The following is an 82,464-nucleotide window of genomic DNA, read 5'->3' as shown; positions in this document are numbered from 1 at the left end:
GGACGTTTTGCATGAAAAAATATCTTTTAGGATTATCACTATTAGCTTTTGTAAATACCTCTTTTGCTGATATGTCGGGAGAATGGTCTTTAAAGTACGACTATAATTGTGATGGAACTAGTGCAGATGCACGCTATAGATTCAAAACTGATGGTACTTGGAAACGTGTAGACGGGTCTCCACATGGAGTATATTTAGATTCTGGAAATATGCTCATTTTGCTTTTTTACTCTCCAAATAGCGACTACCCCACTACTTACTCTGGTCGAAAAGAGTCTTTTGACAGATATAGAGGCATTATGCGCAACTGGGATGGTACTTCAGGCTGCTTTACTTTAACTAAGAGTGATAATTTAGATTCTGAAAATCAAATAGAACATATTGAAAACTAACCACCCTACCCCACCAGCTGGTGGGGTAGCAAATCACCCAACCGCTTCAACAACGCCTTACCTTTAGCTGCTCTGCCTGACTATGATCTTACCAGATGATGGTTTTAGGCGTGAGAGGACAAGGCTTAGAACGTCGGTACGAAATTCAGAAATTGCAGTGGTTTAATTCACTTAATATATGTATATTTTGCACTTTTTAAAGCAAATTTTTTGGTGGTACTCAATGAAGTTTTTAAAATATTTATTTATTTTCTCTCTATTTTGTATACAAAGTATCTGCAATGCAGATTTCATTGATGATAGAGATAGTACTTTACGGGTAGGAACAACAGGAGATTACGCACCTATCAGTTTTGCTAATGAACAGGGACAGCTAAATGGATTTGCAATTGATATGGCAGAGGCTTTAGGTAAACACTTAAATGTAAAAATCCAGTTTGTTAAAACTTCATGGCCTACTTTATCACAGGATCTAAAAGAGGATAAGTTTGACATAGCAATGGGTGGAATAACATATACTCAGTCTAGAGCAAAGGACTTCCTGTTAACAAATAAAGTAATTGATAATGGTAAAGTAGCTCTAGTACGCTGTGACGATATTAATAACTATCTTAATGAAGAATTAATTAATCAATCTTCTGTTAGAGTTGTCGTTAATCCTGGTGGAACAAATGAAAAATTTGTTAAATCAAGACTACTTCAGTCTCATGTTATTAATACAAAAAATAACTATGTCCCCTTTGGTATGATTTTGGAAAATAAAGCAGATGTTATGGTAACAGACCTTATTGAAGCACGCTATCAAAGCAGGTTACATAAAGGTAAGCTTTGCGTAGCAAATGATACCCCCTTTACTGGAACATCCAGTTATAAAGTTTATATGCTCCCAAAAGTCAGTAACAACCTACTTTCAAAGGTAAACAAATGGTTACGTATAGTTGATATTAACTCCATCACAAAAAAATGGAAAATTGATCCATAACTTTCATCACAAGAATGAACGAAACTATCTTTTCTCACTACACTGGATAATGGTTACAAGTGTCAAAGGCACTCCTCTAGAACGGAGGAAATGGCAGTGGTTTGCACTTTCAACATCAAAACTGCTTCACCAACACCTAACGCATCAGGTGAAGCAGTATTCTGGTAAAACTAATCCTTACTAAAGTGAGTTTTCATATCACCAAAAAGCTCCCTATATTCAGGTGTTTTTTTAAACTCCTTTAGCATTTGATTAATTAATTCCAAATCTGTTTTTGGCGTTGTCTTCTTACTAAACATAAAATGAACGGGGTCATCATTAACTACAAATGGCAAAAATTCAATATCATCATATTTACCTAGTTTTTTTGCCATTGCTGTGAGATATACCTTATCATGTAGTATTGCATCAATTCGCTTTAAAGAAAGCATAGAAAAACGGTTTGAAACTTCTGTAACGCCACTAATTAAACTTTTAAATTCTTTATTTTTCTTAAGCTCATCAAATTCTTCACCAAACCAATTACTCAAAACTACTGCTATTCGCATTTTATATTTAATTACATCTTGCAAACTTTGTATTGGCCACTTGGGCGCTTCGTTCTTTCTAATCATGAAACGCATTTGCTCATTTCGATAAGGTACCGAGAAATAAGCATACATAGATCGTTCTTTAGTTTTTGAAGCAACCAAGGCTACATCAGGCACCCCATTTTTTAGCCCCATAACAATACGGGACCAAGGCATATTGACAAGCTCTATTTTACAACCCGCTTTCTCAAATACTTTTCTTACCAGCTTGATATCCAGCCCTTTTACCTCAGAGCCTTCTGTTGTATACATAAATGGGAAAAACTCACTATATCCAATCATATAGCTTTCTTTACTGCATGCAGATAATTTTGAACTGAGTAGAAAAGAGATGCTAAGCACCAAAAGGAGGAACCTATACAAATAATGCATTATCACACCCCAATTGATTTCACAGTTTCAGTTACAACTTCTTCAACAACGCCTTACCCTTAGCTGTCAACCAAACCAACTTAAAGCGTTTGTCGTCTTTATTCTGCTTAACTTTGATTAGCTTAACGCTACCTGCTGAATCCCTCCCCTCTTCCAAACGACGGATAGTGGTTGCCACGTTTTTCTCATTAACACCCATGAATTGAGATAGCTCGGAAACTGAGCAGCCTTCATTGTCATTAATGCTCATCAGGGTGGCTAGGGTTCGAATAGTTATGCGTGGATGTTCTTGTGATAGCTTGGTAAGTTTTTTTGTAATCATCATTGATACTTCTTATAGTTTTGTTTCAGGTTGAAGTACCAATAATAATGGCAGAGAGCTGACGAATAGCAAGGGCTATGAGGCTGCCACTGTCAACTTTATACCTTTTAACAAATCCACATTCGAAGTACATGCAACTTACATTCAAACTAAAACTATCTATATTTCAATTACATGCACTTTACATGCACATTTAATACATAACGAATTTGAATTTAATTTAAAAGTGAATTATATTTATACTGAATGTGCATTATATGAACATTTAATGTATATTATTTATACATTAGGTGTGGGGGGAATCTATGATTATCTTAGTTGGTGGGCTCAAAGGCGGTCCAGGCAAATCCACAATTGCACAAAATTTAACAGTTGGCTTTATACAATCAGGTCTTGATGTTTTGCTAGTTGATGCAGATCCGCAAGCAACTTCAGCGAAATGGGTTGAGCGTAGAAACTCATTAATAGACAGCGGTGAGAACATACCACAAGTTTTTTGTGATCAGCGCACCGGAAATATACGACATGATCTCTTAGACAGAGCTAAAAGGTACGATGTTGTTGTCGTTGACGCTGGAGGCTGGGACTCAAGGGCATTTCGTACCGCACTAACTGTAGCCAACTTGTTTTATGTTCCCTTTCAAGTATCAAGGGCCGACTTAGAAACACTGCCCGATTTATGTACAAATATAGCTGAGGCAAAAGACTACAACCCTACGCTAACTAGCAAAGCAATTATATCTAGAGCCCCAAACATCCCCGGAGGCAGAGAGCTAAAACGTGCTAAAGAGTTATTAGGGGATAAAGACATCAGTGACTATTTAGAGCTATCTAATGTGGTCATTAGAGAACTAAAAGTTTTTCGCGATGCATTAGACGAAGGCAGAAGTGTATTAGAAATGCCTACTAACAATGCAAAAGCCTGTATCCAGCTTTTACTTCAGGAGATAGCAGGTCATGAGCTCGCTGCTTGATATCAAAGATAAAATTAAAAACCAAAATAAAGCACTTGCAGACAAAAATGCTGTTGATGAGTCTGCTATTGAAAAATTTGCAAACGCTGCTGCAGATGGACAAAAAGAACCTGCCCCACAAGAAAGTGAAAGCCACTATCCTTGGGAGCAATTTGATTCATCTCCAAAAGCTAAGGCAACAAGACATATTCAGTTTCCAGTTACTGAATATGAATTAGCTGTATGGAACTGGATTGTAGACAATGACCCTCATGAAAGGTCAGGCCGAAAATTAGGCCGGAAGCTTTTTAGGGAAAAGGTTTTGCAAAAGTTTTTAGATGAATTAAATAAAGATTAAAACCACATTCAATGCATATGCAATCTGCATGTACTTTAAATTTGCTATGCATTGGCTTCCTTTAACTTCTTAAATCTTAGTAATTTTAATCCACATTAACAGCGAATTTATTTTGCATGTAATTTACATTCAATGTACATGGAAAGCGAATTAAAGGTGCTCACCATGCAACACCGCCACCCTAAAACTAGGTTGCAACTCTTATTTGCCTACACCGGGGCGACACTGAGTGTCACTCTATCTATAGCTTTGTCCGTTCTATTGTTCTGGAGCATTTCAGAGAACAACTACTACAGTGCTCTGTTTGCTGGTTTAGCTTTAGCGTTTGAGTTAGCCAAGTTCATGGCCTTGCCAGAGATCGCACGACGCAAGCAGCGCAAAGATTGGATGGGTGCACTAAGTGCCACTCTTTTATTTGTCACTCTTGCAACAGCTAGCATCTTGGGTTCAATAGGTGGCCTACAGAGTGACACTCAACGAGTTCAAGCAAACATTGCTGAGCAAGAGCAAAAAAGGGTGTCACTCATTGAGCAACGACAGTTGTTGTTAGATGAGATTGCAGAGAATCAGAAAGCCATTGATAAGTACATTGCTTTGAATCGAATCAAAAACTTTGCTCAGCCATTGCAGCAAAAGAATAAGGCTTTGCGCCAACAAGCAGCAGACATGCAAGAGCAAATCAATACGGTAGGTGTTGCCCATGAGACACCTATGACGGCGTTACTTGGTGCTATTGCCACGGCGGTTGGTAAAGACAAGGCAACAGTTCAGGTGTATGTGTTCATACTGCTAGCTGTTCTGCTCGATTTGGTGGCTAGCTTCTTTATTGAGTTGATCCGTGAGGAAAACCAATTCAAGGCATCATTGGTTAAGAAGAAACCACAAGCAACCAAGATGGAGGAGGGTGTCACCCCGCCAAAGCCCAGAAAGCCCAAGCCTAAGAAGAGTGTCACTCTGGAAAAGCCCAAACCAACGCCACCCAAGTTAACAGTAGTGAAGCCTGAAAAGAGTGACACCCCAGTTGTTGAAACTACACAACTGGAGTTGCCTGTTGAGTCAAATGTAATCAACATCAAGCGAGCTTCCGCTTTAGAAAAGTACGCCATTGTTAAAGAAGCCGTTTCAAAGTTGGATGTAGGGGAGGGTGTCTATAAACGGCAAATGATGAAGGCTTTTCAGCTTGGTCAGAAAACCGTTGATAAACACTACAGGTGGCTAATGAGAGACGGGCTAGTTGTGCAGGATACTGATACTAAGTTGTTTTATCGGGCAGCATAGCAATAAGCGTGATTCAGTCACGCTTATTTGGCTTGAGACACTTTAAATGTCTCAAATTCTTCGCCAAAATTTTCTGGTATATTTACCTGCTGACTTAATATCAAGGTTTTTAACGTCTCAAACATATAATATTTACGAAGCCAGTATTCGTTATGGACTAGAGAACAGCTTGCCCGAGCAGCTTCATCTAGTACTAAATAATAAAAACCAGTAATCGAAGTAAGAGAACTACCTTTTTCTTTTTGTATTGGAACAAATATCATATGAAAACCTCATTAAAGTTAAAGAATTATTTTTATCACCAAAAAATATAGAAAAACAGTGAATATTCTTTAACTAGAATATTTCACTAAACCACTATTATTACTCTGGAAAATAAGAATATAACGAAAGGCGGAATAATCCGCCTTACAAATTAGAAAACGGTTGAGAGCGCAGCGATTTAACAGCTAGCTCTGGGTTAACCGCAAAAATCCGCAATAACGCTTTTGCTGGTCCAGTAGGGTGTCTACGCCCTTGCTCCCAATTTTTAAGAGTACGCTTGCTTATACCAATTAGCATGGCAAAGTTATCTTGGTTAAGGCCCAGCTTTTCACGAATAGCTTTAACATCAGGCTCTGGATACTCTGTTATTCTAACAGCTGCTTTTTTGCCTTCAATTATGTCATCTACTTCCTGTGCACTTTCTAGAAGCTCATCAAATTGTTTTTTGTCCATAGTAAAACCTTTATTAAAAAAACAGCCCTGGGCTAATACCAAACCTGTTGCTTAAAGCAATGATGTGTTGTTTGGTTAGGTTACGTTCGCCTTTGAGAATTTTAGACATCAAGGTTTTATCGCCAATTTCGGGAAAATCTGAAAGTGTCAGCTGGTGCTGATCAATTATCAGTCTTAACATAGCAATGTCAGCCGGTCCCTTGTGTGCTTTTTTCTCGAACTTGGCTAATGCTTCGTCCTTGTCTTCATATTCACCAATTGACTTGCTTAGCATATCAATAAGCGTGTTTTTTGGGTCGTCCGGGTTGTCGCTAACTTCTTCTAGCAGTTCTTCAACTAGCGCTAAGGCGTCTTCGTAGTGTTCCTCATCAACGATATGTAAATAAGGTGCAGCGACTGAAGCAAAGCTTTCAAAGGCGTTTTTTACTTCTGGATTAATCATAACTCACCTCGTTTATATCGTTGGGTTAACCTGTCGTATTCTTTATGGGTAACTATGTGCTTCACATACATTCTATTTTGCACAAACTCAATAAAGGCAATCAGCCTTAAATTATTACCTCCTATATCAATCACCCACCATTTATCTTTGTATTTAAAGTTATCTAGAGAAGGGAATAGCTTTCTCATTTCATCAGGGCTATTAAATGTTGCCCGTTTTAGCACCCTATACAGGTCCATAATTGCTTGCCGCTCATTGGGGTATTTCCTGGCAGCTTCATTAAATGGACGCTTTGAAATTATATGCATACATTTTAACCTTGGTTGACATATTGTCAACCCTAAATCAGAGTTGACATATTGTCAACTGAATTTTTCTATAAAAAATTCCTTTTCCACCTTTAAAATCAATTGATCATTAGGCGAATTTCGCCTAATATGTCGCTCAACGGTGGCACACAGAAAGCCACTCATTCCCGAGGGGGCTAGTTGATGCCACCAGGTAGTAAGCGGAATGAGACTTTCAGATGTTGCAACTATTAAGACTAACTTTCCTGAAGCGCATTTTTGGTTAGTTCGTCGAGGCTCAGCAAAAGCCTGTGGTCAACCCACCCGCGAGTTTAACCCCGAGCATATTGGGGTAAGGGTAGAAAGGATTGATTTACTATTACCTGACTACCTTTATTATGTGTTTCATTACATACACTCGACGGGACAATGGGAACCAAAAGCAACAGGTTCTTTGAGTCTAGTTAACATCAGGGTTTCAGACGTAAAGCAAATTACTCTGGTGCCACAATAAAGGGAGGGGCGAAAGCCCCAACTTTTAAAGGGTTAGAGGCAATGAAAATCGATTTACCTAGCATTGATGAGCAAAAGAAAATTATTTTAGAGGAAGGTAATAAGGCTGCTATTCGTCAACTTAACGCAAACCTTAAGGCACCTATTATGCCTAAGCAGACCGAAATTGACGAAAGCAAATACCCTAATACCCATTTGCTTAGAGAAACTGAAGGCTGGGAACCGCCACACCCTGATATTGTTGGTGCTTATTTTCGGCACTTTCAGAGTTGTTTCTCTGCTTATAACTCAGACAAGCGATTAGCTGAATTATTAGGTGTAACCAGTGATCGGCGTGTAAGGGAGTTTAAACAGGGTAAAAACAAAGTGCCGTATGGTGTATGGCGTAAGTTTCTGGTTATGACTGGGCAAGTGCCACAAGATGTAATACCAGTGTTGGCCATTTTTCAATAATAGCTAGGAGGCTCAGCCCCCCTAGCACCCCTTACTGTTATGGCCAGTACAAGGCTGGCCAACACTAACAAAAACCCACCGACAGTACAAGTTTTGTACACCTCTTGCTGTGTAGCAGTGCTACATAATTGTTTCCCGTGGAACATCGTATGTCACAAACGATAGGTCGCGCCGACATTGACTGCATAACTTTCCCATTCCACTTCATTTAGTTTAATAGTTGAAGTGGTTCCATCTGCGAAGAACGTTTTATCCTTTCCAGCGTCTGTTTCAAAATATTTGTAGTCAATCGCAACATCTAAGGTGAGCTGATTGGTCAGGAATTTTGAGTAGCTCAATTTAATGGTATAGCCATTGCCATTGGCTTTATGGGTAAAGCTTTTGGGGTGCTGAAAATCCGTGCGTAATTTCCAGTCAGCGACGGCATCATAGTCATAATCGTGATACTGAAAGCGGAAAGCCAGAATGCGATCAGCGGTAGTATCTTGGATATGGACACCTGCCCAAGGACCTTCCCATTCAGTGTCATAACTGGTGACATCGCCTGCGGTAAAGCTCGATGATGGAATAACGCCCCTAACGTCAGTATCGTCTATGTGCTGGGCATGATACGAATAACCAATTAACGGGGTCAGCGTAAGATTAAAATAATCAGTCTCTGCGAGAGGTATAGGTAAGCCGAAACCAATGCTGTAATCCCTGACATGGCTATCCTCGGTATCCGAATAGGAGCGGCTGAATTCGTTATTTTTACCTGAGCTGGCGTAGTCTGAATCCCGGTTTTCGCCATCTTTGATTTTACCGTAATTAATGTCCAGTTCGGTATACAGCTGTGATGCCTCTTGGCTATCAAAATGGATGGTCATATCCGCATGGCCGGACAATTGATAAATTTCGATATCATCCCATGACAACTCCGAAAGCACATCAATCCCACTGGTAGCAATACTCCAGGTAAGTTCATCCATTCGATAACCAGCAGAGAGGGAGGTATTGATATCCACGTTTTCAAGGGCGTGAACCGAGGTTGCTGCACTGAGGGCAGCGAGCAAAACAATCTTTGCTAATGTCATTATTAAACTTCCTTATACAGACTTTCAAAGCAACCATTTTATATAGCACCTGTATTATAAAAGGCTGGCCGCTGTCGGCAATTAAGAAAGACGACATGCTGGTCATAAAACCATCATCACCCAGCGTCCCCGTCATCTGTTTTTTGGCGGTTTTTGGGGGCTATGGGCTATTTTTGTTTAGAATAAACTAATTTAGCCAATATCAAGATAAGGAATACGTATTACGGTTTTTGATAACATACTACAGGTTTTGTATGAAATCCTCCGATTCCTGAAGTTATCGGCTGGTTTTGAAATGGCTTGAAGGGTATGGGTGGGAGAAAGAGCACTCAGCAAACCTCTAACTCACTTACATCAGAAAAACTATAATGAAGAAAGGAGCACATCGTAAGCTGTTAGAATTTTTAATAGCTTATGGGCTAGTGAAATATGGATGTAATCTAATGAAAAAATTTTGTATTCTAATAGCAATCTGTCTAGGTGTATGGACACATTTTTCAAAAAATTCACAACTCCTTCAACCTAATAAAATTAGTTTTTCAACTGCAAACTATACTAGTACTCATAATTTTAAATGTGATGGCCGAGAATATTGTAGCCAAATGACCTCAAGAGCAGAAGCAGAGTTTTTTAATAAAAACTGTCCTAATACAAAAATGGATGGTGATCATGATGGCAAACCATGTGAAAATGATTCTCGCTTTTAAACCTCCGTTTCACTAGAAACTTACCTATGCCTAACAACGGCTACTCTGTGTCGCTTTTTTCTCCTACTAACTAGCTTATCAGCAGGTTTTGAAGGGACTGTAGGTCAGATAGGTTGGGGAGGGAGCAGGAAGGAGACAAGAATTACCTGTACAAATATCAATCAAGCCTCAAATTATATAAACAGTGCATTTTTTATCAATCTATAATAAAAATAGAATGTTGTACAAATTGAAACAGCAGTCTTCTGTCAAAAAAACTGTTTATTTAAAATAATATGATAAAATTTTTAATATCACTATTATTATTAGGAGTATTACCTTTATTGCAAAGTTGCATGACAGTGCACTATGTGAAATTAGATGCCGTCAAATATTCTGATCAATCTGAAATCTATAATAATGGTAAAAAAACTATTATTTCTCAAAAAAAACATTTTGTAGCTTTAGCGCCTTATCAAGAAATATATTATTCAAATACTAAAACGTCATTTGTTTTATTTATCCAAAATATGGGGGAATACCCAGTTACAGTTAGTCCCGATAATGTTCAGGTTACGTTCATCAATAATACACCTGGACAGCCGCAAAAAAATGTTAAAGTACAGTCTTACAATGAAATAATGTTAGAAATCGAAGCTGAGGAAGCTAGACAGCGACAAGCTGCTGCCTGGACTGCAATCGCAGGAGCTTTAAACGCTCTAAGTGCAGCTACTTCTACCTCAACGACATATAGTAGTGGGACTGGTTATGGATCTTACAATTCAAATAGTTATGGTACTTATGCAAATACACCATACTCAATTAATACGTTAGGTAATGTTTCAGGTAATTATAGTGGTTACTCAACCACTACCACCTATGATCCTACAAAAGCACAAATCCTGGCAAACCAAAATAATCAGAATTTCCGCAATAACTTAAATAACATTGCTATACAAGCCCAATCTAGTCGTCAGTTTGTAGAAGAATTGGTAATGCAGACTCAAACGATCATGCCAGGGGGAAGTCATGGTGGACTTGTAGTAACCGACACTCGTGATATGAATCATAAGATCGAGGGAGCATTTCAAGTAGTAGTAACAGTTGATAAAGAAGAGCACAACTTTACGATCAATAGAAAATATCATAACAACCAGCAGTAGGTTTTTTACTGACATACTGACTAACATGAAGCCAATCTGTCATATATATATCCTGGTAGCTACCTTTAATTAGTATGATCAGAAGTATTCAAATTGGCAGGAAAATAAAAATCAACTAGTATTCACAAGGAATAAGTTGATAGCTACTATTTACAAACTAACATTTATATAGTGGTTTAAGTCCCAGCGGGCTAAAGGACGCGGCGTACGTTAAGAGAAATAAGATGAAGAGGCGAGGTGTCGCCTATCCGACTATATAAAGCGGCTATGTCCAAATAGAAATAGAATTTTTAATATGAAGGTAGTTGACCTAATTCTATTAATTATAATTTTTCTATCTGGTTGTGGGCAATCAGCACTTGATACATGCACTGACAGTAAGTCTTACTTGTGGAATTCTGATATCAAGGACAATAAATATAAGGGAAATGAGCGATATTGGAATGCAATAAAGGAGTGTGAAAATCTACATGGATAGTTATGGAAAAGTAGCTATAAAACCTTATAAGTTACACCCTTTACCAATATCAATGACAAGAGTTTTTTTCTATTTAGTTTTAGTTTTCACAAGTATATATACTTGTGCAGACGAGTTAACCGACCAGCAAATTAAGCAGCTTATTATACAAAACTCTATCCAGTCATATCCTGCTAGCTGTCCGTGCCCATATAATTCAGCTAGGAATGGTAGTAGTTGTGGAAAGCGCAGTGCATGGACCCGAGCGGGTGGATATGCTCCTTATTGCTACCCTTCAGATATCTCAGAAGAAATGGTGAGTGAATATAAAGCTAAATTCAAAGTTACCAAAAACTGACTAACTTTTGTATAAAAGTTAGTCGGTTTATTCCAGCTAAATCAATCACTTAGGGATTTGCTACACAGCAGCATTAATGGGAAGAGAAGTGTGATTCTGACTTGAGCCTTATCGTGAACCACACTTGAGAGTGATTCTGTTGCCAAAAGCTATTGGGATAGGGTTTAACAGGAATCATCAACAGGCGCTACACAAGTATTAGAGCCATCATAGCAATACTGGAAGCCTCCTGTCCGGCGTCACAAGCTGAACTACAGTTTGAGCACACAGCCCCACAGTCAGTCTCACAGGCTAATTGTGATGAAGCTATACAAGCTAAAGTCGAAAAAAGCATTTACTTCGTTTTGATCAGACTTCTCTTCAGCTGAGACAATCATCCCTTGTTGACTTATCACTAATAGTAAACAAGTCAGTATTATTTTTTTCATAACTACAGTCCTTTGTAATTAAGATAGTTTTTGCTCACTAACGACTTATAGTACAGCTTCAGATTTCATACAAAACTCCAATGTGTAAGCTATTCTTCTTAAATGAAGTAATCAGCAAGTAGTTAAAAAGTAAACCATGACTATTAAAAAACTAATGGCTCTTATATGTGGCGTCAATGTACTGCTTATTATATTTGCAACAGTTTTGGTTTTTAGCCTCAATGCTAAAGTTGATAAATATACTAATGCAGCAAACATACGTTATGAATCATACCTAAGAGCAGATGAACTGCGCCAAAGCTCAGATGACCTAACCCGCTTAGGTAGAACATATGCCATAACAGGTGATAATAAGTATGAGAAAATGTATTTTGACATTCTGGATATTCGTAATGGTAAAAAGCCTAGACCAGAAAACTATCATCAAATTTATTGGGATTTAATAATCAACTATGGTGATAAGCCACGACCTGACGGTAAAACCGAAAGCCTCCAGTCGATTATGCAAACCCTAAACTTTACCGAAGAAGAGTTCAAGCTACTAGAAGTCGCCAGAGCTAATTCAGATGCGCTTGTAAGCCTGGAAGTTAAAGCTATGAATGCTGTTAAAGGCAAATTTGCAGACACTTCAGGTCAGTATACCGTTAAAGGAGAACCTGATTTCAAGTTAGCAAGAGAGCTATTACATAGCGAACAGTATCATCAGGAAAAAGCCAAAATAATGGCCCCAATCGACCAATTCTTCCAACAACTAGAAGATCGTACTCTGCAAAGTTTGAACAATACAAAAGACTCAGTAAAAAATCAGCTTAAGTTAGCCATGTTAATCATGGTACTACTGTTAATTTTAGCAGTAGTAGGCTTTTTTATTATTCAAAGCAGAGTCAGCAAGCCAATTAAAGATGTTTCAGATGTATTACGGGATATTGGTGATAATGCCAATCTAACATTAGAACTAAAGTCAGATGGTAATGATGAAATCAGTCAAGTCGCAAGGTATGTTAATACAATGACCAAAAACTTTAGATCTGCTATTGCTGATATCAATAAAATTAGTACATTGGTTCAATCTCTTGCTAATTCAATTACTGCATTCACCCAAAAAGGACACCAGCTGAGTAGCCAACAGAAGTCTGAAACTTCTATGGCTGCTACTGCAATAGAGGAAATGAGCACAACATTAAATGAAATTGCTAAAAGTACATCAGAAGCAAGCAATTGTTCAGATCAAACGAATAATTACGCAAATGATGGCAAGAGAGTAATTAATGACATGGTAAAACAAGTTCAAAGCTTATCTAATGAGTTTGATGCCACATCTACTGTCATTAATGAACTTGCAAAAGAAAGCAATAAAGTCAGTAGTGTACTAACTGTCATCAAATCTGTTGCTGAACAAACCAATCTATTGGCATTGAATGCAGCAATTGAGGCTGCCCGTGCAGGAGATCAAGGACGAGGTTTTGCAGTGGTCGCAGATGAAGTGCGCGCATTAGCTCAAAGAACCCAAGAATCTACCCTAGAAATCGAAGAAATGATTGAACAACTTCAAGTTAAAGCATCAGATGCTGTTAACTCAATACAATCAGGTGCTGAAAGCCTTACTGAAACAACTAGAATCATTGAAGAAGCTGATTCAGCTTTGACAAATATCGCACAATCAATGGATTTACTCGCTAATCTCACTTCAACAATAGCTACAGCAATAGAGGAGCAAACATCTGTGAGTATGGAAGTTAGTTCTAATATTGTTAATATTGACCACAATTCAGAAGAAGCCATGTCTGGCTTTTCAGATTTAAAAGCATCAGCTGAAGAATTAAAAAATGCATCAGACAAAATGAATGTTTCAATAAAACTATTTAAAGTGTGAGATTAAGTCAAGGCATCTACACCTTTATTAGCAGCTAAATCTCATACAAATACAGCTCGTGGATCTCCTTCTCTTCAATGCCTAAATAGTCCAAGGTTTGTTTCTGCGTAGCATGCCCAAAGGCTTCCATCAGCACGGGCACCGGGGCGTTGTTACCTTTCCGCTGCCAGTAGCCCCAGGTCTTGCGTAGGGTGTGGCTGCCGTAGTTGCCTTTGAGTCCTACGTTACGGCACCACTCCTTTACCATCCGGTTAACAGTGGGTACAGTAATGGGTCCGCGTTGCCCCTGAAATAGTAGGTCGTCAGGTGCATAGTCTCGGCTAGCCAGTAGTTGTTGTATTGCATCGGTGGCGGCTTGGTTCAGTACCACCTTGCGATATTTTTTAGTTTTTTTCTGTTTAATATCTAAATAAGAACCGTGCTCGATCATGTGCACTTGCTGAGCACGAATTGATAATAATTCATTGGCACGAAATGCCGTATTAATTCCCAACGTAAAAATACAATTCTCTCGTGGTATATCTTCTAATAATTTTTTAATTCGGGTGATGGCGCGTTTGTCGCGAATGGGTTCGACTTTGATTTGTGACCCTTTGCGTGGATAGTTCGGATTCTGACCTTTTGCCATGAGTTAGTCACTCGTCGTATTTTACTCAAAAGTTGAGGTAAGTTAACCAGTTTTTCGTTGAGGGGCAAGGTCAAATGTCATCCAAATGGGCGGTAGGCTAGGATTGGTAAGGCTTGTAGCGATTTAGTAACTCACTAACTTTAAGGTAAAAGTTAGTGAGTTTTGAAGGGGTTGAAATTTGGCCAGACACAAGCTGTATTACATGTAATAAATAATAGACAATTCAAAAATATTTAACTTTAAAAATAATTAATCAACTAGTTTTTATATATATGAGTTAATATTTTAATTAATAAATTATGAAAGTCTATTCCTCATTCTATAATTCATTAAATTTCAAACGCTCTGGGTTATCACTCTCAGATATATACAAGCGTTATGCATTGTTATTTGATAATATCATATTCAATAAATATGGCTGCCCTATAGGTAATTCAAAAATAGACGATTTTCAATCTATACCGGAATTTGCCGCATTACTATGCCAAGGACGAAAAGATGTATCTGAAAGAAATAAACTTAGTAAAAACAAGAAATTTCAAAGCCTTTTTATCGATATGGCAGATGTAGTAGAGGACTATGAAAAAACCCTTGAGACAGCCGGTTCATATGTTGTAAAAACTCATGATGAAGCCATATCTAAGGCAGCTGTGGATATAGCTAAAGATGATTCCGCAATAGGAATTCATAATCATAGACAAGAATATAAGTCTATAGCAATTTGTGCTGGAGATATTAGAAGTGATTTAGCTTTTAATCATATACTTAAATCTAGATTGGAAGACTTCTATATTAATCTTCCTCCTGTTGTAGTATATTCAATTAGTCTTAACGATAGTTTTCAATCTTATATTGAAAGCCTGTTTGAAACAGAAATATTAATTCCAAATTTTTCAGAGTTAACCTGGGATCAAATCCTCGAACTAAGAGAAGATCGAAATATAAAAAATTTTAGGGACAAATTTTTTTCACTTGATAGAATTGACACCTCTATAGATAATACTTTGAGAGATGAACTCAATAAATCCCTATGGGATATTGCTAAAAGCTGTAAGTCAAGTATTTTTAAGGTTACCCTTATGAGTGTACTTTCCAACATACCACTTCCCATTCCATTCAACCCATTTGGTATATATTCGGCTGGAAGAGATATAAGTAAACAAGTTAAAATTAATAATTCGTGGTGTTACTTTATAGATTCAGCTAAATCAATGGCTAATTCTAACCCTAAGTAGTTTGTTAGGAAAAAAGTTTATCTAGAAATGGGAATTGTTTAGCGCACACTGTTTTAATGGTATTTACAATATTTACACCTTCAGAGCCGTCACCCCCTCTAAAACTGAAGAATTTTTAAGTAAATTACTAATGACTGCTTGATTTTACTGAAGCCTTGACCTCGACCAGCCTAAAATAATAACTTTTGAGGCATAGCCAAAAGTTATAACATTGTTGACACTACGTATATACTCAAGATACAATTGTTATAACAAAGTATCAACAATGGTCAAACTATGAGAACTACCATCAGAAAGATTGGTAATAGCTCAGGGGCTATTATTCCTGCGGCTTTACTCAAAAAATACAACCTCACAGAAGGTGATGCAATCAACATCGAGGAAAACGGCAGCAACATAGTGATTAGCCCAGTCACTAAGCGACCTAAGTATAAACTTGATGAGTTGTTAGCTCAGTGCGATTCAAATGCACCCGTATCAGAAGAGTTATCAGACTGGGATAATTCACCGGCAGTAGGGAATGAGATTTGGTAAAGCGAAATCAGTTTGAACGCGGCGATATTGTTCGCGTATCCTTGAATCCTGTTGTAGGTAATGAAGTTCAAGGTGATTTTAGACCATGCCTGGTGCTCTCCCCTAGCAGTTATAACCGCTTAGGAACTGCATTCGTTGCTCCTATTACCCAAGGTGGGAATTACTCCCGTTACCAAGGCTTTGCAATCCCTTTAATGGGTGCAGGCACTGAAACACAAGGGGTAATTTTAGTAAATGGGGCGCGAATGCTTAATTTAGCGGCGAGAAAAGCAAAGAAGGTAGAAACCGCACCTGATGATATAGTGCAGGAAGCATTAGCACGATTAGCAGCAATTTTAGAGTAATTAATGGATATGAATGCAACAACTGAAAACCCATATGTGAGTTTTTCCAGAGAAGCATTAGCAGGAGACGAACATAGCGAGTCTTATATTCATGGGTATGCAGCTGTTATTGCTGATGCCAATGAAGGTATAGAGCTTAGTTTTAAGGAAGAATTTCTAGTTAACCAAGAAGCCTATAATGCTGGAATTTTAAAAGCGAGAGTAGATTTAGATCGGGGTAGAGTGCAACTCAATGACTGTATAGTTGAGCAAGAAACTATTGAAAGCAGCATCGAGCACCATGACAGATATGAGCTTTTTGAAGTTAAGCCAAATAGTGTTTATTGCCCACCATCAAGAACTATTGAAAGTCTTGTTCAAAGCTTAGAAAACCCTATGAGTTTTGAAGGTTTCTTTGAAGATTATACCTTTCGTATAGCGCGGATACAGCCATATGGTGTGGAATATCAACTAGATGCTTGCCTAAGAATACTTGATGAGCAAGGAGAAAAAGTTGATGAAGGACTATACAACATTATTTGTGTAACCCCATTTAATGACAAATTCAAAACTGCAATTAATAAACCTACTGCTGTTCTAGTTGATATTTATTTTAATGAAACAAAAATCGTTAAGCGTACAGCTTTTAGCACAGGTTTGCATTTAGGCTTAAGGTAGGAGACCTAAAGTTTTCAGTTTTTTCTACCTTCCCCCTTGATTATAGAGGCTTACAAGGGGGATAGTGGATCTCAATCCACCATAATATCAGAATCGTCACTTATGGGGGTTCTTAGGCGTACCCCCATAAGGCTTTACCATCAATCTAACTCGGGGTCTAACAGAGAAAGGTTCTAACTGATCTATGTTTTGTGCACGGAGTACTAAAACTAGCCTCAAATTGAAACATTACACTTATTTTTAGATCACATTTCAACCAAATCTATCAGAATACTGTACAAGATGAAATAAGCTAACTACTTGATTTTGCTTAATATATTGGCTTAGATGTGGGAGCTTTATTAAGTCTAACAGTAGCTTATAAGGAAATTATGGGTTTCTAAGTACTTTTCTTTATTCGTAAGTGTTTTTCTGGATTTGTAAGTGTTTTTCTGGATTTGTAAGTGTTTTTAGGATAAAACTAAGATAGGCTTCATCCCTAGTATTAAGTAATAAACTGTGTATGTAAAGGTAAAAATGAGAGCAATAGGATATAGTTACCTAAATAAACACTATAATCTGCTACTACCAAAGCTGAACGTTGAAGTCTATCAAGACCCCAAAGCTGAAGTAGAAAGTACCATAAAATATGGTGCATCGAAACGGAAAATAATTCCAGGCAACAGAAAGATCAAAGATACACCGTACGATAATATGGTTGCTGCAATTAAATATCAGGGAATACGATTGCACTTTTTTGCGGCTATTTTCAAAAAAGTTGATGTTGTAGGGTTTACTAAGTTTATTCAACATAAGCCAAATTCAATATATAACCGGGTGCTTTGGTATTTGTACGAGTGGCTAACGGAAAAAACGCTTGAACTAAAAGACCTTACTTCTGGAAACTACATTAATCTATTTGATGAAAAGTTCTATTATACATTACAAGCAGGTGATAGAAATAAGCGTACTCGTGTTATCAATAACGCAATTGGTACTAAGGAATTTTGTCCAACAATTCGAAAAACATCTGCAATACTCGATCTTGCAAAAAAAGATGTGTATGAGATGGCTAATTCAAAGATGCAAGACCTTGGTGAGCATCTATCAGTAGATGTAATTGGACGATCAATAAACTATTTGTATACAAAAGAAACAAAATCATCTACTGAAATTGAGAATGAGAGCTCAAGCAATCAAAAAACAAAGCGTTTCTTAAATACAATTAAAAATGCTGGATTATTTGAGTTAACTAAAGAAAAAATAATAGATATACAAAATCAAATAGTTGAAGAAACAAAAAAAACTGATGATTATCGTAAAGAAGAAATATATGTGGGAAGTACTATTCAACGACTAGGCGGTATTGATCAAGATGTTCACTATATTGGCCCATTAGCTAAGCATGTTCCAAGTATGATGCAAGGCTTGCTCGATACACATGACAAATTAATGATAGATGCAAGTGTTCCACCACTGATGCATGCTACATTAATTTCATTTGGAGAAGTGTACATACACCCTCTAATAGATGGTAATGGACGAACACATAGATATCTAATTCATGATGTAATGAAACAACGTGAATCCGAACATAAATTTATTATTCCAATTTCCTCAGCTATTCTTAAAAACCAAGCCAAATATGATAATGTGCTGGAGTTAATATCACGTCCGATTATGGCAATGCTAGATTGGGAGCTGGATAATGAACATAAAGTCATAATTAACAATGATATTGATTACATGTATCGATATCCAGACTATACAGAACATGTAAAATTCATCTATGAAATGATGAATACAGCTATAACTAAAGATTTATTTGAAGAAATATGTTTGTTGTTGGCTTTTGATTTAGTTAAAAGCTACATAAATGATTGTTGCGATATACCGAATAATACTCTAGATACTATAGTTTCAATTATTATGCAGGGTGGTGGAACAGTTTCAAATAAAAAACGCAAGTATATCTTAAAATACATCGAGCAAGATCGAGTGCAATCTATTGAAGTTTATGCTAAGAGCACTATAAATGAAATAAAAGAAAGATTTGAAGTAGATGTAGCAAAAGCAATGAATAATAATCTTTAAATAAAATATTATCGAATTTGTACGCAAAATAAGTCACTTAAGATTTTGCTACACAACAGGATTAGCCAGTAGGTGATATGGGAGAGTAGAACGGCTAGATCACTCCAGCCGAACCCTTATCAAATAGACTAGAAAATTCCAATACCTGCTAGTTCTATAGCCCGTTTTAGTTGAGACATGCCATTCATACATGCCATGCTGGCCTTAAATTCTGATGGATTACTTTCTAGAGCATGTCTTGTAGCTGCTGCTGTACCGCAAGATGCTAGCCACCCATAAACATTAGGGCTTTTAGGTATGCATTGTAATACTGTACCCAATGCATGAGTTTTGGCAGAACAGCTCTGCAATTTAATTAAGGCATCTTCTGTTAACTTTACTACCTGCTCATTCACATTCGCTGGAGGAACATTAACATCAAGAATAACCTTCAAAATTCTTGATATATTTTCTTTATCCGTTTGAAGCAATGCAGGCATGTTAGTGCACCTTGTCTAATTCAAGAGAATTTAATATCTGATTTAAGTAATTTTCTGCGCCATTTTTTAGCCTTAAAAATAAAACCTGGTGACTATATTTTTTATTGGCAATCACCAATGAAGTCACTTCAGAGCTAAGCCCAGCGTATACTATCCAGTTCTCTTTTTGATATTTTTTTAGCTGTGAGTCAGCAGCAAACATACTTTTTATGTTGTATAAAATACTAGCAGCGGATATGTTGACTGGTAGCTGTTTTGGCAGGTCTTTAACAGATGTTGAGAATGTATAGTCTAAAGCACTTGTTAAATTATCTGGACCTTCAGAAACATTAAAGCTAAGTCGTTTTCCGTCTTTATAAACGATTCCAGCTCCTTCTGTACCTACTGCCCTAATAGCGTTGTCTGGAGCAGGAACAATGAATGTAAAATGATAAGAACCCAGTGTAACCCCATCAATTTTCCCCTTATCAGGCCACTCTGCGACTTTTGCGACTTTTTCACAAATTGGTTTATAGCAAAAAGCCTCTGGCCTTACTTCTTCTTTTACTGAATCAGCAGAACAGCTAAAAGCAGAGAAAGAATACAATGTTATTCCAATCAAACATTGCTTTAACATCAAGTAAACTCCATCCATTGAACATTAAATAGACGCTTATATTAGCATATTGCTAAAGCTCAATTCTTTTCACGTTTAGCTAGTTGTGAAACCAGTATCAACAGCCTTATCCCCTGTTTTTGTGGATAAAAGCTAATCTGTTGGTTTATATCAATGATGATTTAGGTTTATGTATAACTGCATCCCTCTTTCTCTGAAATTTGCTCCCCGCATCAACTACACCAATGTTCAGACAAACAAAGTGCCTCACTTACGGTGGACAGCAAGCCGTGGTAAAAGCTGATGGATAAGCTAGGACAGCTAAAGACTGCCCAAAGCTTACCCACAACTTTCACTCACTCTGCCCACCTAACTCCAACAATCCTTAATAACAAATCCCGACACAACAAAAGAAAGCACCTATGTTTATCAAGGAAATAACAAGAAGGGGCCATATTTCTAAGGGGGGGAATATATAGAAGCAGACCTAATGACCCCTTTTTCTTGTGTAATTTCACTCCAGTAGCGCTTAACGGTACGAACTGACTTGCCTGCTAATCCTGCAACGGCTGTTTGTGTGGCATTTAAGCCTGCCTCCACAAGTTGCTTAGCTGCTTGCATTAGCTGCGATAGCGTTTGTGTACGTCGTGTTTGCGCGGTTGTTTGGGCTGCTACAGATTGGCTTTGTTTAACTTCTTCAGGTGTTAGTGGGGCTTTATCATTTTCAAACAAAAAGCGGCTATCAATACCTAATAAGCGCTCTAAATAATCAGCAACGCTATCTTTACGGTACTTGTAGTGTGTTTTACGGGCAGTACTGAGGTACTTGATAAGCTGGTCTTGGGGTAATTTAATCAGCTCGTCATTTAGCGTTAGAATGGCTTTAAAAGCATCCTCTTCACTTGGCTTCATGTGTCGTAGAGCCACATACAAAATAAAGGCGGCACTATCCCGCTTGCCTTCAGGAACACCCGTCTTGCGCAAATGATTCAGCGTATGAAAATAGATTTTTGCCCACCACTGGCCAATGGTATGACGTCCAGAGACTTTATTTTGATCGCCAGGGTTTACTACAACTAAGGGCTTTTTCTTAGGTAATACAGCAACTGTACTGCTTGCAGCTGCCTGAACAGGTTGCTTATAAGGCACATTGAGTAACTGGGCTAAGTTTGCAAATGAGTAAAAAGGCCCACCTACATAGCCTTGAGTAAGACGGCCTGTCTTGCCGTGATAAGTGCCTATCATCCGCATTACACGGGCTGGATCACGGCTAGCCCCCCAATCAACATGCCACAAGTCACCACCTGTTAAAGCTTTACCAAGCTTGGTAGTGATGTTGCGCCAGATATCTACACGCCACTTGTAGGCTTCTACACCCGCATAAATCCAATACAGGTGTATACCGCCTGTGCCGGATAAAATGTAACCTGTTGGTTCTGGTAAACCTGCTTGTGCGATCTGAGCAAAGACTTCTGCAATGATGGTTTGCTCTTCCGCTTCCGAAAGAACTGCATGGCCTTTTGTATCAATTTCGAGCCAATTAGCGTGTAAGCTGGCTAGCTGCTTAGTATTCCGCCAATCAAAGAACTGATTAGGGGAAATAAACAAATCAACCGAGCAACGCTTGCTATCTAAAGCAGGTACATACGCTTCCGCTTTTAGCTTAAAGTCTTTAATCGAGACAACAGACTTACCTGACTGTCGTGTACCTGTAGCTTGCCATGCCTTTTCTTTAATGCGTGGCGACCATAGATAACGACAGTAGGACTCTTCCCCGATCCCTAACAGCCGTGAAAAGTCTGCTGGGTAGGCGGTCCTGTGGTATTCGCAGCTTAAAGCCGCGCTCATAGCCATGCTTTACAAAAAAAATTTATAAAGTGACTGAGCGCAGACCAATAGACATAAATCGCCTATGAGCCGCAGAGTATGGGGTATACGTGTACTTATGTATTGGAGGGGAAAATATAAAATTCATCATAACCTAGCCATTTTTTTCGAGCAAAGCTTGCCTAAAGGCCAGGTCACGTATTACACTTGAATTTACCAGATTCGTTGTGTAAATGCGTGAGCATGACCACTTCAGCCATTAAACCCTAGTGTTCCTACGCACTGGGGTTTTCTGGTTTTAGGGGTTTAGGTTTTGCTTCTGCCTATAAATTAACCCTTAAATTGTTTACTCTTTTGTGACAACCAAACTGCAACTGTCGCCACTTTTGTTCATTCTATACACAAAAAGTGTCTTACTATAACCCATTGATCTATAAAAAACTAATGCTATTGCGGGTTATCCAGGTAATGTTAGCAGGCAATCAAGCAGAGATAAAAGCTTTTGTTTCAACCGGCAGTTGCTGTATATTGTTTATACAGCAAGTCAATATTATCCCTCATCTGTAGTACGCAGATAATTTCTTCATTACTCTTGGCATCACAAGCCAATAAAAAGTCTGCATACCTTCCAAGCAAAATATTGGCTTTGTAAAGGGTAGTTTTTAGTGTTTTGTCTTTAACAACAGTTGTTTCTCTCATTCTCTATCATTCAAATCCGCATTAGCGGCCTCAAAATTGGTCAGGCATTATAACAAAAACACTGTATATGCATACAGCTTTTTTACTGTAAATCCCTTGCCTTGAACATTTTTTAAACGCACTGATCCTACGAACAAAGACTGTTCGATCAGTCACTGGTAATGATCAATTAATGACCGTGATTAATCGGGCTTAATCACGCAAGAATGCAGGATTAAAACCCAAGTTATAGTAGGTTTTGCATGTGTGCTCCTATCAAGCGTTGCACATGGTTCAATTAATAGGTGGGTGAAATAAATTTGACTAGCTGGAACAAAGAAGCGTGAGATTCTTTTTTGTTTTAGTCTATCCATAGCCTACCTACATTCATACCTGCACAGTGGTACGAATGTGCAGGGCGATTCTAATTATTTTGAGACACGTGTCAATATTTTATATCAATTAATTTGAATTTAAATAAAAATAACACAGTTATCGTATTTTGTTTTCAATTTACAGCGGTTTCGTTGCCTGTAAATCACACCGATACCCCCCTTGTTTATCCCCGTAATGTCGTACTCGATCGATTGACCAGGTGCCTATCATGACTGCCGGAAAACTATCAGATAATGTTAATAATCCTTCTGCCACTAAATTCGGATCACCGGGCAACGTTAAATTAATGGTTGAGCCAACGCGGGCTAACCGTCTTAACTCATGTTCACATGCAGCTTGTGCTTCAGCCGCTGTATTGTAAGGATTGGGTAGCCGCCTAAACGAATCCGTACCCACTTTAATTTCAATTTGCTTGGCTTTTTCCTTATCCCAATAATACGCCCGAACGCCTTTAAATGTGGTTCGGCTTGGTAGGTTTACAGAGCCATTGACCATGGCTGCACCTGTATTATTGGCGGGTAAATCCACGGCTACCGGCGGCAATGCCTGCCCTGAAATAGCTTTCACTCTGCCCCGTCTGGCCAATACATATAAGTCATCTACCGGCTTACAAACCGCATCATATTGATTTGCCAATCTTGTTAAAAATGAGCTATCTGTTTCCTGTTTTTGATCAACATGCGAAACTATTAAGCACTCTAATTCTGGGTCTATTCGTGGGCTAAAGCCATGGGGTGCAACAACCGCTTTAAATAATTCCCCTAATCCAACATTTTCAAAACTCCTACTTTTACGTAATCGAAACGCGCTTTTATCGTCAACTTGAAACGGCGCCGCACTGCCTGTAATTGTAATCTGCCTGGGCTGCAACTGGGGCTTAATGCCGGTAATCGTAAACTCACCCTTACTAACCAGACCAGTATCGCTATACCCCAGCTGTAGGCTAATTTTACTGCCTTCTTTGGGTATGCCCTCAATGCCAGTCACATCAAGCACCGCTGTTAGTCTGTCCGTTTCATTGCCAGAAAAATCAACATATTCCCATTTAACCAGCCTTTCATTAATTAAACCTGAATGGCTTCCGTTAAATACGACTTGTGGTTTATATCCTAGTCCCATACTTTAATCACGTTGTTAAGTTTATTAACTTTATTAAGTTTAATTGGTGGCAATTGAATAACGGTGCCAGCGGGTAAAATGGGGCCGAGATACACCAGGTGTGGATTAAGCTGATAAAGCTGTTTTTCTAACGGATCATCATCGCTTTGCCTGTACCTGTAGAGCACATCCAGGGCGGTATCCCCAGCAATGCTTCTTACTTCCATTAGTTTGCAAATTCCTCCAGTGCTAGCGTAAATTCAATAACCATCGGTTTACCGTCATCAATCACATATTTTTGCTGTTCTTGAATATTCATTATTTTCCATTGGCCTAAATCATTACCGTTAAAATCCATTAACTGATAAGGCTTGCCTTCGGCTTGCATGGCTCTTAAATAATGCATTTGCTGTACACCATCAGAACCAAACACCTGACCATTTAAGCTAATCGTCTGCAAAGGCAAGCCTGTAAACTGACTTAAAGGCTTTTGCCCAAACCGCTCGACATTGGTCCAGCCCCCACCCGACTCGCGGGTTAGCTGCTGGTAGGCATTGTCATTGGCAACCGAAAAAATAAAATCGGATAGGGCTAATTGTTGTCTCATATATCCGCCCTATCCCTGAGTGAGTGATGTGTATTTAATTCGCTTGCCATAGCTGGCATTTCTGCTTCAAATTTGGCTTTTAATTCTTGCCAAATCATATCCAAATAATTTTTATCGGCTTGTGGGCTGCCCGAGGATTGCGGCAGTTGCAGTGTGGGCGCAAAATGAATGGTTTGCTGGGTTTGTTGATTATTAGCGATTTGTTCAAGCTTCGGCGGGTCTTCCAGTTTTTCATCATCACTAAAAAGACGACTAAACCAGCCTTTTTCCTCTTCGCCCTCGATGGCTTCTTCTTCATCACCATCAATTAAACCCCCTACCCACTCGCCAACATCACCACCTAATTCGGTACCGGCCATGCTGCCTAAAATACCCCCGATCGCACCACCAATAGCGGTACCCACGACAGGTATTACCGAACCAATAGCCGCGCCGGCTGCTGCACCTGCCCAAGCACCACCCATGCCGCCAAGAACTTCACCAACACTGGTCGTCAACTCAGTTGCACTTGTTTCAGACGCTTCTGGTTGCCCCTGATTCATGACAGCCTCTGTTGTCATTTCACTGGCACCCGCAGTACCCAACAGCATGGCACCACCCGCTAATAGCCCACCCAATCGGCCACCACGCCGACCTAAACGACTAGATTCAGCACCCGTCGTACGACGGGTTCCGTTGCGCCCGCCCCCTCTGCCGCCTGCCAAACTATTGAGTTGCGTATTTAAACCCTGCACCGCTGTCGCCGCTCGGGTTGCAGCCAGGGCTGTATTACGGGTGTTGGCATCAAGTCGGGCGCGAGATAATCGGTTTTGATCGGAAATACTACGAAAGAAATGTCGTATTAACCGACCACCGACCAGTAAAGCCGGGGCAATGGCTGCAATGGCCGCACCAAACGCTATAATGGTTGGCATGGCTGAACCGGCTTCTTTACTGGCAGATAACCAATCTGACAGCCAGTTTAAACCGCTTTTTAATGGCTCAATGATGCGGTTAACGACGGGCAATAATTCCTGCCCTAAAATAATTTGCAGTCGGTTAAAACTATTGCCTAACTCAATAAAATTATTTTCGGTGGTCGCTTTTCTGGACTCATACTCTAACTGCATTGAGTCGCCGCGCTCATCCAATTTATTAGCGGCATCGCCTAAAATCCGCAATCGCTCGGCGGAACTGCCTAAGCTTTTCGCGCTTTGATTAGTTAATAAAAACGATTTTTTCAGGTTGTCCATGTTGCCAATTAAGGCAGAAACAGGGCCTTTGGCTTCTTCCCCAAATAATTTACTGATTAAGGCGCTTTGCTGTTCTTTGGGAACTTCTTTAAACCGCTCAAACACCTTAAGCAACATTTCAGGTGCATTTTGCTGCATTTCCAATGCAACTTGTTCGGGATTAAAGCCCAGCTGTTGCCAGGCTTCTTTTTGCCCGCCAGTAGCCGCATTTCCTTTGGTCATGGCACCTGCAATATTTTTAAAAGCCGTCGCCGCCACGTCTGGGGCATCACCCGCTGATAATAACGCGGCGGTAAAACTCGCTGCCTGGGTTTCATTAAATCCAGAGCCTTTGGCAATCCCCCCGCTACGCCTTAATACTTCCGAAATATCGGCGGCAGTGGCGTTCATATTATTACTTAAAAAATTGGTGGTGTTGGCCAGGGCAACCGCTTCTTGTTGGCTTAAGTTCATCCCTGCCCGCCAGGCCGCCATGGTTTTACCGGCTTCATCGGCTGAAATATCAAACGCCACGGACATTTTGGCGGCACTTTCGGCAAAGCCTAGTAGTTCATCCTTGGCAACCCCGGATTGCCCCGCCGCTGCGACAATTTCCGCAATACCCGATGCCGCAATGGGCATATTGGTGGACATTTTCAGTATGTCCTGCTGCATTTTCTCCCGTTGTTGATTTTGCTCCGCTTCAGAGCCTTTAAAATCAACCACTTTAAACACATCCGCCATCGAGCTTTCAAAAGACACCGCCTGCTTTATAGGGACAGCTAACGGGGCAGCCGCTAGCCCAGCGGTTAATAATTGTCCGCGTAATTCAGCGCCACGCGCTCTATTTTGTTCTACCCTCCTTTCGGCTTCTGAGAGCCGCTGTAAGCTTTCTCGTTGTTGCGCTAACGCTCGGTTAGCTTGTTCTGTTACGCTTTGTAGGCGTGCTTGTGCACGGGTTAAATCGTTGGTTTCGACACCTGCCGTACTTAATTGACTGGTTAGGGTGCGTAACCGATGGTGTTGCTGTCGCTCAGCGGCTTCTAAATCCCTAACCGCGCGTTGTGCTCGATCAAACTGTCGTGTGAGCTGGGCCGTGGGTTGAGCCGCCCGATCCATGGCAGCCCTCAGTAAATCCTGCTGTTCACGCGCATCTTGTAGACGACGCCTGACGCCTTGTAAGGCGGTTTGCTGTCGCTGCAAACTGCCGATGTCTCGCTGCAACAGTTGCAGTCTACCAAGTGCCTGACGTTGATCGGTTAGCCCTTGCGTTAGCGCATGATTTACCCGGTTAAACGAGCGAACTGGACCACTGAAGCGGTCTACCGCTTCGATAGCAATGGAATAACTGGATTGAGACATAACTAGTGATACAGACGACGGTAGGCGACTTGATAGAACGTGTGCAGCTCATCAAGGCCGTAATCATCTAACTCATTGGGTGATATATGGTAAATCGGTGGGATAACGGTTCTTAATTTGCGAAAATCTTTTTTGCTGAAAAATAATCGCTGGTTTTGGTAAAAAAATCCGTGGCCCGCTCTAACAGTAAAAACCAATCAGGTAAGGAAAGTTGTTCCATTTGCTCATTGGATAAGGCAAAACAGGCACCTACCGCTAATTTATTAGCTTTATCCGTATCCGCCTGGTGTTGCATGATCAGCTTCCAGGCCCTGGCGGTGGGGATCGTAGCCGATACATGGGTCATCGGTCCCAGCGGCTTTAATAGTGGAATATTCTCGTAGCTATCTGGATCAATGGAAATAAAAAAATCACTTTTCTTTTGCAAATAATCCGCAAGCCGTTCGCTTAATACCCGGTAATCCGGGGCTTTTAATTCAAGTATTTCCGCTTCCTTCAGCCCGGTGAGTCGCTCCAAATAAGCAATTTCCAGGTCGATCCCTTCGAGTTTTTGGGTTTGTTCCAGGGTTAAAAAGTCATGATAAACCGGCAATTTTAGGGATATTTCAGCAAGGGGGGCTTGCCCTTCTCTTGCTAAAGGCCAATGGATTTTAATTGTGTTGGGTGTAAACGTGTGAGTGGTCATCTGTTTTTTATTCATTAATTCAGGTTAACGTGTTGGTTATGAATCGCGTTGATATTGCCTTTGCCTAAATCGTAAATACCGCGATTAATATCAATTTCGTAAATGGTTTGATTATTTTCGGTTTGTTTAAAATACCGGGCTGAGCCTTTTACGGTATGGCTGGGTTTACTGCCCATGGTGACACCTTCCTGCTCAACCTCTAAGATTTGGCCACGGATGATGTATTCTATTTTAAAGGCGTTGTTGTGCTCGTCGCTGTAGGACTCCCACACGCTTAATGTAAAGGGTTCATCATTATGCACCCCGTAGGCGTTCAGCTCCTCAATGCCTGCCCCAGCAAGCTTGACGGTCCATTCCATGGCCTCAAAGCCAGTCATGATTTTATCCGCCATCAGTCGCCCACCCCGTACCTCTTCGGTGGTTTTCTTGATCGCAGGCGGGCTAAATTCTTCTAATTTAAAAAAGATCGGTACGCCATTAAATTGCGCGTTTCGGCTTCTTAATGCGCGTTGGTATTGCTTCATACAATGTCACCTAAAAACTCTTCTAATATTTTTTTCGATGGGTTGAAGTGAAAGGTCATGTGCTCGTTTGGTGAGAAACGCCCATATTCCAGCACAATAAACCAGGAACCATTGCGGTAATTTTCCACGTTATTTAATTCAGGATGCAGGTAAGCGTTGCCGCCAGGAATAATATTACTCGCCGCCAGGTTACTTAAAAAATCATTGAGTTTTTCCAGTTCCGCTTCCATAAATTCACGGGTTAAGTTTTTCCCCATGGCCCGCTCACTGGCCGCAATAATTTTGCGTGCAATGACGTTTTCTAATCCCACATGACTGATAAATTTACCCGTTACCGCCCGGTTGCCCTTGACTGAAAAGCCGCCCAGTGAGGTACGCGCAAAGTACGATATACCGTAGGCGTTGAGTAAATCCCCTTCTGAGGTTTTATCTAAAATGTTGTAGCTAATCGGTCGCATCACATCACTGATACGCACGCCCTGATTATCGGGGGATTCCCATTGATTAACGGCAGCAATAGCCCCCATCGCCATGGTGCTGGCCGGTACATAAATATACCCTTTGGCTTTTTTACTGTAGATTTTGGCGGAAGGTTCAACCAGATAAACCCGCTCATAACCATTACCCTCGCCACCTAATGACTCCGAAAGCGTTAACGCCTCGGGGCGGGTGGTGCTGGTACAGTCAGCCACCACAATGGCCCACGATTGCACGGCCAGTGACACCAACGCATCAATTACCGGCTTGTTTTGGCTGTAACCGGGTGCCGCAATCAGGGTTGGAGTTTCCGGGCAAAGCGCCAGGGCGGCAATACCCGTCGCCTGTCCAGTATCGGGGTGAATCCCCCCAATAATATTATTCATGGTGGCGGTGGCGTCTTCTTCCACTTCTGGCACCACCACAACATACTGCACTACTTGGGTACGTTTAAGGGTTTCAGAGACCGCATGAAAGCCGGTCCCCCGTTCATCGCCTGTCGTATCTAACAGCCGGGCATCTTTATGGCTGGCAATGCGGATCGGCGTATTAAATGGCACATCCGCGTGTTTGTCGGGTGCTGTGACAACCCACCCTACCACCTGCTTACTGGGCAAGCCCATGGGTGGTGGTGGCTCATTCACTACAATGGAAATGCCATTATGTTCAAATTGATTTATTTTTGGCATTAATGATTATCCTCAGTTTTTCGTGACTTTTTTTTCTGATTAGCTGGCTCAATGCGCCCGGTTCTTAACAACTGTTGTGCTTCACAGTCGGATAAATCCAGGGTTTCATTCGCCATGGTCCACCCTTTACGCCAGGGGAATGGCGCATTGACGCGGTATTTTTTCAACATGAATTAGCCACCTGAATATGGTTGGAAAATAAAAAGCAAAGGTAGAGGTCGGCTTGTGTCGTCTCTGGCACCTGATGTTGATCGGCTAACGAAAATAAATAGCCATCACCTGTGTTATTGGTGTGCTCAACGGCATCAATCACAAATGTGCCACCACTGTTTAATGGGATGGATAAGCAATTAAATAGCCGCTTACCTGACTGGTATTCGTCTAAAAACCCTTGCTTGGGAAAATATAAAAACCACGCCTCATTAAACTGCGAGGTGACAGTGTCGGGTAATGACTCATTAAATAGCTGCTTTAGTTCTGGCGAAAACTGCCAATATTTTAAGGTGCGGTAAGTTGATAACGCTTTTGTACCGTTTTGGCCTATGCGCCGATAAACCCCTTCGCTTTTAGTAAATCGGGCGAGTTCTTTTTTAGCGGCAAGCAACAGGGCAGAACACTGCGCCTTTGTCAGTAAATTAGGAATAATGGTTGTCATGAATAATTATTTGTATAAAAAAATCAGGGTATAACGGTCTGTTAATGCGGTAGCGACAGAATGAATCGTTGTGATGTTATCAAGGGTTATTAACTGCCCGGCTTGGTCTGGAATCTCAACTGGCTGGGTTAATTGGTTGTCTCGATACCAAATAAACGCGCCACTGTCAGACTGTAGTGACAAAACAGCAAAAGCCAGGTAGCCCTCATTGTCGATATGCGGCGGAATAAAACCGCCTTTTGGCATCCAGTTGATTGCCCAGTCTTCCAGTTCATAGGGCGCTAACGCGGGTGCAATGGCATCAATTTTTTTTCGAATGGGTTCAGGGCATGAAATATGACCACAGGAGTAATAACGGCCTATACTGCCGTCTATCCCAAGGTTCGGCTTATGGGTTGAGCGATCCCGCCAGTAGGCTTGATCTATTTGCGTGATCAAGTCACGCAAACTATTGACTTTATCTGCTGGAAGATAAGTTTTAGATGAGACCATGGGTGTTATTGTCACGGCCAATCATTTCATGTAGGCCGCCCTCAAGCTGTTTATTTAACTCTTCTCTTTCCCTGGCTTTATCCCAATACTCATACCCATCAACGGCCTGATAAGCGGCTTTGTAACGGTCGTTATTGTCTCGAATCCGGGTTAAATACTCGCGCATTTCCCGGTACTTTGTCAGCTGACTTTCATCAACATTACTCGCTGCAATTAATGCGTCGATCACGTCATATAAAATATTAAATTGCTGGTAATATCGATATTTTCGAAAGACTTTAGTCTGGCAATCAATATTTAATTCATCTTCGGTAATAATAATCTTTCGATTTGCTCTTTTAACCACTTTACCCGTGTGATAGTTACCCTCCCATACTTCAGTGTCTGGGTCTAAATCTACCACCTTATATTTAAAATGTTCTTGGTTACAGGTTTCAGGGGTAACACTCATGCCATCCCCGGCGTAGGTTAAACCTAAATAGGCATCAGTAAACTTATTAAAAATTAAAATCACGTTCATTAGGCAGGCTCCCGTCCTGGTTGATTCGCTAATAAATGCCAGCCGCTACGACTGCGTAAAAAGGTCACCATATGACGGGTATTCCAGTAATGCGTACCATTACCTGTACCCCTGGCGTGTTGATTGGAATACAACACAATCATGTGGTCGTTATCTTGAAAGGTATCGTCTGGGTGAATGGTTTTAGCCCAGTTCAAGGCCGTGTAAATATCCCCGGTTTGACCAATTGAAGTCACATCGACCCACACCGATTTCGTGCGGTGATCCAGCTTAAAATACACATCATCATGGTTATGTGTAGCGGGTGGGTAATCAGCCGGTTTATCGGTCACTTCTTCCCAACTGGGTTTGTGGCCTTCGTGATAAACCGCATTATCTAACACATTAATTTCGCCGGTAAAATTACCGCCGGTTTTTTGAATATACTGCGGGTGCGGGTCTGGCTCGGCTTCGTGGTTGGAAAAAGCTTTTTGCATGGCGTCAACAAACACCACTTCCCGCCAGGCTAACCACTCACCATTCACACGGCGCCGCTCAAAGGTTCTTGTCGTGCTAGTATGCTGCAACCGTTGCATAACATGCTGGTCGCCCTGGGGCAGTACCTCCACATAAAACGTGGCCATTTCTGAGCCCACGCCAATCCCGGTAGGCAATGTGCCTGCTGCCTGATCGATACGATAAAAGCCAAAGGTGATTAACTCATCTACGTTAGCCGCCGTTTTATTTTCCAGCTGGCCTAATCCAAAATCCCCCACCACCGACACGTCACCCGGCGCTTTGCCTAACTGGCTTTGCTGCACATACTGCGGGTGTGGGTCATCTTCGGCTTTATGTTGTTTCAGGCTCACCACCAGCATTTCACGGGTGGCAATGACTGAATCGGGATCAATGGTTAAATCAATTTGCTGGGTGTTGGCCGTCGCAATATACACGTTTAAGCCAATTTCTTTTTTAGCGCCCGAATCAGGCCCATTTTTATAGGTCGGTGGTACATTGGCGATGGCGTATAAATCCCCGTCGGAATCATAAATGCCACACTCCCGAATAAACCAGCCGCCCACCTCATGGGGAATTAATGCATTAATTCGGATGGTTTCAGGCGCTTCCGGGTCAATATGGACGCCATTAATTTTGGCGCGATATTGCTGATTCACTAACTCCGTTCGCTGTTCCAGTGCGGCAATATCCGTCGGTAATTCACCATCACCGATGGCAAAATCGACTAATTTAATTTTGGTATTATCTCGTCGGGCTTTTGCTTCTTTGGCTAAGCCCGTTTTAGTAATGGCTGTTAAATATTCGCTCATTCTTCAGGGTGTCTAATAAATAAAGTAATTTTTTCCAGTTGGGCAAACCCAACGGCATAACAGGTTTTATGGATCGTGCTTAATTGATTAGGCTGATACGGCTGCACTTTAATGGCTTCCCATGTTTCCAGTGCGCCCCCTTTTTTCATGCCAATTTCGACAGGTTGCGAGTAATTAATTTGATAATTATCGCGAAGACTGGCCGCATCAATCAGCCGGTCAGTTATCCGCTGCTCAACATCTTGCGACAACCCTTTTTTTTCCAGCGATACCAGTAAATCAAAGGTGTATGGTTCACTGTCGCTTTGATACCAGGGCAACACACTACACTCATAACCTAAGCTACTGACGGCTTGTTTAATCGCCTGGGTAGTACCCGCCTGGCGTCGTATCGGCCACATATCCGCCACGGTTCGCCGCTTCTCAGCCACTGGGGCGGTGGTTTTCCATTCAGATACGCCCCGCTCTTGGGCTAAGTGTGGCAACAAATGCTCGGGGGTATTAACTGGATTTTTTAGGTTGGGATAAGGGCTGGTAATGTCGTCTAGCAGTTGCTGAAAGCCTAATTCTAAAGCACGTTCTAAGGCTGATTGATTATCAGGTAAGGTACTGTAGTGTTTAATGCTCACATGGTTTTAACTTGTACATTGATCGAACGGCACACCGGCGCTTGATGTGGGGCGGTGATGAGCCGTTCAATGGGTTGATTGAGATCCACACGGCTGGCGCCGACTTCGTGTAAGGCGTGGTATATCTGGCCTATATCGATAATCGCCGCTAACCGCAATTGCGTTTCTGCATAATCTTGTAAAGCGGCTTCGGCTTGTTGCTGGGTAATTTTGGCGTCTGGCCCTTTGTAGATATAACAAACCGCCTCAATGTCATACGGCACTAGCTCCGCCAGCTGTACGGTCACATGATCCGTCGTTGGCGTGATGTCCTCACGATTAAAATAATGAACAGCGGCTGTCTTGAGTTCATCCAGTTGAGTTTGCAACGCTTCCCGCTTATCGGCGGCGGTGGTGTTTTCTAATTTGGCTTGGTCATAAGCTAACAGCGTGACGGTCACTTTGCCCGGCTCGGGATTAATCGCCGTGGCATCTTTCACCTGGGCAGACAAACCATTGCGTGGAAATTGATAATGTAAAATTAATTCGGTATCCGAACGTTTTTTAACACTGATTTCCGGTTGCTCGCCCAGCGTTAAGCCGTGATAAACATACGCCTTTTGTGGCCCAGCGGTTGAGAACGCATAAGGGGCTAAAAAATAGCGTAGCCTTAATGATTCGTCATTTTCCATGACGGGGGGCTTGGGCGGAAAGGCTTCAGAATCACCTGGCTCAATGACCTGGCGTTCTAATCCCAATTGACTGGCCACCAAATCCAAATTATCCCCTGTCGCATACATAGCAAACATTTGGATGGCTTGGGCGTTTATATGGCGAATGTGTTGCTGTAACACATACACCTGACTTTGTAGCATTTTGGTGAGAATTTCAGCGTTATTTTCAAAGGTGACGGCTAAAGCATCCGCCTGGGTTTTATCTTGTTTAGCCACTTCGCGAATAGTTGTTTGTTTTAATTGCGTTAGCAGCTGTTCATAGTCCGGCACTTGCAGTGCTTCAGGTAATGACAGCTGATTTTGACCAGGAATAATCATTCAATTACTACTTCTAACGTTGTATTTTTTTCCTCCCATTGTCCGGTTAATACGGCAATAAACCCCTGTTCACCCGCCATCACCTGGCAACGCTTAGGCGTAAAGTCTTGTACATCATTCGCCGGATTTTTGAGGGCTTCCAGAATATACATTTGTGCCAGCATGGCATTTTGCGGGGTTTGTAATTGCCCCATTAATTCCGGCACTCGGGAACCAAACGCACGGCGTTTTAATCGCCCACCAATCGGTGTGGTAATCACTTGTTGAATACGACTAATGAGTTGGGTTTCACCTGTAATTGTCTTGCCTGTGACTCGATCAATGCCTATCACTGGGTTTCTCCCGTCGGTACGGCTTTACTGTGGCCCGACACATCGTGTGTATGGCTGTTATAAATATCCCGATCCCCCTGCATACTGTTGGTGTGGTCCATAATGTCGCCATCGGCTTTAATATCGCCAGTACAATGCAGTAAGGGGGTATCTAAGGTGATTTTGGTGGGTGATTTTATATAGACCTCTCCCGCCGTCTGCTCGATGCTGAGCCGGTCTTGGCCATGATGGTAAGTAATGCGGCTACCGTTGGGATACAGGACTGTGTGGGCGTCTGGGTCCGTTGTCGGTTGTGGGTTGGCCTGGCTAAAGACACCTGGCAGCGCCACTGTCATCGAGCCATTGTCACCACCACCAAAATTCAACAACAAGCATTGCTCGCCCACGCTGGGGCAGCGATAGACTTTTACCCCACCGGCTGCCAGGGTTATCCACGGCACAAGGGGTGTCAGGTTGTCACCATGGCGCACTTTGACTTGTGCTTTCGCCGGTTCCACCACTTCAACCACACCGATTTGCACCACGCCATTTAAACGGCGCTTGATGTCTTCTGCTTCATCTAACAGCCCGTTAATCGCGTCATGCTGGCTATTGAATCCGAACATTAGTCGCCTCCGGGTAGTGATGATCGAAAAACACCGGGTCCGGTTCACCTAAATACACCGTCTGTGTAAAAGCAATTTGCCAAGACTCAAACCCTTGACTACCGGGCTTAAAAAAGCCCGGCTCACACACGACTTGCTCAGGTGGCAATACGACAGGTGTTAAGTGCCAGGGATTAGGATTAGATAAGACACGCTCAATGGCTGAGGCTAAATCCATCGCTTTGACATTGGCATGGGGTAATGCCTGGCTAGCAAAACAATGGAGTATGACACCGACTTGCTGCCCATGTCGGCCATCGGGTGAAGGTGGGGCTGGGTTAATTTCGGCTAATTCCACAAACACCATTAATTGATGCGTATGAATAGCCGCCTCACCAAATTCAAAAAAGTTTTCGATTTTTATGGCTTCATGTAAATGCGGTTTTAATCCCTCCACGACAGCATAATAAAAATCAGAAATTTGATTAATTGTTTTAGGCATAATTAATAATGTAATTAATTTCGTGCTGCAAAAAACGTTTATAACGTTTGTTTACCAGCTTTTCGTAACGCTCCAAAATAGCCAGACTACTATCACTAATTTCCATTCCTACCACTTCAACCGGGAAGCGGTGGCGGTGGACGCGGTTTTGATTAACCAGTTTTTGGCCGGTTTTAGCGACGGTGACGTGGCCTTGCTCGGCATTAACAGCGGTGCGGATATAAACCCGCTCGCCATTACCAAACATATTGGCCGCAAAGGCCCCATCGTATTGTTCTTGCACCTGTACCCCTGCCGCGTTCTGTCGTGGGTCACCTGTCTTATGGGCGGCAATGGCCAATACCCCGACCCAAATGGATAAAGTGGGTTTATTTCGGCTAACGGTGACACGGTAACGGCGGTTTAACGCCTTCTGTGCAATACCCAACTCGCGGCCTATGGCTCGTTTGGTGTGAGTCCGAAACCACACGCCTGTGCGTTTAAGCGCTCGCCTAACCGCTTGGTTGATCATGTCTTCAGTGAATGCCAGGTTGTTAATTAATTGGCCTGTTGATTCTCTTAAATCAATTTGTAGAGTAAATCCGCTCATTTAAAAAATTACCAAAATCATTCGCTGGCGCCTCCTTGCTATTAAAAACAATCGGTGCCATGGCAATGCATCGGGTTTTAATCGGTTGCTGCATTCGATAGGTGGTGTTTTTGAGGGTAATCAGAGTGCCAGCGGGCAATGGGGCTAATGCATCGACTGCTGCATAAATACAGCTTTGTTGGTTAATCAATTGAGCATTGGCATTTTTTCGGGTTGGGGTTTGGGTGATGTCTGCCTCATGCCAAAACACCCGTATAGTGCCGTGCTGGTTGTCAGGTGTTGTGTAATGGGCTGTTACCCCCCACATTTCTAGCAACACCTTAAAAGCGTTAGCCTGCTCCTGCATCGACTTCTACCAAAATGCCAGGGCGTGCACACATAGGCAGCGGGTTACATTGTGAGTGTAAGTCCATGCCTCGGTTGTATTTACGGGGCGCCATTTTGGCATAGTAAGGCTTGCCTAATGTATTAGCAGTTTCATTAAAGTCAGCGGGCGCATAGGCCATGAAAAACGTATTTCGGGTGCCAACTGGAATAGCTAGCCCTTTTTCCTCATCAATAAACCGATACACGGAACCATCTTTACGTAACGCCTGCTCGGTATTTTCTCGGAAAGTGACACCACCAATAGGGAAGTTATCGCGAGGATCGCCCCCTAATTTAGTGACAGCCGCCGCATGGTTTAAGTAAATTTCTTTTACTGACGCATGGGCAATCAGTTTTTCAAAAAATTCAGGGCTAATCTCCACCTGTACCTTAGACATGCTTTCACCCATTAGCGTTTGCTCTAAATACCGCTTTAGCTCACGACACTTAGCGGGTACGCTGGTGTCTTTGTTGTCTAATGCAAAGTGAATGATTTTCTTTTGAATACCAAACTCGCGGAATAAGTCATACAGCAAGGTACCATCACCATCTAGAATTTGTCCTTTAAGCGCCCCCATACACAAATACTGTTTTGTAATTTCATGGCTATCACGGTGGCCTTGCAGGTTTTCGGTGACTAATTGCGATAAGGCTTGCAGTCGATTCGTACCAAATCCGCGCAGCCCTTGATAATCAGCGGCGGTAATGCTGGTATCCAACGGAATATGCGGAATCACAAAGCTCCTGATTTTGCGCTTGCCAGGGCGCCGGGTTTGGCTGGTTGAGCCTAGTTCTTGCGTTTGTAGCAACTCTAATACACCGCTTCTTTCTTCTACCAAAATAGTGCGGGTGCTTACTGGCTTGGTTTTGGTAAAAAATGCTCCGGCGCGGGAAGGCATTGACGGCAATAAGTTAATCGCCGCCGTCATTGATGCCATACTAAACGACGGGTCGTCAAATGGGTTATTCATTTGAAACATAAAATAATAAATCCAATAGTAAAAAATAATGTAATGATTGAAGGGGAAAAGGCAGGAAAATAATTAAATGGTTTTAATCCCCTGCTTGTAGAGTTTTTCAATCATTTTTTCCTGATTGGCTGCACTCATCCCTTTGGGAAACGCCAGCCCTTTTTTAATCACAATGGCATAGGTATCTAAAATAGTACGCGGCCCTACGACTACGCCGATGGGGTCTTCCGAACCATCGACCTTCACAAACGCGCCTTGTGCATTCACTAGGGGGCCAGTGGAAGAACCCTCGAAAATGACGAGTTAGTAAATAATAATCTTAGGATGCAGTAAAATTTAGCGTACAGACTGGTAATGACAGCTCGGCAGTAAACCCTCGAATTATTTCCTGTAGCCTAAGTCAGACAAAAGGGTTTGGTATTCACTTTTTTGAACCATTGTTGTCTGGCCAACCGACACGGGCAAGCGTATCGATGAGCGTAGTCCGCTTAACGCCGAAGTTTCTACAGACAGCTGCCTTGGACATACCACTATCTAGAGCAGTAATAATGGCCTCTAGTTTTTCTCCTGTGATAGCCAGTGGTCGCCCGCCGACACGTCCACGCCGCTTAGCTGCCGCCAAACCAGCAATGACACGCTCGCGTATCAAGCTGCGCTCGTACTGTGCCAGTGCGCCAAACACTTGGAATAGCAACTCACCAGATGCCGTGGTGGTATCCATTCCCTCAGTCAAAGAACGAAAGGAGACCTTTCGCTCTTGTAACGTGTTAATGATAGTCAAGAGGTGCGACAACGATCGACCAAGCCGGTCAAGCTTCCAAACGATCAGTACATCGCCAGGATTTACAAATGCCAGGGCTTTTGATAACCCAGGTCGATCATCTTTAACACCAGAAGCATGGTCTTCGAACAGAAACCGCTCATCTACGCCAGCCGCCAGCAACGCATCGCGTTGTAGATCAGTGTTTTGGCGATCAGAGTCAGATGATACGCGCATGTAGCCTACAAGCATATGCGGAAAACCCATAGTTTATGATTTCCGTATAGTATATGATATCGACAGGGTTTTCCGTACATTTCTTAGCATACAAAAAGAGTAATTTTTTTCTAAATGTTGTGCCGACCGGAAAACAACTGTTTCCCGACAGCTTCAGCTAAAGTACCAGTGGCCCTTGTGGGTAGGAGTAAAATAGTTACTTGTGATGGAAGACACTAAACGCATCCACCTGTTATCCCGCTCGGAAGTCGAAGAGCTTTATGTACGGCCAATATTTAATACGCATGAACAAAAGTTATATTTTTCACTAAGTGAGTCAGAGAAACAAGTGTTGGCCCAGTATGCCAACACAAAAACATGTGTATATTTTATACTTCAACTAGGGTATTTCAAAGCTAAACAGCAATTCTTCAATTTCACCTTTGATGAAGTCAAAAACGATGTCCAGTTTATCGTAAACACCTATTACAGTAGACCAGTCTCGAAAATGTTCACTGGGCGTATTTCTCGTGACTATGTTCGAATTCAACGCCAGGCGATTCTTTATTTATTCAGCTATCGCAATTGGACATCGGATTTTACACCTGAAATACAAGCTCATGTTGGTGATTTACTGCATTACTATCCTAAAGGGCATAGTGCCTTCCGCCAGCTATTAGCCTACTTTGATCACCAAAAAATTATTATACCTTCCTATACGACACTTCAGGATATTTTCAGTCGAGCATTTTCTGATGAGGAAAATCGATTAAATACCATCATTGCATCAATACCTACGTCAATGAGTAATCAGCTTGCTGACCTGATTTATCGGGATGATGGTATTACTACACTTAACATTATCCGCGCTGATCAAAAGGACTTTCAATACACAGCAGTCAAAACAGAAGTGGACAAAGCCTTGCGCATCGAGAAACTGTATACCTTTGCCAAAAGATTTATTCCTTTACTAAATCTATCAAAAAATGCGGTTCGTTATTATGCTGATATTGCTGAGCAATACACAGCGTCTCGATTAAGAAGGCTGAGTCAACCTCAGCAGTGGTTGCACACCCTCTGTTTTGCTTTTCACCGTTATCAGCAAATAATAGACAACCTGATAGTTAGTTTTAACTATCATACCCGAGCGATCATGGATGCAGGTAAAGCCTACGCTTCGATAGCTCAAATGGAACACAGCTCTAGTATCGTCACTAATTTTCCAAAACTGGCTAAATTCCTGAAGTGGTTTCCAGCTCGAAGTTCGAGTATGACTCAAGAAGAGTTAAATGAGGTGGCCTACAGTATCTTACCCAAAGAGCAATTTTCGGCTTTGGCCGAATTTCTGGATGGCAAATCCTTCGATAAAAAAGCTGCTTTATGGGAATACTACGCTAAATCATCTCGGCTTTTTTCACTGTACCTTCGCCCTATTTTCACGACAGTGACGTTCGAATACTACAAAGACAACAGCTATATTGGCGGGTTGATTGACGTGTTGAAATCACATTACGCCAGAGGGAAAAGCCCATCAGACTTGAAGATTTACGATGATCTTGGATTTACTGTGCCGAAGAGCATGGTTAAATACTTGAAGCGAAAGCCAACCGATACCCATATTGATCCATACCTCTTCGAATTTTTTATTTACCAGAAAATTTATCATGAAATTGATCGGGGCAGATTATACTGCAATGACAGTATTTCCTATTGCGATATCGATAATGACTTAATTGATGACAAGCTGGTAGACAACGTAGAAAAGATCGCTGCAGATTTTGGCTATCTCAAAATACCAATTTATTGCGATCAACGACTTGATGATGTACTTCAAGAACTCAATGATGCTTGGGAGCGAACTACCTGCAATATCCAAGAAAATAATAATCCTGGATTTAGCATTAGGGAAACCAAAACTGGGTTGCAACACTGGAGCCTACTACATGACAGCACTGAGAAGCTGGACGATGCATTCTTCAAAAACCTTCCCAAAGCTGAAATAGCCAATATCGTGATGTTCATTGGCGATCGAATTGGTATGTGGAACGGATTTACCCACATGAAAGACCGCTATGCCAAGCGGAAAAAACCACTGCCTCAGGCAATAAACGCTTGCTTATTATCGGAAGCCTTTGGGTTTGGTGCTTTAAAAATGGCGGACATGTCAGACTTAGAGCTTAATCAGTTGCGATCAACTCGGGAGGATTTTATTCGTATCGATACACTGTGTGCAGCTAATGATATTGTCAGTAACTACATTCATTTGCTGCCGATTTTTAAACAGTGGAATTTAATGGATGAAAAGGTGCTGGCTGACGCTGATGGGCAAAAATTTATGACTACTGATAGCACTATTCAATCACGCTATTCCAGAAAATACCTAGGTAAAGGTCGAGGTATATCCCTCTATACACTGATCGCTAATTACGTTGCTGTGAATGCAAAAAACATCGGTTTGAATGAGTATGAAGGCCACTCACTTTACGACATGATATACAACAATAAAACTGATATTGATATTCACATGGTGACTGGTGACAACCACTCACTAAACAAGCTGAACTTTGTAGCGCTGGACTCTATTGATGTAGATTATGTCCCTAGTATTAAAAATGTACGGGAAGCTGCTGACAATTTATATGCTGCTCAACCCTTAGATTACGATACTAGCGTTATCAAGCCTAAAGGAGTTATTAACGTTGAACGCATTCGTTCTCAACGGCGGGGTGTGATGCGGGTATTATTGTCCCTGATAATGCAAGAAAACACCCAAAGCAATATCATTCGAAAGCTCAACTCCCATTCACGCTACGCCAGGTTAAAAGCCGCACTGTTTGAATATAACACTATTTTTAAGAGTATCCATGTGCTTAACCTGATTGATGACATGCAACTCCGAAAAGCAATTCGAACCGCAAGAAACCGAACTGAAGCTTATCATCAGCTACAAAACAACATCAGAAAAACCTACAAAGGCGTATTCCAAGGCAAAAAAATTGTCGAAAATCGCATCAGTGCCCATGCTGCTAGGCTAGTTGCCAATTGCATCATTGCATATAACAGCATGATCCTGAACTCAGTGCATGAGAAAATGTTAGCCAATGGTGCGTCTCAAAAGGCTATTGATGAATTTATCCGAGTATCGCCCATTGCTTGGACGCACATGCTATTTACAGGCCGTTATAGCTTTAAGAAAAGTAACGGAAAAATTGACGTGGAGGCTATGGCGCAGATTCTGGAGAAGCATGTAAAACAGCTCTTTTGGAGAGACAGTCAATCAGACTTGAATATATCAGAAGACAGTAAAGAAGCTCAGTTATTACTCGAACTTTAATCAATTATCCCATGCACTCGTCATTTTCGAGGGTTCTTCCACAGGACCCCTATAACAAGACCTAAAGCCTACTTGTTAAACAGGTAGGCTTACTAGTGTTTTTAGTTAAGAGCCATATTCTCGCTACTTTTGATTTTTTCGTCAAAGTTAGCACTCATTCCCTTGATAGCTATTACATACGTTAGACCAGTCGCACCTAATACCAGACCTGTATAAATAGCGTCGTAGCTTGAAAGTGCAGTAATAGCTAATGGTGTCAAACCACCAAATATAGACAGAGCTACATTGTAGCCAAGCGCTATTGAGGTTGTTCTATTAGCAGCGGTTGTTTGCTCAAAAATTACCGCACATGTTGGTGCTAAAATGATTGCAGAAATACCCAAAATACACAGTTTTGCCATGACCAAAATAACCAAATTTGTGCTGTCTAATAGCATGTATAAGGGGGCTGAAAACAGTATCAGACTGTAAATGCCTGCTGTCATCGCTTTCTCTGCTGTTGAGTACCGATCAATTAGCCAGCCAGCTAATAAAAACAGTACTACTAACATTGTATTGCTGAGCAATGAAAACAGCGTTTTTACTGCACTATCATCTGTAAAGGCATTGATAACGGTATTTGACGAAACAGCATTTACATAAAACGTAATCCCTGCAGGAATGGCAACGAGAAATACTTTAGTAATAGAGCTAATATCAAATCTATGCTGTTGCTGGCTTGTAGTTGCAGGCAATTTATCAGTCAATTTTAATTTAAAATAAAAACTAAAAATAATATTGAATACACCTAGCATTAACGGAATTCGCCAGCCCCAAGCTGTCATCTGCTCATTTGTTAACGAATATTCTAGAATGAATGTTATTATAAGCGATAAAATCACACCCATCATGCTACTAGCAACGATAAGTGCCGATACTTTAGACCGTTCTTTTTCTTCTGCGTTATCAATTAAGTAACTAATAACAACCGGGTATTCTCCACCAAAACAAAAAGATTGCATCATTTGTAATAGCAGTAATATACATGGCGCTAACAGCCCTATTTCGTTGTATGTGGGCAATAAAGCAAGTGTTATTGTCGCTGTTCCAATGATTGCACTAGTTAAAATCAGGGCTGGTTTTCTGCCGTATTTATCTGCATACCTCCCCATGACTAAGCCGCCAACTGGCCTCATAAGGAACCGCAACGCAAATATTCCCCATACAAATAACAATGAGTTTTTTGTATCACCAGGGAAAAAGTTAGCTGCTATGTAAGTGGAAATTGCGGCGAATACAGCTATATCATAGTATTCAAATGTATTGCCAGTAACTATACCAATCCGTTTAGACCACGAAACCATTTCGTTATTTTACTCCAGAATCCTAAAAAACTATTTTTGATCTATTCATTAACAAGGTTCTGTAGCCAACGGAAATCCTGTCTATACAAATCTAGATCAAGTTCACATTCTAATATTATAAATAAAGCTGTCAAACCTTTTTATAAAAAATATTTAATTCTGTAACCCTTGTTCTAGAGCCTTTTAATTGTATTGCACAATACAAAAATCAGGTGTCTTACTTTTGGTTTAATTACTTTTTAGGTAGCACCAACTCCAAACTAGTCTCAGCAAAGCCACTGCCTAAACTATGCCCCACTGATTTAACCACCCATTCACCATTCGCACTTGTCTTATGGTTCACTATCATTATTCGCTGTTCTGGCGCTATCTCTGGAGACAATGGCCGTGTAAGTGACAGTGATTTTTTACCTCGCTTTAGCATATTCAGCTTTGCGTTAGCTGCACTTTTAGCGTCATCTGCCGTTTTGTAGGTTTCCCGTAAAACATATTTAGGTTCACCCTGTCCGGCTATCACAGCTATTTTTTGTTGCTTCTCTTCCGAAAACCAATAGGCTTGAACGGCCTGGTAATCGTTACGCTCATTAATAACAACGCGGCCACTGCTGTTGTATGGGTCGCTAATTGTGAGGATAGGTAATTTTTGATTTCGAATATTTCGGCTTTCACCTTTTGGCACAATATACAGCTTATTCGCCATCGCTTTGGCTATTGCATTATGTTGATTGGCTAGCCGGGTTAATAGGTTTAAATCACTCTCACCTCGCTGGTCGATATGCTCAAACTGTATTCCAGTTAATTCAGGGTTAATGGCCAGCTGATAACCATGCTTATTAGCAACTGTGCTGGCTAGCTCTTTTAGCGTGATATTGTCATACGACGCATCATGAGTAGCTTTTATACTCCCCTTCATGTTGGCCGCTTTGCCGTGGATAGTCAGGCTATCGTCGTCTAGTGACTCTTCTAGCTCATCCACCACATACAGCCCCTTGTAGATGCCGTTTAACCACACTTCTAGCTCTGCCCCAGTTTTCGGAAAATGAATAGCCTGGTCGCGGTTATCTAAGTCGATGGTTACAGCATCCGATTTTGTACCAGCTTCATCTTGAATGGTCAGTTTAATTAATCGGTCAGCAATTAATTGAGTGATATTTTGTTGGTTGGCTAATATTTTAAATACGGTTTTCACTATTTTACGACGTGACAAAATGAGTGATGATGATTTCTATAATAGCTCTAATGGCAAACAGCCCCCTATAAACAAAAAGCTGGTTTATGTGTCTATCCTGTGGTTGCCAGTTACTCTATTTCTGTTAATTATTCCTGCCATAACCTACACGCCAGCGCTAATCCTATTAGTTGTGCTCCTAGTCATTTGGTATGGCTTAACCATTTGGCTTTTGAATAAACCTGAGTTAGGTCAGTACAAAGTGGTATTTATTCTTGAGCTAATAGCAGGTACCTGTTTGATATGTCTATTAGTCCTATTTTATATCTTGCTTAAAAGTTTTCATTAATCCCACAACGTTATTCGCTGGTCTTTTTGTTCGGTTGCTATTTCAGGTAGCTTCAACGTCAAACCTGCAGGAAGCAAAGCGCCATGCTTTGCTATTCCTGGGTTTGCGGCTAGTACAGCATCGAGGGCAGCGATATTACCTTGATAATATTTATGGCAAATAGCATCGAGCATATCATTCTGTTGTGTTCGATATTTCACCCGGTTTCATCCTCACCGTATTCTGAGATTGTTAAGCTACCTTTCATTTCCATTGGTGTACCATCTTCATAAAAATATGCGTCACTTCGGTCTATTTGGTCAATTACCCATAATCCTAAATCCACACCGCCAGCCGGTGAGCCACCAATTAAGCGGTAAGGCTCGCCTTTATCCGCCAGTTGTTGCAGTTGATCAAACCAATAAAAATCCTGTTTTTTTTCTGGATAGACGGCAATATCTAAGGTTTTTTTCGTTGCCCCTGGTCCATGATATTGCTTAGCAGGTTTGCGCCCGTAGCGATCTTTATTAGCCCAGCGCCAGCTTTGGCTTGTTTTGAGTGACTGATATTCCAGAGTATTCACACTAAAAATAAAGTCGCCTATTGCCATCATGGTTTGATTGGGTATGTCATTAATCATGTAAATTGCCTCTTATTGAGCGGGCATTTTTTCGCTGGTGTTCATCCATAGCCTTAGCAACGGCTTTATTGATTTCATCGGGTGTCGCGTTGGGTTGGTCAACATTAACCGCTATTTGGTAGTTATTGGTTTGATTCATACCCCTGGTGCTGCCTGTTAATGGCTCTGGTTGTTTAATCTGGCTAGTAATATCGGGGTTTTCATTCGAGATTTTTACAGCCTGGTCAGAGATTTGTTTAACTTTCTGAGTCACCTCTACCGACTGATCATCATCACCAAACAGGCTATTCCATGCGGCTCCTAGCGTTTCCTTAATCGCCATGATCGGTCCAATAACCGTGTCTTGTATCCACTGCCAGGCAATTGAGAATATATTTTTTACGGCTTCACATAAGCTATCAAAATAGCCTGTAATGGGTTGCCAGTGTTGTATGAGTAGCGCCAGTGGCGAATAAGAAAATACCGTTTTAATCACTTCCCAGCCATTCCAAAACAGCGCGGTTATGTCATCCCATAAGCTCAAAAACCACTGCCCTACCGCGCCCCAGTCATCCACCAGATAAGCCGCTAACCCAATTAATGCGCCTACTGCTGTGATGACTAAGCCAATGGGGTTAGCCATTAATGCAGTATTCCATAACCATTGGGCGGCGGTAATGGCTGCTGTTTTTACTGCTAGTGCCGTATGAATTGCCCCCATTCGGATCATTGCCAGATTTAAACTACTGGCTGTCGTGAGGCCAAACAAGGTGGCAGCATTCCAGGCTAACATCGCGGTTCGCCCTGCTATCATCGCTACTTTTAAGGCAACGAAGGCCCCCGCCCCCCATAAAATCGCTTTAGAAACAAACGGAAAATCCTTAATTAAATCCTGCACAACAATAGCCGCCTCACCCAATAAATTGGATACAGCAATTAAAGCAGGTGCGAATATTTCACCGACAGTAACAGCCAGGTTATTAAAGCGTTGGCCTAATAACTCATAGGCTTCATTGGTACCACCCGACAAAATATTGTCAGCCATTGCATTGGTCGTTTTCATGCCTTTTTGCAAGTTATCCCGCATTTTACCAACAGTACTGTCTAGCTCATTAATTTTGGGGAATAACATGTCAATCAGGTCTACGGCTTCCGATGTACCAAAAGCTTTGCTTAATTCTTGCTTTTCTACATCATCCAGGGTGTCGCCGTATTGCTCTTTCAAACGCCGTAAAATATCGACGGTTGGTAATAATTTATTGTTAGCATCCAAAAACTGTAAGCCAAGTTTTTCACCGGCTTTACCGGCACTTAATATAAATCGCTTGTATTTTGTAGCCGCTTCGCCGCCTTGCATTGACGCTGATAGCATCCCTAATACACTGAACTGCTCTTCCATTGCAGCCCCAGCACTGGTAGCGGTTGCACCTAGTGTACTAAGGGCTTGTCCCACTTTAGGCCCATCGGTTTTAAACATTTGCACAGACGACGAAATACCCGCACTGAGCGTCTGACCGAATTGAATATCCTTTTCTTCAGCGCTTAATTGTTCCCAATCCTTGATATAGCCTTTTGCAAAGTCACTAAATTGATCACGATAAATCGCATAACCTGACGCGAATAAGCTGGTCATTTCGGCTGTGCTGGATTTGGTGGCACCGGCTGTTAAGGCGGCTATTTTAGTAAACTCACCCACTGCTGAGTCACCAAGCGAGGATATACCCGACTTAATATCGTAAGACGCCAGGATAAACGCTTCAGTTGTCGTGCCTGCAAATTGATTGGAATATTCACGGGCTTTTTCTGCAATGATGTTTTGCCCTGCTTCGGTAATCCCTAAAGAGCCTATTTCACCCTTAGCTGATACCACATCAGCATAGGCATCCGACAGTTGTTTTACGGCAAAGACAGCACCTGTTAATTTGGCCGCATCACCCACCAGTTTTGATTTAAGGTCGCTGCTACGCGCTTGCAGTTGGTTGAGTCGTTCTTGCCTGGCTTGAGTACGCTCAAGCTGTCGCTGCTGCTCCTCCAATTCACGGTTATAGCGGTCTGTACGCCGTTGTAAGCTGAGTGTCGCATGATCTAAGTTCGTCGTGGATAAATCGGCTTGCTGTAGCTGTAGCCGCAGCTGTTGCAGCTCCTGGCGCTCTTCTAAGTGTTGCTGCCTTAATGCCCTGGTCTGTGCCGTCGCTTCTTGCAGTCGGCGCGTAAGGGCTGCTGTGGGGCTGGTGGTGCGGTTAAATTCGCGTGCTATTCGGGTAGACTCTCGCCTGGCCTCTTCAAATGCTTCTCCCGTTTGCTCTGTTCGCTGTCGTAGTCGTCTAAATTGCTCCAACACACGACGGGTATTGCCTAGTTCATCTAGTCTTTGATGGCTTTCTGAAACTTCACGGTTAAAACGCTCAGTGCGTTGTGTTACCTGATTCATAGGCGCACTGAGCCGGTCCGCCAGTTCCATCACCATTTGTAAGCGCATGGTGGTACTGGTCAATGATTAATTCCTATGAGTGTAATTGTGCGTTGATTTTTTCTTGTCGTTGGGTGGCTTTTTGATGCCACAACATCAGTTCAGAAAGGGTCATTTTTTCGGTAGTCGTTGCATTCCAGCCTTGAAATACCATAAACAAGTCAGCCTCGATATCCATTACATCATTAGGCACTGCCGTTAGCCTGCCAAAAAAACCGTAATCTCTGAGGCTAATTTAGTAAGGTCCGCCGGGTGTAATTGATCCACTTCATTAGCATTTAATTCACTGATACGGGGTAATAGAATACGCAAGCTGTTTACATCCATGCGAACAATGGACATTAGCTCTAGCCCTCTCAGTTCCCCGGCTCGTGGTTCTCGTAAACTAATTTTATCAAGGGTTTTCTTGCCGCGTGTAATCGGCTCTTTTAATTCAACTGTATTTAGTGTGGTCATGATTAAATTCCTAATGCTTCTCTAATTTTTTTGGTGCGGTCTTCGCCATTAATTCGCACCTCATAGTTTTTCTTATCGATATAAAACAGTTCACTACCCTCTAACTCGAACTGATACAGGTCAGGCACAATAGCAAACTTCATGGTGGCCTCAGATTCGGGCTTAAACTCGTTTAATTCCATGCTTTTCCATAGCCCTCTAAGCTTGATCATGATGGCTTTTATATCGCCATTGACATCAAGCGAGCCACGAATACGGAACTCTTCTTGTGTGCTTTCTGGCTGGCCTAACAGCTCTAACACTTTGTTGCTGTAACTCGAAATAGTGACTTCTGCCTCTAATTTTTCGAGTCGGTGTAAACTCCGCTCGATGTCGCCAGCAATACCAGCGGCGGTAAAATCGCTGGTTTTAAAGGCTATTTTCGGTAAGGTGATGGTGTTGCAAATACCTGCAAATGACTCGTCTTTAAAAAATGCATTCATATCGGTCAGAATGCTGGGAACGCTTGCCATGTTTTTTGTTTTCCTTAGCTAGTAAATAGTTGTTCGTTGTAGCGTTTGTTGATGTGCTGGCGGAAGGTTAAGCGCTCGGCTACGTCGTATAAGCCTAAATCATAATCCCATGTCACTTGGCCGGTGCCAATGTCAGCCATATTCAATTCTTCATCAACCCAACACTCACCGCCTGCTATCACCTGTCGTGCTTTAAGACGCCGTAAGAGGTTGTTTACCCGAGCCTTAACTGATTCCACATAGTCGCGGGTGATATTACGGTCAACAAGCTCCTGATGAGCGTACAGAATGGAATCACCCACGATATAGCGAACACGTTGGTGCGGTAGCATGGTGCCATTGCAAAGACGGTTGCCGTATAAGTACCAACCCCCTTGCTGGTTAACAATGGTGGCTACGTTCTTTTCGTTGTAGCGGTTGGCTTTACTGGTTAAGGAACCAATTGCATGGTCTACAGGCTCTGACGTGCCGGTAATGCCGTATAGTTTGCGGTTTGATGGGGAATGCCAATAGCCTTCTTCAAAGTCGACGCGGACAATATGCCCGGCAATGGTGGCTGACGCCTTGCGTTTTACTTTTTTCTTCAGTGCAGTATCTAACACTTCAATACCGCCATTCACAAAAAACACTTCTTTAAAGGCTTCAGCAGCCTTAATCACATGGGTAAAGCCCGTTTCGTCTCCATCAACAATCGCAATGGCATTTAGTTTTTTGGCTTCGTTTTCCATCGCTGCCGCCACATCAACAAAATGCGAAAACTCTGGGGCAATGATTAAACGCGGTCTCACACCTACAGCCGCTTCCGCAATGCGCAAGGCTTTTAAGCCGGTATAACCACCCGTTTCAAAATCAACGGTGCCAATTAGGTTGGCTAAATCGGCCTCGGTTGGCTCTGCTGGGTTCTCGGGTTCTGGCACTCTCACCACCACCACAATCGCCCCTGATTGACGGTAAATGTCTTGTAGTGCAGCCCGTAAGGTGCCTGTTTTACCCGCTTTGGCGATGAGCTTATCGCTGGCAATTAACGTCGGGGTATTGAGTGGAAATACTTCATTATCCGCATCATCAGCGGTAGCAATTAAGCCAATGGTACTGGCGGATAATATTTTAATGGGTTTAATCGGGTCTTCTAAAAAATATTGTTCAACCCCATGTAAGTATTGTGTGGTCATTTAATTAGTTACCTGGATATGATTGGAAAATAAAAAGCAAAGGTACATATCGGCTTTAGTCGTTTTAGGCACTTGATGCTTATCGGCTAATGAAAATAAATAGCCATCTCCCGCGTTATTGGACTGTTCAACGGCATCAATCACAAACGTGCCACCACTGTTTAACGGGATGGATAAGCAATTGAATAGCCGCTTGCCTGACTGGTATTTGTCTAAAAACCCTTGCTTGGGAAAATATAAAAACCACGCTTCATTAAACTGCGAGGTGATAGTGTCGGGTAATGACTCATTAAATAACTGCTTTAGTTCTGGCGAAAACTGCCAATATTTTAAGGTGCGGTAAGTTGATAGCGCTTTTGTACCGTTTTGGCCTATGCGTCGGTAAACCCCTTCACTTTTAGTAAAGTGGGCGAGTTCTTTTTTAGCGGCAAGCAACAGGGCAGCACACTGCGCCTTTGTCAGTAAATTAGGAATAATGGTTGTCATGAATAATTATTTGTATAAAAAAATCAGGGTATAACGGTCTGTTAATGCGGTAGCGACAGAATGAATCGTTGTGATGTTATCAAGGGTTATTAACTGCCCTGCCTGGTCTGGAATCTCAACTGGCTGGGTTAATTGGTTGTCTCTATACCAAATAAACGCGCCACTTTCAGACTGTAGTGATAAGACAGCAAAGGCCAGATAGCCTTCATTATCAATATGGGGCGGAATAAAGCCGCCCTTTGGCATCCAGTTGATTGTCCAGTCTTCCAGTTCATAGGGGGCTAACGCGGGTGCAATGGCATCAATTTGGCTTCTCAACGGCTCCGGGCATGAAATACGACCACAGGAGTAATAACGGCCTATACTGCCGTCTATCCCAAGGTTGGGTTTATGGGTTGAGCGGTCTCGCCAGTAGGCTTGATCTATTTGAGTGACGGCATCACGTATATTATTAACGTCGTCTATAGCCAAATAGGGTTTAGATGATGCCATGGGTGGTACTGTCACGGCCAATTATTTCATGTAGGCCGCCCTCAAGCTGTTTATTTAACGCTTCTCTTTCCTTAGCTTTATCCCAATACTCATACCCATCAACAGCCTGATAAGCGGCTTTGTAACGGTCGTTATTGTCTCGAATCCGGGTTAAATACTCGCGCATTTCTCGATATTGGGTCAGCTTACTTTCATCCACATTGCTCGCTGCAATTAATGCGTCAATCACGTCATATAAAATATTAAATTGCTGGTAATAACGATATTTTCGAAAGACTTTGGTCTGGCAATCAATATTTAGCTCATCCTCAGTAATAATAATCTTTCGATTTGCCCTTTTAACCACTTTACCCGTGTGATAATCGCCCTCCCATACCTCAGTGTCTGGGTCTAAATCCACCACCTTATATTTAAAGTGTTCTTGGTTACAGGTTTCAGGGGTAACACTCATGCCATCCCCGGCGTAGGTTAAGCCTAAATAGGCATCCGTAAACTTATTAAAAATTAAAATCACGTTCATTAGGCAGGCTCCCTACCCGGTTGATTCGCTAATAAATGCCAGCCGCTGCGACTACGTAAGAATGTCACCATGTGACGGGTACTCCAGTAATGAGTACCGTTCCCCGTACCTCTGGCGTGTTGATTGGAATACAGCACAATCATGTGGTCGTTATCTTGAAAAGTTTCGTCGGGGTGAATGGTTTTAGCCCACTCCAACGCTTTATAAATATCCCCGGTTTGTCCAATCGATGTGACATCCACCCACACCGATTTAGTCCGGTGATCCAGTTTAAAATACACCTCATCATGGTTATGGCTAGCGAGGGATAAATCGGGTTTGTTGGTTACTTCTTCCCAGCTGGGTTGATGCCCTTCATGATAAACGGCATTCTCTAATACACTAATTTCACCCGTAAAATTACCACCAGCTTTAGGCATATACTGCGGGTGTGGGTCTGCTGCGGCCAGGTGATCTTGAAAACGTTTTTCAGTGTAATCAATGGTGGCTAACACTTTAGACGGGTCAATCTGCAAATTAACCTGATCAACATTGCCTACCTGACAAATGACTTCTAAATCCATGCTAGTGGATATGCCATCAGGTAAAGTAGCTTTGTAAGTTTTGGGGTATTTACCGATCGCAATTAAGTTGTCGCCTTCATCAAATAACCCTAACTCGGTGATGTAAAAGCCGCCTACATCATCAGGAATCACCACCTGAAATACAACCCAATGGGGGTTGCTCTCATGTTGAAATACGGCATTAACCGGCACCTCACCACGCACGCGCTTTAATTGTGTATCGTTTTCAGTGGGGTTAGTTTCTTTGCCTTCATCGGCTCCACCGTCCCCTATTTGCAGTTTGGACACATTGAGTTTGCGCCCCATGGCAAGCGCATTGGATAGCTGTGCTTGACCAACTTTCGTTAGCAACACAAAATAATGTTGTGACATCGTATTTTATTGTTCGATTGGAAATAAGGTTGTTTGAATTAATGAACGGGTTGCTGTTGTAAAATAACAACCATTAATTGCAGTAATTTTTTTAGTTAATAATGGGTAAAGAATTTCTTGGTTTCCCTGCCGAATGGCCATGGCAAACAGCGGCACAGTCGATTTATTGCTAAGCGCCAGTTTTAAATCATAATGGCTACGCACGTTTTTAGCGGTATCAATGACATTTTTAACGTTTTGGTATTCACCTTCCGTAATGCCACGATCACTCAAATTCGCGGTAATCTGGAATGTACCCCGCTTGCCGGGTGGTTCCATTTCAAACCATTCAGTGACATTAATATCAATATCGATGGCTGATAACGCTTTTTCTAATGCCTGCCGTGTGCCTTTAATTTCGTGTACTTCCAAACTTTTAGCAATCACACTGCGCTTGATGTGTTCTGGCCAGCTGGCTTGCCAATGGTCCACGGATACCGCCCACGCCAGGTATGGCAACAGGGGTACAGGACATTGATAGGGATTCCATATGGTCTCAATGGGTACAGGAATTAAGGCTTTGGCTTCTGCTAGTGACGCCTCTAAATCGCGTTCTAATGCCGATAAATTACCCGGTAAAATAGAGTCATGACCATTCATGATGGGTTAATTGTTTGGTGTTTATTGTTATGTGAGTGCAATAGGCAGCTTCCGCCGGTTTGCATTGATAGTCTTGCCAGTTTTTTAACTCAACCTTTTCTACCCCTTCCACGGTCAGCGCAGCATGTATACCACTCTCTGTAATTTGAGCCCCAAAATAATGATGGCTGCTAACATACGCTTGAAGGCGTTTTTTAGTTAATGCTTCAATGATTGAAGCCTCTGGACCACCTTTTAAATGCAATTCAGCGTCTACCGTGTATTCATACAACGCTTGTGGCACTTTGACATTGAGCTTGTCAGTTAACGGTCTATAAGGCTCCAGATAAGCCTTGACCTTGTTTAGTAAGGCTTCTGTCGGCTCACCATTACCTTCATGGGTGAGAATATATAAATCCACTTCAACCGGTTCAGGCGAATGCACAACCACGTCTTTAACCAGGGCATCTGCTGATAATGCATGAAAAATATAAGCCCCTTCAGGTCCGGCTACTGATTTACCTTCAGGCTCCAACTGCAACCGATTACGATAATCGTCGTCTATTTCTCCCGCATGGCGCGGGGTCTGGTAGTAGGTTATGCCGATATGGTCTAGCTGTGCTTCCCTCGCCCCGGCTAAGGTTAGCCCGTAAATCTGTTCATTGATTTTTTGTCTAAATAACCGATGGCGGTAGCATAGGGCCGATGCAATACGATACGCGGGATCGGCTGGGCTAGGGTTCGGTAAATTGGCGTTAGTGGTAACTGTGGCTAGCTCATCTTGGTAGCTGGTTTCATCAATAATCGTCAGGGGTGGCAGCTTAGAAAGGTCAATCGCATTTCTACTGCTCAATAATAATACCCTCCATTGTTATCGGCTCGCCGTTTTCTAATAAAATAAAACGACAAGTAATTTCTATTTGATGGTTTTCAACACAAGTTAATTGCATCTCTTTTAACTTCACATCATCCAAGCCATTAACCGGATTATTTAAGGCTTCTGCTAAACGGATATACACTTGCATGTAAAAGCCTGGGTTGATATTGCGGTCAATGATTTCATAGACCCTTGAACCATAATCACGATGCCCCACCAGTGAACCTAATGGGGTGTTTAGCGCGTCTTGGATGCGTTGTTGTAAATAAGGGATGCCAGAAACCGTTTTACCTGTGTTTGCCTGGGTGCCGGTTTTCATTATTTAAAATAACTATTGTTGTTTGTCTGTCGGTACAGCTTTACTGTGGCCCGACACATCATGCGTATGACTGTTATAAATATCTCTATCAGCCTGCATACTTCGCGTGTGATCTGTAATATCACCCGTTGCTGTAATATTGCCGTTAACCGTTAAATCACCTGTTATTGTTACGCCACCTTTGGCCACAATATTCACTGTGCCGCTAGCGGGTAGCGTTAATTGATAAGCCTGGCCTGACTGATCATATTGCTTAATAGCCCCATCAGCATACCGTGTTAGGTGTACATCAGGATTAGCTGAAGGTGCCGGGAATCGATCATAGTAAGAGCCTGGTAATATCTCCCCTAGCGTTAAATCGCCCTCTGAAATAACCGTTGCTCCTTCGCCTATGTCAGGCTGTGACCAGGTAACAGTTTTGCCTGTTCTTGTTGGTTTCCAGGGTAACCAACCTGTCGTTTGTTGTTGGCCTTCTGCGCCGTATTCCACTTTTGCTAGCCCTCTAGTGGGGTCCACGGCATGTATACGGCCTCTGACAACTACCTGGGCTAATCGCCGCTCCAGGGCTTCTAAACGCTGTAGAATGTCATCTGTCGTACTATCCATAGCCAACCCCTAGCCTAATTTCACCAGGCAACCATTCGGGTGGTTGGTCTTCAGCCCCTAAGTAAATAGCTTGCTCCCATGACACTAGCCACGATTCATAACCATCAACTTCAGGATTAAAACTCCCCGGAAAGGCTTCGACTGTCTTAGGGTTGCCGACGGCTCCCCCTAGCCCCCAGTTATTTCGATGTACGGCTTGTAACACCCAAGCGGCTAAATTACGGATACTCAATTGAATGTCTTCAACATCATTTTTGGCTAAAAACACATGCGCCACCATGGCTAGATTAACCGCTATACGGCCCCCGCTAATGGTCTCGGCGGGCTCCATTTGGGTAAGCTCAAGTAAGACTGCTGGTGTATTTAGCTTTTGCTCTTCCGCTGGGTTGTAGGCGGCGACGGTTGCCAGGTTAGGTAATGCTGTTTTTATCCCTTCAACAACAGCCTGATGGTATTCAGTAAGATTATTCAATGTTAAGGGCATAGTTTAATTCTTGCTCAAGGATACGATTAAAATTCACGTTCACACGGCTTTTATAGCGCCGAAATAATTCGGCGGCTATTGGATCAATGTCGATCCCTATCCGTTCAACTGGAAAGCGGCCTTTTAAATGGCTCGGCACATTACCAGGGGTTTGTGACATTGGGCTTACACCCGAATAACCAGCTGTGCGATTTCTGGCCGTTCTAATCCATACATGCTTTTTGGAACCGTAAACGTTTTTATAAAAAGCACCCGCAAAGCGGTATTTTTTAACCGCAACCCCTTTCTTTTTTAAGTTCCGGGGTTTGCCTGCTTCTTCTGCAGCTAATGGATAAGTGCCCAACCAGAAGACAAACTTTTGGTTTTTGCCTTTGCCAATGGTTGAAAGAATAAATCGACTTTTTAAGGCTTTTTGAGCAACACCCATCTGGCTCGCTAATTCTCTCGCCATTCGAGTTTTTAGCCAGCGAGCCGTTTTACGCATGGCGCGCCGCATCGCTTTATTGACTTGTTTTGGTTGACTCTCTACCTGATCAATAATGTGTTGCAGGTGGTTAGCCGTTCTAATTTCCAGGTTCATTTAACCAACTGAGGTCTGTTTTTTCTTGGACGGGTATTAAGGATATTTGTATTTGTCCGTGTTCAATTAATGGGTTATCAGCCACTTCATAGCGCTGGCCATTAAATTCGATTAACCATTGTTTTGTGAGGTTTGGGCAATCAACTGTAGCAAGTTGCAGCACAGGATTATCAAGCTTTAGGCTTAGTGTGCTGCCTTTGGTTTTAGCAATAAATTCCTCTGCTTGAATAACTTCAGCTTTTATTTGTTGGGTGTTGCCTGCCTCATCTTCAACAGTAATAAAAGTACCTAACCGCCGCATGATACGGCGGGTGGCGCGGTCAAAGGCGTTCATTAAGACGCCGTTTTAATCTTCAAATGTATGATAACTCTCGGGTTAGTACACAAGTGCAGTGGGTTAGATTGGGCTTCAAACATAACCCCCTTGTCGTAGTCCATGGCTTTGCGCTTAGCGTAATACGGCAAGCCCCGTGTATTGACGGTTTCCATGTAGTTGGCGGGTCCATAGTATGAGCGGAATAAACCTGGCAACCCTTCAGGCACCACAATGGCATCATCAGGGCCAATAAACACCTGACTGTTAAATTCACTTTCGCATTCTTCCCAAATTAGTCCACCAAAGTTGATGTTCATTCGCATGTCATTTCTTAAGTACAAACCATCTTGATAACGTTCATAAGCCTTTTTGAAGTCATCATTTTTCAGCAATTCGTTGGTGACATTGGAACCAATTAATACCCGGTAGCGTGAAGCTTTAATAGCACCCTGCTCTTTCTCTGAAGCCCGCTTAATATCCATGCATTGGGTGCGAAGGTCTTTAGTAAAATCCAACGTCATTTTATTCGGTTGAATTTTAAAGCGGTCGAATAAGTCTTCTAAAACCGTTTTTCCATCGGCATCCAGAATTTTACCTTTGATTGCCCCTAACCGTTGAAACTCATGGGTAACTTCAAACGACTGGCGCATTCTTTCTAGCTCACGGGCAACCAAACGTTGTACTTGATCTAATGTGTTTTCAGAGCCAAACGCCCGAACACCTAGCACCTCATCAGCTAACACCGCGCCTTCCATGGGTAAATGCACAATGTTAAATGGCAAGCGAGCACGCTTTTCACGATCCAGTGATGACCCTGGCGCACCACGTACCTGGGTCGGCACTAGCATTAATGATTGGTTTCGAAACTCGATATTGATAGAGGTGGTATTAATCCCATCCTCTTTGAACCACCCCAGTTCGCGAATACGGCCAGGGGTGGAGACGGCCTTATTAATGGCCAAAGTTAAGCCTTGCACAGTAAACGCTTCATGCTGTGCAATTAAATCTAAATTGTTCATGAATTCCTTAAATAAAGAAAAGAAAAACTAAGCTTAGGTTTAGTTCTATAATTAAATAACTAGCTAAATAACTGTATGAAGTAGTATGCCTGATGATATCGAAAGCCTTATAAGTGAGCCTCCACAACAAGAGCAACGCCAATTCGCCAGACGGGATGTTAAATGGCAAGCAGCGATCAAAGACAAAAAAAGAAATTTGATTGTTGATGCAATAACTCTCAACGTCTCGGAACAAGGTGCTTTGATTGCCACTTATGAACCGTTTAAAAAAAGTCTGCTTATTCCTCTGATGATTAAAGCCCGTGTTCAAGACAAAAGCCTAGTTATCTATGTGATGGCTGAAGTCCGCCATGTTGTGATAAAAAAAGACTCCTTTGAATTAGGCTTACTATTTAAGCAAATCAGACCTGCGGACCAACAGTTTTTAGCTAGGTTTGCTGAAGGTGGTATTTAACGGGCAATAATAAATTTTTCTTTTAATTCCGCTAATGCCGTTTGTTTTTGTTCATCGGTTATGTCGTCTGGCCATTCCAGGGCGACTTTTCTAACAACAGTTAATTGCTCAAGTACCACGGTTTTTTGTGGGTCTGTTCTGGCATCCACCATACCCATTAGGATAGCCGTCGCTTTTTGTGAGCCGTCCTCAGCCGTGGGGTTCAGCGCGATTAACTCCTTAGTTTCGGTCACTTCCCCTAGTACAGTCCCGACGGGATATAGGCCACCTGTCACCAGCCGATCAGCGCGGCTAAATCCATCTATTTCTTTTAATATAAATTCGCCAAAATGGCGCGGTTCAGTAATCATTTATTATTGTCCTTGTTGTCTGGCGGCGTAAATTTCATCAGTATCTATTTTTACGCCACCACCAGAACTCGTAATATGGCTGGTTGCTTCAGGTTCTACACTGGCTTTTGCCTCATGTATCGCCGTGCCAATCAATTGTCCTAAGTCGTTTCTATCCGCCATGATTTTATCGAAACTGGCTTCAATACCCGCCGCTGCACAAGCATTTTTGATGGCTTTGGCGTCTTCAATTTGTTTAAACGCTTCAGCTTTTGTCGTGTTTGAGTTTAATAGTATTGCTGCCATTGATGACACATCAGCCTCGATGCAAGCTTGTGCTATCTCCGCGGCGGCGCTTAGGGCGTTGGGCTCTGGCTGATTGGCTTCTGCTATCAATGCGCTAACCGCTTCAGGAAATTGTTGCTTTAATGTCGCGGCTATTTCGGTTGTGTTTGCTTCGCCAGTGACATTAATTGAAAAATGTTCACTCATGTTTTTGGTTGTTTTCCTTTTTTGTAATTCAGTAATTAAATTTTCTAAACTGCCAAGTCGGTGCGCCATGCCTTTATCAACGGCGCTTTGTCCTATGGCTGTACCGCCCTGACAGAATTTGGCTAATACATCCTCGCGGCTCACGCTTAAATTACGCGCCACCCGGTCGATAAAAATATCTGCTAATTGATCTAGCTCGGCTTGGTATGTTGATTTGCCATCTTTGCTATCCGGCTCTAGCCGTTTATTGGGTGATTGGCTCGATACCATTTCGAACACGTCTTTATCATCGTGTTTTTGTTTAACGTAGGTGGCTACAACGCCGATAGAGCCAACGCTTGCCGTATGATCTAGCACTATTTCATCGGCTGCCGTAGCGAGCCAGTAGGCCGCTGAACAGCCCAGCCCGCCCACATAGGCGACAATAGGTTTCTTACCACGCGCGGCGTGGATCATCTCGCCCAGCTCGTTAATGCCGTTAACCTGGCCGCCGGGTGAATCAATATTTAGGATGATTGATTGAGTATCAGGGTCGTTTAATGCCTGGTTAAATTCCTTAGCCAGGGTTTCAACGGATGCCCCACCACACGCAGCATGAAATAAACTGGCATAACGACTAATCACACCATTGATATTGATTAATGTAACGTCATCGCGCTTAGTTGAATTGGGTCCAGTTCGCTCACCCAATTGCTTAGCGACGGCTTCCGTTATTTGCCATTCCCTGGCGGCTATATCTTTCATTACTGCTAGGGTTTTAGTTTCTAAGGCCCAAGGCTGACTTGCTAAATATTGTAAGGCTTGTGGCGTCATTCGCTGTTACCTCCTGAAGAAGCCGAGGCAGCAAACAAGCCCGTGACTAATTGTGGGTCTACCCCCTCTTTTTTGCAGATTTCCATAAATTTCTTGGTTGCTTTTGCGTTTCTCCTCATGTTGTCGTCCACGTCATAGCCCAGCTCACTGGCTTCGCTATCAATATTCGACAGGTTGCTACTAATGGCCTGTTGTCGTGCTTGTACGTCTTGTACTGGGTGTAGGTATTTCCAGGCATCTGGACACACATCAAGTGCTTGATAAAAGGCTTTGTCTTGGCTGTAATCTGAGGCGTTTAATTGCCCCGTTAATACCGCCGTATCCATCCACCATTGCCACACTTTGCGGCATACTTGATAAACCATTAGGTGATCCTGGCACATTTCAATTTCGCGCCGGTATTCATTGAGCATGGCTCTCACCAGCCGGTCATTTAACCCGGACCAATCACCTGTTAACAGTGGGTAAGGAATGGATAAACCAGACGACAGTTGCAATGATTGCCAGCGCATAAAATCCGCATAGCCCTGGCCAGTGTTGTCACCGTCAAACAGTTCTAGCTTTTCGTTGAGTGAGCCGCGTAGCATGTAGCCTGATTTTACTTTTATAACAGGGTCTAGCTGCTCTTCTTCGACATAATTCCCTGGTAATGCATAGTCTTCATCATCGTGGCTTTCTCGATACAAAAAGCCCGTATAGGCTGAACGTTCTTTTTTCCTGACCAGTTCTGAATCGTCGTATTCTTTGAAAGTGTGGTCTTTTAATAGCGCTGTGGCCGCCTCTGGCTCCCCTCTGATTTGCCCCGGTCGAATCGGTAGGTAATGGTGAATCATGTCTCTAGCCGGGATTCTCACCAGCTCATCTTGACGACACTCGCCGTCTTCGGGGTGTTCTTTATAAACCCAATACGCTACCCGGTGCGGCCCTCGAAACTCGATACCATTTCTAATCTTGTTACCGTTCTTCAGATCTTCATGCTTTTCAATCGGTATGCAATCCGCCTCTAGCACATCAATTTGCATGGATACGGCTAAGCCGCTAGTGGTCTTACGTCGTCTAAGTCGGATAAATACTTCACCTGATAGCCGACGATTGCGCACCATCAAGGCTTGCAGCCCGGCAAAGTTAAGTGTGTAGCTTGGGTCCATTTCGTCAGCGCTTTGCTTCCAAAGCTTGTTAGCTTCCTGCCTAAAGTTTTCGTCTTCACACAAACTACGTAAGGTAAAGCCGGTGCCGACTTCGTTAGCCGTATTCTTGTTAATCGCCCCTCGCATCAGGTTACTGTTGCGGTAGGCTGCACGGGTACGGTTACGTAAGGTGTATAATGAGCTGCTGATTGTGGCGTTAGGCCCTAAGCTGGGGCTGTGCCAGCCAATCGACCGAAAACTTTGTGTAGCCGATTCGTAAGGTGTTCTTAATTGGAAAGGATGACCGTAAGCGTCTACTATTTTAGTGGCTTTCATATTAAACCCCACGACTCAAGACTGTCTGGACTCCCTTTAGGGGGTCCGCCCTTTTCTTTCCTCCCAGTTCGTTAAGGATTAATTTACGTGCGGTTTTTAATTCGTTAATTGAGCGGTATTCTATTTCGCGTCCATTAATTTTGACGCGCAATTCTCCGCAGGCAATCGCACTGTTGATATTGTGTAAATCGTCTGTTGTAAAACTCATAATTCATTCGGATTAAATACCAAGGGGTTTTGCTCCCAAGGTAAGGCAAACGGTAGGGGTTTTTCCCAGTTCATATTTTCTAGTTTTCGGCTGTAAATAATCGCCCAGTTATAAACCATTAAATCAAAGGCTTCGTTAGCCCCATTACCGGGCTTTTCCCAGCGTCCCGCACTATCACGTACTTCATACGTTAATTCATCGTAAAACGACTCTGGTAGCCAGTCTGGGAAGTGTACAAAGCGAGGCCCCGGAAATTCCCGAAGCAAATCATTAATCACCCCATCTTTGATTTGGTGGGTATTCAACATATACAGCGGTATATCACCACGCATATTGATTTTTTTACCACGTTTAATCTTTTGTTTGCTGGGGCTGGGATACGTTAGCCGTATTAAGGTTGCATTGAACTGGCTGGCTCCCTTCACCAGCATAAAGCGCCGGTGCAATTTTTGTTGTCTGAGATTGCGGTAATATTCATAAGCTTTGGTGGTGACACCTGCTTCCCCGCCACTGTCACACGCCACTTTGAGTATGGCCATGTGTCGGCCTGAATCATCCTCAAGCAGATAGGTGCGTTTAATTACTTTTTCAGTGATTAATTCCCAATCCTCAACATAAGAACCCGGCGCTACTTGTAGTCGTTTGCCATCATCGTCTAAACGGTTAGATTTATTAATCGCAAATCGATCCAGCACAATATGTTCTAAATCCACACCCCAGCCGATGACTTGTACTTCAAACCCGGACCTTTTACCGGCTTGAATATCAATAGCCGCAGTTAAGAAACGCACCCATTCAGGCACTACTTTTAAGCCATAATTAGATGCCCGGTCAGCTAAATCACCTGCCGTACAACTCATAGTACGCGGCGGGGTAAAGGGTTTGCCCTGGTCGGTGTTAATGGTTGTTTTTAATGACTGGATTGAGCCGGTGCGTTCATACTCAATTAATGCCGCTTTGTATTTATAAACCAGTTCATTCCAAGTCTGGAATGTGGCGGTTGGCCCTTTTTGCCAGAATGACGCATAACGAGTTATACGGGGTTCGCCGTGTACCTGGCCATTTTTGTCAAGGTATTCACCTTGTCTTAACCAGCGCCCTTTTAAATTAAACTGTAGTTTTTTCTTTTCCTCATGCTCTACACCGCAATGGGGACAGGCTAAGGTGACTTTTTCACTGGCTTTTGATGGGTCGGGCTCTTCCTTATCCCATACCAGTAAATCAAAATCCGGTTCAAACCATTCTCGACAGTCGGTGCACTGCCAATAAAACAAGCGTCGATCACCCAAATTATAGAGGTGCAGAATACCCTCAGTGGGAGGGGCTTCATGGTTATGCTCAAGCCTGAAATTGGGGTCAGTAATTTCAAAGCCAGGTGAGCTTTCCGCTAGCACCATGCCCGATGACATAAAGGTCTGCGTTCGTTTACCAGCTAACATAAAGGGCGAGCCTTCCCCGCCCACATTCTGTGGCATACGGTCGTAGTCGGTTAATAGCACCCGCTTCCAATCAGAGGACGCAAATACGTTTTTAGAGGGCCAACCAATTTTTAAATAGTTACCCGCCTTTAATATTTTATCGTGAACATTGTTGTCGTATGATCGATGCGATAACGCGGCGGACGTTTCAGGGCAAGCGTGAATAGCCGGTGTCAGCCGCTTTTTACTAAATTCACTGGCTTTTTCTTGGCTAATTTGCACGATCAACATGTCAGCCGGGTCATTAGCAATGGTATGCATGGCCCAGCCATCGACTAATGAAACCGTTTTAGAAGTCCGCGCCGGACCTACAAAAATAACCGCGCTATACGCCCGAAGCTGTAGGCAATTCATGGGTTCCCACATATACGGCACAATATCACCGTCCCATTTTCCAAAGGTGCCGCCCTGGTTGACATACAAAATATCTCGGGCTGTTTTTGATAGGTTTTCGCGCTTGGGGGCTTGGATTAAATTGCTATTTTCTATGAATTGGTCAGTCGTTGAGGCGTACATGTTCCTGTTAACTGCTGTTGTAAAGTCATGTGTAATTGATTACGGAACTGGTCGCACTGATTTTCGAGTAGGTCCAATTGATCAGAGGTAAATAATCTGGTGCGCTCCATCTTGTCGGGTAATGACTCGAAAAAAGCAACCAGGGTTTTCATTAATTTAATCGACTCTTGCCGTACTTCTTTAGCTGGAATTAATTCACTACAAGCTAATTCAAACTTAAGGCGTTCGTTCTCGGATTGATACCAGTCCTTGCGGTCTTTAGGCGGCAAGTCTTCAGGGCTATAGCCTGGTTGAAGGTTTCGTGTTTCTGATTCATAAAACAAATGTTCAACCTCAGCAATATCATAACGATTTGCATTACCTACCTTATCAGTAGGCTCTATACCTTCTTGCCGTATTCTTTTCATAACAGTATTTCTATGAATACCATAGAATTCTGCGATTTGAGTAATATTGAGTAAATTTTGTTCTTTCATTTATTTTTCTATTATTTATTTAAGCGCTGCTGTCCCATAGAGGACCGAAATTTAGCCGCAAACTGCGCACTTGCGCTGCGTAAGCGCCTCTCAGCAGCTCAGGGTCCCCGACACCCTCCCCCGGCATCACTAACAACTACTGTCGCTTAGAACGGCTCTCAGGCAGCCTGATTGGTTTAACTAAAACAACACAAGCCATCTATACTAAACCTGTAAATTGTCTACAGGAGGTAGGTATATGGTCATGTATGTAATGTTATCAGTCGACCTCAGTCATGTTTCATCTACTGCTAGGGATAAGTTTAATAATTACCTTAAAGAAAACCAGTGGACCAAGTTAAGTCTAAGTACCACTTGGATAGCTCGTTTTAAGCATGGTGTATCAGTAAAAGATGCTCTTCAAGGGACTAAAATTGATGTAGAAAAGGCAGCTAATTATGCCAATATTATTAACTATGAGGTTGCTGCTCATGTTGGTGATCAAAAGCCTGAACAATGGCATTAACTTACCTTAAAGCCCACTGGAACGGCTCTCAAGCAGCCTGTCGAGCTTGTTATTAATTCAAAGGGTGTGGTATGAGATCTGCTATTCTTACTTAAAGTTTTGTCTAAAGTTTATTCTCATGCGCCTATACATTAGCTTCTCACTTCTAGTGGTCAGTCTTTACTCTTTTGCTGAAGACAAAAAAACTGTACAAATCACATCTGGCGAATACATGCCTTGGTCCTCAGAAACAGCTAAACATGAGGGCTTTGCTCACCATATCATTAGAGAGGCATTTAAGCGTAATGGGTATAGTTCAATTTTTCTTTTCCATCCTTGGGCTAGAAGCTATAAAGAGGGAGCGTCAGGCAAGTACCATGCCGCAGCTCATTGGACATGCACTCCTAAAAGAGCAAAAATTTTTCACTGCAGCGAACCTATCTATGAAGAAGATTATGTGTTTTTTCACTTCAAATTAAGACCAGTACAGTGGGAAACACTAGACGATCTAAACCAGTACAGAATTGGCGCAACTAGAGGTTATGCATACTCTGCAGAGTTTTGGAAAGCCCACAAAACAGGTCGGTTAAATATTATCGTCAACAACTCAGATGAGATAAATTTTAACATGTTATTTAAGAAGAGAATTGATATTTTCCCGATGGGTAGCGTTTCTGGGTATAGTTTTTTACTACAAAAGTATTCTAATACACAAGTTCAGACATTAACATATAACTCTAAGCCGCTCATCACTTATACCAATCATCTTCTTTTTCCTAAGAAAAGAGCTGATGCACAACAGTTACTCAAAACATTTAATGCTGGATTAAAATCTATGAGAGACGATGGCACTTACGAAAAATACTACGACTTATTATTAGAAGGGTATTATGATCAGCCATAACCTATTGCTGAGAAAGCCTCTCTAGCACCTTATCAAGTTTACTATTAATAAGCTTGATATCTCCCCTCATCTCAGCCCGAAAATCCTTAAAACTCTGCTCTAGGTGATCAGCTCTGGTAGCATTAATATCAATACGCTTATCCATTGAGAAGCCAAAGATAAAACCAGAAACAATCAATGAAAAAGTTGCAATAATGTGGGTGATGCCTACCTCTTTCTTGAAAACCCACCCGTCTTCTTGTGTTGTCATTCCTCCTAATTCCTTATTTATTTAATTAATGTGTTGAGCGCATCCGTTTTAGTCTTGCTAAACCCTTGCCTGTTATTAAGGGTGTGATGCTGTCTTTCAATCCCCAATGAGAATGCATATATTGGCTTAGCTTTACATCCATATAACCACTATTGATGGTGGCCTGGTATGGCTCATTGTCAGGATTAATCCACTCAACTTGCCGTAAATACTCCATTAAACGATTACGCCCAGTATTTAAAACCTTGGCCGCCTCTGCGACAGTGATAGTCTCTTCTGAAATTGTCACCTCATCATGAAAGTCAGCTTTAGGCTGTAATACAGCAATTTGTTTATTTTGCTCTTGTACCTTTTCGATTGACTGAGCTAACAAGCCTGCTATTTGTTGTGGGTTTGACCAATCAATTTGAGTTAATCCATAACCACCTGTTTTGCGGATGCTGGGCAATACATCACCTGCAACCCATTCTTCAAACTTTTGTGCTTCTGGTAACTTAGAGCGCATGATGAGTCGATAGACATCACGTTCAGGAATAATTGCCAGCCCTCGGGGCGGAATATTCAAACTCGGTATTTCACCGTGTTTGAGGCGTGACGAGGCTTTGCAGTGTGTTGCTATAGCATCAAAGGGGCGAACATAACCTAGTAGCTTTGCAACATCCTTAGCCACAAACCAAGGCTCACCCGCTTTATCAATGACGCGAATAGATGAATTATTGAACTGAAAAGGAATAATATTCAAATTAGTTTCCTGTTTTATTTTTTAAAAAGTTAATTGATTGGTTGGCTAATACGTTTCTCAATATCCGCCTAAATCCAAACGTATCGATATACACCAGGGCTAAGGCGTACATATACCACTCTGGCACGCTGGCACTCAGCACTTCAAAGCCTTGTTTTATGTGGCTTCCCATCTCTGGCACAAAGCACATCACAAGCGGCGTAACAGTCACAACTAGTAAGAAATCATCCTTCCACCCTCGCGACTGAATGCTAAGCGAATCAAGCTCTGAGGCGCTGATATTGCCTTGATGGATGTCGTCTAATTGCTTTTGGTGAATGGCTTGCTTGAGTTCAGCTTTACGTTGTCTAACGGCAATGTAAGACTGAACTACACTAGATAGTGTGTTGATAATTGTTGTGATCATGGTTAGAAAATTTTATGAAGTTAAAGCTTGCATCCATATGCTTCTGTTACTTATCAGCACTTTTTATTAACCCTATATTTGCTATCAACAAGAGCTCAGACTACCTATTTGCTACAGACTCCTGGCCGCCCTACTTAGGCCCTAAGTTAAAAAACGGAGGATTTTTTTCTGAAATAGTTAAAGAAGCCTATCGCCAGCAAGGGAAGACCGTTGATATCTTGTACACCTCTTGGAAGAGGGCTTTTGAGCTTACCAAACAGGGGAAGTATGAAGGCCTTCTTGGGGTTTATTATGTCCCAGAAAGAGAAAGTTATTTTAAATATTCCTCAGTAATATTTGATAGTCGGATGTATTTGTATAGCAAGAAGTCAAAAAACATTACTTTTAATAACTTGCGAGAGCTTTCTGGTTATCGCATAGGTATTGTCAGAGGGTTTTATTATTCGGATGAATTCAATAACGCTATATACTTAGAAAAGTATGAAAGTGTTGGCGCAAAAGAAAACATTACACTATTGGTTATTGGTCGAATGGATCTTATAGCCGCAGATAGCCGAGTAATGCAATACTACATTAACACGGCCTTTCCTAGCCTCAACAACAAATATACGCAACACCCTTTTCTTCTTCATGCCAAAAATCTACACCTAGTTATATCTAAGGCTATTCCTAACTATGAGCAACTTCATCAAGAGTTTGAAGCAGGTTTTGCTATCATGAAGAAGAAAGGGCTGGATAAGGCAATCATGCTTAAACATGGTTTCAGCCTATAGTCATTATTACCTTAGTTCATAACTTAAACTATTCGTAATTTTGCTTTAGTCCCATATAAAAATACAGGGTATTCGAATGCACACAGGCACAGTTAAGTTTTTTAATTCAGCCAAAGGTTTTGGCTTTATCGCTCCTACTGAAGGTAAAGACCTATTTTTTCATAAATCAGAGATTCAAGGCTATGAACCGCAAGATGGTGAAAAAGTAGAGTTTGAAATAGGCCAAAGTCAGAAAGGCCCATGTGCTGTTAATGTTCGAGTTACAAGGTAGCAACAAAAAAACCACCCCAACAGAGGTGGTATGCATAGAGAAGCAAAGGTCTAGACGTCCTTGCGTATACCATACCAACCGCTAACAACTATGTGATTATGTATTCAGCTAATTTTTCACATAGGCAGAATGAAAGCAGCAGGCACTTTCTATGTATAGCGGATTTCAGAGTTTTTACAATGTAAGGATAAAGCCAACTGCTGCCAAGGTACTAACCTAAAGGAGTAATGCGAGTGGCTAAAAACCAACAGACAGCAGCGGCCTTTTATAAGTATAGCCGTTAGTGCAACCTACTTACTGGCGGGGCTTCGTCAAAGTCTTCTGTTAAATACAACAGATCATGTAACGACAGTACTTGCCCGTTGTAGCCTGGCCTGCCCTTCAGCACTTCATAACGTCCAAGCATTTGCTTGTAAATTGGCATCATTGGCTCAGTTGGCGGGTAACACAGCATATCTTCGCTAATTACTCTTAGCCCTGGCATGTCTTCAAAATCTTCACTACGAAGCAAGGCCATAAAAAAGCCTTTAATTTCTTCATAATATTTATCAGACTCACTGAAGCCATTGAACACCACTTTTGCTTGATCTATTTTCTCTTTTTCATCAGCAGTCAGCTGGTAATAGCTGGCTTCCATTACATCGAAAAGCTCCATTATTTCGAGCACTTCCAATTGTACTTCTCTAGGCAGTTCGGGGCCTCCATTGAATAATTCAGGGTAAAGCGTGGTTAAGTTAAGGTTGAGCATGTCAATGTAATACTCATATTTATACTGCTGATAGCGCCCTTGCTCTTTGTCTAAGAACGGGTACAACAGCTTGAGTATTTTGTATTGATTGCGTAGTACGGCTTTTTGGAAATAATCGAGTTGGTATTTATTTGTCATTGTTTTTCCCACCACTCTCCCACATCAAAATTAGGACAGGTTTTCTTAGGGTCTAAGTCTGTATGTCCGCATATCTCGGCTAGCGGGTGCTGGTCTTTCCACCGCGTCAATACACGCTCTAGGCTGTCTAACTGGTCTGGCGTAAACTCATCACGACCAACCAGGCAAACACCTAAACTGTTGCGGTTATGCCCTTTAACGTGAGCACCAGGCCAGAACTCAGGGCGGCCATTCTCGATTACCCCATCACGCCGAATAACCTTGTGATAGCCGATACCTGACCAACTCCGTTGTACATGCCATAGGTGTATATCAGCGGCGGTAACGTCCCGGTCGTCTGGCGTGTCTGAGCAATGGACGACGAGTTTTGTTATTTTCATTTTCTAAAAACCAATTTATATCAGACACAACTATTGATCTACATCAGTTCTGTTTAGTGAGAATTAAAATAATTTATGTGTCGTATAATTTTATATTAACGAGGAAAGGATTATGTTAAAAAATATTCTTAAGTTATCCATGCTGTGCTTAGCTATCAGCTCATCATCTGGTGTTTTTGCTGATTCAGCAAGCTATGAAGGTGGTACACTTCCTACAAAGTGCTACTTTAGTCCTGTATCATGTTTCTGAAAACAAACAAAAAAAGCCCCAACAATGTGGGGCTTGAAAGGATATTAATTGTTTGTTTTTACAACTGAGTGGACCGATTATAGTCCACCCAATATGAATAAATTATTAACTTAGCACTCTATTACCTTTTGGTGGTCTTGGGCAGCTAGGTCCACCTTTTACAGTAAATGTAGGAACAACACTAGGTCTCATCCCACCACGGCTTGTTGCTAAACCTGCAAACTCAACAGGCTTACTAACTACACTACCTTCTTTAAGTGGCTTAGGCCAGTGGGGGCCACCAGGTGCGAACTCAATTGATGTAGATACAACTCCAGGTTTAAAAACACCATGATCGAGTGCAAAATTGGCAAAATTTAAAGGGAGCGGACAAACCTTTAACCTACATACAATTTCTTGCGTGGCCAACCTAAACTCTGGTGGTAAGTCTATAGCTCTAAACTCGTCATTTTTAGTCACCAAATCTGCATGGGCGCTATTAATACCCACAACAGCTAAAGCTGTAACTATTATCTTTTTCATGGTTAATTATTTTCTTTTTGACGTAAGGATCGCGGATTATACGACTTAAGCGGTATAGATAAAGATGACAACAAAGAGACCAAAACAATAAATTCTTGGTAAAAATAGCCCCATAGGGATGGGGCTTTTACAATATTAACAATGATTGCTATGTTTAGGAAAGTAATCTAAACAACAGGCGCATTATATCAATATGAGTTACGAACTTAAAAAATAAATATTTTTATATTAGCAAAATTCATCAGGAATTGGATCCTCAGAGCGTATAAGATGAAAGCTAATAGCTTTCTCTATAGCTTGTTGTAATTCAAGTACAGCATCAGCCTCTGCCATATGTTTTTGTCTTCTTAAATCCCTAATTTTAGTTGATAAACCACTTCTATACACTTGCCATGTCACATTCTGACTTTTAACTGGTACTATCCAACTACATTTTGGCATAGCACGAACCGCTTTAAAATATTCTCTCAAGTGAATACTCATTATTTAAATAACTCCTGTATAAAAATTATATTAAGTCCCTGAAAGGCCCATGCGACATACTCTCTATCGACGAGTCATCATGAGGTGATTCGATATTACAACTGGCCTTGTTTGCCTATTTGCTCAAAAGCGACTCCGTTAAAGCGCAGAACGAAAAAAGCCCCGCAGGTTGGCGAGGCTTTCGAGAAGATATAAGTTACTTAGTATGGAAAATATTATGCCAGAATCATTTCACTCAGTCAATCATTAATTTTAATTATTTCCTTTAAACTTGTATGCAAGGATAAAATTTTTTATCTCTTCAACTGGTTTAAACCATTCGCCTTTTACCCGATATTTAGCAAACTCTTCATGTAAAATTTTTTCCATGTAGTCCTTTGCTTTAAACACACCTAATAGTTTTAGCTCTACAGGGGAGGCAGAATTTAACGAACACATTCTAGCCTGTACATCTTTCGTTCTACCTATTTTGATTAAACCATCTTCGCCAGCTTGTACAAAATAAATATACGAAACTCCTTTAGGCAGACTACGTTCTGATTTTGGTTTTACTTTTGACCTAGCTTTATCCAAACAAGACTGACACCAGTCATAGCCAATAGCTGGATCATTAATACACCCTTTTGAGCTACACAAAGCAGGCAAGGCATAACTATAAACTGGTGGTACTAACTGTTTTTGCATCAATAGTCCTTAGTGAAATAGCTTGCCTGATAAATGCTTGATACCTAACTCAACGTCTTTATGAAGTACTTCGACTGCCTCCTGATAAACCTTTTTCCACTTCCGATAAAAAGTTGTTTGTGGAATGCCTGTTAAGTCTGCAATCTCTTTAACCGTTGGATACTTATGCCCTGTTGCCGCACAGCTCTTACACTTCCCGCGCCGTGTAACCCCAGTTCCATTACAGAACTTACAAATATTGTCAGATACCACCTCATAGATAGCCGCTTTCATCACCTGTTTACCTTCGTCGCTTTGATAATTAAACCGCTCACTTACCAGCTTGGTTAACTCATTGATAACTGTGTGATCGTTGGAGTACTTAACCCTAATCAACAGGTAGGGTATATCCTCCATGCCAGCACAGGCCCCCGCCACCATGTTAGAGGTAATTTCAGGAATGCCCTTATCACCTCCACCCATTGCGTTATAATTAATCCCCTTCGCAGCCATTAAGGCCATTAAATTTGCGCTCATGTTCGTTTCTCGTTCTTATAAATTCATATAGTTATTAATTTCGGTTTGTGCAGCTTCGATGCCCCTGCAAACGGTTGCTAGGTAGCCTTGCTCTGCTAGCCTGCTTATCCATTCTTTTTGGTTGGCAGAAACTGCCGTCTTTGTTGGTGGGCTGGCCTTAAACTCAATCATTAGCCCGTGATACCTGCCCTTTGGCACCATCACAAAGATGTCAGGAACACCTGCCTTTACGCCTTGCCGCTTTAACTTATTTGCTGTTTGAATATTTCGCTTGCCGCCATTGGGCGGATGAAAAGTTAATCTGTATGCGTCTGGGTGCTCTACCCGTAACCAACTAAAAAGCTGCTCTTGTTCTTGTCCTTCTAAATCTCTCATTGATTATTATTTGGTATTCTATTGGATTGATCATTTTTTGATTTATCACATATTTTCACATGGGAAATGTGAGAATGATGTGAAAAAGGAAAGTAAGAAATATACTTATATAATAGTATATATTTATATATATTATTATTTATCACATTATCACATCACTTTTAGCACCCTTTTCTATTTTCACTTTTGGAAATTTATTTACTTAAAACCCATGTGAAAATGTGAAAAGTGCTCTAGCCCAGTAACCACGCCGTCTACATTTCACATGAGTAGTTATGTGAAAATGTGTGAATTATGGATTTATGTACACCCAAGCAGCTCTCGGTCTGCCATAGGTATTAACATTGGCCATAAACTGAGCTTTACCACGATTCATCAACGCCTTTTTAATCTGCTCAAACTGTCGCGGGTCCAGTTTTGAGAAAGCAGGCTTTCTGCCCATCTCATATTCAGTCAGCCCTTTACCACCAGCCAGCCTTAGAGCCTCCTCACACGCCTTAAGTTGTGTCTCAAACTCAGAACCACCTACCCGCCGTATAACCGTATCAACAAGCTTAAAGTCGAGATAACGCACGTAATCGATAGCCCATTGTGTCAGGCTGTGGTGAATTACCCGGTTAGCCTGGTCAACTGACAGCGACAGAATAAGCGCCAATCTCATAGCCTTTTCCCTGGTTCGGGTTAACAGCACATACAACTCTGAATCAGTGAGCTGTTGTTTCTTGTCGTTTAACTCAGCTTCGAATTCATCTAACAGCTGTAGGCTTTTTTCATCAAAGAACAACACATGTTGTTTAGGCATCTCATGGCTAGGCTTAAACGGTATTAAATTACCCACTAGCTTTGTTCTAACCTGTCGTGTCCACTCGATAATGGTTTTAGGCACTGGCCGCGCTTCAGGCTTAACTGATAGCTGCATAGGCAGATCGCTTTCCATGATTAAAAACCGGCCTAAAAAACCATCCCTCACTAACTGAGGTGTAAGGCATTGGTAAAACGTCCCTGGTGTCGTCATTCCGAATAAAGTAATAGCCGGATTAGACACCCTCTGAGGCCGCTCTAGGTCTTCCTTCTTCACAGACATTGTAGAGTACGTCTGTGGTCGTAAAACACCGTCACAGCGGCTCCAGACCTCTATCAGTTGCGTGATAGCTTCCTCTCTGTGCGAATTGCCTTTTCGGTGCGAGCTTTCCAGGTATTTACCAAACTCATCAATAATCGTTATATGGTTAGGATGTGCTAATGCTTGGCTCATCACGGCACCCGTTGAGGTATAACCGCTACCAGCCACTAAATCCCCATAACCAGCAGTTTCTAACACTGATTCAATGATTTTTTTACCGTGTTCTTTACCCTCACCCGATTTAGCCACATTCAAAAAATACAACGACGAAAAGTTGTCTTGATCTGTCTTGTAATACCGACCACACACTAAACTCCCCAGCGCTAAAGCAGTCTGTACAGCTAATGCCGGTTGCTTTTTAACAGCCGTATCATTGGCATAATCCACTAGCTCACCTAACGCGCCGGGGACTTTGTAAAGATGGCTAGGCATCTCGTCCAGCACTTCAACTGTCGGCTGTTGTGGCTCAGGCTTTTCGTGCTCCAATGAAATGGCGGCACCTGGGTTATTGCGTAAGTGGGTTAATGCCACGCTAGCAACTGTCGTGTTTAGCTCTTGCTGGTCGAGTGGTGCCGGGTTGCTGTTATTCCATTGGCTAACCAATTGGGTAACGGTTTTTAGGTCGTACCCGGCTGTAATGTACTGCCCTGCCAGGCTAGCCGCTGCGTTGTTCCGTCCACCCTCCTCTACTGGGCTACCGTCGTGTTTCGTTGGCAAATAAGCATTTATGCTAAAACCAAAGTTACCAATGGTCTTATCTTCAGCGTTAAACGACTTTATTTGCGTGATGTCATCACGTAAAAGGTACGGCAAATCATGCACTGAATTAATTGGCCAGGTTGGGTCAAGTTCCCACTCATACACAACACCTGTGTAATGTACAGAACCTGGCGCTACGACATAACCACCTTCCCCTCTAACATCTATTTTTGTAGTGGTATTGGCTGAGTTGCGGATCTCAATGCTTTTGTCGTACTGGAAGTAATAGTGCTTGCCTTTGGCTGTTTTGACCTTCCAAGGGGTGCGCCCTACTTTCCCCGACTCCATGAATTCGACGGCTTCTTTAGAGTCGGCATCAACCACCACCACGCTTTTACCTGTGATGATTCCATAATTGGCATGGGGCCAGCGTTGCACCCAGCTTGCTATCTCGTCGTCTGTCGGCTCTTTATCCTGGTACTGCTTCCAGCTGATAAGGGGATTTTTAGGCCACTGTTGTTGTGCTTTGTCTTGATCACTCTTGCAGCGTTCCTGTAAAAAGAATTCGGTTATTTTTTCAAAAGGGGAACCAAGTGGGATAATGGTAAAACCCTGCTCGACCAGCTCCCACGCTAATTCATCAGTTGTTTTTAATTTTGTGTCTGTCATTGCTTACTGCTAATTAAATTCGTAGCTCATTATTTTTTTAAATTTGCCATCAGGTTTGACTTGTATGGCCCTGGGTGTTTTAACTTGAATGGTTTGCAGCACCTTCACAGCTTCAAGGCTGTTACACGGTAACGGGCTGTCATACCCGACACGTTGCACCCACCACGTTTGTGCTTTGGTCTTTGCATACCCTTCATGCTCTGGACAAACCCACTCATTAATAAAATCAAAGCCGGTTCTGTAGGCCACACGAATGGAGTTAGGCGAGCCCTTTTTTTGATGCACAAAGTAATTCACGTCATTCACTGGCACCCATTCAGCTTCAACCTGTGAGCTTAAAACGGCATCTTTTGAGGCTTGTATTTCGTGCTTCGGCTTCTCTTTAATCTCAAAAATATGGCCACACTCTTCACACTCACGCCGAGCTGCCAGCTGTAATAGAAGACACTCGGGGCATTCTCTAATAGGTGCTTGGCCTTTTTTCTTCCTGGCTACGTTGGTTACTGTCACCTGGTCTATTGGCCCGTGGCGCTCGATGTTGCCGCCGTAATCCAATACAAGACAGTTGGTTTTGCCCGTCTCTGGCGATATGCGCAGCCCACGCCCCATAATCTGCATGTAAAGCCCTGGGGATTTGGTGGACCTAAGCAATACCAGTAAGTCGGTTCTAGGTGCATCAAAGCCGGTTGTAAGAACACCTTGTGAAATTAAACAACGTAAATTGCCTGTTGTGTAACTTCGAATGAGGTCTACCCTTGCGCTTAGAGGCGTTTTTCCATGTATTAGCCCACAATGGATGCCTCGCTTTTTCAGCTTGTCTTCTATCGCTAAGCAGTGGTTTACTGATACCCCAAAGATCAACCAGCTTTGCCGGTCTGCCCCTAGCTCGCATATCTCATCTAAGGCTTTATCTGTCAGGTCGTTTTTGCTGACAGCCTTTTCCATATCCTTAGTAGCAAAGTCGCCCTGCTGAGTCCGCACGCCAGTTAAATCGATTTTCTCTCGACCACCTTTGGTGACTAATGGGCTTAAAAACCCTTCATCAATCAGTTGCTGTATATCGGTTTCATAAACAATTTTATGAAATAATGGGTTGTCCCCTTCCGTTAACAGCCCGGATTTAGTTCGGTAGGGCGTAGCTGAAAAGCCCACCATTCTAAGCTTGGGATTCATTAAGCAAGCGTGCTGCAAAAACTTGCTGTACAGGGTGCTGTCTTTTTCAGCATTAATTAAATGGCACTCATCCACTAACACAAAATCATAAGGTGGTAGATCAAATGCCTTGCTATGTACGGATTGGATACCCGCAAATAATATTTGTGAATCCGTGTCTTTGCGCTTTAGGCTCGCTGAATAAATACCAATATCGAGATAAGGGTTAATAGTTTTTAGCTTTGCGTAATTCTGCTCTAGTATCTCTTTCACATGGCTGAGTACTAAAAACCGTCGGCCTGGGTTTTCACTTAATAATTCCTCAATAAGCTTGGCAATAATGACCGACTTGCCCCCGCCAGTAGAGACACATACAAGCGGGTTGCCGGTTTCTTCAGTTAAATATTTATAAACCGCGTCAATCGATTCTCGCTGATACCAACGAAGTTGCATGGTTAGCCCTCCGTTAGTTGTGCGTTAAACGCTTCTCGTAGCGTACTGACGTTGCTGTCAGTTAAAAGGCTTTTGTCGTCTACTGCCCGAATCTCGCTACTACTCAATTGCTCCGGGTCTTCACCACTAATAAATATTTCGCCTGTTTCTTTCAAAACGTATTTAATCCAATAGTCACCCGCGTCTAACACCTCAGCAAAATTAACCAACAAATACGGGTTGTACATGTGTGATTGGCAACCCCACTGCTGTTGTTCTTCTGTTAACGTGACGGCATAACGCTTACATTCCCAACGCCCTTCCGTTTCAACACCGACATGTAAGCAGGTCCGGCAATTGACCGCTGGCGCTTTATTTCCATGGCAAATAGCCTGGTGATCACAGAGTTTGCACTCATACCAACTAGGGTTATCACTGACTTTATCGAGCGGTTTATCACTGCAAATAATTCGGGCGGCTTTCTCGATATGCCGGTCTGCATGGTCTTGATCAAACTCAACAAACTCACCGTATAATTCGTCTGTATCTTTATTGACTGCAATATAAAACGCGTTATGTATTTTGCTTGCTGACATGTACATTTGCATTTGCGTGTAATGCTGCGGCTTGGCTTCTTTAACGCCTTTTTTCTTTAATTGTTTAAAGCTTTTATCGCTATGGGTTTTCATTTCAACGACATGTTTTTGAGTGGGGTTTTCAGGAAACCCCATGGCAATACCGTCAAGGCTGCCCCCAAAAAAACCATCACACGCTTGGATTTGATATTGCTTACCCGTCTGAGGGTTAACTGTGTTCAGTTTAACCCCAATTGCCTGTAAGTCAGCTGCAAAGCGGTCTTCGGCCAAGTGACCTGTATCAAACAGCCGGTACAAACGCCCTTCTAAGTCGCTGGGTGTACACCACCTGAAGTCATACCAGATAGCGCGCTCGCAAGGTTTGCCAATGATGGAAGCGCCGAGATGGCCGCGAAAACCGTTGTCAGATTTGTTTTTATAATGCAGATAAATAGTATTAATTGTTTCAGTTGCTAGATTTTGCTCCATTATTTTTTAAATAATTAATTACCACCCTGATTGCTGCCCTGGCTGATTAAATGGCGGCGTATGGGCGGCGATAGGCTGCTGTTGTGGTGCTTGGGGCTGCATGGGTTGTGCTATTGGTGCATACCCTTTAATTTCGTTCTGCGGCCCATATTGCGGGTTATTTTTAATCTTCAAGGTAATCATACAACTCTGGTTTAACAGTTGATCACTGTCGCTGGCATTAGGTAAACCAATAGCCAAACACAATGCAGATAACTGACCACGGCCTATTTGCTCCGCCTGTGGGTTTGGGTGAGAAATATTATAATTATTGAAAATCACTCTATTTACATACTCTCCCTCAGTAATCACAAACTTCACTTTTATATAAGCGCCAGTATTCGCACTGTTAGGCTTAATTTCAGCCTCTGTGATGATTGCGGGATAATCCCCCGGCGGAATCGGTTTAAACCCTTCTTCAGGCGGATGTTCACTTAAATTAAATCCAAAATTAGCCATTAATATTCGTTCCTACTGCTTTATTATTTTGTAATGCGGTTACAAATGCCCCCCAATCGAGTGGCAGTTTTTCCGGTAAGTTAAAGCGGTTCTTAGCGATATACGCAGGCTTCTCTACTGTGTAGATATTCCGCTGCCCGGTACCGATGCCGCGTGTTTTTTCTTTACCAAAACCCACATCTGTCTTTTGTACAACGGTCTGGTAATTACAGAAAAACACACAATCTAAACTTTCCTGCACCAAAGCACTGGCCTTGTCATGTAGCTTAATTTGATAGCGGTCATAAGGTTCACACTCAGGACTATCAAACCGTTTAATGTGGGCATGGGCGGTTAAGATATACGCCATGTTTTTTTCATTTCTGAGCCGGTCGAGTAAATCGAGTATTTGCCGCCAGTTGTTCAGTGCTTCTAGATAACCCTTACCAAAGCCGAAATCCTCAATACTGACCTTGCCTGCTTTAACGGCTGTGTGTTCCCACACCAACGGCTCTAAATGGTCTAACGAGTCGAGCACCACGGTTTTATAGTCGTGCTCTTCGTTTAGCAGCGCATTGAGTGCGCCGATGACATCCTCATAGCTCTTCAGCAATGGAAACGAATCAACGGTTAACTGCCCTGCCCCGTCTTCCGTAAATAAAAAAATGGGGTTAGGTGCATTAGCTGCAAATGTCGTTTTACCAATGCCATGTGTGCCGTAGAGCAATATACGCGGGGCTTGCTTCCCCTTTGTTTTCGATATGCTGTTTAGTGAAATGGCCATTAGTGCAGCTTCTCCACTTCAACAGCCGTCTTTGTGGGTGTTGTTGTAATTATGTTGCTTACCATCATAAATTTATTCGGGCTGGCGTCTCTCAACCTTATAAACTCAGCTTTGTTAATTTCATACTTCACACGGAAAACATCAGCAAACACATCTGAGCCAATTAAATTGATTAAGTCGTGTACTCGTTCCTGATCAACTTTTCGCTTGAGCGTTGATACTGTTCTGACTCGGTACTTATCTGATCTTTGGCTTCTACTGCCTTCTACTTCACGGCCAATCACATCAATAAGGCGCTCTTCAATGCTTAACCGATGCTCTCTCGCTTCCCGTTCTTTTTGTTTTGCCTGCTCTAAAAGCGAGGCCAAAAAATCCACACAATCCAGTTTTGTTTGTTTATCGTCCATTTCTGTTTTTTTCATTAGGTACATATCACTTTCATCATTCTTTTCATTCCATCGAGGGCCATCATAAACAATATCGTTTAACTAAACAATATTGTTTAACTTTTTTATTTGATTCACTTTTTTTGACACAAAAAACAGCCAAATGTATAGTCCAAACACTAACTAAACAAATTTGTGTAACTTATGTTCGCCTTAGATATAGACTCTGAAGTAATTGAAAAATACTGGTGTGAAGTTGGTAAACGCTTAGAAACAGCAAGATTACGCACTGGGTTAAACAAAACTGAAGTAGCTAAACAATTTGGTATAACTTTAGGAAGACTTGCCAATTTTGAATATGGGACAAGAAAGCCCAACTACTTTCAACTTGAAGAATTTGCACGCTTCTATGGTGTTAGCGCAGCATGGCTCGCAGGGTATGAAATAGATCATTCAAACTTAGTTCACTTATCTCAAGAGCAAACTAAAGAGGATGATAATTTTGCTCTCACCAAAGACTGGCTAAATCAACGCAACTTAACTAAAGATGATGTTTCAACAGTTCCTGTAAATGATGATTGTATGGACCCAGTGCTACACAAGAGTGATCACATAGTCATCAACAAGAAAGCTATTCTTTCTGAGAAAAAAGATTTATTTGCTATCAAGGTACATGAAAAGATTTGGTTTCGCTGGCTTCAGGAAACAGAAGATGGTGATGTTATAATTGAATCATTAAATGAAGATGTTTTTTTCCCCGACCAGAAAGTTAGTAAGGAAAAGTTTTCACAAATTGAAGTATTGGGCCGTGCTGAAGTTATTTTTCGAGAGAGATGAGTAGTTAAACAAAATCGTTTAACTTTGATCACAAAACAACCAGACTTAATAAAAAACCTCTCGCAATATGAGTCATAGCAGCTCATAAGCCTAAGTCTCATCTTACTTAGCCGGTTAACACACACCTCTGTGTTTTTTTCACGGTTTTGTGATAGTGTACGCCTGATATTATGCTTTTATGGCGGGTGGAGAAAGCTCAATACAATACCACTCTGTGGAAATAAGCTTCATCAGGATTCCGAGAGTTCCTGATAGTTGACACCTGCCGCCATTTATTAAACAATGGAGAAACTAACTAAATAAATCTCTCTCGGTAATAAAATGAATAATCATCAAAATTTCATCATTCCCAAAATACTTTCATTCCTCACCCGTAGTCCGTCTGTAGACTGTATATCTAGCAGCTAATCAGTCGCCTCTACACATTTAATTTTTATTTTATTCGCACACTGTCGCAGGGTTTTCGCTCGCCCTGAATAACTGTTAGTGAAGAATTTCACCTGACATCAAACGCTTAAATATACGACAGTTATCGCTTATTAACCTGGAAAGTATTAAGGGTTTGCATGTCTATTGCGGCTATTAAATGGGCTAATCAACAGAGCCTGGCTGTTACACCTAAAGCTATTCTAAAAGCATTGGCCGAAAGAGCTAACGAGTTCAACCAGTGCTGGCCTTCTATTCAGACTATTTGTGAGGACTCTGGTGCGTCTCGTTCATCAGTTAAGCGTCATATCAAAACATTAAAAGATCAAAAAATAATCTCATATATTAATCGCAAAAACAAAAGTGGCCGCGAAAATACCTCTAATCTTTATATCCTGAATATACCAAAATCCCCGAATTCTGCATCGGTTCAAGCTGACCCTACCCCGGTCCAGCCTGGACCCCAAACTATCAATGAATTAAATAAATATTCTACTACTGATCAAGCAGAGTCTAAAAATTCACCAGATAAAAAAATAAACAATAAAAAACCAATGACAATGGATTGGGAGCCAAATTGGGACACTCTAGACCAGGCATTAGAAAACTTAGGCATTAACCACGGATTTGCCGCCGAACAGTTAGACGAGTTTCGTATGTACTGGCTAGACAATGGTAGTAAACGTACAGGTTGGAACGCTGCATTTTTAAATCACCTTCAGCGCCAATGGCCCCGCCACTTGCAACAACTGAAGTTGCTGGAGGCTAGACAGCTTATGACAGAGCGCCGCACGAATCACCTTAACTCATTATACAAAGAACCACATACCACTCGTGAAGTCCTTACAGACACCTCATGGGCAGACGGTATCAACTTTGATAATGACCTTAAAATAAACAACTGCAATCAAAAGAGCGAACATGAACAATTCAATTGCTACCAATCAAAGCCAGCCTATTGCTATGAGCAAGAGCAAAATAACAGCTTGCTTTAATTACTACAGAGCAATGGCTAGCGGCATCGAGACTATTAGCAAAACACTGCTAGAAAATGAGGGTGGTTCTCTCCCTCATGACCGGCTACAGGACATTTACATACTGTCAAACAAGCTAAAAGAAGAGTTGGAATTAATCATTAATGAGTAAGGAAATTCTAGGTAACGAAGTGATTGGCATACAAAGCCAGTCACTGACTGAAACTGAGCTGCAAATTCTTGTAGCTCTGGCCGATGGCAAAACAGACAGCCAGGTAGAAAAGGAGTTAAGCACTGACATAACCATCGCCAGTCGTCCGATATTTGCGAAACTTGGAGCTAAGACCAAAACACACATGATGAGTCGTGCGTTCTTGCTGGGTGTGCTGCTACCAAGGGCTTTAAGTGCCCTACTCTGCTTGGCTATGGTCTTGCCAGATGATGGGTTTAGGCGTGAGAGAACAAGGATTAGAGGTTCTTATAGTAGGCTGATTGTTTGATTTGAATGTCACTATACTCTCGTCCTATGTAAACAAGACGAGGGTATTTAGTTGTCAGTTAATTTTACATTAATCAAAATTATTCTAATAATTCTTTATTAAACTTCATATAAACATTACCACTTTTACATATTTTTTCCTGTCATTATTGTTGTATTAAATAAACTCGTGCAATCATTGATGATAGGGAAATATATGAAAACAATTGTATTATTATTAATCAATTTAATTTTATCAAGTACAGCAAATGCCATTCCAATAGAATTTACTCATACAGGAATAGGCTCTGGATCAATAGGAAACACCAACTTTTTAAATAAAAATATTACATTCACAGCTTTTGGGGATACTGAAGATAGAATCAAGTTTGACGGTCATGGCTTTGCAATTCAGCACTTAACCGCCAAAGTAAAAATTGATGGTTTGGGTATATTTGACTTTATTTCAAAAACACGCACTTTTGTTAATAACAATTCTGCAATTGTTGGATTTTCAAGAAGTGTAGACCTTGGTCATAGTGGTACCGACCTATACAATGGCCCTTCTGATTCCTTATTTAACACTTGGGATATGCTTTCCTCTACTAACCTAATTTCTGGTAGCGCCAGATTCTTACAATGGGGAGTTGATATTATCACTAATAGTGGTGTTTTACTCTTTGAAAATGTCACTTCATCAACAGCCTCTTTCAAAGCTACGATTAAGCACATTTCAGAGCCTCCCTTTTGGCCACTAATGATGGTAGGCATGGCTGGATTATTACTGCGCCGCACTTTTGTAGCTAATTGAACACTTCTACACTTGAAACAGTAAATCCCCCTACCCTGCCTGATGGTGGGGTAATGCGTTTAATTAATTTAAAGGGTAATTACGAAGGATCAGCCAGGAACACTTGATCTTCCCCATTTAGCGTACACCCATCTTTAACCTTCCCCATATAATCGACTACATTAGCTGCAAAGCTAGAAGTCATGAGCAGCGAAGAAAAAAGTATATTTTTTATTTTAATATTTGTTCTTTTGTTAATAAAAATACTTAAAGCATTTGATATGTCTACCTGAAATAATATTTAAGAGCAAAAGACTTTACATATATTTACATTTGCCGACAGAAGTTGTATGAATTGAATGGAAAATCATCACTGACTGGGAGAAGGTAAACGCCCTACTCTGTTTGGCTATGATCTTGCCAGATGATAGGGTTGAGGATTAAGGGTTCTTTAAAGTCTGCAGAAATAGTAATAGTGTGGTATAAAATTCAGATCAACTTATACACAAATTCATATTTTTCTGGTTTTGTCGCTTCTTAATAACAGCAAGATAATAATTTTCTAAACTATACATTTCCAGCACTAGTTAGAAAATGTAAATATCAAAACATAG

103 protein-coding genes and 1 pseudogene are annotated in these 82,464 nt (G+C 42.0%); 26 read left to right on the top strand and 78 right to left on the bottom strand.

Annotation, left to right across the window (positions count from 1 at the left end; translation table 11 throughout):
* Positions 1-11: 11 nt before the first annotated feature.
* The gene (locus tag G4Y78_RS30600) at positions 12-392 is read left to right on the top strand and encodes a hypothetical protein (RefSeq protein WP_163837012.1); all 381 of its coding nucleotides are present in this window, start codon (positions 12-14) and stop codon (positions 390-392) included.
* 223 nt (positions 393-615) lie between these two features.
* Positions 616-1,374: a transporter substrate-binding domain-containing protein gene (locus tag G4Y78_RS30595; RefSeq protein ID WP_163837011.1), complete on the top strand. Its 759-nt coding sequence runs from the start codon at positions 616-618 to the stop codon at positions 1,372-1,374.
* A gap of 170 nt (positions 1,375-1,544) precedes the next feature.
* On the opposite strand, the gene G4Y78_RS30590 is transcribed toward G4Y78_RS30595, so the two are convergent.
* Together G4Y78_RS30590 and G4Y78_RS30585 are read right to left on the bottom strand one after the other, a co-directional pair.
* A complete protein-coding gene (locus G4Y78_RS30590) occupies positions 1,545-2,246 on the bottom strand; it encodes a substrate-binding periplasmic protein (RefSeq protein ID WP_163837010.1) in 702 nt (233 codons plus the stop codon).
* A gap of 121 nt (positions 2,247-2,367) precedes the next feature.
* The gene (locus tag G4Y78_RS30585; RefSeq protein WP_163837009.1) at positions 2,368-2,661 is read right to left on the bottom strand and encodes a MarR family winged helix-turn-helix transcriptional regulator; all 294 of its coding nucleotides are present in this window, start codon (positions 2,659-2,661) and stop codon (positions 2,368-2,370) included.
* Positions 2,662-2,963: 302 nt separating this feature from the next.
* Between G4Y78_RS30585 and G4Y78_RS30580 the strand changes: the two genes are divergently transcribed.
* The 3 genes from G4Y78_RS30580 to G4Y78_RS30570 all read left to right on the top strand — a co-directional run bounded on the left by G4Y78_RS30580 (position 2,964) and on the right by G4Y78_RS30570 (position 5,247).
* Positions 2,964-3,632 (top strand): AAA family ATPase, encoded by a 669-nt coding sequence (locus tag G4Y78_RS30580; protein WP_163837008.1) that lies wholly within the window; start codon positions 2,964-2,966, stop codon positions 3,630-3,632.
* A complete protein-coding gene (locus G4Y78_RS30575) occupies positions 3,616-3,969 on the top strand; it encodes a hypothetical protein (protein WP_163837007.1) in 354 nt (117 codons plus the stop codon). Before G4Y78_RS30580 ends, G4Y78_RS30575 begins: the two co-directional genes overlap by 17 nt.
* Before the next feature lie 165 nt (positions 3,970-4,134).
* Positions 4,135-5,247, top strand: a complete 1,113-nt coding sequence (locus G4Y78_RS30570) for a YrzE family protein (RefSeq protein ID WP_163837006.1) — start codon at positions 4,135-4,137, stop codon at positions 5,245-5,247.
* A gap of 23 nt (positions 5,248-5,270) precedes the next feature.
* Here G4Y78_RS30570 and G4Y78_RS30565 read toward each other — a convergent pair whose 3' ends face one another.
* The 4 genes from G4Y78_RS30565 to G4Y78_RS30550 form a co-directional block, all read right to left on the bottom strand.
* Positions 5,271-5,510 carry a hypothetical protein gene (locus G4Y78_RS30565; RefSeq protein WP_163837005.1) on the bottom strand — a complete coding sequence of 80 codons (240 nt, stop codon included), beginning with the start codon at positions 5,508-5,510 and terminating at the stop codon, positions 5,271-5,273.
* A gap of 145 nt (positions 5,511-5,655) precedes the next feature.
* Positions 5,656-5,964 (bottom strand): NadS family protein, encoded by a 309-nt coding sequence (gene nadS, locus G4Y78_RS30560; RefSeq protein WP_163837004.1) that lies wholly within the window; start codon positions 5,962-5,964, stop codon positions 5,656-5,658.
* 13 nt (positions 5,965-5,977) lie between these two features.
* The gene (locus G4Y78_RS30555) at positions 5,978-6,406 is read right to left on the bottom strand and encodes a helix-turn-helix domain-containing protein (protein ID WP_163837003.1); all 429 of its coding nucleotides are present in this window, start codon (positions 6,404-6,406) and stop codon (positions 5,978-5,980) included.
* Entirely contained in the window at positions 6,403-6,714 is a 312-nt protein-coding gene (locus tag G4Y78_RS30550; RefSeq protein WP_163837002.1) for a type II toxin-antitoxin system HigB family toxin, read from the bottom strand. The genes G4Y78_RS30555 and G4Y78_RS30550 overlap by 4 nt, the downstream gene beginning before the upstream one ends.
* A 205-nt stretch (positions 6,715-6,919) precedes the next feature.
* On the opposite strand from G4Y78_RS30550, the gene G4Y78_RS30545 reads away from it, so the two are divergent.
* Both G4Y78_RS30545 and G4Y78_RS30540 read left to right on the top strand, forming a co-directional pair.
* Positions 6,920-7,207 carry a hypothetical protein gene (locus tag G4Y78_RS30545; RefSeq protein WP_163837001.1) on the top strand — a complete coding sequence of 96 codons (288 nt, stop codon included), beginning with the start codon at positions 6,920-6,922 and terminating at the stop codon, positions 7,205-7,207.
* Positions 7,208-7,248: 41 nt separating this feature from the next.
* Positions 7,249-7,659 (top strand): hypothetical protein, encoded by a 411-nt coding sequence (locus tag G4Y78_RS30540; RefSeq protein ID WP_163837000.1) that lies wholly within the window; start codon positions 7,249-7,251, stop codon positions 7,657-7,659.
* A 152-nt stretch (positions 7,660-7,811) separates the two neighbouring features.
* On the opposite strand, the gene G4Y78_RS30535 is transcribed toward G4Y78_RS30540, so the two are convergent.
* Positions 7,812-8,732: a hypothetical protein gene (locus tag G4Y78_RS30535; RefSeq protein WP_163836999.1), complete on the bottom strand. Its 921-nt coding sequence runs from the start codon at positions 8,730-8,732 to the stop codon at positions 7,812-7,814.
* A gap of 554 nt (positions 8,733-9,286) precedes the next feature.
* On the opposite strand from G4Y78_RS30535, the pseudogene G4Y78_RS31585 reads away from it, so the two are divergent.
* The 3 genes and pseudogenes from G4Y78_RS31585 to G4Y78_RS31235 form a co-directional block, all read left to right on the top strand.
* A pseudogene (locus G4Y78_RS31585) lies at positions 9,287-9,439 on the top strand (excalibur calcium-binding domain-containing protein); the annotation flags it as partial.
* Between the two features lie 350 nt (positions 9,440-9,789).
* Positions 9,790-10,581, top strand: a complete 792-nt coding sequence (locus G4Y78_RS30525; RefSeq protein ID WP_163836998.1) for a hypothetical protein — start codon at positions 9,790-9,792, stop codon at positions 10,579-10,581.
* Between the two features lie 530 nt (positions 10,582-11,111).
* A complete protein-coding gene (locus tag G4Y78_RS31235; protein ID WP_230425797.1) occupies positions 11,112-11,396 on the top strand; it encodes a hypothetical protein in 285 nt (94 codons plus the stop codon).
* A 284-nt stretch (positions 11,397-11,680) separates the two neighbouring features.
* Here the strand turns inward: G4Y78_RS31235 and G4Y78_RS30520 are convergent, their stop codons facing one another.
* Entirely contained in the window at positions 11,681-11,824 is a 144-nt protein-coding gene (locus G4Y78_RS30520) for a hypothetical protein (RefSeq protein WP_163836997.1), read from the bottom strand.
* Positions 11,825-11,960: 136 nt separating this feature from the next.
* Between G4Y78_RS30520 and G4Y78_RS30515 the strand changes: the two genes are divergently transcribed.
* A complete protein-coding gene (locus G4Y78_RS30515; protein WP_163836996.1) occupies positions 11,961-13,697 on the top strand; it encodes a methyl-accepting chemotaxis protein in 1,737 nt (578 codons plus the stop codon).
* 34 nt (positions 13,698-13,731) lie between these two features.
* Here the strand turns inward: G4Y78_RS30515 and G4Y78_RS30510 are convergent, their stop codons facing one another.
* Positions 13,732-14,325 (bottom strand): tyrosine-type recombinase/integrase, encoded by a 594-nt coding sequence (locus G4Y78_RS30510; RefSeq protein ID WP_163836995.1) that lies wholly within the window; start codon positions 14,323-14,325, stop codon positions 13,732-13,734.
* Positions 14,326-14,708: 383 nt separating this feature from the next.
* On the opposite strand from G4Y78_RS30510, the gene G4Y78_RS30505 reads away from it, so the two are divergent.
* From G4Y78_RS30505 to G4Y78_RS30485, 5 genes are all read left to right on the top strand, one after another.
* Entirely contained in the window at positions 14,709-15,560 is an 852-nt protein-coding gene (locus G4Y78_RS30505; protein WP_163836994.1) for a hypothetical protein, read from the top strand.
* 276 nt (positions 15,561-15,836) lie between these two features.
* Positions 15,837-16,094: an AbrB/MazE/SpoVT family DNA-binding domain-containing protein gene (locus tag G4Y78_RS30500; protein ID WP_163836993.1), complete on the top strand. Its 258-nt coding sequence runs from the start codon at positions 15,837-15,839 to the stop codon at positions 16,092-16,094.
* Positions 16,088-16,438 carry a type II toxin-antitoxin system ChpB family toxin gene (locus tag G4Y78_RS30495; protein WP_163836992.1) on the top strand — a complete coding sequence of 117 codons (351 nt, stop codon included), beginning with the start codon at positions 16,088-16,090 and terminating at the stop codon, positions 16,436-16,438. Before G4Y78_RS30500 ends, G4Y78_RS30495 begins: the two co-directional genes overlap by 7 nt.
* Before the next feature lie 3 nt (positions 16,439-16,441).
* A complete protein-coding gene (locus G4Y78_RS30490; RefSeq protein WP_222937788.1) occupies positions 16,442-17,095 on the top strand; it encodes a hypothetical protein in 654 nt (217 codons plus the stop codon).
* 516 nt (positions 17,096-17,611) lie between these two features.
* Positions 17,612-19,168: a Fic family protein gene (locus G4Y78_RS30485; RefSeq protein ID WP_163836990.1), complete on the top strand. Its 1,557-nt coding sequence runs from the start codon at positions 17,612-17,614 to the stop codon at positions 19,166-19,168.
* Positions 19,169-19,296: 128 nt separating this feature from the next.
* Here G4Y78_RS30485 and G4Y78_RS30480 read toward each other — a convergent pair whose 3' ends face one another.
* From G4Y78_RS30480 to G4Y78_RS30355, 26 genes are all read right to left on the bottom strand, one after another.
* Positions 19,297-19,647, bottom strand: coding sequence for a hypothetical protein (locus G4Y78_RS30480; RefSeq protein WP_163836989.1), 351 nt, complete (start codon positions 19,645-19,647; stop codon positions 19,297-19,299).
* Between the two features lies 1 nt (position 19,648).
* The gene (locus G4Y78_RS30475; RefSeq protein WP_163836988.1) at positions 19,649-20,263 is read right to left on the bottom strand and encodes a hypothetical protein; all 615 of its coding nucleotides are present in this window, start codon (positions 20,261-20,263) and stop codon (positions 19,649-19,651) included.
* 438 nt (positions 20,264-20,701) lie between these two features.
* Entirely contained in the window at positions 20,702-22,090 is a 1,389-nt protein-coding gene (locus tag G4Y78_RS30470) for a hypothetical protein (protein WP_163836987.1), read from the bottom strand.
* Positions 22,091-22,576: 486 nt separating this feature from the next.
* Entirely contained in the window at positions 22,577-22,768 is a 192-nt protein-coding gene (locus tag G4Y78_RS30465; RefSeq protein ID WP_163836986.1) for a hypothetical protein, read from the bottom strand.
* Positions 22,769-23,260: 492 nt separating this feature from the next.
* Positions 23,261-24,262 carry a contractile injection system protein, VgrG/Pvc8 family gene (locus tag G4Y78_RS30460; RefSeq protein WP_163836985.1) on the bottom strand — a complete coding sequence of 334 codons (1,002 nt, stop codon included), beginning with the start codon at positions 24,260-24,262 and terminating at the stop codon, positions 23,261-23,263.
* Entirely contained in the window at positions 24,253-24,468 is a 216-nt protein-coding gene (locus tag G4Y78_RS30455) for a tail protein X (protein WP_163836984.1), read from the bottom strand. The genes G4Y78_RS30460 and G4Y78_RS30455 overlap by 10 nt, the downstream gene beginning before the upstream one ends.
* Positions 24,468-24,848, bottom strand: a complete 381-nt coding sequence (locus G4Y78_RS30450; RefSeq protein WP_163836983.1) for a phage tail protein — start codon at positions 24,846-24,848, stop codon at positions 24,468-24,470. The genes G4Y78_RS30455 and G4Y78_RS30450 overlap by 1 nt, the downstream gene beginning before the upstream one ends.
* Positions 24,845-27,421 carry a phage tail tape measure protein gene (locus G4Y78_RS30445; RefSeq protein ID WP_163836982.1) on the bottom strand — a complete coding sequence of 859 codons (2,577 nt, stop codon included), beginning with the start codon at positions 27,419-27,421 and terminating at the stop codon, positions 24,845-24,847. Before G4Y78_RS30445 ends, G4Y78_RS30450 begins: the two co-directional genes overlap by 4 nt.
* 112 nt (positions 27,422-27,533) lie before the next feature.
* A complete protein-coding gene (locus G4Y78_RS30440; RefSeq protein WP_163836981.1) occupies positions 27,534-28,121 on the bottom strand; it encodes a hypothetical protein in 588 nt (195 codons plus the stop codon).
* Positions 28,121-28,630, bottom strand: a complete 510-nt coding sequence (locus G4Y78_RS30435; protein WP_163836980.1) for a phage major tail tube protein — start codon at positions 28,628-28,630, stop codon at positions 28,121-28,123. The genes G4Y78_RS30440 and G4Y78_RS30435 overlap by 1 nt, the downstream gene beginning before the upstream one ends.
* Positions 28,627-29,796 carry a phage tail sheath protein gene (locus G4Y78_RS30430; protein ID WP_163836979.1) on the bottom strand — a complete coding sequence of 390 codons (1,170 nt, stop codon included), beginning with the start codon at positions 29,794-29,796 and terminating at the stop codon, positions 28,627-28,629. The genes G4Y78_RS30435 and G4Y78_RS30430 overlap by 4 nt, the downstream gene beginning before the upstream one ends.
* Complete coding sequence (locus G4Y78_RS30425; RefSeq protein ID WP_163836978.1) at positions 29,796-29,966, bottom strand: hypothetical protein; 171 nt, start codon at positions 29,964-29,966, stop codon at positions 29,796-29,798. The genes G4Y78_RS30430 and G4Y78_RS30425 overlap by 1 nt, the downstream gene beginning before the upstream one ends.
* Positions 29,960-30,451, bottom strand: coding sequence for a hypothetical protein (locus G4Y78_RS30420; protein WP_163836977.1), 492 nt, complete (start codon positions 30,449-30,451; stop codon positions 29,960-29,962). Before G4Y78_RS30420 ends, G4Y78_RS30425 begins: the two co-directional genes overlap by 7 nt.
* Before the next feature lie 6 nt (positions 30,452-30,457).
* A complete protein-coding gene (locus G4Y78_RS30415) occupies positions 30,458-30,943 on the bottom strand; it encodes a hypothetical protein (RefSeq protein WP_163836976.1) in 486 nt (161 codons plus the stop codon).
* Positions 30,930-31,463 (bottom strand): hypothetical protein, encoded by a 534-nt coding sequence (locus G4Y78_RS30410; RefSeq protein WP_163836975.1) that lies wholly within the window; start codon positions 31,461-31,463, stop codon positions 30,930-30,932. The genes G4Y78_RS30415 and G4Y78_RS30410 overlap by 14 nt, the downstream gene beginning before the upstream one ends.
* A complete protein-coding gene (locus G4Y78_RS30405; protein WP_163836974.1) occupies positions 31,463-32,770 on the bottom strand; it encodes a phage tail-collar fiber domain-containing protein in 1,308 nt (435 codons plus the stop codon). The genes G4Y78_RS30410 and G4Y78_RS30405 overlap by 1 nt, the downstream gene beginning before the upstream one ends.
* Positions 32,767-33,399: a phage tail protein I gene (locus G4Y78_RS30400; protein WP_163836973.1), complete on the bottom strand. Its 633-nt coding sequence runs from the start codon at positions 33,397-33,399 to the stop codon at positions 32,767-32,769. The genes G4Y78_RS30405 and G4Y78_RS30400 overlap by 4 nt, the downstream gene beginning before the upstream one ends.
* Positions 33,396-34,430 carry a baseplate J/gp47 family protein gene (locus tag G4Y78_RS30395; protein ID WP_163836972.1) on the bottom strand — a complete coding sequence of 345 codons (1,035 nt, stop codon included), beginning with the start codon at positions 34,428-34,430 and terminating at the stop codon, positions 33,396-33,398. The genes G4Y78_RS30400 and G4Y78_RS30395 overlap by 4 nt, the downstream gene beginning before the upstream one ends.
* Positions 34,427-34,762: a phage baseplate protein gene (locus G4Y78_RS30390; protein WP_163836971.1), complete on the bottom strand. Its 336-nt coding sequence runs from the start codon at positions 34,760-34,762 to the stop codon at positions 34,427-34,429. Before G4Y78_RS30390 ends, G4Y78_RS30395 begins: the two co-directional genes overlap by 4 nt.
* A complete protein-coding gene (locus tag G4Y78_RS30385) occupies positions 34,759-35,367 on the bottom strand; it encodes a phage baseplate assembly protein V (RefSeq protein ID WP_163836970.1) in 609 nt (202 codons plus the stop codon). The genes G4Y78_RS30390 and G4Y78_RS30385 overlap by 4 nt, the downstream gene beginning before the upstream one ends.
* On the bottom strand, positions 35,351-35,848 hold the full coding sequence (locus G4Y78_RS30380) for a hypothetical protein (RefSeq protein ID WP_163836969.1): 498 nt from the start codon (positions 35,846-35,848) through the stop codon (positions 35,351-35,353). The genes G4Y78_RS30385 and G4Y78_RS30380 overlap by 17 nt, the downstream gene beginning before the upstream one ends.
* Positions 35,841-36,437 carry a phage tail protein gene (locus G4Y78_RS30375; protein ID WP_163836968.1) on the bottom strand — a complete coding sequence of 199 codons (597 nt, stop codon included), beginning with the start codon at positions 36,435-36,437 and terminating at the stop codon, positions 35,841-35,843. Before G4Y78_RS30375 ends, G4Y78_RS30380 begins: the two co-directional genes overlap by 8 nt.
* Complete coding sequence (locus G4Y78_RS30370) at positions 36,412-36,783, bottom strand: hypothetical protein (RefSeq protein ID WP_163836967.1); 372 nt, start codon at positions 36,781-36,783, stop codon at positions 36,412-36,414. Before G4Y78_RS30370 ends, G4Y78_RS30375 begins: the two co-directional genes overlap by 26 nt.
* Positions 36,767-37,783 carry a major capsid protein gene (locus tag G4Y78_RS30365; protein WP_329604991.1) on the bottom strand — a complete coding sequence of 339 codons (1,017 nt, stop codon included), beginning with the start codon at positions 37,781-37,783 and terminating at the stop codon, positions 36,767-36,769. Before G4Y78_RS30365 ends, G4Y78_RS30370 begins: the two co-directional genes overlap by 17 nt.
* Positions 37,784-37,846: 63 nt before the next feature.
* Entirely contained in the window at positions 37,847-38,041 is a 195-nt protein-coding gene (locus G4Y78_RS30360; RefSeq protein ID WP_163836966.1) for a hypothetical protein, read from the bottom strand.
* Positions 38,042-38,195: 154 nt separating this feature from the next.
* Positions 38,196-38,786, bottom strand: coding sequence for a recombinase family protein (locus tag G4Y78_RS30355; protein ID WP_163836109.1), 591 nt, complete (start codon positions 38,784-38,786; stop codon positions 38,196-38,198).
* 190 nt (positions 38,787-38,976) lie between these two features.
* Between G4Y78_RS30355 and G4Y78_RS30350 the strand changes: the two genes are divergently transcribed.
* A complete protein-coding gene (locus tag G4Y78_RS30350) occupies positions 38,977-42,084 on the top strand; it encodes a Tn3 family transposase (protein ID WP_163836108.1) in 3,108 nt (1,035 codons plus the stop codon).
* A gap of 101 nt (positions 42,085-42,185) precedes the next feature.
* Here the strand turns inward: G4Y78_RS30350 and G4Y78_RS30345 are convergent, their stop codons facing one another.
* The 21 genes from G4Y78_RS30345 to G4Y78_RS30245 all read right to left on the bottom strand — a co-directional run bounded on the left by G4Y78_RS30345 (position 42,186) and on the right by G4Y78_RS30245 (position 57,404).
* The gene (locus G4Y78_RS30345) at positions 42,186-43,427 is read right to left on the bottom strand and encodes an MFS transporter (RefSeq protein ID WP_163836965.1); all 1,242 of its coding nucleotides are present in this window, start codon (positions 43,425-43,427) and stop codon (positions 42,186-42,188) included.
* A 232-nt stretch (positions 43,428-43,659) separates the two neighbouring features.
* The gene (locus G4Y78_RS30340; RefSeq protein ID WP_163836964.1) at positions 43,660-44,616 is read right to left on the bottom strand and encodes a contractile injection system protein, VgrG/Pvc8 family; all 957 of its coding nucleotides are present in this window, start codon (positions 44,614-44,616) and stop codon (positions 43,660-43,662) included.
* Between the two features lie 324 nt (positions 44,617-44,940).
* On the bottom strand, positions 44,941-45,144 hold the full coding sequence (locus tag G4Y78_RS30335) for a tail protein X (protein ID WP_230425796.1): 204 nt from the start codon (positions 45,142-45,144) through the stop codon (positions 44,941-44,943).
* A complete protein-coding gene (locus tag G4Y78_RS30330; protein WP_163836963.1) occupies positions 45,141-45,563 on the bottom strand; it encodes a phage tail protein in 423 nt (140 codons plus the stop codon). The genes G4Y78_RS30335 and G4Y78_RS30330 overlap by 4 nt, the downstream gene beginning before the upstream one ends.
* Positions 45,556-48,036, bottom strand: coding sequence for a phage tail tape measure protein (locus G4Y78_RS30325; RefSeq protein ID WP_163836962.1), 2,481 nt, complete (start codon positions 48,034-48,036; stop codon positions 45,556-45,558). The genes G4Y78_RS30330 and G4Y78_RS30325 overlap by 8 nt, the downstream gene beginning before the upstream one ends.
* A 10-nt stretch (positions 48,037-48,046) precedes the next feature.
* On the bottom strand, positions 48,047-48,205 hold the full coding sequence (locus tag G4Y78_RS30320; protein WP_163836961.1) for a GpE family phage tail protein: 159 nt from the start codon (positions 48,203-48,205) through the stop codon (positions 48,047-48,049).
* Positions 48,206-48,210: 5 nt separating this feature from the next.
* Positions 48,211-48,468: a phage tail assembly protein gene (locus G4Y78_RS30315; RefSeq protein ID WP_163836960.1), complete on the bottom strand. Its 258-nt coding sequence runs from the start codon at positions 48,466-48,468 to the stop codon at positions 48,211-48,213.
* Positions 48,469-48,470: 2 nt separating this feature from the next.
* Entirely contained in the window at positions 48,471-48,980 is a 510-nt protein-coding gene (locus G4Y78_RS30310) for a phage major tail tube protein (protein ID WP_163836959.1), read from the bottom strand.
* 14 nt (positions 48,981-48,994) lie between these two features.
* Positions 48,995-50,152, bottom strand: a complete 1,158-nt coding sequence (locus tag G4Y78_RS30305) for a phage tail sheath subtilisin-like domain-containing protein (RefSeq protein WP_163836958.1) — start codon at positions 50,150-50,152, stop codon at positions 48,995-48,997.
* Entirely contained in the window at positions 50,153-50,638 is a 486-nt protein-coding gene (locus G4Y78_RS30300; protein WP_163836957.1) for a hypothetical protein, read from the bottom strand. It lies immediately after the preceding gene.
* A gap of 6 nt (positions 50,639-50,644) precedes the next feature.
* Positions 50,645-51,130 carry a hypothetical protein gene (locus tag G4Y78_RS30295; RefSeq protein ID WP_163836956.1) on the bottom strand — a complete coding sequence of 162 codons (486 nt, stop codon included), beginning with the start codon at positions 51,128-51,130 and terminating at the stop codon, positions 50,645-50,647.
* Positions 51,117-51,650, bottom strand: a complete 534-nt coding sequence (locus tag G4Y78_RS30290; protein ID WP_163836955.1) for a hypothetical protein — start codon at positions 51,648-51,650, stop codon at positions 51,117-51,119. The genes G4Y78_RS30295 and G4Y78_RS30290 overlap by 14 nt, the downstream gene beginning before the upstream one ends.
* Positions 51,650-52,585 (bottom strand): phage tail protein, encoded by a 936-nt coding sequence (locus tag G4Y78_RS30285; RefSeq protein WP_163836954.1) that lies wholly within the window; start codon positions 52,583-52,585, stop codon positions 51,650-51,652. Before G4Y78_RS30285 ends, G4Y78_RS30290 begins: the two co-directional genes overlap by 1 nt.
* Before the next feature lie 6 nt (positions 52,586-52,591).
* Positions 52,592-53,224 (bottom strand): phage tail protein I, encoded by a 633-nt coding sequence (locus tag G4Y78_RS30280; RefSeq protein WP_163836953.1) that lies wholly within the window; start codon positions 53,222-53,224, stop codon positions 52,592-52,594.
* Entirely contained in the window at positions 53,211-54,056 is an 846-nt protein-coding gene (locus tag G4Y78_RS30275; protein ID WP_163836952.1) for a baseplate assembly protein, read from the bottom strand. Before G4Y78_RS30275 ends, G4Y78_RS30280 begins: the two co-directional genes overlap by 14 nt.
* Positions 54,046-54,399: a GPW/gp25 family protein gene (locus tag G4Y78_RS30270; protein ID WP_163836951.1), complete on the bottom strand. Its 354-nt coding sequence runs from the start codon at positions 54,397-54,399 to the stop codon at positions 54,046-54,048. Before G4Y78_RS30270 ends, G4Y78_RS30275 begins: the two co-directional genes overlap by 11 nt.
* 12 nt (positions 54,400-54,411) lie before the next feature.
* The gene (locus tag G4Y78_RS30265; protein WP_163836950.1) at positions 54,412-55,005 is read right to left on the bottom strand and encodes a phage baseplate assembly protein V; all 594 of its coding nucleotides are present in this window, start codon (positions 55,003-55,005) and stop codon (positions 54,412-54,414) included.
* Positions 54,998-55,489: a hypothetical protein gene (locus tag G4Y78_RS30260; RefSeq protein ID WP_163836949.1), complete on the bottom strand. Its 492-nt coding sequence runs from the start codon at positions 55,487-55,489 to the stop codon at positions 54,998-55,000. The genes G4Y78_RS30265 and G4Y78_RS30260 overlap by 8 nt, the downstream gene beginning before the upstream one ends.
* Complete coding sequence (locus G4Y78_RS30255; RefSeq protein ID WP_163836948.1) at positions 55,470-56,069, bottom strand: hypothetical protein; 600 nt, start codon at positions 56,067-56,069, stop codon at positions 55,470-55,472. The genes G4Y78_RS30260 and G4Y78_RS30255 overlap by 20 nt, the downstream gene beginning before the upstream one ends.
* Complete coding sequence (locus G4Y78_RS30250) at positions 56,053-56,403, bottom strand: head-tail joining protein (protein WP_163836947.1); 351 nt, start codon at positions 56,401-56,403, stop codon at positions 56,053-56,055. The genes G4Y78_RS30255 and G4Y78_RS30250 overlap by 17 nt, the downstream gene beginning before the upstream one ends.
* Entirely contained in the window at positions 56,403-57,404 is a 1,002-nt protein-coding gene (locus tag G4Y78_RS30245; RefSeq protein WP_163836946.1) for a major capsid protein, read from the bottom strand. Before G4Y78_RS30245 ends, G4Y78_RS30250 begins: the two co-directional genes overlap by 1 nt.
* Before the next feature lie 85 nt (positions 57,405-57,489).
* On the opposite strand from G4Y78_RS30245, the gene G4Y78_RS30240 reads away from it, so the two are divergent.
* Positions 57,490-57,858, top strand: coding sequence for a PilZ domain-containing protein (locus G4Y78_RS30240; RefSeq protein WP_163836945.1), 369 nt, complete (start codon positions 57,490-57,492; stop codon positions 57,856-57,858).
* Here the strand turns inward: G4Y78_RS30240 and G4Y78_RS30235 are convergent.
* From G4Y78_RS30235 to G4Y78_RS30215, 6 genes are read right to left on the bottom strand one after another with little or no spacing between them, the layout of a single operon-like run.
* Complete coding sequence (locus G4Y78_RS30235) at positions 57,855-58,208, bottom strand: head decoration protein (RefSeq protein ID WP_163836944.1); 354 nt, start codon at positions 58,206-58,208, stop codon at positions 57,855-57,857. The two genes, G4Y78_RS30240 and G4Y78_RS30235, sit on opposite strands and share 4 nt — an antisense overlap.
* A gap of 3 nt (positions 58,209-58,211) precedes the next feature.
* Positions 58,212-59,492 (bottom strand): S49 family peptidase, encoded by a 1,281-nt coding sequence (locus tag G4Y78_RS30230; RefSeq protein WP_163836943.1) that lies wholly within the window; start codon positions 59,490-59,492, stop codon positions 58,212-58,214.
* A complete protein-coding gene (locus tag G4Y78_RS30225) occupies positions 59,489-60,955 on the bottom strand; it encodes a phage portal protein (RefSeq protein ID WP_163836942.1) in 1,467 nt (488 codons plus the stop codon). The genes G4Y78_RS30230 and G4Y78_RS30225 overlap by 4 nt, the downstream gene beginning before the upstream one ends.
* A 1-nt stretch (position 60,956) precedes the next feature.
* On the bottom strand, positions 60,957-61,163 hold the full coding sequence (locus tag G4Y78_RS31850; protein ID WP_408022106.1) for a phage head-tail joining protein: 207 nt from the start codon (positions 61,161-61,163) through the stop codon (positions 60,957-60,959).
* Positions 61,160-63,157, bottom strand: a complete 1,998-nt coding sequence (locus G4Y78_RS30220) for a phage terminase large subunit family protein (RefSeq protein ID WP_163836941.1) — start codon at positions 63,155-63,157, stop codon at positions 61,160-61,162. Before G4Y78_RS30220 ends, G4Y78_RS31850 begins: the two co-directional genes overlap by 4 nt.
* Positions 63,127-63,633: a DUF1441 family protein gene (locus G4Y78_RS30215; RefSeq protein WP_163836940.1), complete on the bottom strand. Its 507-nt coding sequence runs from the start codon at positions 63,631-63,633 to the stop codon at positions 63,127-63,129. Before G4Y78_RS30215 ends, G4Y78_RS30220 begins: the two co-directional genes overlap by 31 nt.
* 238 nt (positions 63,634-63,871) lie before the next feature.
* Between G4Y78_RS30215 and G4Y78_RS30210 the strand changes: the two genes are divergently transcribed.
* Both G4Y78_RS30210 and G4Y78_RS30205 read left to right on the top strand, forming a co-directional pair.
* Positions 63,872-64,138, top strand: coding sequence for a hypothetical protein (locus tag G4Y78_RS30210; RefSeq protein ID WP_163836939.1), 267 nt, complete (start codon positions 63,872-63,874; stop codon positions 64,136-64,138).
* A 118-nt stretch (positions 64,139-64,256) separates the two neighbouring features.
* Positions 64,257-65,021: a substrate-binding periplasmic protein gene (locus tag G4Y78_RS30205; protein WP_163836938.1), complete on the top strand. Its 765-nt coding sequence runs from the start codon at positions 64,257-64,259 to the stop codon at positions 65,019-65,021.
* Position 65,022: 1 nt separating this feature from the next.
* On the opposite strand, the gene G4Y78_RS30200 is transcribed toward G4Y78_RS30205, so the two are convergent.
* The 3 genes from G4Y78_RS30200 to G4Y78_RS30190 are packed head-to-tail and all read right to left on the bottom strand — an operon-like array spanning position 65,023 to position 66,419.
* Positions 65,023-65,271 (bottom strand): hypothetical protein, encoded by a 249-nt coding sequence (locus G4Y78_RS30200; protein WP_163836937.1) that lies wholly within the window; start codon positions 65,269-65,271, stop codon positions 65,023-65,025.
* Between the two features lie 25 nt (positions 65,272-65,296).
* Entirely contained in the window at positions 65,297-66,013 is a 717-nt protein-coding gene (locus G4Y78_RS30195; protein ID WP_163836936.1) for a BRO family protein, read from the bottom strand.
* 1 nt (position 66,014) lies between these two features.
* Entirely contained in the window at positions 66,015-66,419 is a 405-nt protein-coding gene (locus G4Y78_RS30190) for a hypothetical protein (RefSeq protein WP_163836935.1), read from the bottom strand.
* A 14-nt stretch (positions 66,420-66,433) separates the two neighbouring features.
* On the opposite strand from G4Y78_RS30190, the gene G4Y78_RS30185 reads away from it, so the two are divergent.
* Positions 66,434-67,192: a substrate-binding periplasmic protein gene (locus G4Y78_RS30185; RefSeq protein WP_163836934.1), complete on the top strand. Its 759-nt coding sequence runs from the start codon at positions 66,434-66,436 to the stop codon at positions 67,190-67,192.
* Between the two features lie 76 nt (positions 67,193-67,268).
* The gene (locus G4Y78_RS30180; RefSeq protein WP_163836933.1) at positions 67,269-67,463 is read left to right on the top strand and encodes a cold-shock protein; all 195 of its coding nucleotides are present in this window, start codon (positions 67,269-67,271) and stop codon (positions 67,461-67,463) included.
* 280 nt (positions 67,464-67,743) lie between these two features.
* Here G4Y78_RS30180 and G4Y78_RS30175 read toward each other — a convergent pair whose 3' ends face one another.
* The 13 genes from G4Y78_RS30175 to G4Y78_RS30115 form a co-directional block, all read right to left on the bottom strand.
* On the bottom strand, positions 67,744-68,349 hold the full coding sequence (locus G4Y78_RS30175) for a YfbU family protein (protein WP_163836932.1): 606 nt from the start codon (positions 68,347-68,349) through the stop codon (positions 67,744-67,746).
* The gene (locus G4Y78_RS30170) at positions 68,346-68,729 is read right to left on the bottom strand and encodes an N-acetylmuramoyl-L-alanine amidase (RefSeq protein WP_163836931.1); all 384 of its coding nucleotides are present in this window, start codon (positions 68,727-68,729) and stop codon (positions 68,346-68,348) included. Before G4Y78_RS30170 ends, G4Y78_RS30175 begins: the two co-directional genes overlap by 4 nt.
* Positions 68,730-69,084: 355 nt before the next feature.
* Positions 69,085-69,501 (bottom strand): hypothetical protein, encoded by a 417-nt coding sequence (locus G4Y78_RS30165; RefSeq protein WP_163836930.1) that lies wholly within the window; start codon positions 69,499-69,501, stop codon positions 69,085-69,087.
* Between the two features lie 228 nt (positions 69,502-69,729).
* Complete coding sequence (locus tag G4Y78_RS30160) at positions 69,730-69,984, bottom strand: hypothetical protein (RefSeq protein ID WP_163836929.1); 255 nt, start codon at positions 69,982-69,984, stop codon at positions 69,730-69,732.
* Positions 69,985-70,236: 252 nt separating this feature from the next.
* Positions 70,237-70,668: a GIY-YIG nuclease family protein gene (locus G4Y78_RS30155; protein ID WP_163836928.1), complete on the bottom strand. Its 432-nt coding sequence runs from the start codon at positions 70,666-70,668 to the stop codon at positions 70,237-70,239.
* A 9-nt stretch (positions 70,669-70,677) separates the two neighbouring features.
* Positions 70,678-71,184, bottom strand: coding sequence for a hypothetical protein (locus G4Y78_RS30150; RefSeq protein ID WP_163836927.1), 507 nt, complete (start codon positions 71,182-71,184; stop codon positions 70,678-70,680).
* A gap of 15 nt (positions 71,185-71,199) precedes the next feature.
* A complete protein-coding gene (locus G4Y78_RS30145) occupies positions 71,200-71,559 on the bottom strand; it encodes a VRR-NUC domain-containing protein (protein WP_163836926.1) in 360 nt (119 codons plus the stop codon).
* Positions 71,560-71,851: 292 nt separating this feature from the next.
* Positions 71,852-74,050, bottom strand: a complete 2,199-nt coding sequence (locus G4Y78_RS30140) for a bifunctional DNA primase/polymerase (RefSeq protein ID WP_163836925.1) — start codon at positions 74,048-74,050, stop codon at positions 71,852-71,854.
* A 9-nt stretch (positions 74,051-74,059) separates the two neighbouring features.
* Complete coding sequence (locus tag G4Y78_RS30135) at positions 74,060-75,655, bottom strand: DEAD/DEAH box helicase (protein WP_163836924.1); 1,596 nt, start codon at positions 75,653-75,655, stop codon at positions 74,060-74,062.
* Positions 75,656-75,657: 2 nt separating this feature from the next.
* Entirely contained in the window at positions 75,658-76,698 is a 1,041-nt protein-coding gene (locus G4Y78_RS30130; protein ID WP_178124491.1) for an oxidoreductase, read from the bottom strand.
* A gap of 18 nt (positions 76,699-76,716) precedes the next feature.
* Positions 76,717-77,196: a DUF669 domain-containing protein gene (locus G4Y78_RS30125; protein WP_163836923.1), complete on the bottom strand. Its 480-nt coding sequence runs from the start codon at positions 77,194-77,196 to the stop codon at positions 76,717-76,719.
* The gene (locus G4Y78_RS30120) at positions 77,189-77,959 is read right to left on the bottom strand and encodes an ATP-binding protein (RefSeq protein ID WP_163836922.1); all 771 of its coding nucleotides are present in this window, start codon (positions 77,957-77,959) and stop codon (positions 77,189-77,191) included. Before G4Y78_RS30120 ends, G4Y78_RS30125 begins: the two co-directional genes overlap by 8 nt.
* On the bottom strand, positions 77,959-78,381 hold the full coding sequence (locus G4Y78_RS30115; protein ID WP_163836921.1) for a DUF7173 family protein: 423 nt from the start codon (positions 78,379-78,381) through the stop codon (positions 77,959-77,961). The genes G4Y78_RS30120 and G4Y78_RS30115 overlap by 1 nt, the downstream gene beginning before the upstream one ends.
* 168 nt (positions 78,382-78,549) lie before the next feature.
* Here G4Y78_RS30115 and G4Y78_RS30110 point away from each other — a divergent pair, with 168 nt between their 5' ends.
* From G4Y78_RS30110 to G4Y78_RS30095, 4 genes are all read left to right on the top strand, one after another.
* A complete protein-coding gene (locus tag G4Y78_RS30110; protein WP_163836920.1) occupies positions 78,550-79,182 on the top strand; it encodes an XRE family transcriptional regulator in 633 nt (210 codons plus the stop codon).
* Positions 79,183-79,748: 566 nt separating this feature from the next.
* Positions 79,749-80,603 (top strand): DnaT-like ssDNA-binding domain-containing protein, encoded by an 855-nt coding sequence (locus G4Y78_RS30105; protein WP_163836919.1) that lies wholly within the window; start codon positions 79,749-79,751, stop codon positions 80,601-80,603.
* Positions 80,604-80,746: 143 nt separating this feature from the next.
* On the top strand, positions 80,747-81,082 hold the full coding sequence (locus G4Y78_RS30100) for a helix-turn-helix domain-containing protein (protein ID WP_163836918.1): 336 nt from the start codon (positions 80,747-80,749) through the stop codon (positions 81,080-81,082).
* A gap of 195 nt (positions 81,083-81,277) precedes the next feature.
* A complete protein-coding gene (locus G4Y78_RS30095) occupies positions 81,278-81,871 on the top strand; it encodes a hypothetical protein (protein WP_163836917.1) in 594 nt (197 codons plus the stop codon).
* Positions 81,872-82,464: the final 593 nt, after the last annotated feature.

The sequence above is a fragment of the Spartinivicinus ruber genome, assembly GCF_011009015.1.
Taxonomy (GTDB): Bacteria; Pseudomonadota; Gammaproteobacteria; order Pseudomonadales; family Zooshikellaceae; genus Spartinivicinus; species Spartinivicinus ruber.
Note: the sequence above shows the minus strand (reverse complement) of the source record. Positions and strands in the feature narration are given on the sequence as shown.

What these genes read in the sequence shown, in the direction of transcription:
- G4Y78_RS30515 (WP_163836996.1), top strand. Translation starts at nt 11,961, where the DNA reads ATGACTATTAAAAAACTAATGGCTCTTATATGTGGCGTCAATGTACTG.
- G4Y78_RS30435 (WP_163836980.1), bottom strand. Translation starts at nt 28,630, where the DNA reads ATGAAGCAATACCAACGCGCATTAAGAAGCCGAAACGCGCAATTTAAT.
- G4Y78_RS30165 (WP_163836930.1), bottom strand. Translation starts at nt 69,501, where the DNA reads ATGAAAAAGATAATAGTTACAGCTTTAGCTGTTGTGGGTATTAATAGC.
- G4Y78_RS30410 (WP_163836975.1), bottom strand. Translation starts at nt 31,463, where the DNA reads ATGAACGTGATTTTAATTTTTAATAAGTTTACTGATGCCTATTTAGGT.
- nadS (WP_163837004.1), bottom strand. Translation starts at nt 5,964, where the DNA reads ATGGACAAAAAACAATTTGATGAGCTTCTAGAAAGTGCACAGGAAGTA.
- G4Y78_RS30565 (WP_163837005.1), bottom strand. Translation starts at nt 5,510, where the DNA reads ATGATATTTGTTCCAATACAAAAAGAAAAAGGTAGTTCTCTTACTTCG.
- G4Y78_RS31235 (WP_230425797.1), top strand. Translation starts at nt 11,112, where the DNA reads ATGACAAGAGTTTTTTTCTATTTAGTTTTAGTTTTCACAAGTATATAT.
- G4Y78_RS30155 (WP_163836928.1), bottom strand. Translation starts at nt 70,668, where the DNA reads ATGCAAAAACAGTTAGTACCACCAGTTTATAGTTATGCCTTGCCTGCT.
- G4Y78_RS30145 (WP_163836926.1), bottom strand. Translation starts at nt 71,559, where the DNA reads ATGAGAGATTTAGAAGGACAAGAACAAGAGCAGCTTTTTAGTTGGTTA.
- G4Y78_RS30430 (WP_163836979.1), bottom strand. Translation starts at nt 29,796, where the DNA reads ATGCCAAAAATAAATCAATTTGAACATAATGGCATTTCCATTGTAGTG.
- G4Y78_RS30115 (WP_163836921.1), bottom strand. Translation starts at nt 78,381, where the DNA reads ATGAAAAAAACAGAAATGGACGATAAACAAACAAAACTGGATTGTGTG.
- G4Y78_RS30105 (WP_163836919.1), top strand. Translation starts at nt 79,749, where the DNA reads ATGTCTATTGCGGCTATTAAATGGGCTAATCAACAGAGCCTGGCTGTT.
- G4Y78_RS30135 (WP_163836924.1), bottom strand. Translation starts at nt 75,655, where the DNA reads ATGCAACTTCGTTGGTATCAGCGAGAATCGATTGACGCGGTTTATAAA.
- G4Y78_RS30240 (WP_163836945.1), top strand. Translation starts at nt 57,490, where the DNA reads ATGCCTGATGATATCGAAAGCCTTATAAGTGAGCCTCCACAACAAGAG.
- G4Y78_RS30500 (WP_163836993.1), top strand. Translation starts at nt 15,837, where the DNA reads ATGAGAACTACCATCAGAAAGATTGGTAATAGCTCAGGGGCTATTATT.
- G4Y78_RS30295 (WP_163836956.1), bottom strand. Translation starts at nt 51,130, where the DNA reads ATGGCATCATCTAAACCCTATTTGGCTATAGACGACGTTAATAATATA.
- G4Y78_RS30315 (WP_163836960.1), bottom strand. Translation starts at nt 48,468, where the DNA reads ATGACCACACTAAATACAGTTGAATTAAAAGAGCCGATTACACGCGGC.
- G4Y78_RS30220 (WP_163836941.1), bottom strand. Translation starts at nt 63,157, where the DNA reads ATGTACGCCTCAACGACTGACCAATTCATAGAAAATAGCAATTTAATC.
- G4Y78_RS30555 (WP_163837003.1), bottom strand. Translation starts at nt 6,406, where the DNA reads ATGATTAATCCAGAAGTAAAAAACGCCTTTGAAAGCTTTGCTTCAGTC.
- G4Y78_RS30545 (WP_163837001.1), top strand. Translation starts at nt 6,920, where the DNA reads ATGAGACTTTCAGATGTTGCAACTATTAAGACTAACTTTCCTGAAGCG.
- G4Y78_RS30130 (WP_178124491.1), bottom strand. Translation starts at nt 76,698, where the DNA reads ATGGAGCAAAATCTAGCAACTGAAACAATTAATACTATTTATCTGCAT.
- G4Y78_RS30150 (WP_163836927.1), bottom strand. Translation starts at nt 71,184, where the DNA reads ATGAGCGCAAATTTAATGGCCTTAATGGCTGCGAAGGGGATTAATTAT.
- G4Y78_RS30520 (WP_163836997.1), bottom strand. Translation starts at nt 11,824, where the DNA reads ATGAAAAAAATAATACTGACTTGTTTACTATTAGTGATAAGTCAACAA.
- G4Y78_RS30140 (WP_163836925.1), bottom strand. Translation starts at nt 74,050, where the DNA reads ATGACAGACACAAAATTAAAAACAACTGATGAATTAGCGTGGGAGCTG.
- G4Y78_RS30550 (WP_163837002.1), bottom strand. Translation starts at nt 6,714, where the DNA reads ATGCATATAATTTCAAAGCGTCCATTTAATGAAGCTGCCAGGAAATAC.
- G4Y78_RS30125 (WP_163836923.1), bottom strand. Translation starts at nt 77,196, where the DNA reads ATGGCTAATTTTGGATTTAATTTAAGTGAACATCCGCCTGAAGAAGGG.
- G4Y78_RS30355 (WP_163836109.1), bottom strand. Translation starts at nt 38,786, where the DNA reads ATGCTTGTAGGCTACATGCGCGTATCATCTGACTCTGATCGCCAAAAC.
- G4Y78_RS30110 (WP_163836920.1), top strand. Translation starts at nt 78,550, where the DNA reads ATGTTCGCCTTAGATATAGACTCTGAAGTAATTGAAAAATACTGGTGT.
- G4Y78_RS30455 (WP_163836984.1), bottom strand. Translation starts at nt 24,468, where the DNA reads ATGGAAGTAAGAAGCATTGCTGGGGATACCGCCCTGGATGTGCTCTAC.
- G4Y78_RS30185 (WP_163836934.1), top strand. Translation starts at nt 66,434, where the DNA reads ATGAAGTTAAAGCTTGCATCCATATGCTTCTGTTACTTATCAGCACTT.
- G4Y78_RS30285 (WP_163836954.1), bottom strand. Translation starts at nt 52,585, where the DNA reads ATGTCACAACATTATTTTGTGTTGCTAACGAAAGTTGGTCAAGCACAG.
- G4Y78_RS30460 (WP_163836985.1), bottom strand. Translation starts at nt 24,262, where the DNA reads ATGGGACTAGGATATAAACCACAAGTCGTATTTAACGGAAGCCATTCA.
- G4Y78_RS30470 (WP_163836987.1), bottom strand. Translation starts at nt 22,090, where the DNA reads ATGAGCGCGGCTTTAAGCTGCGAATACCACAGGACCGCCTACCCAGCA.
- G4Y78_RS30235 (WP_163836944.1), bottom strand. Translation starts at nt 58,208, where the DNA reads ATGATTACTGAACCGCGCCATTTTGGCGAATTTATATTAAAAGAAATA.
- G4Y78_RS30270 (WP_163836951.1), bottom strand. Translation starts at nt 54,399, where the DNA reads ATGAAAACCGGCACCCAGGCAAACACAGGTAAAACGGTTTCTGGCATC.
- G4Y78_RS30190 (WP_163836935.1), bottom strand. Translation starts at nt 66,419, where the DNA reads ATGATCACAACAATTATCAACACACTATCTAGTGTAGTTCAGTCTTAC.
- G4Y78_RS30120 (WP_163836922.1), bottom strand. Translation starts at nt 77,959, where the DNA reads ATGGCCATTTCACTAAACAGCATATCGAAAACAAAGGGGAAGCAAGCC.
- G4Y78_RS30370 (WP_163836967.1), bottom strand. Translation starts at nt 36,783, where the DNA reads ATGCAGGAGCAGGCTAACGCTTTTAAGGTGTTGCTAGAAATGTGGGGG.
- G4Y78_RS30405 (WP_163836974.1), bottom strand. Translation starts at nt 32,770, where the DNA reads ATGAGCGAATATTTAACAGCCATTACTAAAACGGGCTTAGCCAAAGAA.
- G4Y78_RS30280 (WP_163836953.1), bottom strand. Translation starts at nt 53,224, where the DNA reads ATGAATGGTCATGACTCTATTTTACCGGGTAATTTATCGGCATTAGAA.
- G4Y78_RS30170 (WP_163836931.1), bottom strand. Translation starts at nt 68,729, where the DNA reads ATGAAAATAACAAAACTCGTCGTCCATTGCTCAGACACGCCAGACGAC.
- G4Y78_RS30245 (WP_163836946.1), bottom strand. Translation starts at nt 57,404, where the DNA reads ATGAACAATTTAGATTTAATTGCACAGCATGAAGCGTTTACTGTGCAA.
- G4Y78_RS30425 (WP_163836978.1), bottom strand. Translation starts at nt 29,966, where the DNA reads ATGTTGAAAAAATACCGCGTCAATGCGCCATTCCCCTGGCGTAAAGGG.
- G4Y78_RS30420 (WP_163836977.1), bottom strand. Translation starts at nt 30,451, where the DNA reads ATGACAACCATTATTCCTAATTTACTGACAAAGGCGCAGTGTTCTGCC.
- G4Y78_RS30095 (WP_163836917.1), top strand. Translation starts at nt 81,278, where the DNA reads ATGAAAACAATTGTATTATTATTAATCAATTTAATTTTATCAAGTACA.
- G4Y78_RS30260 (WP_163836949.1), bottom strand. Translation starts at nt 55,489, where the DNA reads ATGCCCTTAACATTGAATAATCTTACTGAATACCATCAGGCTGTTGTT.
- G4Y78_RS30380 (WP_163836969.1), bottom strand. Translation starts at nt 35,848, where the DNA reads ATGCCTAAAACAATTAATCAAATTTCTGATTTTTATTATGCTGTCGTG.
- G4Y78_RS30595 (WP_163837011.1), top strand. Translation starts at nt 616, where the DNA reads ATGAAGTTTTTAAAATATTTATTTATTTTCTCTCTATTTTGTATACAA.
- G4Y78_RS30100 (WP_163836918.1), top strand. Translation starts at nt 80,747, where the DNA reads ATGAGTAAGGAAATTCTAGGTAACGAAGTGATTGGCATACAAAGCCAG.
- G4Y78_RS30230 (WP_163836943.1), bottom strand. Translation starts at nt 59,492, where the DNA reads ATGACGCCACAAGCCTTACAATATTTAGCAAGTCAGCCTTGGGCCTTA.
- G4Y78_RS30310 (WP_163836959.1), bottom strand. Translation starts at nt 48,980, where the DNA reads ATGGCAAGCGTTCCCAGCATTCTGACCGATATGAATGCATTTTTTAAA.
- G4Y78_RS30485 (WP_163836990.1), top strand. Translation starts at nt 17,612, where the DNA reads ATGAGAGCAATAGGATATAGTTACCTAAATAAACACTATAATCTGCTA.
- G4Y78_RS30375 (WP_163836968.1), bottom strand. Translation starts at nt 36,437, where the DNA reads ATGAGCGGATTTACTCTACAAATTGATTTAAGAGAATCAACAGGCCAA.
- G4Y78_RS31850 (WP_408022106.1), bottom strand. Translation starts at nt 61,163, where the DNA reads ATGAGTTTTACAACAGACGATTTACACAATATCAACAGTGCGATTGCC.
- G4Y78_RS30440 (WP_163836981.1), bottom strand. Translation starts at nt 28,121, where the DNA reads ATGAATAAAAAACAGATGACCACTCACACGTTTACACCCAACACAATT.
- G4Y78_RS30365 (WP_329604991.1), bottom strand. Translation starts at nt 37,783, where the DNA reads ATGTTTCAAATGAATAACCCATTTGACGACCCGTCGTTTAGTATGGCA.
- G4Y78_RS30210 (WP_163836939.1), top strand. Translation starts at nt 63,872, where the DNA reads ATGGTCATGTATGTAATGTTATCAGTCGACCTCAGTCATGTTTCATCT.
- G4Y78_RS30255 (WP_163836948.1), bottom strand. Translation starts at nt 56,069, where the DNA reads ATGAACCTGGAAATTAGAACGGCTAACCACCTGCAACACATTATTGAT.
- G4Y78_RS30490 (WP_222937788.1), top strand. Translation starts at nt 16,442, where the DNA reads ATGGATATGAATGCAACAACTGAAAACCCATATGTGAGTTTTTCCAGA.
- G4Y78_RS30415 (WP_163836976.1), bottom strand. Translation starts at nt 30,943, where the DNA reads ATGGTCTCATCTAAAACTTATCTTCCAGCAGATAAAGTCAATAGTTTG.
- G4Y78_RS30305 (WP_163836958.1), bottom strand. Translation starts at nt 50,152, where the DNA reads ATGACCACACAATACTTACATGGGGTTGAACAATATTTTTTAGAAGAC.
- G4Y78_RS30450 (WP_163836983.1), bottom strand. Translation starts at nt 24,848, where the DNA reads ATGAGACAACAATTAGCCCTATCCGATTTTATTTTTTCGGTTGCCAAT.
- G4Y78_RS30350 (WP_163836108.1), top strand. Translation starts at nt 38,977, where the DNA reads ATGGAAGACACTAAACGCATCCACCTGTTATCCCGCTCGGAAGTCGAA.
- G4Y78_RS30160 (WP_163836929.1), bottom strand. Translation starts at nt 69,984, where the DNA reads ATGAGTATTCACTTGAGAGAATATTTTAAAGCGGTTCGTGCTATGCCA.
- G4Y78_RS30385 (WP_163836970.1), bottom strand. Translation starts at nt 35,367, where the DNA reads ATGTTCGGATTCAATAGCCAGCATGACGCGATTAACGGGCTGTTAGAT.
- G4Y78_RS30600 (WP_163837012.1), top strand. Translation starts at nt 12, where the DNA reads ATGAAAAAATATCTTTTAGGATTATCACTATTAGCTTTTGTAAATACC.
- G4Y78_RS30395 (WP_163836972.1), bottom strand. Translation starts at nt 34,430, where the DNA reads ATGATTATTCCTGGTCAAAATCAGCTGTCATTACCTGAAGCACTGCAA.
- G4Y78_RS30215 (WP_163836940.1), bottom strand. Translation starts at nt 63,633, where the DNA reads ATGAAAGAACAAAATTTACTCAATATTACTCAAATCGCAGAATTCTAT.
- G4Y78_RS30200 (WP_163836937.1), bottom strand. Translation starts at nt 65,271, where the DNA reads ATGACAACACAAGAAGACGGGTGGGTTTTCAAGAAAGAGGTAGGCATC.
- G4Y78_RS30580 (WP_163837008.1), top strand. Translation starts at nt 2,964, where the DNA reads ATGATTATCTTAGTTGGTGGGCTCAAAGGCGGTCCAGGCAAATCCACA.
- G4Y78_RS30300 (WP_163836957.1), bottom strand. Translation starts at nt 50,638, where the DNA reads ATGACAACCATTATTCCTAATTTACTGACAAAGGCGCAGTGTGCTGCC.
- G4Y78_RS30175 (WP_163836932.1), bottom strand. Translation starts at nt 68,349, where the DNA reads ATGACAAATAAATACCAACTCGATTATTTCCAAAAAGCCGTACTACGC.
- G4Y78_RS30480 (WP_163836989.1), bottom strand. Translation starts at nt 19,647, where the DNA reads ATGCCTGCATTGCTTCAAACGGATAAAGAAAATATATCAAGAATTTTG.
- G4Y78_RS30250 (WP_163836947.1), bottom strand. Translation starts at nt 56,403, where the DNA reads ATGAACGCCTTTGACCGCGCCACCCGCCGTATCATGCGGCGGTTAGGT.
- G4Y78_RS30465 (WP_163836986.1), bottom strand. Translation starts at nt 22,768, where the DNA reads ATGAGAGAAACAACTGTTGTTAAAGACAAAACACTAAAAACTACCCTT.
- G4Y78_RS30330 (WP_163836963.1), bottom strand. Translation starts at nt 45,563, where the DNA reads ATGATTAATGACATACCCAATCAAACCATGATGGCAATAGGCGACTTT.
- G4Y78_RS30475 (WP_163836988.1), bottom strand. Translation starts at nt 20,263, where the DNA reads ATGTTAAAGCAATGTTTGATTGGAATAACATTGTATTCTTTCTCTGCT.
- G4Y78_RS30290 (WP_163836955.1), bottom strand. Translation starts at nt 51,650, where the DNA reads ATGAACGTGATTTTAATTTTTAATAAGTTTACGGATGCCTATTTAGGC.
- G4Y78_RS30445 (WP_163836982.1), bottom strand. Translation starts at nt 27,421, where the DNA reads ATGTCTCAATCCAGTTATTCCATTGCTATCGAAGCGGTAGACCGCTTC.
- G4Y78_RS30590 (WP_163837010.1), bottom strand. Translation starts at nt 2,246, where the DNA reads ATGATTGGATATAGTGAGTTTTTCCCATTTATGTATACAACAGAAGGC.
- G4Y78_RS30540 (WP_163837000.1), top strand. Translation starts at nt 7,249, where the DNA reads ATGAAAATCGATTTACCTAGCATTGATGAGCAAAAGAAAATTATTTTA.
- G4Y78_RS30575 (WP_163837007.1), top strand. Translation starts at nt 3,616, where the DNA reads ATGAGCTCGCTGCTTGATATCAAAGATAAAATTAAAAACCAAAATAAA.
- G4Y78_RS30205 (WP_163836938.1), top strand. Translation starts at nt 64,257, where the DNA reads ATGCGCCTATACATTAGCTTCTCACTTCTAGTGGTCAGTCTTTACTCT.
- G4Y78_RS30345 (WP_163836965.1), bottom strand. Translation starts at nt 43,427, where the DNA reads ATGGTTTCGTGGTCTAAACGGATTGGTATAGTTACTGGCAATACATTT.
- G4Y78_RS30225 (WP_163836942.1), bottom strand. Translation starts at nt 60,955, where the DNA reads ATGAAAGCCACTAAAATAGTAGACGCTTACGGTCATCCTTTCCAATTA.
- G4Y78_RS30585 (WP_163837009.1), bottom strand. Translation starts at nt 2,661, where the DNA reads ATGATGATTACAAAAAAACTTACCAAGCTATCACAAGAACATCCACGC.
- G4Y78_RS30535 (WP_163836999.1), bottom strand. Translation starts at nt 8,732, where the DNA reads ATGACATTAGCAAAGATTGTTTTGCTCGCTGCCCTCAGTGCAGCAACC.
- G4Y78_RS30510 (WP_163836995.1), bottom strand. Translation starts at nt 14,325, where the DNA reads ATGGCAAAAGGTCAGAATCCGAACTATCCACGCAAAGGGTCACAAATC.
- G4Y78_RS30265 (WP_163836950.1), bottom strand. Translation starts at nt 55,005, where the DNA reads ATGGATAGTACGACAGATGACATTCTACAGCGTTTAGAAGCCCTGGAG.
- G4Y78_RS30570 (WP_163837006.1), top strand. Translation starts at nt 4,135, where the DNA reads ATGCAACACCGCCACCCTAAAACTAGGTTGCAACTCTTATTTGCCTAC.
- G4Y78_RS30180 (WP_163836933.1), top strand. Translation starts at nt 67,269, where the DNA reads ATGCACACAGGCACAGTTAAGTTTTTTAATTCAGCCAAAGGTTTTGGC.